Consider the following 81,361-nt stretch of genomic DNA (forward strand, 5'->3'; position numbering starts at 1 on the left):
CTCGGTTCGGTCGGCCTTAGCTTATCCGACTGTCCGAAAAACCGGAACCGCCGCAGAGAAGGGGATCGCCCGGTTGATTGCCGTGCTCGATCAGCGCCTCGAGTTCGTCGGTCAGCCAGTTTTCCGGGCGGGCTGCGCGGTCTCTGCCGTGATTCGCCTCCGGAGGAATCCCGAGTTCCCGCAGGCGGTCGAAAACCGGCCGCATCGCCAGTTCCGCATCGCGGTAGAAGGCGCTGCCGCGGATGCGCACGAACCGCCAGCCAAGCCGTTCGAGGACCGCCTGCCGATCCATGTCCTGGGCGAGATTCTCGATGGGATGGTAGCGATCGCCATCGCATTCGATGGCCAGACGTTGGCCTGCGCCCTCGACCACCAGGTCGATGCGGTAGTAGCCCACTCGCCACTGCGACCTGACCCGAAAACCCGCGTCGCTCAGGCGCTGCAACACGGCCCTCTCGAACGGCGACTCGGCCCTGCCGACCTCAGGCTCGTTGGCCCGCAGGTAGGCCAGCGGATCCCGCACATGTTTCAACAGCTGCAACCGGATGTCGTTCGGATTGAGGTGGCGATCTGGGTCAAATGAGTGCACCACCCACAATTGATCGCGCGCCCGACTGGCGGCCACGTTGTAGCGCTTCTTGATCAGTTCGAAGGCGCCCTCCCCGGTCGTGCGGAGCATTCCTTCATGGGGTGGACTATCGACCATAGACAAGAAGACGATGTCCCGCTCGTCGCCCTGGAACTCGCCCGGGATACCTGCCTGGATGCGGCGGTTGGCAATCTCGACGCCGTCTATCTCCTGGTGCAGCAGCGACTGGATGAGCAGGGCCTGCTCGTTGCCGAGCATCGAAATCACGCCGATCGTCTTGCGCGCGTAGGCCGGATGCCGAAGCATGGCCCGGATGGTCTCGATGATCCGGCGCGCCTCGGCTCTGTTGGTATCGCCTTCACGCACACCCGGCACGTGGCACGCGACGCACGCCGGCTTGATGTCGGTCGAGTTCGATTCCCGCAATGGACGGATGGCGCCGTAGTACGAAAGCTGGTTGCTGAAGGAAATGATCTCCGGCACGCAGCGAAAATGCTCGACCAGGCGGATCGCGTCGCCGAACGACTGCCGGCCGATGTCGTAGATCGAGCACATGTGGTCGAACAGACGGTAATTGGGGATACCCTGCAGCATGGCCTTCTGCAGGTTCTCCAGCGGCTCCTGCGCGCGGCCGACACCCAAAGGCGTGACCTGCTCGTGGTCGCCGACGACGATCACCTGCTTGCCCAGGTAGAGCGGAATCAGCGCATTGAGATCGGCCTGGCTCGCCTCGTCCACGATCACGACGTCGAAGCGCGTGAAACGGGGATCGAAGCTCTCGGCCATGATCGAAACGGGCATGATCCAGACCGGCACCGCGTCGGCACACTGCTTCATCAAGCCGCGCGCTGCCGAGAGCAGTTCCTGCCGCCTGTCCAACCGGCGGGTGTGAGCGAGTCGCCGAGTCGTATCCAGCCAGCCAACCAGCGCCTGACGGATCGCGTGATTCTGCTGCAGCCGCTCGAGTTGTTTGCCCCATGCCCTGGCATCGATGAGCGCTCCGGTGACTTGGCGAAGTCGCTCGCGCTGCCGGTCGATCCGCCGCTGCAGCTCATGCGCATCCAGTCGATCGCGCTCGAGCAGCGTGTCGTGAAGTTGTCGCCATGTCCACGCCATCGCGCAATCGCCGGGACTCGCCGCTGCGTCGTGTGGCGGCACGCGGCCCTGGATCTGCTCCGCCCAGCCGGGGGCCACCCGTCGCAACGTGTCGGCCAGCGCGTCGCGTTCAACGACCAGCGGCCGCACCGTGTGCAGGCGTCGAGCGTAGTCGAGTGCCGCTGCATAAGCCTGCGGACTGCGCAGGCGAACGGCGTCAATGATGCGGCCAAGGCAGCCCCGGTTCGCCGCCGTCGGATCGACCTGGGTCGCCAGATTGGCGAGGCGCTCGAAGCCGAGTTCGCACTCGCGCAGCTTGCGTCGGCCCACTTCCGCCACCAGCGTCGCCGGCAGGAGCGACGAAACCAGGTGCTCGATGGCGAGATACTCCGAAATCGGACTGGCCTCGCGCGGAATCCGCGCCAGAAGTTCGTCCAGCTTCAGCCCTGCGGACTTCAACCGGGAGCCGAGTGGCAACCAGAACGTGTCATGCCAGTCGAGGCAGCGCCGGATCTCGGCAACCAGGGCGCGACAGGCAAGCTCCGGTGCCGGCCCGAGGTTGCCGAATGGCTGCTGCAGATGCTGGCCGATCAACGCATTCCACGGCATTTCCAGGCTCTGGCGGCAGACCCCGAGTTCGGCGAGGCGAGCCAGTGCAGCGAAATGCTCCCGGTGAGCGGGTTGCCCGGCGGCGACCCGCGCCGTCCTGATGAACAGTCGCCACTGCGGACGGGTAGCGAGCTGAACAAACCCCAGCTTGCCGCCAGCGGCGACGTGGTCGCCGATCCGGCTGGCAATCTCGAACTGTTGCGCAACCGGCATGGCCGGCGAAAGCTGCGCGCGTTGGTCGAGCATCAGTGCACACCGCGAATTCGCCTCCACCGCCCGCTCGATGTGGGCGACCAGCCGCTCCCAGACCTCCCGCTCGCCGCCACCGTGGATGCCGGCGGTGATCGCGTACGGGCGCCACGCCTGGCGTCGCAGGCCGCCCGAGAACTCGGCGAGCAGCTCGTCAGCCAGCCGCTCGAGGACTTCACTGCCGCCATCCGACGGCAGCCAGCGATCGACACCGAGGCTCAGATCCTGTGTCAGCAGGTCCTGATACTCCGACGCCATCATCTCGAACTGCCGCCCGGAAGGGAGCAGCTCGAGGTCGGGCAACGGCAGTCGAGCATCCTGCTCTTCTTCCGCGGTGCACGCGGTGGCGAGGGCACACAGCCGCGTCAGATCAGCCACCGAGAGGCCGAGATCGACACCGAGCCCGACCGGCTGCGGAATCCAGCCAGCCGCCTGGCGGTGCTCGGCAACGAAGCGGGCCGCGTCCGAGGGTGTGAAGCGCCGATCACCGACGACGATCTCGCGATACTCGTTGTCGAGCGCAGCACGCAGTTGCCCACTGGACTGCCCGATCTGGCCGAGCAACTCGTGCCGCTCCGCCTCGAACCGGCGCGCCCGCTCCAGCAGGCCCTCGGCGTCATCTCGACCCAGCCTCTCGTTGATCGAAGCGATCGCCCCCTCGAGGTGTCGGCGCGCATCCTGCTCACTGCCGAGAACCGAGACGGCCAGCGGCCGCAGGATCCCGGGCACCTGGTCGCGCACGACGCGCAGCGCCTTGGCGGTATGCGCAGTCACCAGAATCGACTTGCCCTGTGCCAGCAGATGCCCGATCAGGTTGCCGATGGTGTGTGTCTTGCCAGTTCCGGGCGGCCCCTGGACGAGAACCGACCCACTGCGCTCCAGGCGACGGATGATCTGCAGTTGCTCGTCGTTGGCCTCCTTCGCAAGCAGGATGTCGTCGTCGCTGAAAGGGGCCCGGGGCCCGTTCGCGCCGGCGCCATTGCCGAGGCCCGCGGCTTCCCATTCGTCCATCGTGCCGGTGATCTGCGCCAGCGCCGGCGGGAAGACTTCCCGGGCTTCGATGTCGTCGATGATCGCATCGACGACATTGGCAATGCCGGCAACCCGCTTCCGCAGAACCAGCACCGGATCGCGATGGAGACATGGGGTGGCGCCCGCTCCGCCCTCGGACGGCGCGTCGAGAAACACGCCGTCGACTGGCGAGACCGTCTGGATGAAGGCCTGCAGGAAGGCATCGGTGTCCTGCCAGCCGAAAGGATGACAACCACAGGCCGCGAGTTCGCGCTTCCTGTCGGCGATCGCGGCCGCAGCGACGTCCTGCAGATCGACGAACAGGCCGCCGTGGATCTCGGGTTCGCGATCGGTCTCGTGGATCGTGAACTCGGGAACGGTTGGATCGAAGCGCAACTCGACGCGCTTCAACAGAACCGGGTGGTTGATGGTGACCGCGCCGTCGACGGCGGAATTGGTCTGCCAGAGCAAGTGACCGTCGGCGGCGAGCAGTTCGAGTTCCTCGCCGTCCTTCTCGACCAGCGAGTGGATGTCGTAGAAGGCCTGAAAGAAGGACATCGCCTTGCGTGCAGCGACTTCCGGTTCGACCCATGCCCTGCGGCCTACGCACCAGGCCTCGAAGTCGGCCCGTCGCCGGTGGTCGTCATCGAAGCGAACCGTAACCGTCTGGCCATCGTCGTCGGTGAGGTTCAGACTCGCCGCGACGACGGCCGGTTGCGCCGGGTCATCCCAATTCGGTAACAGCCAGTCACCGATCGACGCAGGCGGCGTCGGACAGCGCGTGAGCAGCGGACGCCCGACGCGCAGCAGGGTGTCGGGAACCTCCGGGGCGCCTTCCATCTGCAGCGGGCGGAAGATCTGCATGGCCGGATGAGCCGGCAGGTCGGCCAGCCGCACCACTCGTGGCTGTTCGGCAAGAACGCGGACAGGCCGGAAGCGGAGTTCGTTGGCAGCCTTCAGGAAGTGGTAGAGCTGGCGGATCTTGTTCCTGATGGTCAACGCGCACTCCTTCGTGACTTGGTCTGCGGGCGACCACTGGCAAACAGGCAAAGAATCTCGCTCACGCCAGCACCCGCGTGCCGGATACGATGATCTCGTCGACCCTGTCGAAAGCCGGTTGGTCGCCACAGTATTGATCCCATCGAGTCTTGTAGAGTTCAGGTTGCAGCAAGCTTAGGTCATCCGTCTGCGCTTCTCTTCCCTCGTCAAGTCCCCAGGCCAGGCGAACTCCACCACGTTCCGTCAGGATGTAGCGATTGTGCAGGCCATCCCCGCCATTTCGTGCTCGCCAGCGAACCACCTTCAGAGACATACCTCGAGGAATCCTTTCCGGTAATCGTTGCTGACACTCGACCGCAAAACCCGCATTTTCCGCATTGAAAGCGGTGTGGAACTCCAGTTCCGGACTAGAGCGTTCAAGACGGCCATCAAGACAAGCGCTGAGGAACGCGCGGAGCGTGTTTAGCGCTCTCTGTCTGTAGGGGTCAAAATGGGGATCAACAAAAATCACCTTCTTGGCAATTCGGAGGATTGGTGATACTGCGGCGGCCAGCGAACTCGCGTCCCGAGATACGGCCCTCTCACGCGACACTGCCCACAGCGGACCGTCCTCACTCAGGTCGTCATAGGCCAGGATCCGACCGTGGTCACGCGGGTTTGCGCCCGCGACAATCGCATGGAACGGTTGCCTCTCATGTTCGAGCTCTGCGTTCGAAAGCCAGCCCTGCGCGCCATCCCACGCGGCAGCCGGCGCTCGCGCCAGCATCTTCTCGTCGATACGCTGCAGGCAGATCTCGATCCTTTTTCGTTCGATTTCACCGACGCTGCTCAGCCCATCATAGACCATAGCTTTCCAGCGCTTTGGAAACCTCGAGATCAAACGTCCGCGACAGACGCCGAACTTCTCCGTGAGATAGCGAAACCGCTCCCAGTTGTTGAGTAGTGCGGGATCAACGGCATACTCGTGAATCATCCGAAGAGTTCCTCCGCACGCTCATCGAAGAAACCCCTGGGCCATTTCGTGGCGAACTCTCCAGTTTCGTCTATCAAAAGCGGGACCATTTCTACACCGTTGGCACCGGACTGCACGTAGACCACGCTTACATCCTCAGGGCTGATTTTAACCCCACCTGGGGGTAGTTCTCCTTCCGTCGTTTCACGGATCCGCCGCAAGAGACGAAGCATCAGGTGTTCGCTGTGGGTTTCGATGAGGAAACTCATCTCTCGCATCTTGGCCCCTTCGATGAACAGATCGCCCAGTGCCACCTGCATTGCCGGGTGAATATGAAGCTCGGGTTGCTCGATCGCCACCACGCTCTTGCCTGGCGCCACCGCGGCAACAACGATCGGCAGTACCTGCGAGATCCCGACACCGACATCCGACGGGTCGAGTTCAAGGCAGGATTGTTTGTCGACGAGCTTGATCTCCACGCTCTTGGGAGCCTCCTTGAGCAGTTCGAGAAGTCGAGCCCCGTCGCGATCGCCCTCGGCGATCTGGCGAAATGCGCCGACATCCACCTGCGCCCGATGCTTCCTCTCCAGTTCATAGCCGGAATTAAGCCGATCCTCGCCGGCAAGCCACTGACTCACCTGCTGGATGAAATCCGAAGAGCTTTCTTCGCTCTCAAGAACCTTCCACGCGGCCAGTCCTTCGGACCAGTCGCTCAGTTCGGCCCCTGGGATACCCTTGCGAGGAAATCGGGCACGGAGCGGGCCGATATAGCGCAAGTCCTGCAGCCACTCCCGCAGAAGTTTCCCCGGACCGAAAGCCAATCTGGCCAGAAATTCTGTACCCTCCCAAGCCTGCCATGTCATAAGGTCCTCGTAGAACCGGCAATCATTACCCTTAAATTCGAAGTCTCGCCAATCAATAGCTTCTGGCAAGTTCAGATCTTCCCTGTAGGAAAAATCTGATATTGGGTCTTGGCTCCTCGGAAGCCAGTTCGAGAGTCCGGACAGGGTGGACTCTTTCCCCGCGAAACATGGCCTGACGGTCTGAAGGGCCGATACACGAGCGTAAGGTTTAAGGTCCTCTTTTTCCTGTGGTGTGAGCTCTCTGTCTTCGTCCAAATCCAAATGGAAGAGCCGCAGCTCATCCTCGGTCAATGGGCGACTGACTGCAGGATTCAACCAGTTCATCTTTGTAACCTTGCGCCTCCCGCCGTCCCACTCGATGCGGATGAAGTCCAAGCCATTCAGGCCGACCGTATAAGCCGACGCGACTGGCCTACAAAAATCCTTATCCCACCGCACCTCGATCTGTACTTTCGCCGACTTGATCCAACACAGAATGTCCCACCATGCTTGATCGTGTCTATCAAGGAATTCATTCGTTGTTTTATGCCCGGAAAAAGTTCCAAGGTCATAAGGGCGCGCCATCCGCGGCAACTCTTGGCCGGTCAGATCCAGACTCAGCGCGATCCGGACGGTCCGACTCAGATCGTGTCCATGCACAAACCTGCGGAACCCACCAAGATCCAGAGCCCGCCCGGAAACCGGTGTCGTGATGGCATCGAGATTCCGCCGATCCAGTACATCCTTCATGTACAGGAGCGCTTGCAGAATCGTGCTCTTGCCCGCGCTGTTGGCGCCAAACAGCAGGGTGATCGGTTTCAGTTCCACCCGCACCCGTTCGGAGATACCCTTGAAGTTCTCGATTTCTATCGCCGTGATGCGCATTTCGAATCCCTGTTGGCCAAATGTTGAAGTCGTGGTGTGAGTGAGCTCAGATCGTCGCTTGCGGAAAACCCTTCGCTTCCTGATAAGCAACAGGCGTGCCAGGCGTCGACACAGTTCCCGATTCACTTCTCCGGGTGCACGACGCCATGGCGGTTCATCCAGTTGGTGAAGGTCTGGTAGTTGCCGAAACCGAGCAGTCTGGCGGCCTGGGTCTTGTTGTTGCGGGTATGCGCCAGCGCCCGTTCGATGTAATGGCGTGCGACCTGCCCCATCAGCGCCTCCAGATCGACGCCGGATTCGAGGGGCCGATTCAGGATCTCGTGCTCACCGTCCAGGGTCCGTGGCGAGAGCAGAAACGCGTCGCTGATCGCATCCGGGCTGATGGTCTCGTCGTCGGACCAGACTGCGGCGCGCTGCAGGGTATTGAAGAGTTCGCGAACATTGCCCGGCCAGTGATGCTGCAGCAGAAGATTTCTTGCGGCAGCAGACAGTTTCTTGTGCGGAACGCCCAGATCGGTGGCGGCAGCATTGACCTGTTGCAGCAGCGCGTCGATCAGCAGCGAGAGGTCGCCGGCCCGCTCACGCAGCGGCGGCAGCCGGATGATCGCCACCGCCAGCCGGTAGAACAGGTCCTCGCGGAAGTTGCCCGCGGCAACCTCGCCGATCAACGTCCGGTTGGTCGCGGCGACGACCCGGACATCGACCTTCCTCGCCTCGCTCGAACCAACCGGAGTGACTTCGCCTTCCTGCAGGGTGCGCAGCAGCTTGACCTGGATCGCTTTCGGCAACTCGCCGATCTCGTCGAGGAACAGCGTACCGCCGTCGGCACGCTCGAAATGGCCCTGTCGCTCACTGACCGCACCGGTAAACGCGCCGCGCCGGTGCCCGAAGAATTCGGACTCGACCAATTCGGGTGGCACGGCGCCACAATTGACCGCGATGAAGGGCCGGGCCGCGCGTGGACTGGCGCGGTGAATGGCGCGCGCCAGCAGTTCCTTGCCGGTACCGCTTTCGCCTTCGACCAGTACCGGGATCGAGCGAACGGCGACGCGCCGGGCCAGCGCAATCACCCGGGCCATCGCCGGCCCGCGATGGATGATCGCTGCGAACTCGGCCGTCTCGTCCGGTGCGCCCTGCGCGAGTTCGGTCAGTTGCTGGTCGGATTGCCGCAGCAATCGCGGAATGAATTCGGCCGCTATGGCGAACGGCACGTCAGCATCCTCGACTCCTGCCTCCGGCGATGACTGGATCAGCCGTGCCGGATGGGTCGTCTTCGCCAGCAGGATCCAGACGGAGGCCATGGCCGGCGTCCCTGGACTCAGGTGGAAAGTCAGGCTGATCTGGCGGCGGTCGAGGTCCTCAAGAGCCTCGACGGCACGCTGATAGATTTCGCCAAAATTGATCGGCGAGCTCAGCTTGACGCAGCGCAGGCGAATCTTCGCCGCAGTCCGCGCGCTCAACCAGCCGACGAAGGGCTCGGCCTGCCCGGATGGGAAATCACTGAGCAGGAGAATCTGATCGTAGTCCTGTGCCAGCACGGCCTGCGCGAGCGGTCCGATGCCGACTGCCGTCTCGCCAGCCGCCGCTCGGAAGTCGGTGCGGCCAATCCAGGAAACGAGGACAGCTTCTGGCATGGAAGTTTTCTTCTACGTGACAAGCAATCTTATACTCCGGCAGCCGCAGCGACAAACGAAGGCTGATCCACGCCCGCCCCGCATGGGGAAGCCGCCCGCCCGAACAGCCCGTCGCCCGCGCAAGCGCACTGCAGACCGCCTATACTTCGGTTCTCGTCCGGCCAGATCGGAAACCCGCATGATCGCTTCGCTGTCATCGGCGGCATCGACCGCGCCGTCGTTCCCGACCCGCCCGGTGCAGCAGCGCACCGGTGCCGGCGTGGCCACGGCCGATGGCGCGAGCGATGTCGCGCCGGCAAGCGAATCGGCTGCCGACCGGCCGGCGGTTGCTGCCGCCAGCGCGCAGGAGAAGGGCCAGCTCTCCGAGGCCGACCGCCAGCGCCTGCAGAGCCTGCAGCGAAGCGACCGCCAGGTGCGCGCGCACGAGATGGCGCACGTCGCCGCTGGCGGCAGCCTGGTGCGCAGCGGCGCCAGCTTCAGCTACGCCATCGGTCCCGACGGCCAGCGCTATGCGGTCGGCGGCGAGGTCGCTATCGACACCTCGCCCGGACGCAATCCCGAGGAGACGCTCGACAAGGCAGCGCGGATCCGGGCTGCGGCACTGGCGCCGGCCGACCCGTCACCGCAGGATCGGCAGGTCGCGGCACTGGCGACGCGCCTGGCGATGCAGGCGAGCATGGAACTTGCGCTGCGGCGAGACGACACGGCCGGCGCCAGGGTGACGGCCGACAGTCGGGAAGGCAGCGCCGCAGCGGTCGCTGCCTACACCGGCGTCGCTGCTGCGGCGGCGGGCGAAGCGCCGGCCGCCGCCATAGACCTCTTCGCCTGACCACCGGGAGCCAGCCATGGCCGAATACTCCGCAGAAGTCCTCTGGTTGCGCGGCGAGCAGCCCTTCGTCGACAGCCGCTACAGCCGCCGCCACCTGCTGCGCTTCGACGGTGGCGTCGAGGTGCCGGCGTCGTCATCGCCGCACGTCGTGCCGCTGCCATTCTCGGATGCCGCTGCGGTAGACCCCGAAGAGGCCTTCGTCGCCTCGCTCGCGAGTTGCCACCTGCTCTGGTTCCTGGCGATCGCCGCCGGCCGCGGCTATCGGGTCGACCGCTACCGCGACCGGCCAACCGGAGTCATGGGCCGCAACGGCGAGGGGAAGCTGGCGATGACGCTGGTCATCCTGCGGCCCGAGGTGTGCTTCTCGGGTGATCGCCTGCCGACCGACGACGAAATCCGGCGGATGCATCACGCGGCGCACGAGGAGTGCTTCATCGCCAGTTCTGTACGCTCGGAAGTCCGCTGCGAGCCGGTCCTCGAGGCGCCGCCCGGCTGACGGGCGGCCCCTGCGTCGACCTGCCCGCGCCGCATATCGGCCCGGCCGCCGCCTACCCATGGTCGGCGACCGGCGTCAGCCAGCCGGCGCGCGCGGCGTCGTGTCCGCGGACGCAGTCGAAGTAGCGTCGCTGCAGCTCGCGCGTCAGCGGCCCTGGGCGTCCGTCACTGACGCGCCGCCGGTCGACCTCGACCACCGGCACGATCTCGGCGGCGGTACCGGTGAGCAGGACTTCGTCGGCGCAGTACAGTTCGTCGCGCGTGACGCGCCGTGCCACCACCGGCAGCCCCATGTCGCCGGCGATGTCGATGACGCTGCGGCGGGTGATGCCGTCGAGTGCCGAGCCGACTTCCGGTTCGAGCAACGTTCCCCGCCGGACGAGGAACAGGTTCTCGCTGGCGCCCTCGGCGACGAAGCCGGCGGTGTCGAGCAGAATCGCCTCGTCGTAACCGTCGGCGCGCGCCTCGCGAGTGGCGAGGATCGAGTTCGTGTAGGTCGACACCGACTTCGCCCGGCACATCTGGACATTGACGTGATGCCGCGCGAACGACGAGACCCTGACGCGGATGCCGTCGTCCAGCGCCCGCTCGCCGAGGTAGGCGCGCCACGGCCAGGCGGCGATCATCGCATGCACGCGCGCGCCGACCGGGTCGAGGCCGACCTTCTCGGCGCCGAGGAAGAGCAGCGGGCGGATGTAGCCGGCGTCGAGGCGATTGCGGGCGATGATCCGGCGACAGGCGTCGGCGAGCGTCAGGTGATCGAAGCCGTGCGCCAGACCGAGGATGTGCGCCGATTCGAGCAGCCGCTGCAGGTGCTCGTCAAGCCGGAAGATCGCCGGCCCGCTGGCCGTCGCGTAGGCGCGAATCCCCTCGAAGACGCCGAGACCGTAGTGCAGCGTGTGTGTCAGCACGTGCACCCGGGCCTCGCGCCAGGGAACGACCTCACCGTCCAGCCAGATGCAGCCATCCTGATCTTCGCCGCTCATTGCCTTCTCCCGCGTTGTCTGTGGAGAGCAGAGCATCGCAGCGACCACCGACCGTGACAAACGAAAAGACTGCAGGTGAGGATGAGCCGGATTCATGCGCGCGGCCTTGGCTGCGGCCGCGTATCGCCGCCCTCAGCCGCCGCTCATCGCCCCTTCGCTGCGCGATCGGTCCGTCCGCGCCACTACCCCGCGCCACCGCCGCCCGCCGGCGACGCCGGTTGCGCCGCCGCCAGCAGCCAGTGGACGAAGGCCATTGCCGACGGCCGCGAGGGCGCGTCGGGCGCGAGCAGCACGTGGTATCCACGGTCGAGCGCGGCGACCGCGAAGGGCTGCATCAGGCTGCCGGCCTCCAGGTGCGGCTCGACCAGGCGGCGCGGGCACAGGGCGACGCCGTGACCGGCGGCGGCGGCTTCGATCATCATCACCGCGTCGTCGAAACGGACACCGCCCGCCGGTTCGGGCCAGTCGAGGCCGGCGGCCTCCAGCCACGGGCGCCAGGGCAGGATCGGGTGGTGCAACAGGCAGGCGCGGGCGAGATCCACGGGCTCGTCCAGCCCGCCGACGCGGGCCGGGTAAGCCGGACTGCAGACCGTCACCAGGACTTCGTCCGACATCTTGAAACTCGCCAGCCCGGGCCATTGGCCGTCGCCGTAGCGCACACCGACGTCGACCTCGCCCGAACGGATGGTGCCGAGCTGGGTCGACGTCGAGAGGATCAGGTCGACAGCCGGGTGCTGGCGCTGGAAGTCGGCGAGGCGGCTGACCAGCCACTTGCTGCCGATCGCCGGTGCGACGCTGACGCGCAGTTCGTGCCGCGCGCCGTGGGCGATGGCGCGCGTCGCGCTTTCGATGTCGGCGAGTGCGCTGCGGATGCTGGCGAGGTAGGCCTCGCCCGGCGGTGTCAGGACGATGTTGCGGTTCAGGCGCAGGAAGAGGCGGACGCCGAGATCGTCCTCGAGCTGCCTGATGCGATGGCTGACTGCCGACTGCGTGACACAGAGTTCTGCGGCCGCCTTGACGAAGGACTGCTGCCGGGCCGCTGCCTCGAAGGCCTCGAGGGCATGCATCGGCGGCAGGCGGAAGGCCATCGGGCTCAGTGGTGGCGAGGCAGCCGACCGCGCGCCCGGTCGGCGGCGCCGCTTGCCCGCTCACTGCGGGCATCCCGGGCTGCTGGCGACGCCTTCCTCGCCACCGCTCAGATGCGACCGAGCACGACTTCGACGACGAAGCGGCTGCCGATGTAGGCCAGCAGCAGGACCATGAAGCCGGCCAGGGTCCAGCGCATCGCGATGCGCCCGCGCCAGCCATAAACGCGACGCCCGACCAGCAGCGCGGCGAAGATCGCCCACGAGGCGAAGGCAAAGAGGGTCTTGTGATCGAGCGCCGCCGCCTTGCCGAAGATCTCCTCCGAGAACCACACACCGCTGACGAGGGCGACGGTCAGCAGGCCGAACGCCACCGTGATCATGCGAAACAGCAGCGCCTCCATGCTCAGGATCGGCGGCAGGCTGCTCAGGCTGCGGGTCATCGAGCGCTGGTGCAGCTTGCGTTCGGCAAAGCCCATGAAGACCGCGTGCAACGCCGACAGGGTGAACAGGCTGTAGGCGAGCATCGCCGCCAGGAAGTGAACGAGGAAACCCCAGCCGCCGGCATGGCCGATGACGCGCAACTGCGGGAAGATTGCCGGCGCCGCCGCACCGGCTGCGGCGAGCGGCAGGACCATCGGCTGCAGGCCGTCCATGCGCGAACGAAAACTCTCCAGCCAGTAGATCAGCACCGCCAGCCAGAGCATCAACGACAGCGCGTAGCTGAACGAGAAGCGCATGCCGCCGCCAGCGAAAACCCCCTGATAGAGACCGAAACCCTGGATCAGCAGCGCGACGACGATCGCTGCCCGCTCCCACGGCTGCATCGGCAGCGTCACCAGCGAGTGCTCGCTCTCGCGCCAGCGCGTGTGCCAGAAATGCATCCCGAGGGCAGCGTAGAGCAGCGACGAAACGACGTGCGGCAGCAGGTGCAGTAGAATGTCGGGCATTTTTCGAGTTTACACCAAGCCGGAATCCAGATGCTCGACAACCTGACCCAACGCCTTTCGCGCGTCATGAAGACGCTGCGCGGTGAAGCGCGCCTGACCGAGTCAAACATCGCCGATGCCTTGCGCGAGGTCCGCCTCGCCCTGCTCGAAGCCGATGTCGCCCTGCCCGCAGTCAAGCACCTGATCGCCGCGGTGAAGGAGAAGGCCGTCGGCGAGGAAGTCATCGGCTCGCTGAGCCCCGGGCAGGCGCTGGTGGGCGTCGTGCACCGCGAGTTGACGCAACTGATGGGCGAGGCGCACACGGGCCTCAACCTCGCGACGCAACCACCGGCGATCGTCCTCATGGCCGGCCTGCAGGGATCGGGCAAGACGACCACCGTCGCCAAGCTGGCGAAACTCTTGCGCGAAACGCTGAGGAAGAAGGTCCTGGTCGTCTCCTGCGACGTCTATCGGCCAGCCGCCATCGAGCAGTTGAAGACCGTTGCCGGCCAGGCCGGGGCAGATTTCTTCCCATCGACCGCCAGCGAGAAGCCGGTCGACATCGCGCGCAACGCGGTCGACTGGGCACGGCGCCACTACCATGACGTGCTGCTGGTGGATACGGCCGGCCGCCTGTCGATCGACGAGGCGATGATGAAGGAGATCGCCGAGCTGCACGCGGCGATCCGGCCGATCGAGACGCTCTTCGTCGTCGATGCGATGCAGGGCCAGGACGCGATCAACACCGCGCGCGCCTTCAACGAAGCCCTGCCGCTGACCGGCGTCATCCTCACCAAGCTCGACGGTGATGCGCGTGGCGGTGCCGCCCTGTCGGTCCGCCACGTCACCGGGCGGCCGATCAAGTACGCCGGCGTCGGCGAAAAGCTGACCGGCATCGAGGCCTTCCACCCCGAACGGATGGCCTCGCGCATTCTCGGCATGGGCGACGTGCTGTCGCTGATCGAGGAGGCGAAGAAGGGCATCGACGAAGAGAAGGCGATCGAGTTCGCGCGCAAGCTGAAATCGGGCAAGACCTTCGACCTCAACGATTTCAAGGACCAGATGGGCCAGATGCGCAGGATGGGCGGGCTGTCGTCGATGCTCGAGAAGCTGCCGGCGCAGTTCTCGCAGGCAGCCGGTCAGTTGCCCGCCGGTGGTGAGGAGAAGGCAGTGGCACGCATCGAGGGGATCATCAACTCGATGACGCCGGCCGAGCGCAGCCACCCCGAACTGCTCAAGGCCGCGCGCAAGCGGCGCGTCGCACTGGGTGCCGGCGTGCAGGTGCAGGAAGTCAACCGCCTGTTGAAGCAGTTCGAGCAGACGCAGAAGATGATGAAGCAGTTCTCGCGTGGCGGCATGGCGCAGCTGATGCGCGGTCTCAAGGGCATGCTGCCGGGGATGCGCTGACGGCGAACGTGCCGGCGGGATGGCGGGTCAGCGCATCGCCAGGTTGCGTTTGTTGTATGACCAGTGCGTCTGCCAGGCGGCGCGCACCATGTTCGGGTACTGCGGCTGGCCGAGGCTGCCGTTGTAGCGGCCAAGCGCCCGGTAGAGATCGCCGCGTTCGATGTCGAGGTAGTGACGCAGGATCGTGCAACCGTAACGCAGGTTGGTGCGCAGGTGGAAAAGATTGTCCTCGCTGCCGCCGACGAGCCTGACCCAGAACGGCATCACCTGCATGAAGCCGCGAGCACCGGCGGTGGACACGGCATACTTCTTGAACCCGCTCTCGACCTGGATCAGCCCGAGCACCAGTTGCGGGTCGAGCCCGGCGCGCGTCGCCTCGTAATGCACGGCGCGCAGGAAGTCCAGACGTGCGTCGCGATCGGGCATCCGTTTCTCGAGCCGCTGCGACATCTCGCTCAGCCAGCCGATGGCCTCCGTCGAATCGGTGAATGAACTGCGTGGCGGCGCGCGATCGGAAACCGTGCGAGAAAGGGCGGCGCGCACGCTTGCCGACAGCGGCTCATACTTCTGCGCCCCGGCGTGCACCGCAAGCGGCAGCAGCAGGGCGGCGAGAGCGATCAGGCAGCGCACAGGCGGTCCTGCAGGAAGCGGCCGATCCCGGCCATGGCGACCATCTGCGGCTCGGCGTCGAGGCGTCCCTTGTACTCGAAACGGCCTTCGGCGAGGCCGCGCTCGCCGACGACGACGCGATGCGGTACGCCGATCAGTTCCATTTCGGCGAACATCACCCCCGGTCTTTCGTTGCGGTCATCGAGCAGGACGTCGACACCGGCAGCGACCAGTTCGGCGTAGAGCGCATCGGCAGCCGCCTTGACGGCGGCACTCTTGCCGTAGCCCATCGGGACGATGCACACGGCGAAGGGAGCGATCGCCGCCGGGAAGACGATGCCACGCTCGTCGTGCCCCTGCTCGATGGCGGCTCCGACGATGCGCGTGACGCCAATGCCGTAGCAACCCATCTCCATGATGCGGCTCTGCCCCCCTTCGTCGAGGAAGCTGCACTTCAGCGCCTCGGCATACTTTCTCCGCAACTGGAAAATGTGGCCAACCTCGATGCCGCGGCAGAGTTCCAGCCGCCCCTTGCCATCGGGCGATGGATCACCGGCGACGACGTTGCGCAGGTCGCCGACCCGCGTCGGCTCCGGCAGGTCGCGACCGAAGTTGACGCCGGTCAGGTGAAACCCGGCCTCGTTGGCGCCACAGACGAAATCGCCCATCGCCGCCACGCTGCGGTCGGCATGGATCGCGATGCCGCTGATGCCGACCGGGCCGATGTACCCCGGCTGGCAGCCGAGCGCCGCTTGGATCTCGTCGTCGCGCGCGAAGCGGAATTCGCCGAGCAGCTTTTGCGCCTTCAGCTCGTTCAGGCTGTGATCGCCGCGCAGCAGGATCATTGTGAACCCGCCGGCGACACCCTCGCTCCCGGCCAGGACGACTGCGATCGCCTTCACCGTCGTCTGCAGCGCGACCCCCAGCAGATCGGCCACGTCCTCGCAGCGGGTGCGACCGGGCGTCGCCACCTTCTGCAGCGCGCTGCCGGCAGGCGGGCGGTCGCCCGCCGGTGCCAGCGCCTCCGCCAGCTCGACGTTGGCCGCGTAATCGGATTGCGGACAGTAGGCCAGCGCGTCCTCGCCCGAATCGGCGAGCACGTGGAACTCGTGCGACCCGGTACCGCCGATCGAGCCGGTGTCGGCGGCGACGGCGCGGAACTTCAGGCCCAGGCGATCGAAGATGCGCGTGTAGGTCGCGAACATGTTGCGATACTCGCGCTGCAGGTCGTCGAAGCTGGCGTGAAACGAGTAACCGTCCTTCATCAGGAACTCGCGCCCGCGCATGACGCCGAAGCGGGGCCGGATCTCGTCGCGGAACTTGACCTGGATCTGGTAGAAGTGGAGGGGCAATTGACGGTAGCTCTTCACCTCACGACGCACGACGTCGGTGATCACCTCCTCGTGCGTCGGACCGATGACGAAATCCCGCTGGTGCCGATCCTTGCAGCGCAGAAGCTCGGGACCGTATTTCTCCCAGCGCCCGGATTCCTGCCACAGCTCACCCGGTTGAACGGCCGGCATCGACAGCTCGATGGCACCGGCGCGGTCCATCTCTTCACGGACGATCGCCTCGACCTTGCGCACGACACGCAAGCCGACCGGCATCCAGGTGTAGATGCCCCCCGCCAGCCGCTTGATCATGCCGGCGCGCAGCATGAGCTTGTGGCTGACCACCTCGGCGTCAGCGGGCGCCTCCTTGAGCGTTGACAGAAAGAACCGTGAAGTGCGCATCGGGATCGGCGGCAGACGAAAGAAAACCGCGATTCTACTGGACGGATGACGAAAAAGGTTGCGCTGGCTGCCCGCCGCCTGCCGCCACCCGCCGGCGCCGGGCAGATTCTCGGCCAGCCGGGCGGAAGCGCCCGGCGGCCATTCGCCGTGCTATATTCCGCGCCGGCGGCACGGGCCACTGCCCGCGACGGCGCCGGCAGCCGGTGCCGGCCGTGCCGGCGACAGGATGCGGGGCACCTGCCGCGCCGCTCCCGGATCTCCGCGACGCGCGCCGACCGGCGACCGGGACCGCGGCGCTCGCCGGCATCGACGACAACGGCAGGACATGAAAAAACAGTACATCGTCGGCATCGACCTCGGCACCAGCAATACCGTCGTCGCCTACGCCGCGCCGGGCAGGCAGCAGGTCGAACTGTTCGCGATCGAACAGCTCGTCGGCCCCGGCCAGGTCGCTGCGCGGCCGCTGCTGCCTTCGGTGCGCTACCATCCGGCCGCCGGCGAGATCGACCCGGGCGAGCTGCAACTGCCGTGGCCGGTCGAGGAGAGCGCCGCGCCGGTGGTCGCCGGTCGCCTGGCGCTCGATCTCGGCGCCCAGGTTCCCGGTCGGCTGGTGACGAGCGCCAAGAGCTGGCTGTCGCACGCGGCGGTCGATCGCCTGGCGCCGATCCTGCCCTGGGGCGCCGACGAGACGGTGAGCAGGGTGTCGCCGGTCGCTGCCAGCGCGAGTTACCTGGCGCATGTGCGGGCCGCCTGGCGGCACCGTTTTCCGCAGGCACCGCTGGAGCAGCAGCAGCTCGTCCTGACCGTTCCCGCCTCCTTCGACGAAGGCGCGCGTGCGCTGACGCTGGCGGCAGCACGGCAGGCCGGGCTGGCCAACCTGCGCCTGCTCGAGGAACCGCAGGCGGCCTTCTACGACTGGCTCTTCCGGCACCAGCAGCGGCTTGCCGACGAACTCGCGGCGACGCGCCTGTTGCTCGTCTGCGACGTCGGTGGCGGCACCACCGACCTGACGCTGATCCAGGTCGCGCTGCGCGACGGCGAGCCGCTGCTGACGCGCATCGGCGTCGGCGACCACCTGATGCTCGGCGGCGACAACATGGACCTCGCCCTCGCCCACCTCGTCGAGTCACGCCTGCCGGCCGGCGAGGTGCGCCTGTCGGCGGCGCGCTTCGCGCAGCTGGCCGCGCGCTGCCGTGTGGCGAAGGAGCAGCTGCTCGCCGCCGAGGCGCCGGATTCGGTTCTCCTGACGCTGCTCGGCAGCGGCTCACGCCTGCTCGGCGGCGCGCGCAGCGTCGAACTGCGGCGCGACGAAGCACGCCAGCTGCTGGTCGACGGCTTCCTGCCCGCGGTGGCGATCGACGAGGCGCTGCAGCAGCGGCGCGCGGCGATCGTCGAGTTCGGCCTGCCCTACCCGGCCGACGCGGCGATCAGCCGCCATCTCGCCGCCTTCCTCCGGCGGCATGCCGCGGCGGCGCGGCAGGCACTCGGCGACGGCGAGGAGGTGCCGGCGGTGCCGGTTCCCGACACGCTGCTGCTGAACGGGGGCGTCTTCCGCGCCGCCGCGCTCGCCGAACGCCTGCAGTCGATCCTCGGCGCCTGGCGCGGCGCACCGCTGCGCGTCCTGCACAACGCCGATCCCGACGTCGCCGTCGCGCGCGGCGCGGTCGCCTGCGCGCTCGTCGGTCGCGGGCACGGGCGGCGGATCGGTGGCGGCTCGGCGCGCAGCTACTTCCTCGTCCTCGACGACCGCGACCAGCCGGCGCGTGGCATCTGCCTGCTGCCGCGCGGCAGCGAGGAGGGGCACGAGATCCCGCTGCCCGGGCGCAGCTTCAGCCTGCGTCTCGGCCAGCCGGTGCGCTTCCATCTCGCGTCGTCGGTCGCCGACACCGCTTACCAGCCCGGCGAGATCAGCGCCCTCGGCGACGAGGAGTTCATCCGCCTGCCGCCGATCGCCACCGTCGTCGACGCGCCCGCCGGCAGCCGGCAGCGCGAGGTGCGCGTGCAACTGACGACGGCGATGAGTGCGGTCGGGACGCTGGAGATCCACTGCGTCAGCAGCGAAGACCCCGCGCGGCGCTGGCTGCTCGAGTTCGAGATGCGCGCTGCCGGCGGCGTCGAGGCAACGGCGGCGAGCGGCCTGCCGGCACGCTTCACCGACGCCGTGCAGGCGATCGAGCCCGTCTTCGGCGCCAGCTCGCAGCCGCTCGACAGCAAGGAGGTGCGGCGACTGCGCGGCCAGCTCGAGCATCTGCTCGGCCGGCGCGAGGACTGGGAAATGCCGTTGCTGCGCGCGCTCTTCGACGCCCTGCTGCAACGCGCCCGGCGGCGGCGGCGTTCGCCCGAGCACGAGCGGCTGTGGTGCAACCTGGCCGGCTTCTGCCTCCGCCCGGGGCTCGGCGACGCGCTCGACGACTGGCGCAGCGAGCAGCTTTGCGAACTGCTGCCGCAGGGCATCCAGTATGTCAACGAGAGCCAGAACTGGTCGGAATGGTGGACGCTCTGGCGACGGGCTGCCGGCGGCCTGCCGGCCACCGCCCAGGAACGCCTGTTCGGCGAGCTGGCGCCCGCCCTGCGCAGCGGACCGGCGAAGGGCAGCGTGCGCGCAGCGGCGGTCGCCGGCAGCCACGACGACATGTTGCGCCTCGTCGCATCGCTCGAACGACTGCCGGTCGAGCGCAAGGTCGAGACCGGCGACTGGTTGCTCGGGCGGCTGCGCCGCGGCGTCGAGAAGCCGCTCGGCTGGTGGGCCCTGGGACGTCTCGGCGCGCGCCAGGCGCTGTACGGCAGCGCGCATCAGGTGGTGCCGCCGGAGGTTGCCGGCCGCTGGCTGGAAGCGCTGCTGGCAAGCGACTGGAAGAAGCTCGATCCAGCCGCCTTCGCCGCGACGCAGATCGCCCGCCTGACCGGCGATCGCGCCCGCGACCTGCCGCCGGAACTGCGCCAGAGGGTGCTCGCACGCCTCGTCGCGAGCAATGCCAGCGCCACCTGGAGCGAGCAGCTGACCAGCGTCGCCGAACTCGACCGGGCCGACGAACGGCGTGCCTTCGGCGAGTCGCTGCCGGCCGGCCTGCGACTGATCCGCGAGGAGCGGAGCGCGGACTGAGGGCGGCGCCGGCCGCTCGCCGGCCGGCGCCGCCAGGACCGGCGACAGATCGCCTGCGGCGCGGTATCATCGCCGCTCGCGGACCAGAACCTGGTCCTGGCGGCCGTCCGCCCCGAAGTGTGTGGCGATTTTCGAGGAGGAGCAATGCACGCGCAACGAGGAAAAGACCGGCGTCAGCAGCATTCCGGGCCGCCGCCCGGCATGGCGGAGCGCCGCTGCGGCGTCGAACGGCGAACCCTGCATGTGACCCCCGAGTCGATCGCCGAGATCGAGGCGCGGGTCGCCATGTACGCACGCAAACGCGAGGGCCCGGATGCCGGTGAGGGATCGGGCTGGGACAAGCTGATCGTCCCGCTCGACTAGTCGGCGTCGACCGGCCGGCTGCGGTTCGCCGCCGGCCCGGTCGCCACTGCCGCACTCGCCGGCAGCAGGCCACTGGCGCGCAGCACGCGCCGCCGCACCGCTTCCTGCAGCAGCTCGAGACCCGCCGGCGTCGCCAGCGTCAGCCGCGAGCGCGCCCGCGTGATCGCTGTATACAGCAGTTCGCGCGTCAGGACCGGACTCGCCGTGTCCGGCAGGAGCAGCGCCGCATGCGCGAACTCGGAACCCTGTGCCTTGTGCACGGTGAGCGCATACGCCGTCTCGACGGCCCGCAGGCGGGTCGGCAACACCCAGCGGATGCCCTGCCCCTCGCCGGCGAGCGGAAAGGCGACGCGCAGGATCGACTCGCCGGCGGCGCCGCCCGGCAGCTCGAGGACGATGCCGATGTCGCCGTTCATCAGTCCGAGGCTGTATTCGTTGCGCGTCACCAGCAGCGGCCGCCCGGCGTACCAGCCCTGTGCCGCCCGGATCAGCCCGGCCGCATGCAGGGCATCGGCGATGCGCTGGTTGAGGCCGGCGACACCCCAGGCGCCGAGCCGCAGGGCGCACAGCACCTGGAACTCGCCGTGCGCCGCGAGGACTGCCCGCGCCCAGGCGGCGAAGGCTTCGGCAGCGGCCGTGCGTGGCGGCTGTTGCTCGCGCATCAGCTGCAGGTAGTGCCGGTAACCGCTGCCGGCCGCCGGCGCCTGCCCACCGTCGATGACCAGTTCGCCGAAGGCGTGGGCGTCGTCGCCGGCCAGCTCACGGAACGCCAAGTCCGGCGGCGGCTGCCGCCACAGCTCGCCCAACCGCTGCCGGTCACCCGCGTTCACCGCCGCCGCCAGCCGGCCGATGCCGCTCGCCGCCGCGAAGCGATGGCTGTGGCGCAGCATGACGACCGCCTGATCGAGTGCGCCGCCCTGCGGATCGACCAGTTCCGGCGTGATGCGCTCGCCGCTGACGGCGCCCAGCCAGTCGCAGGTGGCTGGCAGGTAATGGCCGCCACCGGCACGGCGGCACAGTTCGCCGAACACCGCGCCCGCCTCGACCGAGGCGAGCTGGTCGCGGTCGCCGAGGAGGACGAGGCGGGCGCCGTCCGGCAGCGCGGCGAACACCGCCGCCATCATCTCGAGGTCGACCATCGATGCCTCGTCGATCACCAGCAGGTCGACCGGCAACGGGTTGCCCGCATGGTGAGCAAAGCGCCGCGTGTCGGGACGAGCGCCGAGCAGGCGATGCAGCGTCGCCACCCGCTCGGGAATCGCCGCCCGCACGGACTCGGCATCGGCCACCCCGCTGAGCGGCAGCGACGCGCGCGCGCGGGCGATCGCCGCGCTCAGCCGCGCCGCCGCCTTGCCGGTCGGCGCCGCCAGCCGGATGCGCAGGGGCCGCTGCGCTTGCCCAGCGGCAGCGTCGGCGGCGAACGCGAGCGCCTGCAGCAGGGCGACCAGCCGCAGCACGGTCGTCGTCTTGCCGCTGCCCGGCCCGCCGGTGATGATGCTGAAGGCGCTGCCGGCGGCCAGCGCGCAGGCCCGCTTATGCCAGTCGGCGCGCTCGCCCGCGACGGGCGGAAACAGCGCGGCGAGCGTGGCGCGCATCGCCGCCACCGGCAGCGCGGCGCGCAGTTGCGGCGAGCCGGCCAGCCGCCGCTCGATCGCCGCCCGCACATCCTGCTCGTACTGCCAGTAGCGACGCAGATACAGCCGCCCGTCGGCGAGCACCAGCGGCGTCGTGCCGCTGCCGCCGGCAACCAGCGCAGGATGCGCCAGGGCGTCGAGCCACTCGGCCAGGTGCAGATCGGCGAGCACCTCCTCCGGCCGCAGCGACGGACCCGCTGCGGGCAGCCGCTCGTCGCCGGCCGGCGGCAGCGACAGCGCCTGACCCGGAGCGGCGAGCGTCGTCGCGAGGTCGAGACAGGCGTGGCCGCGACCGAGCTGGTGGCTTGCCAGTGCGGCGGCGAGGATCAGCCACGGCGACGCGTCGGGCACCTCGCGCCAGAGGAAGTCAGCGAAAGCGACGTCGAGCGGGCGCAGCCACTGGCGCTCGCGCCACTGCCGCAGGAGCAGATGCATCTCTGGTCGCGCGGCCATCACCACCGCCGTCAGCTCTGCCGCGCCACTTGCCGGCCGGCAAAGAGCGCATCGAGTTCGTCGATCAGTCGCCGCGGCGGCCGTTCGACGTGCAGGCCGCGGCTGGCCGAGTCGCCGCCACGCAGGAAGACGTACACCGCCGCACCGACGTGACGATCATAGTCGTAGTCGGGCAGCCGCGCGCGCAACAGGCGGTGCAGCGCAACGAGGTAGAGCACGTACTGCAGGTCGTAGCGGGCGTGCAGGATCGCTTCGCGCAGCGCTGCGGGGGTGTATGCGGCAGCCGCCGCTCCCAGCCAGTTCGATTTGTAATCCACCACGTAATGGCGCCCCTGATGCTCGAAGACGAGATCGATGAAGCCCTTCAGCATGCCGTTGAGCTGGCCGGCCTGCAGCGCCGGCCGTGGCGCGCCGGCAAGGGTGTGGGAGCAGACCAGCTGGTCGACGCGCAGCAGGTCGACCGCGTGCACCGGCAGCCAGAACTCCATCTCGGCGCGCGCCACAGCCAGCTCGCACAGCCGCAGCGTCGTCGCCGCTGCCACCTGACCGGCCGGCAACTGCCACGGCCGCGTCAGGAAGCCCTGCAACCACGCCGAGAGCAGGCCGATCCATTGCTCGCGGCCGCTCGTCCGGCAGCAGCGCGCGACCAGTTCGTGGCGCAGCGGCGCGTCGCCGGCGACCTGCGCGAAGCCCTCGGCGGCAGTCGCCTCGAGCAGCTCATGCAGGAAGGTTCCGGCTTCGGCACCGCGCGGGAAATCGTGCAGCGAAGCGCTGCCGAGCGGTGCCGCCGCGGGCGCTGTGCCGACGGGCCGTTCGACCGTCGCCCGCGTCTCGCGCAGGATCTCCTCGGCAGCCGTTTCGGCCGCCGCCGGCGACGCCGCGGCATCGTCGGCGGCGGCGATGCGCAGCGCGGAGTAGCTGGCGATCCACCAGTGCTCGCGCAACACCCGTGCCGACTCGCGCGCGCTGCCGAGCTGCCGGCGACTCTCCGGCGTGCGGAAGCGCTCTCCGCTCGCCGCCGCCGCCGGCAGCAGCGCGATGTGCGGACAACCGGCGGCGAGCGCCTGCAGCCGCAGCGGCAGCTCGTCCGGCGCCAGTTCCTCGCCGCCGCCGAGCAGGTGGCCGAAGGCGCTCTGCTGCAGGCCGGCGAGCGGCGCCACGCCCAACCAGGTGAGATGCTGCGCCCGCGTCAGCGCGACGTAGAGCTTGCGCAGGTCCTCGGTAAGGCGCTCGCGGTCGGCGCGCTCGACGATCGACGGGTCGCTGCCCAGCGACACCTGCGGACGACCCTCGCCGTCGTGCCACTTCAGCGGCAAGGGACTTTTCGCCGTGATCGCCCGGTAATTGCAGGCGAAGGGCAGGAAGACGAGTGGATACTCGAGGCCCTTGGCCTTGTGTACCGTCACCACCTGCAGCAGTTCGGCATCGCTTTCGAGGCGCAACTGCCGCGCGTCGCCGCTGCTGGCTGCCGCCGGCTGCCGCCGTTGCCCGGCGAGATGGCGCAGCAGCGCCTGCGGGCCATCGAGCAGGGCGCTCGCCTGCTGCAGCAGTTCGGCCAGGTGCAGGAGGTTGGTCAGGGTGCGCTCACCGCCCGGCGGCGGCTGCGCGCCCGGCGCCGCGCCGGTCACGCGACCGAGCAGGCGGGCGGGCACCGAGAAATCGTGCAGCAGCCGGCGCAGCATCGGCAAGACACCCTGCCGCAGCCAGCACTCGCGATAATCGCGAAACTGCACGACGCGCGCCTCCCACGCCGTTTCGTCGTGCTGCAGGGCGTCGAGTTCGTGCCAGCCGAGCGCCAGCGTCGCCGTCGCCAGGGCGCTGCGCAGCAGACGGGGATCATCCGGCTCGGCGACGGCGGCCAGCCAGTGCTGCAGCTCGAGCGCCTCGTCGCTGTCGAAGACGGAATCGCGATCCGACAGGTAGACGCTGCGCACGCCGCGCTGCAGCAGCGCGCCGCGGATGGCGTCGGCCTCGCGGCGGTTGTTCACCAGCACCGCCAAGTCCGCCGGACGCAGCGACCGCAGCCCACCGGCGGCGGCGAAGCCGGCGCGACCGGCCTGGCCGAGGTTGAGCAGGCGGACGATCTCCTCGGCGCAGGCGACGGCCATCAGCGCGAGGTAGTCGGTCTTGCTCAGCCCCTTGTCACCCGCTGCCGGCAGGAAGCAGGCGACGAGCGCAGGGAGGCTGGCGCCGTCAACCTGCAAGGCGTCTGCGCGCCCCTGCGCCTGTGCCGCCTCGAAAGGCAGGGGGTTGCCGGCCGCGCTGCGAAAGCCGAAGGCGCCGCTCCCTTCGCGGCGCTGCTCGGCGAAGGCGAAGCAGTGGTTGGTCGCCGCCACCATCTCCCGGCTGGCGCGAAAGTTCGTCAGCAGCGTCTGGATGCCGCCGCTGCAGGCGCTCCTGGCGGCGAGGTAGGTGTGGATGTCGGCGCCACGGAAGGCATAGATCGCCTGCTTCGGATCGCCGATCAGGATCAGCGCCGCTGGCTCGGAGGCGGGCGCCGGCCGATAGACGGCGTCGAAGATCCGGTACTGCACCGGGTCGGTGTCCTGGAACTCGTCGATCAGCGCCACCGGGAACTGCTGCCGGATGGCTGCCGCCAGCCGCTCGCCGCCGTCGCCGTGCAGCGCCGCCGCGAGCCGCGTCAGCAGTTCGTTGAAGCCCATCTGCGCGCACGCTTCCTGTTCGCCGGCGAAGCGTTCGGCCACCCAGTGCGCGGCGTGGCAAAGCACCTCATCCCGCGCCTGCGGCAGCGCCGCCAGTTCGCTCGCCAGCCCGGCGATCGCCAGCAACGCCGGGTGCTCCGGCGGCGAACCGGATTTCCAGGCTTCGCGCAGCCCGGCCGGCGTCAGTCGCTGCCAGCCTGTCTTCGTCAGGTCCGGGCTGCCCATCCCGGCATCCTCATGCCAGGCGCGCAGCGCTTCCAGCCACGGCCGGTAGTAGCGACCCTGCAGCTTGTGGCCGTCGACCAGCCGCTGCGCGACCGCCGCGTCGAGCAGATCGTGCAGTTCGCCCACCCAGCTCCGCCACGGCGCCTTGAGTTCGGCCAGGCGTTGCTGCCGCAGCGCGCGCGCGCGCCCGATGGCGTCCTGCGGCGGCACTGCCGCCGGCAGCAGGGCAACCTCATCGACCAGCCCGGCGACCACCTGCTGCAGCGCCTCGGGACCCGGCCACCACTGCCGCAGCTCGCCCGCCGCGGCGGCATCGAGCGGCACGACGAAGCTGCGCCAGTAGTCGCGCACGACTTCCGCCAGCAGCTCCTGCTGGTCGCTCTCCAGTGTCTGCGCGAACAGGCTGTTGCTGGCAAACGCGTGCTCGCGCAGCATGCGGTGGCACCAGCCGTGGATCGTCGACACCGCCGCATCGTCCATCGCCTCGGCCGCGAGCTGCAGCGTGCGGGCACAACCCGGCCACTGCTGCGGCGGGTACTCGGCGCGCAGCGCCTGCAACGCGGCGTCGGCAGCATCCCCCGGATCGCCGCGGAAACACGCCGCGGCGGTCGCAAGGCGGCGGCGGATGCGGTCGCGCAGTTCCTCGGTCGCCGCTTCGGTAAAGCTGACGACGAGGATCTCGGCCGGCAGCAGCGGCCGCATGCGATCGCTGCCGTCGCCGTGGCCGAGAACCAGCCGCAGGTAGAGGGCCGCGATGGTGAAGGTCTTGCCGGTGCCGGCGCTCGCCTCGATCAGCCGCAGGCCGGAAAACGGCAGGCGCAGCGGGTCGAGCACCTGGCGTGGCACGACGGCGTCGTCGCTCGCCACGCTGCCGCTCACACCGCTTCTCCGGTGGCGACGGGCCGGCGGCCGCGGCGCGGCGCGGCCGCCGGCAGCGCCGCGTGCAGCGGCCGCAACAGGCGCTCGGCGAGGACGAAGAACTCGCCGCCAGCGCTCAGGACCTGGAAGTCCGGATAGACGCGGCGCAGGCAGGGGTCCCGGTCGACCTCGCCCGGCTGCTGCTCGCCGCCGTCGTACACCTTGCGTGCATCGTCCTCGCGGCCCGAGTGCAGCCAGGCAAAGGCCGCCCGCACCGCCAGCGGCAACGGCCGGCGCATGCCGTCGTGCCAGGCCAGCAGGAATTGCCGCAACAGGGCCGCCGCCGCGTCCGGCGGCAACGGGGCGAGTTCGACGTCGCCCTGCTTGCCGAGCAGCAGCGTCGTCAGCGGACCGACCGCGACCTGCATTGCCAGGTGCCGCAGCCAGTGCCGGACGACGCTGTCGCCACGAACCCGCTGGCCATCCACCAGCTCGCGGCTATCGACGACGACCTGGCCGAGGTTGTCAGCGCCGTCGTTGCGCACGCCGCCGAGCCAGTCGGCGATCTGCAGCGGCTGGCCGGCGATCGCCACCTCCAGGCAGAGTTCGTGTTCACCGGCCACCGCCAGCGGCCAGCGCGCGAGGGCCTGCCGATGGCGCGCGAAGAGGTCGTCGAGTGGTGCCAGCAGTTCCTCGCCCAGCACCTCGCCGAAGGCGCCGGCCGGCAGCGCACCGCGGCGTTCGATGGCGGCGAGCCGGGCACGGCCGGCCGCGCCGATGTCCTCGCCACGCTGCAGCGCGGCAAGCTCGACGGCAATCAGTTCGTCCTGCAGCTGCCAGCGCGCCAGACCATCGACGACGAAGGGCTCCTGGTCTTCGCCGGCCGGGTCGTCGGCGGCGAAGACGACGCCGAGACGCTGGCGGAAGAAGGATCGCACCGGATGCGCGAGGAAATCCTCCAGTTCGCGCAGCGACAGCGGCTCGTCACGCGCCGGCGGCGGCAACGGCGCCGCATTGCCGGGCCGCTGACCGTCCGCCGGCGGCAGCGCGTCGGCCTGCCATTCGCGGGCATAGGTGAACAGGCCGGCAGCGGTCGCCGGCGTCGGGAAATAATCGGCGCTGAATGGCTGCAGCCGGTGTTCGACGGTCAGCGCCGCGAGCAGCGCCGTGCCCGCATCGACGCCGCCGGCAGGCGCGCCGTCGCCGGCAGCGGCCAGCCGCCAGCCGGCGGCGAGATGATCGCGCAACTGGCCGACGAGTACCGACGGCGGTCGCGGACGGTTGTCGTTGATGCTGCGGCCGACCCACGAGATGTGCAGGTGTTCGCGCGCCGAGAGCACCGCTTCGAGAAAGAGGTAGCGATCGTCCTCGCGCCGCGAGCGGTCGCCGGGGCGGTGATCGCCGGCCATGAGGTCGAAATCGGTCGCCGTCCGGCTGCGCGGATAGTCGCCGTCGTTCATGCCGAGCAGGCAGACGCGACGAAACGGGATGGCGCGCATCGGCATCAGCGTCGCGAAGGTGATCGCGCCGGCGAAGAAGCGCTGCGTCAGGCCGCCGCCATCGAGGCTGGCGAGCCAGTGCGCGCCGACCACCGACAGCGGCAGATCCGCGCTCAGCGCGGCGGCGTCGCACGCTTCCTGCCAGCGCTGCAGTGCGCCCTCGAGCTGCAGCAGGGTGAAGGCGTCGGCAGCGTCGTCGGCGGCGAAGAAATCGGCCAGCAACTGCCGCAGGCGAACACACCAGGTGGCGGCCGGCGCCACGCTGCGCAGCGTCTGCCAGCACGCCTGCAGACGCTCGATCAGTTGCAGCAGCGGTCCGAGCAACGCGGCGTCGATGCCGCCGATCTCGTCGTGCGGCTCGATCCCCCGCCAAGCGCCAGCGCTGGTGCCGACGGCGTAGCCGAGCAGCATGCGGCGGCAGCCGAACAGCCAGGTATTCGCCGCCGCCTCCTCCGCCGCCCGCGGCAGGCCGAAGCTCGCGCGGTGCTCGGCGTGCAGGCCCCAGCGGATGCCGGCGCCGCGGATCCAGCGATGCAGCAGCGGCAGGTCTTCCTCGCTGATCGCGAAGCGCCGTCGCAGCGCCGGCACCTCGAGCAGGTCGAGCACATCGCTCGCCGCCAGCCGCGACCGTGGCAGCGCCAGCAGTTTTTCGAGCGCCTGCAGCAGCGGGTCGCATTGCCGCCGCGACTGGTCGACGATGGTGAACGGCAGATGACGCGGATCATCGGCGGGCAGCAGGCCGAAGACCGCCTGCACGTGCGCGGCGTAGGCGCCGATGTCGGGCACCATGACGATGATGTCGTGCGGCCGCAGGCTCGGGTCGGCGTTGCAGGCGGCGAGGAGCTGGTCGTGCAGGATCTCGACCTCGCGCTGCGCGCTGTGCGCGACGTGGAAGCGCAGCGACGAGTCCTGCCGCGGATCGACCGCCGGCCAGCAGGCGCGGGTCTCGGGCAGCGGCCGCAGGTCGAGGATGTCGTCCTGCAGCTGTTGCAGCAGGCTGGCCGTGCCACAGGTCGCGAACAGCTCGATGCGCTGTGGGCTCGCCGCCGTCCAGCCGCCGCGCGGCCGCTCTGCCGGCTGCCCGTCGCACTCGTCGAGCAGGTCGATGAAGTCGCGTCCCTGTTTGCCCCAGGCGGCCAGCAGCGGCTGTGCATGCGCGTGCAGCAGCTCCGGCGGCAGTTCACCGGGCATTCCCGGCCGCCTCGACTGGCGGCCGCTGCTGCGGCGCAGGAGGTCGCGATCGGCGACGATGTCGGCCCAGTGATGGCGGCACGGGTTGTGCACGCAGATCAGGACCTGCGTCCACCGCGCCAGCACGGCCAGCACTTCGAGCGCCTGCTGCGGCAGGCTGGAAATACCGAAGACCAGCACCCGGCCTGGCAATCCGTCCGGCCGTCCGGGCGCGGTCCACTGCCGCGCACGCTCGAGGAAGGCGGCATGGACCGCGGCGCGACTGGTCATCGCCGTCGCCGCGGACGCTCCACCGACCACCACGTCAGCTAGGAGCGCGCGCCACAGCGCCGCCTGCCAGCGCTGCCCGGCCGGCAGCGGCCGGCTGTTGCCGCGCCGGTCGGACAACACGTCGCTGCCCGCTGCCCAGGCGGCGAGCCAGTCGGCCCGATAGACCTGATACTGGTCAAAGAGGTCGGCCAGGCGCTCAGCCAGCTGGAAACACTTGCGCTGCTCGTCATCGTGCGCGAGAAAGGCGCGCAGCGGTCCGTACTCCGGCCGGCTGCCGACCTGCGGCAACAGGCGCAACAGCCGCCAGAGCAGGCGGTCCTTGTCGAAGGGTGAGGATGCGGGCACCGCCTCGCGCCCGAGCAGCGAGCGATAGGCCTGCCAGAAGAAGCGGGCCGGCAGCGACACCGCGAGCCCGGCCGCGATGCCCAGACCGCCGGCTTCGCCGCCGGCGCCGGCGGCATCGGCGGCAAGCGCCATCTTCAGCCACTGCGCGATGCCGTTGCTGTGCACCAGGATGAGTTCGTCGTCGAGCGGCGGCAGCGGGTGTCGCTTCATCCAGGCAACCACCAGATCGCGCAGGATCTCGGGCTGGTTGCTGTGCACGACGATCAGGCCGGGTTCAGGAAGCGAGGAGGACAGGGTCTTCTCCGGGCAATGGGCAAGTGGCGCGTCGTGCGGCCGATTCAACGACGGCGGCGGAACAGCAGGACGCCGGGCGCGGCGCCGGGTCCGGCAAAGGCGTAGCCGTCGCTGTCGAAATCCTCGAGCGCGGCGACCTCCGACAGCCGGTTGACGATCACGTAACGCGCCATCAGGCCGCGCGCGCGCTTGGCAAAGAAGCTGACGACGCGGAAGCGGCCGCCGCTCCAGTCCTCGAACACCGGCTGCACGACGGGAACCGACAGCTGCTGCGGCAACAGCGCCCGGAAGTACTCCTCCGACGCCAGGTTGAGCAGGACGCCCGCCGCCGCCGCACGCACCGCTTCATCGACGGCGGCGGTGATGCGCTCGCCCCAGAACGCGTACAGATCGCGGCCACGCTCGTTGGACAGGCGGCTGCCCATCTCCAGCCGGTAGGGCTGCATCAGGTCGAGGGGTCGCAGGACGCCGTACAGGCCCGACAGGATGCGCAGCCTCGCCTGCGCGAATTGCAGGTCGTCGGCGGACAGCGAAGCGGCGTCGAGCCCGTCGTAGACGTCGCCGTTGAATGCCAGGACGGCCTGCCTGGCATTCGCCGGTGTGAACGGCCGTGCCCATTCGGCATAGCGGGTGGCGTTGAGCACCGCCAGCTGGTCGCTGATCTTCATCAGGCTGGCGATCTCCGCCGGCGACAGGCGGCGCAGGCGGTCGACGAGGATCTGCGACTGCTCGAGCAGGGCCGGCTGCGAGTATTCGGCAACCGTCGGCGGCGTCCGATAGTCGAGTGTCTTGGCGGGCGAGAGAACGAGGATCATCGGCTGTCTCCGGAAGGTGGCGGGATGACGGTCTGTGCATTCTGCTAATATCGGCGATTGTAATCGACGCCGTGCCGCAGCCGCCGGCGCTGCCCGCCGGCTGCCGCCGGGATCGGCAGGCGTCGCCGGAATGAGAAGAACGCAGCCGTCCATGGAAGAAATCCTCGACCGTCTTGCCCTGCCGGACAGCGACCTGCCCGCGCTGCTCGCCGAACTCGTAGCCCGGCTGCGCCCGGATGACGCCCGCGATTCCGAATCGGCGCGGCGCAACCTGCAGGCGCTCTGCCACATCCTGCACACCCGCCAGGATCTGCGCCACGCCCTGCGCAACGGCCTGACGACACTGGCGCAGACATACCGCCACGGCGAGCTGTACACCTCGACCGGCATCCTGCCGAACACCGGCTTCGTCGCCGAAAGCCTGCACCGCATCGGCCACAAGCTCCTGCCCGAGGTGCTCGATCCCGACCTGCTGCGCAGCGTCCTGCGGCGTGCCTTCGACCACCCCGGAGATCGCCGCTGGGTGGTCGGCGTCGGTGAGCAGGCGTGGGTGGAACTGCTGGCGGCGATCCGCTTCGACGAGGGTGAGCCGGCCGCCAGCGTGCCGCCATCGGTCGTCCAGGTTCTCCGCTCGCTGCGCGTGCTGTCGCACTGGATCGCCGCCTGTGGCATGGAGCCCGATCTGTTGCGGCTCGAGCGCTCGCTCGAGACACACGAATCGCCGTTCACCGAGCAGGGCCGCGAGATGAGCGCGTACATCGCGGCCTGTGCCGAGAACTGGGGCCGGCCGCCCGCCGCCGACAGCGATGATCGCCAGCTGCGGGTGCTCTTCAGCCAGTGCCTGGAGGTGATCGAGAAGGTCCGCCGCACGGCCGCCCGCAACGGCACCAGCATCCGCCTCACCTACCACCTGCAGCGGCTGCGGCAACTGCTGCGGCGCTGCGAACAACTGCTCGACATCCTCGCCGCACTGCAGGCCGACCCGCGCGGCGGCGGCGCCTACCCGGCGATCGTCACGCTGTTCGTGCAGCTGGTGCGCGAGGAATGCCTGCGCAACAACCTGCCGCGGCACTGGCGCCAGAACACCGAGATCCTCGCCCTGCGGGTGACCGAAAACGCCAGCCATCATGGCGAACACTACATCACCGAGACCCGCTCGGAGTACTGGCAGATGTGCCGCTCGGCGATGATCGGCGGCTTCGTCATTGCCTTCATGGCCTGCCTGAAGATCCTGCTCAGCAAGGCAGAGATGCCGCCCCTGACCGGCGCCATCACCTACTGCCTCGACTACGGCCTCGGCTTCTGCCTGATCCACATCCTGCGCGGAACGGTCGCCACCAAGCAGCCGGCGATGACGGCCAACGCCATCGCCGCCAGCATCAGCGAGGCGGGCGGCCGGCTGCGCGACGTCGAGGAGCTGACCACCCTGATCGCCCGCACCTGTCGCAGCCAGATCGTCGCCATCCTGGGCAACGTCGGCGTCGCGATCCCGCTGGCCGCACTGCTTACGCTGGCGATCTTCGCCGTCAGCGGCGAGCACTTCACGAGCGAGACCAAGGCGGTGCACCTGCTTGCCGAGCAGAGCCCGATCCACAGCGGCGCGGTCTTCTATGCCGCCATCGCCGGCCTCTGGCTGTTCGTCTCCGGGCTGCTCAGCGGGTATTACGACAACTATGCCGCCTACAACAGGATTCCCGAACGCATCCTGCAGCTCCGCTGGCCGCGCCGCCTGTTCGGCGAGGCACGCATGCAGCGCGTTGCCGCCTACATCGGCGACAACCTCGGCGCACTCGCCGGCAACCTGCTCTTCGGCTTCCTGCTCGGCGGCACGACGCTGCTCGGGGTGCTGCTCGGCCTGCCGCTCGACATCCGCCACGTCGCCTTCTCTTCGGCCTTCGTCGGCATCGCCTTCGTCGACCTGGGATACTCACCGGATGCCTCGCTCTTCCTCTGGGCCGTTCTCGGCGTCGCCATGATCGGCGTCATCAACCTGACGGTGAGCTTCGCGCTGGCGCTGAACGTCGCGCTGCGCGCGCGCCAAGTCGCCGAGTCGGCGTGGCGGAGCCTGGCACGGGCGGTGCTGGCACATCTCGTTCGTCGGCCCGGCGACTTCTTCCTGCCGCCGCGAGGACCCGATCTAACGTCCGCTGCGACAGGAAGGAACGCCCTTCGCCGGCAGGACGCGGGCCATTGACCGGCGAAGCATGCATTCGCCTTGACCCGGACACGGGATTTTCCTATCCTGCGGCCATGGCCGGGATCCGGCGGATCGTCCGGCCGACCGCACCACCCACTCCTCCCCATCGCACGACATGCAAAGGAATCATGATGACTGAAGCCAAGCCCCCCGCCAAGAAGGCATCCGCGACCCGCAAGACCCCCACCCCGGCTGCAGCCGAAGCGCCAGTCAAGGCCGCGGCAGCACCCGCGGCCGCCGCAGGCGCCACCGAAGCGGTCGCTGCCGAGGCAGTGGCGAAAGCGCCCGCGAGCAGGAAGACGGCCGCGCCGCCGGCCGAGAAGAAGAGTCCGGCGAAGCCAGCCGCGGCAGCCCCCGCCGCTGCCGCGACAGAGCAGGCGGTCGCCGCCGCGCCCGTCGAGGAGGCCGCCGCGCCAACACCCGCTGCGCCGGCAGTGACCCCGCCGAGTGCCGAGGAACGCTATCGCATGGTCGAGTCGGCCGCCTATTTCATCGCCGAGAAGGATGGCTTCCAGGGCTGCGCCACGCATTACTGGACCCTGGCCGAGCGCGAGATCGCCGTCAGCCTCGGCGAAGTCGAGGCTTGATATGGCACCGTCCAGCCGACCGCCAGTGACCCTGGACAGGAGCCCTGCATGCGCAAGCGTCTGATCGCCGACCGGCAACCCGAGGCCGCGCAAGCACCGGCCGACTGGCTGCGGCTGGACGAACTCACCGAGGTCGAGATCAGCTCCGAGGATGTGGCCCATCCGATCGAGTCGGCGCTGCTCGCCGCCGCCGGCAAGGGCTGGCGCGCCTCGCTTCCCGGCCGCCAGACCATCCGCCTGATCTTCGCCCAACCACAGCGGCTGCGCCTGATCTCGCTGCGTTTCGTCGAAACTTCCCGCCAGCGCACGCAGGAGTACCTTCTGCGCTGGTCTGGCGACGGCGGCGCGTCGTTCCACGACATCGTCCGCCAGCAATGGAACTTCGACCCCCGAGAGGCCAGCACACAGACCGAGAATCACCAGGTCGACCTTGCTGCGGTCGGCGTCCTCGAACTGATCATCACACCCGACATCGCCGACCCGCAGGCGATCGCCTCGCTCGCCGAGATGCGCCTGGCCTGAGAACCTGCCGGGCGGCTGTTGCCGCTGCCCAAGGCCGTGTCATTGCCTCTCCGGCGCCATCGCGATCTGGACCCGCAAACGCGGCGCAGCGGGCCCTGCAGGCCCCGCCGCGCGATCATCCCTCCTCGAGCAGGCTGCGCAGCATCCACGCCGTCTTCTCATGCACCTCGAGTCGCTGCGTCAGGAGATCGGTGGTCGGCTGATCGTTGGCCGCGGTCACCACCGGCAGCAGTTCGCGCGCCGTCCGTGCCGTCGCCTCCTGCGCGGCGACGAGATGGCGGATCATCTCCGTTGCCCGTGGAACCCCCTCCACCTCGGCGATCGAGGCAATGCGGCTGAACTCGCGATAGGTGCCTGGCGCCGGGTGACCCAGTGCGCGAATCCGCTCGGCGATGACGTCGAGCGCGGCCCATTGTTCCGTGTACTGCGCCATGAACATCAGGTGCAGTGTGTTGAACATCGGCCCGGTGACGTTCCAGTGGAAGTTGTGCGTCATCAGGTAGAGGGTATAGCTGTCGGCGAGCAGTGCCGACAGGCCGTGCGCGATCTTCTCGCGATCGTCGGCGCTGATGCCGATGTTGATCGCGGGTGCAGTGGCAGTCATCTTTTCCATGGTACGACCTCCTTCAGTGAACAATCCGGCCAGCAGGATACTGGTCACGAATGCGTCCCGCTGCGGGCCCCCCGACGCGCGAAGCGCTCCCTCCCTGCCCCGACACCATCATCCTGGGCAGCGACGTATCCGACGCATGACCTGATTCTAGAAACAGACCGACGATGGATCCAATGAATTGTCGAGATGATCTCAATTGCCAGGAGCTATGGTGAGCGAGGCGCGACTGCCGACCCCCGTGCGCCCTCACCAGGTTTCTGGCGTCGTGTTGCGGGCGCTTCGCCACGCACCGCGAAGACCGGCGCCACCGCCGGCCACAGACCGCGTTCGCTGGCTTGCGCCCCATCGAAGACCAGCCAGCTCTGGCCGCCGTAATGCGGCAACGGCCTCGCCAGCGAGCGCAGCGCTGCCGCATCGCGGGCAGCGACCGCCAGCAGCGGACCGCTGTCGACGGTCCACACCCGCGCCGAGCCGCGCGTGGCGTTGCCGCCCAGGCTCTGCGCCTGCTGCGGCAGACCATTGGCGAGCAGCGCGGCATCGACCTCCGCCGGCGTACCGACGATCATCACCGCTTCGCCCGCCGTCAGCGCCGGCCGCAGGTCGCCGACGGCGAGCAGCGCCGCAGGCCGCTCGAAGAAACGCCCGACGACCGTCGCGGCAGCCTCGCGGAACGCCGCATCGCCGCCGACGACCAGCCAGCGCGGCTGCAGTGCCCCGATCCAGCGACGCAGGATGAGCGGCAGTTCGGCTTCGTGCAGCCGCCGCCAGGTGCGCGCCTGCGGATCGATGCGGATGCTTGCGGGAGGAAAGTCGAGGTCGAAATCGACCAGACGGCGCTCGCCGGTGAGGTCGACCCAGCGCGTGACGCTGTGCGCGCCGCCGCTGATCTCGACCGGCAGTCTGCTCGCCAGCGGCGGGCTCGTCTGGCGCAAGGTCAGGCGCAGGCGATGGCCCGACGCCGAGCGACTGGCGACGGCGTCTTCGACCGAGAAAGCCGGCAGCTGCCGCGAATCGAGCCACTGCGCGAAGACGCCGCGCAGGTCGCCGCCGGCGGCCCGCTCGAAGGCTCGCCGCAGATCGTCCCAGCTCGCGTGGCGAAAGCGGTGTGCCTGCCAGAATTCACGCAACCCCTGCGCGAATGCCACTGCTCCGATGCGATCACGCAAGGCCAGGAAGAACATCGCTGCCTTGCCATAACCGACCGTCGCCTCGGCGCCATGGCGGCGGCTGCGGAAGTCGCGCAGTGCCGGCTGCTCGCTGGCCGGCAATGCGGCCGCGTCGCGCAGCCAGGCGAGCCGCATCGCGTGCGCTGCTGCCGCTGAACGCTCCTCGGCGTAGGCGTAGTCGGCAAGGAAGGTGGTCAGCCCCTCGCTCCAGTTGCCCATGCGGGCATCGACGTAGACGCCGTTGCCCCACCAGTTGTGCAGCACCTCGTGGCCGAGCGAGGTGGCGCGGATGAACGGCAGGCGCAGGACATCGACGCCGAGGTAGGTCAGCGTCGGCATGCCGAGACCGGTCGGCAGCGGACTGGCAACGATCGAGAAGGCGTCGTAGGGGTAGGCGCCGATGAGTCCGCCGTAGCGCTCGAGGTAGCGCGCGCTGTCGGCGAGGTAGCCTTCGGCGAGCCCCGGCTCGGCGTCGAGTGCAGGCGGGAAATAGGTCCGCAGGCGCAGCGGCGAGACGCCGGCACGCGCCAGGAGACGTTCGCGCACACGCCACGGAGCGGCCATCAGGTCGACGCCATCGGTCGGCTGCGCGAACTCGAATTCGGCTTCGTAGCGATCGCCGGCTGCGCGTGGCAAGCGCTCCACCCGCAGGCTGCCGGGGACGACGGCGCGTTGCTCGCCGGGCACCGACACGCGCACCCGGTAGCTGAACAGCGCCAGCGGCGGCTGCGGGTACCAGCCGCTGCCCGCGGCGAGGAACGATCCGGCGGCGGCCGCCATCGGCGGCAGGCGCTGCAGGACCTGACGATGGTCGCGCCCCGTCTCGGTCGCCGGCAGCGTCCCGCCGTAAGCGATGCGCACGCGGTCGACGCCTGCCAGCGCGGCGATTCGCCAGATGCGCGTGCCGTCGCCACGACTGCCGGCGATGCTCGCCGCGACGGGCTGGCCAGCCGGCGCCCGCACCGCGCGCACGCTCAACGAATCGTGCAGGGCGAACTGGAAGGTCCGCCCGCCGGGCGGCAGTTCGGCGACCGCCTCGAGCCGCCGCGTCGCCGGTTCGAGCGTCACCTCCAGATCGAGGTCGGCGGCCGCGCGCGCACCCGGCGCGAGCAGCAGGAGTGCGCCGACAAGCCACGCCCGCGGCATCATTCCGGCGGCAAGCGGACGACGATGTCGTGCATCCTATCGCCGCGTCCGACGCGCAGCGGCAGCCAGGTTCCGGGCGCTACCGCCCGCACCGGCGCGATCACGGCCACTGCCTGGCCCGCCGGGCAACCGGCGACCTCGAGCAGCCGGTCGCCCGCCATCAGCCCGCTCTTCCCGGCCAGGCTGCCGGCGGTGACCGCCTGCACGCGCACACCGGACCTGGCACCGCCGATGTCTCCCACTGCACGCCGAGATCCGGCGGCGGCACTGGCATTGCCGGCTTCGACGGCAGCACGAAAAAGGCGTCGGCAAGGCCCATCCGTGTCTCGCGACACGCGTCGGCGAACGCCAGCGGCAGCAGCGTGACGACCGGGCCGACGCCGAGCGCACGCAACCGATGCGCGACGCCATGACCGTGACGCCCGTACAGTCGTGGCCTCAATGCCTGCTGGTGCGGAACACGCGCCCTGGTAATGGGCGCACCCCTTCTCCCCGACCTTCAGAAGGATAAAGGACAAGAAATCCACTGAATCCGGTCGCCAAGCCCGATGGAGGTAAACCAGACTTTCCCACGCGATTCCCAAGTCTGGTGCATGGCATTCCATGAGCATCAAGGAATCGATTCGCAAGCGGCTGGTGCTCCGACGGACTTTCAGGGGTCGGAACACCGTCCTGGAAGACCATGCCGGCGAGCAGATCGCTGGCCCGCCGAGGGGTGCCGGGCACCAGGCGGCGTCGAAACGCCGCCGTGGCGATCCCTTCTCAGCGGCCGGTGCTGCGTCCAAGCATCGTGCGGACTTCCTGGTTCGCCGGCAGAACGTAGTCGTGGGCGGAGAGGACGGCGTTACTGACCGGCTGGACGATCTTGAGGTTGACGTACACGAAGGAGGCGCCGACGGCGTAGCTGCCGAGGACGATGGCCTGCGCCTTGTTGCTGCGGGCGATGTCGCTGATTTCACGGGTGAGGATGAGTTCGCCTTCGCCGCGGCGCATGTAGATGGAGCCGCGCAGCTTGAGTTCGACCATCTGCCAGCCACGCTGCGAGAAGCGGGCGGAGATCTGCTCGGAGATCATGCGGCCGAGGGTCGATGACTGTTCGAGGGCGTCGATGTTGACGACGGTGGCGACAATCAGCGGGCCGCCGGCGGCGGTGCCGCCGAATTGTGCCAGGAGGGCGTCGGCGGCGCGGTAGTTGGTGGCGACGAGTTCGCTGTTCGCGGCCTGGGCGTAGGTGATCTCGGGAACTGCCTGCCGGGCGCCCTCGGTGGCGCAGCCAACGGCGGCAAGGCTGGCGAGGAGTGCGGCAAGGAGGACGGGCGATCTCATTGCTCACCTCGAACCGGGACGTTGAAGACCGGCCGCTGCGTGCCTTCTCCCCCGACGGCGACGTTGAAGAGCGGCGGTGCTTCGGTGTAGAGGCCGGCGTCGCTGTCGGCGGCGTAGTAGACGGCTGCGACGCGGCCGAGGTAGCGCGTGGCGTCGGCGGCCGAGACGGTGACAACTACCTCGGTCTGCGGCGTCGGGCCGGAGGCGTCTTCGGACTTGGCCCAGCGCCAGGCATCATAGCCACCGAACACGGCGGCGCCGGCGAGGCCGGCCGCGGCCGGGGTAGCGCTGGCGGCCAGACCATAGACGGCCCAGGCGCCGGCATAGATGGCGGTGGCAGGCACGAACTGGTTTTGCCGGTAGGGCGAGAAACGCACGGTCTGCACGTCGATGTCGATGGCGATGGCGGCAGCGCCCGGGCTGTGAGCCACGGCGACTTTGTGACTGACGAGCGCAGTGATGAAGGCGGCGCGGAAGTTCTGCGCGAAGACGGTCTGCTTGGCCGCCGGACGGACATAGACACGCGGGCAGATGGCGCCCGGATCGGCGCAGGCGACGCCCGGCGCGAGCGACCGCAGGAGTGCCTCGGCGCTTTTCTCGGCGACGATCGCCCAGTGTGCCGCGGCCTGCAGCTTGGGCTGATAGGATTCGGGGAAGTTGGTTGCCACCGGTGCGGCGCCGTAGGGCGCGGCGCAAGCGAGCAGCGTGCTGCCGGCGATCATGATCGACGCGACCCGTGCGGTCCGCCGTAAGGTGGTTCTGCGCTGTCCCTCCATTGTTCCCTCCGTGTTGGTTGAGATCGACTGGCGGAGTGTAGGACTAATTGCGCTTGGGTGCATCGGGTCACGGGCCATCTGGCGCGGAAATCCTGGAAATCGAGAAAATTGCGTCCGACAAGCGCAGGCAGGTCCCGTGACGAACCGCGCGGCGGGCGCACACCCGGGGCGAGCGCAGTACCGCAGCAGTCGTTCCAGGACTGGGCGGCCAGGGCCTTCGATGCGCAGGCTGGCGTTCAGCGAGAAGCCGTCACCATGCGCCCGTCTTGCCATCGTCGGGGCTTGCTCCGGCTCAAGCACACCGCGTCGGGTCAACGCGCGCAGTTAGACGGCGGCGGACCCAGGACAGGCGTCACCCGCTCCCTGCGGCAGCGAAGTACCTTTCGAGCTCGCGCTGTCCGGCCTGGCCCCGCGCCTCGAAGCCGAGCAGGTCCGCCATCGGCACGCTGCTGACCCGAATCCCGTTTGCGGACGAAGGGTCCGCCTTGATGACGTACCCGACAGGGGCGCCAGCTTCCCAGACCAGGACGTAGAGCGGGTCGCCGTGCCTTGCGTAGTCGATTCGCACCTTGCGTGCGAAAAGCCCGGCTGCGCCGTCCCTGCCGTGGATTGCGTTGTGGACCGATGCGTGGCTGCCAACCTTGCGCCACATCGTCTTGGTGTGAATCGCCCGGTACAGGATCGGGCCGCCGGTCTGCGGCATGAAGCCCTGGACGTTCCCGGCCACGGGGGCATCTGGCGTCACCCTCGCCGCAACGGCACGTCCGCGCCCCGCTGCCGGCGAATGCTGCTCCTGTGCCGCGACTGGTCGCGATGCGGCGCCGGGTGCGGCTCCCGGGACCGGGGCAGTGCCCGTGGGCGCTGGCCCGGCAGCGACAGCCTGGGTCGTGCGGGCAGCCTTGACGAGCGTCGGAAACCCCGCGTACTCGCTCGCGTGCGACCCCTGGTGATTCGCCATGCCTGGTCGCGTCAGGCAGCCTTTGGGCGTCGCGTAGCTGTCGATCCGACGCATCGGCGCTTCGTGCCAGCCGATGTTGAACGCCGCGAGCCTCGTGAAGAAGTAAAGGCTGCTGTACGGCAGGTGATCGTGAATCCACCATGCCATCGCAGTCCACGACCCACCCTTGTCTACGTGATCCACGAGCCACGGAATGACGATGCAGGCCGTCGCCCCGCGCTTTCCTTGCGCATCGGCATAGTCCCAGATGTGGCCGGCGTAGTTCGACTCGTTGCTGGCGCAGTTGAGCTTGTTCTCGTTGCCGAACTTGTTGACCAGGGGCGAGCGGTAGGCGGAGCGGATGTGAATGCGTCCGAACGTCGCCTGCAGCGGCTCCAGCAGGTGTTCGCAGAGGAGCTTTCCGACAGCGATCGCCTGCTCCGGGTGATCCGGCATGTTGCGCAGCCCGTGCCATGCCGCGATCTCGCTGTAGAGGAAGTCACGCATGAAGAAGTTCTGTGACAGGCGGACCCGGCCGAGATCCTCGAGTCTGTCGTAGCTGGTGATCGTGCTCATTTGCCTTTCCTCAAACGAAAGCGATTCGTCTGGTCATGCCGCTCGTCCCCGGCGCCTGGCCGGCCACCTCTGCCAGGCCATCGGGGTCCGTGTGCAGCTCGATCCCGATACGGTCGGGGAAATGCTGGCCCGGCGCGTCGTACAGCGCGTGCTGGCGGGTCACCAGGAACAGCCACTCGCCGCGCGCAAGGAAAAAGCCGCTGGCGTTGGTCCGCCCCCCCGCTTCCCGAAAGTGCAGATGCGCGCCGCGGTGAGAAGTATGGTGTCGATCACCGGATGAGGGAGGGTGGGGTCGTTTGACTCGGTTGTGGTCCTGCCAGCCGCCATTCTGCGTCAAAGTGTGCTCGATCGGTGCCGATTTCAGCTGATCAGCGTTCCTGGCCGGCCGGACGACTGGTTGACGGTTGACCGACACGCCGGAGAAGGGCCGGTTGGACCGTGTGGAAGCGACTGCCCAGAGGCTCCAAGAGCTTGCAGACAGAACAGCGCAGCGCGGGGTTGGGTAGCGTTCCGGTTCGGACAAAAGCGAGCAAGACCCGGCAGTGAAAAACGTCTCTGGAGTGTCGGGAAATTTTACACTTGCCCGAACCCGCGATCCACGCCGCATGCCGAAACCCATACTAGATAAATGGTTACACAAAGTGGTACGCATCTTGCGTGCGAATTGGGTGCGCGTATCAAAACATTCCAGCGCGCCAATCACTTTTTCGGGGGAAAAATCATGTTGCGCAAGCCATTCAACCTCGCCGGGGCCATTGCCCTTTTCGGAGCAGTTGGAATTGCTCACGCCGGTGTCGTCGATCCTACCAAGTCGGTGGCGGGGAGCACCCAACTGGAGTTGGCGGAGCAATGGGTACAGTGGGCGTTCAGCACGGATGCGGCTTCCAACCCGTTGCTGGACACCACCGGGGCGTCCGCGCACGTCAACAATAACGGGCCAGTTTTCTTCGTCGCGGGTAACACCGGCGGAAGTAGCGCACGCACCTTCACGGTGCCAGCAGGCAAGCCGATCTTCTTTCCCGTCGTTAACGCCTTCGATCTTGAAGTACCAACGGATGGATGCGATGTGCAGTGCGCGTTCAACTTCATTCCCGGCGTTGGCGGCGCGACCGGTCTTTATGCAAGGCTTGACGGTCAGGATCTGCTCACCTTCCCCAGCTACCGGCAGACGAGCACCGCATTCTTCACGGTGGACTTTCCAGCCAGTCTCCGCGACGCTTTCGGCTTTCCTCCCCAGTATGTTGGCCTCCTTGACGCCATTACCGACGGTTACTGGGTTGCCGTTGAAGGTCTGACTCCCGGCCCGCACACCCTGGAGTTTGGCGGCACCATTCCCGAGTTGGCCCCTGGCTACCAGCCATTCACGCTGGCAGTGACCGACACCGTCAATGTTCCAGAGCCGGGGACGCTGGGTCTGCTGCTACTTGGTGCTGTCGCCGCCTGTGGTCGGCGCCGCTCGGCTGCGACGGATCCCGTCTCCGCCAGAGAATGAAAAAACCCGTTCCCGCCTAGGACCTGCTGAGGTACGAGAGGACGCCGGCCAGCGCTATTCCACCATTCCGCGAAACCGCTCGCCGCGCAGTGCGACGGGCTGGCCACTTTCCGATTCTTCAAGCAGCCCCATGCTCCAGAGGGTCGGCCGCATGTAGCCGCGGTCGGCCCCCGGAACGAGAATGGGTACGGCAGGTATGGGACCTTGGCCCGTGGTGAAATTCCTGTGATCAGGCTTTCTCCAGGCCAAAGGCAAAGCCCGTTGGGCGAACGCCGTCCTCACGGCAAGCAGCCAGACGCTGGCCGCACCGCTCGGCGAGCCGCTCTGAAACAGTTCGGTCGCCGTTTGCCCGCTGACAGGGACCATCGCCGACGATCCACAGCGTGTTGCGCTCGATCGCGAAGACGCAGCAGCCGCCGCGCCGATCGGCCAGTTCGGTGCAGCGCAGGGGTCTCTGCATTTTGCTGCGCGCGCCATCATCGGGACGGGCGTCCCGAACACCGCGCCCCGTCATCCAGCGATACCGATCGCCTGCCACGGCGCCTTCGGGCATCAGCCGGAGGCGGGTGTCCGGTGCCTCGCCGGACGGCGAGTCGATGGGCGTCTGCCGTGGAACTCATGGCTGCCGTGCAGGCTGCCAGCGGTGTCGGCGGCGCCAACCGGTGCCGAGAGCAGAAGGTTTGCCGCGACGCATCCGGGCAGAATCGAGGGCAAGCCATAAGCCATGCTCACCCCACAACCGGCGTGCATCTACCAGCAGCAATATTCCGGCAAGCCGCGCCCGCGGCATCATTCCGGCGGCAAGCGGACGACGATCTCGAGCGTCGTATCGCCGCGTCCGACGCGCAGCGGCAGCCAGGTGCCGGGCGCGGCCGCCCGCACCCGCGCGATCACGGCCGCTGCCTGGTCTGCCGGGCGACCGGCGACCTCCAGTAGCCGGTCGCCCGCCATCAGCCCGCTCTTCTCGGCGAGGCTGCCGGCGGTGACGGCCTGCACGCGCACACCGGAACCGGCGCCGCCGATGTCTTCCAGCTGCACGCCGAGACGAGGCGGCGGCACGGGCAGTGCCGGCTTCGACGGCAGCACGAAGAGGGCATCGGCGAGGCCCGGCTGCATCTCGCGACACGCGTCGGCGAACGTCAGCGGCAGCAGCGTGGCGACCCGGCCGACACCGAGGGCACGCAACTGATGCGGGACGCCATGACCGTGACGCAGGTGTCCGCTGCCGATGACGCCGACGACCAGCGGCGGCCTCCCATCGCCCTGCCCCGACGCCAGGCGTGCGGCCAGCGCTTCGGCCATGGCGCGGTCCCAGTTCAGCTGCGCCTCGACGAAATGGCGGAAATCACGGCTGTCGCGACCGCCCTGGCCATGCGCGTGTTCGCCGTAGATGCTGAAAAGGAAGTCGCGATAGGCCTCGCTGGCCGGCGCCGCGTGGCCGACACCTTCGCGTTCGTTCTCCGGAACGGCATCCCAGCCCTTGTCGCCGATCGCCCGCGTCAGCCGCGAATCGACGTTGAGCGCCAGCATCGGCAGACGGTTGATGCGCGCGAACTCGAACAGCGGCTGGTAGAACGCAGCGGGAAAGCCCCAGATCTCCCCCCAGCCGGTCTGCGCCAGCAATGCCGGCGCGCTCAGTTCGCCGGCCACCCAGCGATCGAGCACCGGCTGCACACGGCGCGGGAACATCTCGAAGCCGACGACCATCTGCGGCCGCAGCGCGTGCAGCCCGGCAAGCACCTGCGCCTGCCAGCGGTGATGATCCTCGTCATCATGCTGCTCGCCGAGGAGGACGACATCGGCCGCCGCGGCGCGCGCCAGCACCTCGTTGGCGGGGGCACTCTCGGCCGTGCCATCGACGATCCGCAGCCAGCCCGTGGGCACCGTGCAGGCGGCGGGCACTGCTGCCGAGCCGGGCAGCAGCGACACGACCGCGACGGCAACGGCCAGCGCGAGCAATGCAAGCACCGGCCAGCGGCCTCGCTGACAACGCATCGCCGGCGCCTCAGCCAAAACGCGGCTGCTCACCGCTGCCGCCGTCAGGCATCGCCGCACCGAGATCGTACTGCACACCCAGGTAGTAGATCACCCGGCCCTCGCGATCGCACAGCGGGCGGATCGACAGCCGGTTGAGGAACATGCTGCCGTCGCGGCGATAATTGCGCAGGGTCACGACGCAGGCTTCCTGCCTTGCCAGCGCGGCGCGGATCGTCGCCAGCGCCGGCTGCTCGCGATCCTCTCCCTGCAGGAAGCGACAGTTGCGACCAACGATCTCCGCCTGCGAGTAGCCCGACATCTCCTCGAACACCTTGTTCGCATAGACGATCGGATTGTCGGGCAGATCGGGGTCGGACAGGGTGATGCCATTGACGCAGGAATCGAGAATCTGCGTCAGCACCCAAGGGATCAAACCGTCGTCTTTTGCCGTCGTGAACATGGGTATCTCCCGCAAGGCAGCATGGCAGGGCAATGCACTGGCGCGCAGGGCTAGTCCCTGCTGAGCATTTCCTTTTCGAGGAGCAGTTTCAGCGTCTTCACCGTCCGCCGGGCACCGTCCTGCAGCGCGATCCGTACCAGCTTCTCGAACGGCCGCAGGCGTGGTTCGAGGGCGGCGATTTCGAAGCTGAAGCGGATCGTCGTCGATGAACTGCAGTCGTCGAACTCGTAGAGCGATGAATAGGGGGCCGAAATCCCCTGAAAGCGGACTCGCTTCGGTGCTTCGAGTTCGCTCACCTCGAACACCGATTCGGACTTGTGACCCTGATCGACCCGCACCTGACGCGCCTGGAAACCCGGCCGCACAGGGCCTGGCGAAAGCGGCTCGAGACGCAGGACTTCCGGCGACCAGCGCGGATAGTTGACGAGGAAATCGAGCGCGACGAACTGGAAGACGCGGTCGATCTCCTCGAACACCAAGACGTCAGCCGTGGCGCCGATCATTGCTCAGCCCTTGCCCTCCATGGAGACTGCCCCGCTCCGTCATGCCGTGTACCGCTCCGGCAGCGGACGGGGCGCCGCCGCTGGCGGCATTTCAGTCCGAACCGGCGGTAGTCTGCTACCCTTCAGATGCAAAGTAAAGTCATCCGGTCTCGCGCGGTCTCGCCGCCGACAGCGTCGGGGGCTAGTCAGGGGCGATGCCTGTCTGCTACCCTTCGGCCTCAAAGCACACTTGGAGCACTGGCCTGATGTTTGCTCACCGAGGCACTTCGCTGACTCAGCCGGACCTCCCACCGCGGGGCGGCGGCCTGGGCCAGTCTCCGCCGCTGACGTCAGCCGGCCGGCGTCGCCGGCGCGACGATGCGCGGTCGGCCGCCAGGGCGGATGCCGCGCGCCGGAGAAGCTGGTGAACGGGTGCTGGTTTCTCGAGTCGGTCAGCGCCTACGGCTCGCGCATCGTCTACAACGTCTCGCACCTGCCATTCGGCATCGGTCGCGATACGGACAACGACCTGGTGGTCGCCGCCGCCGGCCTCAGCCGGCATCACGCGGTACTCACCGAGGACCTCAGTGGCCGTCTCAGGCTGACCGATCTCGACAGCTTGAACGGCACTTCGGTCAATCGACAGCGAGTCGAGGGCTCGTGCCTGCTCCAGGAGAACTACATCGTGCACTTCGGCGGCGTCGAGTTCCGCCTGGGCCTGCGCACGGTGGAGCTACCCCGGTTCGACCAGTCGCTGACGATGCTGGCTCCTGCGGACTCGACCCTGTCCGAACTCTTCGTGACCAATGAGGACGAGTTCCACCAATTGCTCGCCGGCCAGGGCATCAGCGGTGCGGCGCAAGCGATCGCCGATAGCGGCGATGGAGCGATCGTCGCCTACGAGTTTCTCGGCCGTGCGTACCACCCGCAGTTGCCGGTCGCGCCGCTGCCGCTGTTCAAGATCGCGCGCAACCTGAATCTCGAGGCCGAACTCAGCCAGGCGTTCCGCAACTTCGCGCTGACGGTGATGGCGCCGCGCCTGGACGGTTTCACGCTCTTCGCCAACGTCCATCCCAAGGAGACCTTCAGCGCCGATTTCCTCGCCGCACTGCGGCGGACGCGGCAGCGCCTGCCCCGGCTTGACCTGGTGATCGAGGTACATGAAAGCGCCGTGACGGACGCGAAGGAACTGGTCGAACTGGCCGCCTGCCTGCGCGACCTCGGTGTGCGCTTCGCCTATGATGACTTCGGCGCCGGGCAGGCGCGCCTCAACGAACTGGGCGAGGCGCCGGCGCACTTCGTCAAGTTCGACATCGGTCTCGTGCGCAACATCCACCGCGCCAGCGAACGCAAGCGGCGCGTCGTGGGCGACCTCGTCAAGCTCGTTCTCGACCTCGGCTCGGTGCCGCTCGCCGAGGGGGTCGAGTGCGCCGAATCCGCCGCGACCTGCCATGAGATGGGGTTCAGGCTCATCCAGGGCTTCCACGTCGGCAGACCGATCGCGGCGGACGACCTGCCGCCGGCGAGCGTGCCCCCTGACTGCTGAGATCGTGGCGGGAGGCTGCCGCTCCCCGATCGGGAGGAAATCGTCGCGCACGGGCGGGCATCCCGGGCGCGGGCCCGACGACACCGACCAGATGAACCGGCGAGCGCGCAGCGCCGACCCCGTCGGCTTGGTACAATGCCGGATTGACCGTCCTGCAGGCGCCCACACATGAAACGCTCCCGCTTCTCTTCCCGCAAGCGCATCTCGACCGATGCCACCGAATTGAGCCGCCTGGCGATCGGCCTTGCCGAGTCCGGCAGCAAGATGGAAGACCAGTTCTGGCAGGGTCGCCTGGTCGAGCTGGTCAACAGGCTGTTCCACGATGGCACGGAGGACGATTTCACGAGTGCGCTCGACCGTCTGTTCGACGCACATCCGATGGCGCACGACGACCTCGCCGACATCATCGAAGCGAATGCCGAATCCTGCGTCGTCAGGCACGGCGGGCAGGATTTCGACGTCCTCCTGCTGGCCGCGCCGGTGCTTGCCTGGTCACGCTTCTCGATCCCGACCGCGGCGATCCCGCGCAGCACGCTGCAGACGCTGAAGGTCCATCTGGGCGCACACGTGCTGGCAGCCGACGCGCGACTGGCTCTGGTCGACTACTTCTACAGCCCCGACCAGCTGCCGCACACTTTTGTCGACACCTGGCAGATGATGCGCCAGCTCGGCGAGGCGGCGCTGGAAGGCAGCGATCTCAGTGTCGATGCGGCAGCGATGCCCGAAACCAATCGCTTCCTGTCCGACACGCGGTACCTGCTCGGCGCCGTGGTGGTGCCGCACCCGTTGCCAATCTTCCACTGGAACGAGAGTACGAAGAGCAGCCGCGAGACGGTGCAGAAGGAGTGGCTGCGACAGGGCGGGCCGTGTTTCGAGCCCCTGCTCACCGGCTGCGCCTACCAGCCGCTGCTGGCCGACGCCTACCATGCGGCCTGCCGGGCTGCCGACACTGCATCCCGCCCCTACTCGCTCGATGCTTCGGTCGCTTTCCTGCAGGGCGCCCTGGGCCTGTCGCCGGAGAACCTGCGGGCGGTGGTCGGCGCCTTCCACGACCAGCGGCTCGAGGAGTTCCGCGTCGGCTTTGGCCCGCGCGACAGCGACCTGATCTTCCACGGAGTCGTCTGGCCACTGCTGGGAATCGAGGACGAGAACAGCGACATTGCCGGCGAGATCGAAACCACCCTGCGCAAGGCGGGGGTCAAGGAGGTTCTGGTACTCGACCAGCAGTTCCCCTACGAGTTCTGCGACGACTGCGGCGCCCCGCTCTACCCGAACGCGGACGGCGAAACGGTGCACGCGGAGATGCCGGAACAGGACAACACCCCCTCACAGACCCTGCATTGAACAAATGCCGACGGACCCACGACGCCGATGACCAGCAACCGCGAACTGCTCGAGCGCAGCCTGCGGGCCGTCTGGCACCCGTGCACGCAGATGAAGCACCACGCCGGCACGGCAGCGCTGCCTCTGGTGCCGATCGCCAGAGGCCAGGGCGTCTGGCTGCATGACTTCGACGGCCATCGCTATCTCGACGGCATCAGCTCGTGGTGGGTCAACCTGTTCGGGCACTGTCATCCACGGATCAACGCCGCCCTGCGCGCGCAGCTCGATGAACTGGAGCACGTCATCCTCGCCGGCTTCACGCAGCGACCGGTGGTCGAACTGTCGGAGCGACTGGCGGCGCTGACCGGCGGCAGCCTCGGTCATTGCTTCTTCGCTTCCGACGGCGCCTCGGCAACCGAGATCGCCCTCAAGATGTCCTTTCATTCGTGGCAGAACCGCGGTCATGGCGAGAAGCGGGAGTTTCTCTGCGTGGCTGGCGGTTACCACGGCGAGACCGTCGGCGCGCTCGCAGTGACCGATGTCGCGCTGTTCAGGGATGCCTACGCCGCACTGATTCGCCCGGCGGGAGTCGTCGATTCGCCTGACGCGCGCCTCGCGGCGAGCGGCGAGAGCGCCGTCGATGTCGCCAGGCGCGCCGCCAGCGCCCTGGAACTTCGTCTCGAGCGGGAACATCAGCGCATCGCCGCGCTCATCGTCGAGCCACTGATCCAGTGCGCCAGCGGCATGGCGATGCACGATCCGGAGTACCTGCGCCTCGCCCGCGGCCTCTGCGACCGCTACGGGGTGCACCTGATCTGCGACGAGATCGCTGTCGGCTGTGGTCGCAGCGGCAGCTTCTTCGCGCACGAACAGGCAGCGATCCGGCCGGACTTCCTTTGCCTGTCGAAGGGCATCTCGGGCGGCTACCTGCCGCTGTCGATCGTCATGACCAGCGATGCGGTCTACGCCGACTTCTACGATGACGCGACCAGCCGCGGCTTCCTGCACTCGCACTCCTACACCGGCAACGCGCTCGCCTGCCGTGCGGCACTGGCAACGCTCGACATCTTCGCCGACGAGCAGGTGATCGAGCGCAACCCGGTTCTTGCCCGGCACCTCGGCGCCTGCCTGCAGCCGCTCGCCGCTCATCCGCACGTGCGCCACCTGCGGCAACGCGGCATGATCGCCGCCTTCGACGTCGTCTGCGACGATCCGCTCTTCTCGCGCCGGTTCTACGTCGAGGCATTGGCGCAAGGGATTCTCCTACGGCCGATCGGCAACACGATCTACTTCATGCCACCGTACGTCATCAGCCCGGATGAGATCGAGTTCTTGGTCGAGCGCGCGACGGTGGCGCTGGAGGCAGCCCTGCGGCGATGATCTGGGACGAACTGCAGGGCGAACTCGACGCACTGCAACGCGCTGGCCTGCAACGAGCCCGACGAATCCTCGACGCGCCCTGCGGTCCGCTGGCGCGGGTCGACGGACGTGCGCTGATCAGCTTCTGCAGCAATGACTACCTCGGCCTCGCCAACGATCCGGCGCTGGTCGCCGCGGCATGCGCCGGCGCACGCTCCTGGGGAGTCGGCAGCGGCGCCTCGCACCTCGTCAGCGGCCACCTCGAACCGCACGCGGTGCTCGAGGAGAGGCTCGCAGCCTTCACCGGCTTCGACCGCGCCCTGCTCTTCTCCACCGGCTACATGGCCAACCTGGGCATCGTCCCGGCGCTGGTCGGGCGCGGCGATGCGGTGTTCGCCGACCGTCTCAACCATGCGTCGCTGATCGACGCGGTACAGCTCTCGCGCGCCGACAGCCAGCGCTATCCGCACGCGGATCTGGCGGCGCTCGAACGTCTGCTCGCCGCCAGCACCGCCCGGCGACGCCTGATCCTCAGCGATGCCGTCTTCAGCATGGACGGCGACCTGGCGCCGCTACCGGGCCTGCTGGCGCTGGCCGAGCGCTACGATGCCTGGCTGGTGCTCGATGACGCACATGGCTTTGGTGTCCTCGGCGCACAGGGGCGTGGCAGCATCAGCCACTTCGGGCTGCCGGCAAGCCGCCGGCTGATCTGCATGGGAACCCTCGGCAAGGCGGCTGGCGCCGCCGGCGCTTTCGTCGCGGCGAACGCGACGGTCATCGAATGGCTCGCCCAGCGTGCCCGCAGTTACATCTTCACCACTGCCGGCAGCCCGCTGATCGCCTGCGCGCTGGCCACCAGCCTCGATCTGATCGCCGCCGGTGACGCCCGCCGCGCCCATCTCTGGCGACTCGTCGCCCAGTTGCGCGACGGTCTGGCCGACACCCGCTGGCGCCTGCTGCCGTCGCCGACGGCGATCCAGCCGGTGATCGTCGGCGACAACCACGCAGCCGTCCGGCTCGCTGCCGCGCTCTACGAGCGTGGCCTCTGGGTGCCGGCGATCAGGCCACCGACGGTGCCGAGCGGAACGGCACGCCTGCGCGTCTCGCTGAGCGCTGCGCACAGTGAGGCGCAGGTCGCCGGGTTGGTCGACGCACTGCGGGAGCTGGCATGCGCCTGATCGCCGGTGACGGGCCCGACCTCGCACTGATCCACGGCTGGGGACTGGGCAGTGTGGTCTGGCAGCCCGTGGTCGAACCGCTGGCAGGTTCGTGGCGGCTGCACCTGGTCGACCTGCCCGGCTACGGGCGCACGGCCGACGAGCCGACGAGCCTGGCGGCGTGCGCCGAGTCGCTGCTCGCCAGCCTGCCGGCACCGGTGACGCTGTGCGGCTGGTCACTCGGTGGCCTGCTGGCGCTGCGCGCGGCGCTGCTGGCGCCGCAACAGGTCGGCGGACTGATCCTGATTGGCAGCACGCCATGCTTCGTGCAGCGCCCGGACTGGCCGGCAGCGCAGCCGGCCAGTCTGCTGGCCGGCTTTGCCGACAGCGTCGGCCAGCGGCCAGCCGAAACCCTGCAACGCTTCGTCGCGCTGCTCTGCCAGGGAGACCGGCAGGCGCGGATGCTGACGCGCATGCTGCTCGGCCAGCTCCGCCAGGAGCCTCTACCGTCGCCAGCCGCACTGCAGCGTGGTCTCGACTGGCTGCGCGACACCGACCTGCGGCCGCTGCTGCCCGGCATCCGCTGTCGCAGCCTGCTCGTGCACGGCGAAGACGATTCCCTCAATCCGCTCGCCGCCGCGAGCTGGCTGGCACAGGCACTGCCCGGAGGCCGGATCGAGATCTTCCCCGGCACCGGGCATGCGCCCTTTCTCGCCGACCCCGCACGCTGCGTCGAGCTGATCAACCAGTATGGCCATGCCACCCGTGCTCACTAGACAGCGCGTCCGCGAATCCTTCGACCGTGCCGTGGCCTCCTATGACGAGGCGGCGATCGTGCAGCGACAGGTCTGTCAGTTGCTGCTCGACCAGTTCCGACCCTCGACGAGGCCGGACTCGATCCTCGATGCCGGCTGCGGCACCGGCTACGGAATCGGCCTCCTGCAGCAGCGGTGGCCGGCGGCAGAGATCATCGCCATCGACTTCGCGCCGGCGATGCTCGCCGCCGCCCGCCAGCGCACCGATCTGTGCATCGCCGCCGACATCGAGGCCCTGCCCTGCCGGGACGCCAGTTGCAGCATCTGGTGGTCGAACCTGACCGTACAGTGGTGTGATCCCGTGGCAGTCTGCCAGGAGGCGCACCGGGTCCTGCGTCCACACGGCGACCTGGCGCTGAGCACGCTCGGGCCGGCGACCTTTGCCGAACTGCGCGAAGCCTTCGCCAGCATCGACCATCACCGCCACACGATCAGCTTCAGCGAACCGGAGGCGATCGCCGGTGCTCTGCGCCGCGCCGGCTTCGCCGGCGTCCGCCTGCACCGGCAGACCGTCAGCCAGCACTACCCGGATCTCGCGTCACTGTTGCGCGCGGTCAAGGACATCGGCGCCAACTCGGTCGGTGACGGTGCGCGCAGCGGCATGCTCGGACGGCGCGCCTGGCAACGCGTGCAGGCAGCCTACGAACGACACCGCTCGAGCGACGGCCTGCCGGCTCGTTACGACGTCATTCTCGCCTACGCCAATAAATGAAGAACATCCCCCCGGCCTGGTTCATCACCGGCACCGACACCGAGATCGGCAAGACCTTCGTTGCCTGCGCGCTGCTGCACGCCCTGCGCCGATCTGGCGCGTGTGCGGTGGCGATGAAGCCGATCGCTGCCGGCTGCGACGAACACGGGATCAACGACGATGTCGAGCGACTGCTCGCGGCGTCCTCGTTCGCGCCGCCGCGGCAACTGGTGAACCCGTACTGCTTCCGCGCCGCGATCGCGCCGCATATCGCTGCCGCCGAGGAAGGCCGACGCATCGAGCTGCCGCTCATTGCGGCAGCCTTCGCCGAGTTGCGCTCGCTGGCCGACATGGTCCTGGTCGAGGGCGTTGGCGGCTTCTGCGTTCCGCTCGACGACGCGAGCGACACCGCGGACCTCGCCGCACTGCTCGATCTGCCGCTGATCCTGGTCGTCGGCATGCGCCTCGGATGCATCAACCATGCCCTGCTGACGGCGCAGGCGATTGCCGCGCGCGGCCTGTCCCTGGCGGGCTGGGTCGCCAACCGGATCGATCCGGAGATGTCGCGTTTCACCGAGAATCTGGCAGCGCTGCAGAGCCGGCTGCCAGCACCGCTGCTCGGCGTCGTCGAGCACGGCGCGACCCCGGCCGAGGCGGGACTCGCGCTACGGATCCCGCAAGCAGCGGGCCCCTGAGAAAAAAAACCGGCCGCGCAGCGGCCGGTTCCGGTTTCGCGCAAACGACGATCAGGCGCGTTCGAAGATCACCGCAATGCCCTGCCCGCCACCGATGCACATGGTGACCAGCGCATAGCGGCCGCCGGTGCGCTGCAGCTCGTGGATCGCCTTGGTGGCGATGAAGGCGCCCGAACAACCGACCGGATGGCCCAGCGCGATCGCGCCGCCGTTCGGATTGGTCTTCACCGGGTCGAGGCCCAGCCCCTTGTTGACCGCGATCGCCTGCGCCGCGAAGGCCTCGTTGGCTTCGATGACGTCCATCTGGTCCAGCGACAGGCCCGCCTTCTTGAGGGCCAGCCTGGTCGCCGGAATCGGCCCCTCACCCATGATGTCGTTCGGCACACCGGCGACCGCATACGAGACCAGCCGCGCGAGCGGCTTTTGGCCGGCACTGGCGGCAACATCCGCCGCCGCCAGGACGAGGAAGGCGGCCCCATCATTGATTCCGGAGGCATTGCCAGCAGTGACCGTGCCATCCTTGGCGAAGGCCGGCTTCATCTTGGCCAGCGTCTCGACGGTCGTGCCGGCCTTGACATGCTCGTCGGTGTCGAACACGACATCGCCCTTGCGTGTCTTGAGGACGATTGGCACGATCTGCGACTTGAAGCGCCCCTCGGCAATGGCGGCGGCGGCGCGGCGCTGCGACTCGACGGCGAAGGCGTCCTGCTCCTCGCGGCTGATGTTCCACTTCTTCGCCAGGTTCTCGGCGGTGACACCCATGTGGCCGACACCAAAGGGATCGGTCAGCGTCGCCACCATCATGTCGATCGCCTTGCTGTCGCCCATGCGGGCGCCGGTGCGCATCGCCGGCAGCATGTAGGAGCCACGCGACATCACTTCGACGCCACCACCGATACCGTAGTCGGCGTCGCCCAGCATGATGTTCTGGGCCGTCGTCACCACGCCCTGCAAGCCCGAGGCGCAGAGGCGGTTGACCGCCATCGCCACCGAGTCCATCGCCAGACCGGCCTGGATCGAGGCGACGCGGGCGACGTAAGCGAAGCGCGAGTCGGTCGGAATGCAGTTGCCGACCGTGACATAGCTGATCTGCTGCGCATCGACACCTGAACGGGCGATCGACTCCTTCATCACGGTACCCGCCAGCTCATGCGGCTCCATGTTGGCGAGTGAACCACCGAAGGTGCCAATGGCTGAACGGACCGCGCTCAATACGACGACTTCTCTAGTCATGAAGAAACTCCTGTTAATGTTCGATCAACCCCTACCGTAGCGGCAAGGCCCACCAGCAACAACGGCAGCAAGCATAGCAGCAAATCGCGCCAAACCTGAGCCCTGGCGCATTTCATGAAATCCGCATGGGCCTCGTCGGCGCTGCCGGTCGCCGGCCCTTCGTGGCCGACCGACGCTCGCGCAGCGGTCGCCATGGCGCGCGGAGCGACGCGGCAAGCGGGGGACGCAGGCTGATCGGGAATTCCCATTCGGCGCCACAGCCGGCGGCGGCGTCTGCCGGCGCCACGCGGACGCGGACGCGGAACATGAACCCGTTGCACGGGACTGTTGCACGGGACTTGCGGAACGCCGTCACTTCACGCAACATCTCGCTGCCGTGTCAGGAAGATCGCTCCACAATGAAACTGTCGTCAGTCTTTTACAAAGCGCCGAAGGGCCTCGATGAGATCTCCACGCGGGCTCACCACTTGCCGTCGCGCATGCGGGCCATGTTGATCCTGGTCGATGGCCACCGCACCGGCAGTGAGCTGGTTGCCCTCAGCAGTTCGGTCAGCGAAGGCAGGAAGCAACTGTCGGCCCTGCTCGCCGGCGGCTTCGTCCAGACGCATCCGCCGGCTCGCCGCAGCGTCGCGGCAGGAAGTGCCCACGGCACCGCGAGCGCAGCGGCTGACGACGACATCAGCCTGGCGCGCAGCTACGCCGCCCGCAGCCTGCGCGAGCTGCTGGGCGATCAGGCAGCAAGTCTGGTTGCCGAGATCGAACAGGTCCGGACGCGTGAAGAGCTGCAGCAGAATCTCGGCCGCCTGCGGGCCGCGCTGCGGGCGGCGCCGGATCAGACGCGCGCCAGGCAGTTGCTCGACCAGATCGAGATGGTCCTCGATTGACCGTTGCCTGCGCCGACCGGCGGCGACAGGCGCGATGGCGGCCGATTGCTCCGGCGCAACGAATTGCTAAGGCTCGCCGTCAGCCAGCGCGCGGTACAGCGACATGATGATGCCCGCCGTCGCGCCCCAGATGAAGCGACCGCGATAGGGCATCGCGTAGTAATGCCGCAGCCGGCCACGGTAATGCAGTGAATGCCGCTGGTGGTTGACGGGGTCGAGCAGGAAGGAGAGCGGCACCTCGAACACTTCTGCCACCTCGTAGGCGTCGAGCTGCAGCTCGAACGGGGGGGTCACCATGGCGACGACCGGGGTGACGCGAAAGCCGGTACTGGTCAGGTACTCGGGCAGATAGCCGGCGACATCGACATGTGCCGCTCCCAGGCCGATCTCCTCGGCTGCCTCGCGCAGGGCGGTATGTACCGGCGACGGGTCGGACGACTCGCAACGGCCGCCCGGGAAGCTGATCTGTCCCGGGTGATCCTTCAGGTGGGCAGTCCGCTGCGTCAAGAGCACTGTCGGCTCTTCATTGCGCTGGACGATCGGAAACAGCACAGCGGCGGGCATCAACTCCTCGTCGCCGACGCCGTCCTCGAGGACGATTCGCGTCGCGCACGGCAGCGCATGCAGGACCTGCCGCACGCGATCAAGGTCGACCATCCGGCGCTCGGGCGGTGGCGAAGCCAGCGCCTGGTCAGCCGGTGACTGCGCATTCACCGTCGATCCTCGCATGCGCCACGGCCAGCGCGTCGCGCAGGCTCTCGTCGGACAGTGCGTTGATCGCACTGGCAGCCAGATCGGCCGCGCGGACCGAAGCCGACGGCAGATCCCGGCTGTCGAGAGAGGCGATCAGCGCCGCCGTCGCACCGACGACCTGCAGCAGTGCCTGGCGCTCGCGCATCAGGATCTCGATCTCCTGCCCAAGCAGGCTGGCCGTACCATCGCGACGACGCATGTCAAGCCTTTCCTAGAAGCGCTTCCTGAGGGTCATCGACTGACCGTCGCGCTGCATCTCCATACGGTTGAGGAAACTCATGCCGAGCAGAGCCAGCGGCATGTCGTGTTGGTGAACCAGTGCGTCGACATTGTTGACGGTGATGTCGCCGACCCGCACGCTGTCGAGCTTGACGCGCACGACCCGCGCGACGCCGTTCGCCGTCATGACAAACTCCGGCACGCCCTTGCTGGTATCGATGCCGATCCGCCGCGCGTCCCCGGCCCCCAGCCCGACCATCGTCGCGCCGGTGTCGACCATGAAGCGGACGGTCGTCCCGTTGATGCTGCCGGTGCTGAGGAAGTGGCCCTGCGCATCGGCCGTCAGCGTCGCCCGGGCGCCAGCCGCGGGTGCTGCCGGCGCGGCTACGTTCTCGCCGACGCGCAGCCTGCGCCTGCGGCCATCGGACTCGATCGTCGCCGTCTCGCCATCGACCGCCAGTACCGCCACACCCTCGGCCGTCGTGCTGCCGACAGCAACGATCCTTGGCGCGCCGCCGTTGATCGTCAGCAGCGCCTTGCCGGGGAAGACGCCTGCCAGACCGACATCGGCGGCCTGCGCCGCGGCGGCGAACAGGCAGAAAGCCGACAGCAGCACACGCCGCCCGATACCCCGAGCGATCCTCGCGAAAAATCCCTGAACGTCGTGCACGCATCCTCCTTCGTCCGCCTGGCCCCTGCATTTGGCCATCGCCAGGCGGCCGCGCCAAGGCATTTTGCCACATTCGGCAACCGCCGCCGGTCGGCCCGACCTCGTCGTCGCGCCAGCGTGCGGCGATCAGCGATAGACGAGAACCGGGATCTTCGAATGCGTCAGAACCTTGTTTGTCTCGCTGCCGAGGAGCAGCGCAGTGAAGCCACGGCGTCCATGCGATGCCATGAAGATCAGGTCGCAGCCGGACCCGGTTGCCGCGTCGATGATCGCCTGATAGGGAATGTCACTGGTCATCGACAACCTGTCGACCGGAACGCCGGCGCTCTCGCAGAGTCCGGCAACGAAATCCAGCGTCTCGGTTGCCTGCCGCTCGGCGAGCTCGGCAAACTTCTCGGGCGTCGTCGGATCGATCAGGGCGCCTTCGCCGTAGTAGCTGACCGGATACTCCGGCTTGGCGTAGAAGGCGGTGATGCGAGCACCGGCTTCCCTGGCGAAGGAGACCGCGCGTCGGGCAGTCTCCCTGGAGAGTTCGGAGCCGTCCGTCGGAACGAGGATGTGTTTGAACATGGCGCCACCTCCACTGTTGAGTGATCAGAATATAGGGGGGAACAGCAGCACCGATCTTGATCGAGATCAAGCTGCAGGGCAAGCCGCGGCGTCCCGCACCGGCTCCAGCGCGACAGGAATGGCTGCGACATTTTGTCCTCTCGACGGCGGCTGCGGGCGCCGGCATCATCGTTCGCAGGTTGCCGACGGCAGTTGGCCCTTCGCCGCCGCCGATACGCTCCTGCGATTTCCTTGACCCTGATCAACAGCGCCGCCGTCCGCTGGCAGGACAATCCGGCCAGCGCTTCCACCGAGGTTACCCATGCAGACGATCACCGCTTACCTGTCCGCCGATCATCGAGCCTGCGACGAACTGCTCGCCGTCGTCGAGCACGCACTGGCCGACGGCCGATGGGAGCCCGCGCAAGCCGCCTTCGAGCGCTTCCGCGATGGCATGCTGCACCACTTCAGTGCCGAGGAGTCGGTGCTCTTCCCGCTCTTCGAACAGAGCACCGGCATCCACCGCGGGCCGACGCAGGTGATGCGCGCCGAGCACCTGCAGATGCGGCAACTGCTGGCCGCGGCGGCAGCGGCGCTGGCGGCTCGGGATGCGGATGACTACTCCGGCAACGCCGAGACCCTGCTGATCATGATGCAGCAGCACAACGTCAAGGAAGAGAACGTCCTCTATCCGATGTGCGACCAGCATCTGGCAGCGCAGTTGCCGCCGCTGCTGGCAGCGCTGCAGCAGGAAATCACCGCCGACCGCGAGCTTGCGCCATGACCCGTCGTCGCGCCGACATCGTCATCGACGCCCGCGGCCTCGAGCCTCCGGAGCCGATGCTGCGCACGATGGAGGCGCTCGATCATCTCGAGCCGAATCGCAAGCTGCTGGTGGTGTTGCCGCGTGAGCCCTTCCCGCTCTACCGGGCGCTCGAGATCAACGGTTTCTCCTGGCAGACCGAGCACCAGGCCGACGGCACGGTGACGGTCCTGATCGAGCACCGCCGGCAGTAATGCAGGCGCTTCTCAGCTTCGACCAGGCACCACCGATCGCGGCGCCTTTCCGCTTCTTCCTGACGGCACCGGTCTTCGCCCTGCTCGCCGGCCTGCTCATGCTGGCCAGCGGTCCGCAACTCTTCGCCTCGCGCTGGACGCCGGCAGCGCTGGCGCTGACGCACCTGATCACCGTCGGTTTCATGTTGCAGGTGATGCTCGGTGCGCTGCTACAGATTCTGCCGGTGGTCGCCGGCGCTAACATCGCCCACCCGCTGCGCGTCGCGACCTGGGTACACGCCCTGCTGGTTCCCGGGACGCTGTTGCTGGCGGCCGGCCTGCTGGCCTCCGATCCGCTGACTCTGCGCCTGGCGGCAATGGTGCTCGCCCTCGGCGTCACGCTCTTCCTCGTCGCGGCCGGCCACGCGCTTTGCGGCGTGCCATCCGGCAACCCGACGATCCTGGGCCTCAAGCTGGCGTTGCTCGGCCTCGGCGTCAGCAGCGGGCTCGGCGTCATCCTGGCGCTGGCGCTCGACGGATCATCCGAACTGCCGGTCCTGCAACTGACGGGCGTCCACCTCGCCTGGGGCCTGGTCGGCTGGAGCACCATTCTGCTGGCAGCCGTCGCCCTGGTCGTGGTGCCGATGTTCCAGCTGACGCCGGCCTACCCGCAGTGGTTTGCGCGCCGCTTCTTCTGGTCGTTGCTCGTCGTTCTCGCCGGCTGGAGCATCGCCAGCCTCGGCGGCTGGCATTGGCCGGCAACGCTTCTGGCGAACGGCATGCTGGCGCTGCTGGCCGCATTCGCCGCCCTGACCCTGCACCTGCAGCGACAAAGCAAACGTGCCCGTTTCGACGCCACGCAGCACTACTGGCGCCTGGCGATGGTTTCGGCGCTGACCGCCTGCGCGCTCTCGCTCGTTTCCGTCCTCCTGCCGGAAACTGCCGCCGGTCGATCGTTGCCGCTGCTCTGGGGTGTTCTCGTGCTCCATGGCAGCCTGATTTCGGTCATCAGCGGCATGCTCTACAAGATCGTTCCCTTTCTCGTCTGGCTGCATCTGCAGAACGCCGGCGGCGGTCGCATCCTGGCGCCGAACATGCAGCAGGTGATCGACAGGCGGCAGATCGATCGCCAGTTCCATGCCCACCTCGCTGCCTTCGCGCTGCTGTTGGCAGCAGCGGTGCAGCCCGAATGGTTCACCTATCCGGCGGCAACCGGGGTGCTCCTCACCAGCGGCTGGCTGCTGCGCAACCTGCTGGCGGCGACGGCCTTCTACCGCCAGCATCGGCAGCGCATCGCCAGCCTGGCTCGCGCGACGCCTGTGCAGCGCCCCGGGTGATGGACTACCTGATCCTCAAGCACCTGCATGTCGGTTGCGTCGTCCTCAGCGGCGCCGGTTTCCTGCTGCGCGGCCTGTGGATGCTGGCCGACTCGGCGTGGCTGCGGCGGCGCAGCGTGCGCATCCTGCCGCACGTCGTCGATACCGTCCTGCTCGGCAGCGCGATCGCGATGACGGTGATCAGCCAGCAGTATCCCTTCGTCAGCGGCTGGCTGACCGCCAAGCTGGTCGGCTTGCTGCTCTACATCGGCTGCGGCACGATGGCGCTGAAACGGGCGCGCAGCAAGCCGCAACGCGCGACGTTCCTGCTCGCCGCAGTGCTCAGCTTCGCCTGGATCGTCTCGGTGGCGCTGACGCGCAACCCGCTGGGCTTCTTCGCCGCCCTCGGCTGAACGCCGCGCGTGCTGGCCAGTGCTGTCGCTCAGCCGCGCTGGTGGGTCATCAGCTTGCGCAGGCCCGTGGTATTGAGGATGCGCACCTTGCGTTGGTGCACGGCGAGCAGTCCATCTTCCTGGAAGCGCGAAAAGGCGCGGCTGACGGTTTCCAGCTTGAGGCCGAGGTAGCTGCCGATCTCGTCGCGCGACATGCGCAGGTTGAACTCGGCCGGCGAATAGCCGCGTGCCTTGAAGCGTTGCGAGAGGTTGAGGAGAAAGGCAGCCAGACGTTCCTCGGCGCGCATCGTCCCGAGCAGCATCATGACCCCATGGTCACGCACGATCTCGCGGCTCATCACCTTGTGGAAATGGTGCTGCAAGGTGTGGATCTGTCGCGAAAGCGCCTCCAGATGCGAGAACGGGATCGCGCAGACCTCGCTGTCCTCGAGGGCAATCGCATTGCAGGTGTGGATCTCGCTGCTGATGCCGTCGAGGCCGAGTAGTTCGCCGGTCATCTGGAAGCCGGTGACCTGGTCACGCCCATCCTCGATCAACACGTCGGTCTTGAAGAAACCGCTGCGCACGGCGTAGATCGACTCGAAAGCCTGCCCGGCACGATAGAGATGATCACCCCGTTTCAGGCGCCGGCGTGTCGAGACGAGTTCGTCGAGGCGACGCAGGTCTTCCGCCGGCAGGCCGATCGGCAGGCACAACTCGCGCAGGTTGCAGTTGGAGCAGGCAGTCTTCACGACCTCGAACGTCAGTCTCGCCGTTGCAGCATCGGTGGACATGTCAGCCCTTCGCTTCACTGATTGCCGTGTTTGATCCACGTCAACCCCGGGTCCGGCGTGCCGGCCGATAATCCCGCCAACCAACCTTGCACCGGGACGATGAGATCCGTCACTGGCAACCTCGTTTTCGATCCACAGATCATCCGCCGCTTCGACGTCAACGGGCCGCGCTACACGTCGTACCCGACCGCGGATCGCTTCGTCGAGGCCTTCGGCGCGGACGCGTCCAGACTCTGGCTCGGCAAGCGCAACATCGGCGCCATCAGCCGGCAGTTGTCATTGTACTTCCACATCCCGTTCTGCAACACCATCTGCTACTACTGCGCCTGCAACAAGATCATCACCAAGGACCATGGCCGCTCAGCCAAATACCTGAAGTACCTCGCCCGCGAACTGGCACTGCAGAGCAGCTGCCTCGAGGGCGGCGACCAGGAGGTGGCGCAGCTGCACTGGGGCGGTGGCACGCCGACCTTCCTGTCGCACGACGAGATGCGCCAGTTGATGGCCGCGACCCGCAGGCACTTCAGACTGGTCGAGGGTGGCGAGTACTCGATCGAGGTCGATCCGCGCAAGGTGGACCAGGCGACCGTCGCGCTCCTCGGCGAACTCGGCTTCAATCGCATGAGCGTCGGCGTGCAGGACTTCGATGCCGGCGTGCAGCAGGCGGTGAATCGGCTGCAGAGCGAGGCGGAAACCCGTGCGGTGATCGACGCGGCGCGCGCCAGCGGCTTCAAGTCGGTCAGCGTCGATCTGATCTACGGCCTGCCCCGGCAGACCGTCGCCGGCTTTGGCCGCACGCTCGAGCGTGTCATCGATGCCAGCCCGGACCGCGTCTCGATCTACAACTATGCCCATCTGCCGAGCCTGTTCAAGCCGCAGCGGCGCATCGTCGAGGCCGACATGCCGTCCGCCGACGCCCGTCTGCAGATTCTCGCTCTCGCCATCCAGCAGATGACCGGGGCGGGTTACGTCTTCATCGGCATGGACCACTTCGCCAAACCGGACGACGAACTCGCGATCGCCCAGCGCCAGGGGCGGCTGCACCGCAACTTCCAGGGCTATTCGACGCACTCCGACTGCGACCTGCTGGCCTTCGGCATCTCCTCGATCAGCAAGGTGGGCCCGACCTACTGCCAGAACGTCAAGACGCTCGACGAGTACTATGACCTGCTCGACAGCGGCACCCTGCCGGTGTACCGCGGCATCGAACTGAATGCCGACGATCTTCTGCGCCGTTCGATCATCCAGTCGCTGATGTGCCACTTCGAGCTGTCGATCGAATCGATCGAGATCGCGCACCTGATCGACTTCCGCAAGTACTTCGCCACCGAACTCGATGAACTGCGCGAGATGGTCGATGCCGGCCTCCTGCGCGTCGATGACCGCTGGATCACGGTCCTGCCACGCGGTCGCATGCTGGTGCGTGCCATCTCCATGGTCTTCGACCGCTACCTGCGCGCGGACCGGCAACGGACGCGCTACTCGAAGGTCATCTGAGCCGGACGGCGACGACCGCTCGGGAGTGAAGGAGTAGAATCGCTGCTCCACTCCCCCAGACTGCCGTCCGCCCACCATGCCCGAATCGAGTTTCCTCGCCCTGCTGCTCGTCGGACTGCTTGGCGGAACACACTGCATCGGCATGTGCGGCGGCATCGTCGGCGCCCTGGCAATGGGCGCGCCAGCCCGCTGCAGCCTGCTGCTCGCCTACAACGCGGGGCGCATCCTCAGCTACGCGGCAGCCGGTGCGATCGCCGGTGCACTCGGCGAGGCAAGCATCGCGCTGGCCGGACAGCTGCCGCTGCGCAGTATCCTCTATCTGCTCGCCAACCTGATGCTGATTGCCCTCGGTCTCTACCTGCTCGGCGTCAGCAGCGCCCTCGCGTTCACCGAGCGCATCGGCGACAGACTCTGGCGACATCTGCAGCCGCTGACGCGGCGCTACCTGCCCGCGCGCAGCCCGCTGCAGGCCTTTCCGCTCGGGCTGCTGTGGGGCTGGCTGCCCTGCGGTCTGGTCTACAGTGCTCTGGCAACCGCCCTCAGCAGCGGCTCGGCCGCGCAGGGAGCCGGACTGATGCTCGCCTTTGGTGCGGGCACGCTGCCCAACCTGCTCCTCGCCGGCCTGCTCGCCGCACGCCTGCGTGCCTACACCAGCCGGCCGGCCGTGCGCACGGTCGCCGGACTCGTCGTCCTCGGCTTCGGTGTCTGGGGACTGCATGGCCTGCAGCATCTGTGGCACCAGCTCGCTGCCGCCTAGCCATGCCGGCACGGCGACGACATCCGGGCACGTCGGCGGCGCGATGAGCACCCCGAGCGACAGGCGGCTGCATCTCGACCTGCCGATCAGCGGCATGAGCTGCGCCGCCTGCTCCAGCCGCATCGAGCGCGTGCTGAACCGGATCCCCGGCGTCCGGGCCAGCGTCAACCTGGCGACCGAGCGCGCCCAGGTGGAGATCGCCGGCGACGAAGCGACGGCCGCGCAGGTCGTTGCCGCCATCGACAGGGCCGGCTTCGCGGTGCCGTTGCAGACGCTCGAGCTGGCGATCGGCGGCATGAGCTGCGCCGCCTGCTCGACGCGGCTGGAGAAGGTGCTCAACCGCCTGCCGGGTGTCGAGGCGGCAGTCAATCTGGCGACAGAGAGGGCGACGATCCGCTACCGTCCGGGCCTCGCCTCCGCCGTCGGGCTGATCGCGACGATCGAGGCCGCGGGCTTCGTCGGGCGCCTGGCCGATGCGCAGTCACGCGCCGACGAGCGCGCGCGAAGGATCGCCGGGCAGCGCAGCGAGCTGCTTCGTTTCGTCATCGCCGCTGCCCTCACGCTGCCGCTGGCAGCGCAGATGCTGACCATGTTCGCCGGCGGCCAGCACGCGCACGCTGATCTGCTGCCGCGCTGGCTGCAGCTGGTTCTCGCGACACCGGTTCAGTTCTGGATCGGCTGGCGCTTCTACGAAGGTGCCTGGAAGTCCCTCCGCGGCGGTGGCGGCAACATGGACGTGCTGGTCGCGCTCGGTACCTCGATGGCCTACTTCTTCAGCCTCTTCGTCACGCTGTCGGGTGCGCCGGACCTGCACGTCTATTTCGAGGCGTCGGCCGCGGTCATCACCCTCGTCCTGCTGGGCAAGCTGCTCGAGGCACGCGCCAAGGCAAAGACCGGCGAAGCGATCGAGGCGCTCGTCCGCCTGCAACCGCGAACGGCGCGCGTCGAACGCGACGGCCGGCTGATCGAGCTCGATGCCTCCCTGCTGATACCGGGCGATGTGTTCATCGTCCGCCCCGGCGAGAGCATCCCGGTCGATGGCGAGGTGATCGACGGATCGTCGAACGTGAACGAGGCGATGCTCACGGGCGAGAGCATGCCGGTAGCCAAGCATCGCGGCGAACGGGTCTACGCCGCCACAGCCAACGCTGAAGGCATGCTGCGCTGCCGTGCCAGCGGCGTTGGCGAACACACGCTGCTGGCCGGAATCATCCGCCTGGTTGCCGCGGCGCAGGGCTCGAAGGCCCCCGTGCAGCGACTGGCCGATCGCATATCGGCGGTCTTCGTGCCCGTCGTCTGCCTGGTCGCGCTGGGCACCCTGCTCGGCTGGTGGCTCTACGACGGCATCTTCAGCACGGCGCTGATCAATGCCGTCGCCGTGCTCGTCATCGCCTGCCCCTGCGCCCTCGGACTGGCCACGCCGACCGCCATCATGGTCGGCAGCGGACGCGGCGCCGCGGCCGGCATCCTGATCAGGAACGCCGAGGCGCTCGAGCGGGCCGGTGAGGTCGATGTCCTCGCTCTGGACAAGACCGGCACGCTGACCCGCGGCGAACCCGAGGTGACCGAGGTCGTTCCCCTGGCCGCTGCTGCGGACGAGGCGCTACAACTCGCTGCCGGCCTCGAGCAGGCCTCCGAACACCCACTGGCGCGCGCGATCCTGCGGCGCGCCCAGAGCGCCGGCCTGAACCTGCCGGCTGTCGAGGACTTCCGCGCCATTCCCGGGCGCGGCGTCGAGGGCCGCGTTGCCGGCCGCTGGCTGCAGCTCGGGGCGCCCGACGCCTTCGTCGACGCGGCCTCTCCGCGAGCGGTGATCGAGCGGCTGCAGAGTGCCGGCAAGACCGTCGTCGTCCTCGGCGAACGGCCGGCAGACAGTCGCGCCGCTGCCGGCGGACAGCCGGCGCCGGCAGCCGTGGCTCTGGCCGTGCTGGCGATTGCCGACCCGTTGCGCGCGAGCTCGCCACAAGCCGTCGGGCGCCTTGCCGCCCTGGGCATGCGGCTGGTGATGCTGACCGGCGACCACGCCGTGACCGCGGCGGCGATCGCCCGGGAGAGTGGCATCGACGATTTCCGCGCCGGCATCCTGCCCGGCGACAAGGCGGCTGTGATCCGGTCGCTGAAGGAGAATGGCAGCGTCGTGGCGATGGCCGGCGATGGCATCAACGACGCGCCGGCACTGGCGGCGGCCGACGTCAGCTTCGCCATCGGCGCCGGTTCGGATGCGGCCATTGCGGCGGCGGATGTGACGCTGGTGCACTCCGATCTGAATGGCATTGCCGACGCCATCCTGCTGTCGCGGGCGACGCTGCGCAAAATCAGGCAGAATCTCTTCTGCGCCTTCGTTTACAATGTGCTCGGGATTCCCTTGGCGGCTCTGGGCATGCTCAACCCGGTGATGGCGGGCGCGGCGATGGCCCTGAGTTCGGTGTCGGTGGTCTCCAACTCGCTCCTCCTGCGGCGCTGGCACCCGCGCTGCCACACGCCCGGCGGACGGTCCGTGGAGCGCTTGAGCTGACGACTGGAAAGACGGATGGAAAGAATGCTGATTGATGTCTCCGGGATGAGTTGCCAGGGGTGCGTGAAGAGCGTCACCGCTGCCCTGACAGCAGTGGCCGGCGTCGACAAGGTCGAGGTTTCGCTGCAGTCAGGACAGGCTGCGGTCAGTTGCGACCCGTCGCTCGTCAGCCTTGGCCGGCTGACTGAGGCAATCGAGGCAGCAGGTTTCGAGGCCCGGCCGGCGCCCTGAGTGGCGGTGAAGCGATCGTCGCCGGCATGCCGGGACGCGAAGACGGGGTCCGCGTTCCTGCAGGACCGGGCCGGCCCGGTGAATCGAGGTGCGCGCGTGCACGGCGGCGCGCCGCCAGCGGCGCCCCGCCGCAGACTGGCAAAGCGACAGTCCGCTCGCTGAACGCCCCCGTTTGCCCAGGTTCTCCGTGATTTGGGCAGATCCACACTTCGCCCGAGGAAGAAGATGTCGAGAAAGAAGGAAAGAACCGTCGAACCCCAGGTTGTTCCCACAGCGGCTGCGGCCGAGCCACTGCGACTGACGCAGTTGTCGCATGGCGGTGGCTGTGGCTGCAAGATCGCCCCCGGAGTACTCGAACGGATCCTCTCCCGGGGCGTCCCGGCGGTGGTGCCGCGGCAGCTCCTCGTCGGCATCGAGACCAGCGACGACGCTGCCGTGTACCAGCTCAACGACGAGCAGGCGGTGATCGCCACGACCGATTTCTTCATGCCGATCGTCGACGACCCGTTCGACTTCGGCCGCATCGCGGCGACGAATGCGCTGTCCGACGTCTACGCCATGGGTGGAACCCCGCTCCTGGCGCTGGCAGTGGTCGGCATGCCGGTGAACCGCCTGCCGCTGGAAACCATCCAGCGCATCCTCGAAGGCGGTGAGGCGATCTGCGCGAAAGCCGGCATCCCGATCGCCGGTGGACACACGATCGACTCGGTGGAACCGATCTATGGCCTCGTCGCCATCGGGCTCATCCACCCGCAACACGTGCAGCGCAACTCCGGCGCGCGCCCCGGTGACAAGCTGATTCTCGGCAAGGGTCTGGGCGTCGGATTCTTCAGCGCTGCGCTGAAGAAGGGCCTCCTGTCACCGGCCTGCCATGCGGCGATGATCGCGTCGACGACGCAGCTCAACACGCCCGGCCGCACCCTCGCCTGCCTCGCTGGCGTGCATGCGATGACCGATGTCACGGGCTTCGGTCTGCTCGGACACCTGGTCGAGGTGTGCAAGGCATCCAGGCTTTCTGCCGTCATCGACTACGCGGCGATCCCGATCCTGCCGGACGCGGTCGATTACGCTGCCAAGGGCTGCATCACCGGCGCCTCCGGCCGCAACTGGTCGAGCTATGGCGAGCATGTCGAGCTCGACAGGAAGCTCGGCGAACTCGAACGTGCCCTGCTGACCGACCCGCAGACCAGCGGCGGGTTGCTCGTTGCCTGCGCACCCGAGGTCGTCACCGAGGTCCTGTCGGTCTTCCTGCAGGAGGGCTTCGACCAGGCGACGGTGATTGGTGAGCTCGGCGAAGGCAAGCCGCAGGTCTCGGTCATCAGGAGTCACTGACGCCAGCGCGCAGCAGGCCGCACGCCGCCCTCCTGCCCACCTACCCTGGCTCACCGTCGAGCATCAGTGAGACCAGCCCGTCGGCCAGCTTCGGCTCGAACCAGGTCGACTTCGGCGGCATGACCTGCCCGATGTCGGCGACCGCCATCAGGTCCGCCATCTGCGTTGGATACATGGCGAAGGCGACGGCCATCTCGCCGCTGTCGACCCGCCGCTCGAGCTCGCCCAGGCCGCGCATGCCGCCGACGAAGTCGATGCGCGTATCGCGACGCAGGTCGCTGATGCCGAGAACCGGCGCGAGAAGCTGCTCGGCGAGAACCGATACGTCCAGCCGGCGCACCGGGTCGGCCAGCGGTACCAGTTCCGCTCGTACCTGCAGCCGATACCAGCGGCCAGCGAGATACATGCCGCAGACCCCGCCGCACTCAGGTCGCAGCGGGGCTGCGGCCGGACTGACGCGGTAGCGCTCGCCGACCGCCAGCAGGAAAGCGTCCACGCCGAGGCCGTTCAGATCCCGGACGACCCGGTTGTAGTCGAGGATCTGCATCTGCCTGGCCGGGAAGATCACCGCCAGGAACGAGTCGGCACCACCCTGGCCAGCCTGACGCCGGCTGGCCGCCACGCGCGATGCCGCCGCCGAACGATGATGACCATCAGCGATGTAGAGCGCCGGCATGGCGTCAAAGACCGCGCTGATGCGTGCCATGGCGGCAGCGTCATCGATCAGCCACAGCGTGTGCCGGATGCCGTCCGCCGCCGTCAGGTCGGCGAGCGGCGTCTGCCCGGTCGCCCCCGCGAGCAGCTCTTCGGCCTGCGCGTCGTCGGCATGGGCCAGCAGGACCGGCCCGGTCTGCGCATTCAGCGCCTCGATCTGACGTACCCGGTCATCCTCCTTGTCGGGCCGGGTGAACTCGTGTCTGCGGATGCGGTTGCCGTCGTAGGCAGCGATCGAAGCGGCGGCCACCAGGCCCGTCTGCACGTGCTCACCCATCACCAGGCGGTAAGCGTAATAGCAGGGTCGCGGGTCGCGGCACAGAACACCGGCGTCGATGAGTCGGCGGAAGTTCAGTGCCGACCGGATGTACACCTCTGGGGCGTAGTGATCGACATCCGGTGGCAGGTCGATCTCGGCCTTCGACACATGCAGGAAGGACAGCGGCTTGCCAGCCGCGGCCAGCCGTGCCTCGTCGCTCGACAGGACGTCGTAGGGTGGTGCGGCGACCGCCGCGGCATCGGCGCTGCGCGGCCGCAAACCGGCAAACGGCCGGATCAGGGATGAATCGGATGTCAAGTGCGTCTCCCGCTCGAGCGAGTTTCTGGAAAGTGTGCGCCGGCGCAGCGGCGGCGCGTGGCACCTGCCGGCGCTGCGCGGCAGGCCTCTGACGTCGCAGGCGCTCGCCTGCGGCAGCCAGTCCTGCGGACGGAGCCCAGCCGAGCGGCCCGCCGGGTCACCTCAGATGCTTCGGTACAGTGCCTCATAACGCAACGCGGAGTCGGCCCACGAGAAGTCCTGCGCCATCCCGCGCCTCTGCAGCTGCTGCCACGCCGCGGCATTTCGCATCAGCGTCAGCGCGTCGCCGATCCGCCCGGCAAGGACACGGCTGCTGGCGTCGTCGAAGACGAAGCCGTTCGCTGTCCCGGCCCGGAGATGCTCGGGTGTTGCGTCGATCACCGTGTCCGCCAGACCGCCAACCCGCCGCACCAGCGGAATGGTACCGTAACGCAGGGCATAGAGCTGCGTCAGACCACAAGGTTCAAAGCGTGAGGGAACGAGCAGGATGTCTGCTCCGGCCATGATGCGGTGCGACAGGGCGTCGTCGAAACCGAGATAAACCGAAACCGAGGCCGGGTGCGCCCTCGCCGCCGCCCGGAAGGCACTCTCGATCTCGGCTTCTCCGCTACCGATGACCACCAGCTGGCCGCCCGCTGCGAGGAGATCCGGCAGCGCACCGAGAACCAGATCCATCCCCTTCTGCGAGGTCAGGCGACTGACCACGGCGAGCAGAGGTGCCTTGCTCCTGGGTGTGAAGCCGAGCTCCGCCTGCAGCCTGAGCTTGCAGATTCTCTTTCCGCGCAGCCTGTCGGCCGTGTAGTTGTGTGCCAACGCGCGGTCACTGCCCGGATCCCATACCGCATAGTCCACACCATTGAGGATTCCCGACAGATTGGCGCCACGGGCGCGCAGCAGCCCGTCGAGGCCCCAGCCGAACTCCGGCGTACAGATCTCGCGCGCATAGGTCGGGCTGACCGCATTGACGCGCGCGGAATGAAACAGCGCGGCCTTCATGAACGACAGGTGGCCGTGAAACTCGAGCGCGCTCTGATCCGCACCGGAGATCATCAACCCCAGGTCGTTGTGATGATCGAGCGGAAACAGGCCACGGAAGGCCAGATTGTGGATCGTGAACACGGTCGCCGTGTTCAGAGCCGGGCACTGCGCGATGTACGCCGGCGCCAGCCCGGCGTGCCAGTCATGCGCATGCACCACCTCCGGTCGCCACGAAGGGTCGAGCTCGCCCGTGGCGAGGTGGGCCGCGATCCAGCCGAGCAATGCGAAGCGGCGGTGGTTGTCACGCCAGTCCCGACCGTCCGGACCGAGATACGGGCTGCCGTCGCGCCGATACAGGAAGGGTGCATCGATGACATACGCCAGTAGCCCGCTGTCCGGCAGCCGGCCGAGGCGCAGCGTCACGACCGCGGCGCCGAAGACCGGACCGAGGCGAATGATCCGCTTCGCTTCGACGACCCCGCCGAGGATCGCCGGCATTCCCGGCAGCAGGATGCGAACGTCGAGCCCGCGGGCGGCGAGCGCCGCCGGCAGTGCCGCGACGACGTCCGCCAGACCGCCGGTCTTGACCAGCGGGTAGATCTCCGCCGCCAGGTGCAGGACGCGCAAGCCCCCTCCTCCAGCCGCGTCAGGCCAGTCGCTCGAGCATCTTGCGCGTCACCAGGGTGACACCGCCGGGGGTGCGCCGGAAGCGGCGGGCATCGTCCTCCGGGTCCTCGCCGATCACCATCCCCCCCGGGATGTTGCAACCAGCGTCTACGACGCAGTGGCTGAGACGCGCCCGGGTGCCAACCGTCGTGTCCGGCAGCAGCACCGACAGATTGACGCGAGCGTAGGAATGGACGCGACAGCTCGAAAAGAGCAGCGAACGATTGACCTCGCCGGAGACGATCGAGCCGCTGGAAACGGTGGACTCGACTGCGGAACCGCGACGGTCCATATGGTTATGGACGAACTTCGCCGGTGGCAACTGCTGCTGGTAGGTCCACACCGGCCAGTTGCGGTCGTAAAGGTTGAGCGACGGCACGGTGGCGGTCAGATCGACGTTGGCGTCCCAGTAGGCGTCGATGGTACCGACGTCGCGCCAGTAGTTCTCGCGTCGCACGTCGTCCGGCGCAATGACGCAACTGCGAGAGAACGGGTGCGCGGCGGCAACGCGGTTGGCAACGGCACGCGGAATGATGTCCTTGCCGAAGTCGTGGTTGGAGCCGGGATCGGCGATGTCACGCTCGAGTTCATCATAGAGGTACTTGGCGTTGAAGACATAGACGCCCATGCTACACAGGGACAGGTCGGGATTGCCCGGCATCGCCGGTGGATCGGCCGGCTTCTCGACGAACTCGGTGATCATCCCGCGGTCGTCGACGGCCATGACGCCGAATTCTTTGGCGTCGCGGCGCGGCACCTCGATGCAGGCGATCGTGCACTCGGCACCGCTCTCGACATGGTCGACGAGCATCAGCGCGTAGTTCATCTTGTACACGTGGTCACCGGCCAGAACGATCACGTACTCCGGCGCCGGCCGGTAGGTTTCGAGGATGTCGATGTTCTGGTAAACGGCATCGGCCGTTCCCCGGTACCACGACTCCTCGTCCACACGCTGTTGCGCCGGCAGCAGGTCGACGAACTCGTTGACTTCGCCATGCAGGAAGTTCCAGCCCCGCTGCAGGTGGCGCAGCAGGCTGTGCGACTTGTACTGGGTCACCACGCCGATGCGCCGGAACTGCGAGTTGACGCAGTTCGACAACGCGAAATCGATGATCCGGAACTTGCCTCCGAAATGGACTGCCGGCTTTGCCCGACGATCCGTCAGTTCATGCAGCCGGCTGCCGCGTCCACCGGCCAGTACCAGGGCGATCGCCCTGCGCGGCAATTGGAATGTCTTCTTGTCAACCATCGTCGTATCCCCAGTTTGACTCGCTTCATCGCATCCGGCCTGAGCGCCGGATGCCACCCTGCCCTAACTGATCACGTCCGCCATCTCGCGCCCGGTAATCGCCTGGATCCGTGCCACCGCATCGGCCAGCCGGATCAGCGGCGCCAGCGCTTCCTGCGTCGGCACCTCGTGCTGGCCGGGGTCGGCGACGAAACGCTCGAGATAGACGCGCAGCGTCGCACCCTCGGTACCGGTTCCCGACAGGCGGAAGACGACCCGCGAACCGTCGTCGAGCATGACCCGCACACCCTGACGCTCGGAACGCGAACCATCGACCGGATCGGTATAGGAAAAATCGTCGGCGGCAGCGATGCGCAGGCCGCAGGACTCCGACCCCGCCAGTTGCGGCAGGCGCGCGCGCAGCTCATCCATCAGACGATCGGCACGATCGGTCTCGATCGCCTCGTAGTCATGGCGCGAATAGACGTTGCGCCCGAAACGCCGCCAGTGTTCGCGCACGATCACGTCGGCCGACGTCGCGCGCACCGCAAGAATGTTGAGCCAGTAGAGAACCGCCCACAGGCCGTCCTTCTCGCGCACGTGGTTGGAGCCGGTACCGGCGCTCTCCTCGCCACAGAGCGTCGCCTTGCCGGCATCGAGCAGCGATCCGAAATACTTCCAGCCGGTTGGCGTCTCGTAGCATGGGATGCCGAGCGCCTGGGCGACGCGGTCGACCGCGCAGCTGGTCGGCATCGAACGGGCGACGCCAGAGAGGCCACCGGCGTAGGCGGGCACCAGCGCGTGGTTGGCGGCGAGTACGGCGAGGCTGTCGCTCGGACTGACGACGAAGTTCGGTCCGACGATCATGTTGCGGTCGCCATCGCCATCCGATGCGGCACCGAAAGATAGGCCGGAAGCCGGGTCCGCGAGTGCCGCAACGAGGTCTGCAGCCCACACCGGGTTCGGATCGGGGTGGCCGCCTGCGAAGTCCGGCAATGGGATGCCGTTGACGACGGTGCCCGGCGGAGCGCCGAGCCGGTCCTCCAGAATCGCCCGCGCGTATGGACCGGTCACCGCGTGCATGGCGTCGAAACGCATGCGGAAATCGGGACGCGCGAGCAGCGCCGCAATGCGATCGAAATCGAACAGTGACTCGAGGAGTTCGGCATAATCGGCCACCGGATCGATGACGCTGACCCGCATCTCACCAATGAACGACTCGCCGATCCGGCTCAGATCGACGGCCGGCGACTCGAGCGTGCGATAGGCACTGATCTCCTGCGTCCGCCGATGGACGGCATCGGTGAATGCTTCGTTCGCCGGTCCGCCATTGCCGAGGTTGTACTTGATGCCGAAATCGCCTTCGGGGCCGCCCTCGTTGTGGCTGGCCGAGAGGATGATGCCGCCGAAGGCCTGCCACTTGCGGATTACGGCGCTGGCCGCCGGCGTGGACAGGATTCCGTCACGACCCACCAGCACGCGGCCGAAGCCCGCCGCCGCAGCCATGCGCAGGATCGTCTGGATCGCCACGTCATTGTAGTAGCGGCCGTCGCCACCGAGCACCAGGGTCTGTCCCTGCTGTCCCGACAGCGTGTCGAAGATGGCCTGGACGAAGTTCTCCAGATAACGCGCCTGACTGAAGACCTTCACCTTCTTCCGCAGCCCCGACGTGCCCGGCTTCTGGCCGGCAAACGGCGTGCTCGGAACACTGATCACCTGCATAGTCATTTCATGCCTCGTCGCAAATTGAACGTCTGAATCATCACCGGGAATGCCGCGAGCGCCACCCTCTCAGCCGATGTGCTGCCGGGTGAACGCGAGCAATGCCTGTGTCGAGGCGTCGAGCGGGGCCGCCAGCTCGGCATTGCCGATCGCCGGCAGGATGCTGTTGGCCACCGCCTTGCCGAGCTCGACACCCCACTGATCGAATGAGTTGAGCCCCCAGATGACACCCTGGACAAAGACCTTGTGTTCGTACAGGGCGATCAGCGCGCCGAGCGTCTGCGGATCGAGCCGCGTCAGCAGCAGCGTCGACGAAGGCTGGTTGCCCGGAAACACCTTGTGCGGCAGCAGCGCCTCGAGCGCTGCCGGGGACATCGTTCCCTCGAGTTCGCTGCGCGCCTCGGCAGCCGTCTTGCCGAAGGCGAGCGCTGCGCTCTGCGCGAAGCAGTTGGCGAGCAGCGCTTCCTGATGTCCGGGCAGCGGATAGTCGGCGCGCACGGCAGCGATGAAATCGCAGGGGACGAGCCGTCCGCCCTGATGCAGCAACTGGAAGAAGGCGTGCTGGCCATTGTTGCCCAACTCGCCCCAGACGATCGGGTTCGAGGCGCAGGCCAGCGGCTGCCCATCGCTGCCGACCGCCTTGCCGTTGCTCTCCATTTCGAGCTGCTGCAGGAAGGACGGGAAATACTTCAGCGATTCGTTGTACGGCAGCACGGCATTGCTCGTCGCGCCGAGGAAGTTGGTGTTCCAGATGCCGATCAACGCCATCACCACCGGCAGATTGCGCTCGTAGGGCGCGCTGCGGAAATGCTCGTCCATCCGTTCGGCGCCCGCCAGCAGCCCGGCAAAAGCCTGCGGTCCAATGGCGATCATCAGTGCCAGGCCGACCGCCGACCACAGAGAAAAACGCCCGCCGACCCAATCCCAGAGCGGGAACACGGCATCCTCCCTGATCCCGAACTGCACCGCCCGTTCCGGCTTGGCGGTCAAAGCGGCAAAGTGGCAGGACACCGCGGCGGCGTCGCCGAGACCGGCGAGCAGCCAGTCACGCGCCGTCTGCGCATTGAGCATCGTTTCCTGGGTGGTGAAGGTCTTGCTCGCCACCAGGAACAGCGTCGTGCGCGGATCGAGCGTCTGCAGCAGGGGCGCCAGCTGGGCGCTGTCGAGGTTCGAAACGTAATGCACATCGAGGCCCGGCTGTGAAACCGAACGCAGGGCGTAGGCGAGCATCTTCGGCCCGAGGTCGGAGCCGCCAATGCCGATATTGACCACACTGCGGATCGGCAGGCCGGTGAATCCGAGCGCCTTCCCGGAACGGATGTCTTCGGCGAAGCCAGCCATCCGCTGCCGCGTCGCCAGCACGTCGGGCATCACGTCGAGAGCGGCCGTCGGGAACGGGCTCCGCGAGCGGCGCAAGGCCACGTGCAGTACCGAGCGCCCTTCGCTGGCGTTGATCTGCTCGCCGCCGAACATGCGCCCGGTCCAATGCTCGAGCTGCGCCTCGCGGGCCAGCCCGGCCAGCAGCGGCAGGCTGGTCGAATCGATGCGCTGCTTCGAGAAATCGTAGAGGATTCCGTCGAAGCTCAGCGAGAGGGATGCCACGCGGCCCGGATCGCGCGCAAAGAGTTCCCTGAGATGCAGCGGCGAAAGCGATTGCCGATGCGCTTCAATAGCCTTCCAGGCGACTGAGTTGGTGATGTTCATGATTGATGGAGGTCATTGATGAATGATCAGGCCGTCTGCAGACGACCCATGGAAAGAGGTTCCGGATACAATCCAAAGGGATATTCCGTATCGGTTGTCAGCTTGCCAGAATGCGTCGCAGAACGCAAAAAAGAATGGCAACCGGCCCGCGCGCAGACCATTTCCGAGTATTTTTCTTGGTTATCTTGCCCCGCTGCCGATCATGTCTGGCAACTCCTCTCGTTGCGTCGATGGCCAGAAAGACCTGCCCAGTCGAAGCCGACTGACAGGCAGGTTCAACTGCTGTCGACCGGTCGCGGACCGTCGCCGGCGTGCGCCCGGAAATTCTTCACGCTGGCTGCGAAAGGACGGTCCTCGACGGCGATATGGCGCTCGAACCAGTACTCGGCATAGCGCAGGAAGGAATGGACGTCGCGCGCGCCGTTGCGCACTTCGGCGAAGGCCTTCTGCAGGGCATGCAGGTTGTCACGATGGACGGTTGCGTGCCCGGCGAAGTCAACGCCGACCGCCTTCGCGATACCTTCTTCGCTGGCAAAGTGGTATTCGAGATAATCGATCAGGCTTGCGAAATCGGCAAAGGAAACGGGTCCGCTGCCGAAACAGCTTAACTTCAACGATTCGATACGGCGAAAGATTTCCTCGTGTTGTGCATCAATTTCGGGCAGATCGATCAGCAATGCTTCCGGCAGCAGTCCGGAAAGGTTGAGATCCACAGCGAGTCTCTCCTGGAAAACGGTCTGTTTCGCAAGTTCACACAGTATAAAAAGGGCGCTTGCAGAATTCCAGTAAAATCATCCCGAATTCAGGCGAAGACGCCGTGCAGGAACCAGCCCGACCGGCAGCGGAAAATCCACAGCCATTCGTCGCACCGGGAGATGGCGACAAAGTAGTCGCGACAGACATCGCCGAGCGCATCCGGCTCCGCCGCATCCCACCAGCCACTCTCGATTCGCTCGGGACCGGCAAGCAGGCGCAGGGGACCACCGCACTGCGGCCGGCCAGCCTGCTCGCGCAAAGCCTGTGGCTGTGCCAGCAGGCACAGCGGACGCGGGCCAGCAGCCGAATGGCGCAGGGCCGCGGCAAGAAGCAGGCTGGACGGCGATCTCCCTCCGGTCAGCGACGCCGCCGCAACCCGCCGCCAGGCATTTTCCGGCCGGTGCTCGGCCACAGCCGACAGCGCGTGCACGCCATCGTCGCCAAGGCGTGCCTGCAGCCGTTCGAGCAGCCCCGCCATCGATTCGCCACCGGCGCCCTCACCACGCTCGGCGAACAGGCTGCGCGAGTGACCGACAAGTGCTGTCGGCGCCTCGGCCCGCAAGCCGATACCCTCGACCGCGGCCGGCAACTGCAGCCGCTGCAGCCGCTCGCCGAGGACGCGACTGATCCGCTCGGGGTCACGCGTGGCGCCGGCAAGACCCAGGACAAGCACGGTCGGCGGCGGCCGCCTCGCGCCGCTTTCGTGCCCGAACTCGAAAACGCATTCACTGATCCCACCACCACGCGCAGCCAGCCAGCCGCACAGGGCATCGATCAGACGACGCGCAGCCCAGCCGAGCGCCGGCGCGTGCTCGACCCGCATCGGCAATTCCAGTCGGTCGGCAAAAAGCTCGGGAAAAATGAAACGTTGACGGGGATCCGGCAGTTCGCCCAGCGCACGCGCCAGATCGGCCACCAGCCCGGGGCCCAGCCGCCGCGCCAGGCCGGCGCGCGGCCAGCGCAACAGGTCGGCAAGCGAGCGGGCCCCGAAGCTGGCGAGGCGAGCCTCATCCGCTGCTGCCAGAGCGAGTACCGACAGCGGCAGACTGCCGAGGCGGTGCGGCAGCTCGTCGAGCGTGCGACAGCACTGGTCGCCATCGCCGATGGCCAGCCACTGTGCGGCCAATGGTGTCGGCGCCAGGGCTGCCCGTGGCAGGTGACCCTGCGCGGTGCAGCCGGCGACGACGCCTGCGCACAGATTCGCGGCGCCACCGAACAGGCGCAGCGAGGCCGCCACCTCGAGCAGCAGCATCGACGGCGGCAGGCAGCAGACTTCGGAGGTGAAACCACCGGCCCAGCAGGCGAGCCGCCTCAGGGCGGCCTGCTCGCGCTCGATGGCGCGCTCGCGAACCGCCAGATCAGGCAGCAATGCGCGTGCCTCGGCCAGTCGCCTGCCGGCCACGACGCCCGCCGATGCCGCCGCGCGGTCAGCAACGATGACCCGCTCGCGATCGACGATGGCGCTAGGCGATGGCAGTTCGGGGAAGACTTCGAGCGGCAGGCAGGGCAGATGCAGGGCGAGCCAGAGCATGGCGCAGGCGCAGCGGGCGTTGCACGGCGATCGGCAGTGGCAGCGGCTGCGCGCTGCCGCGGCGCTTGAGCAGGTGTACGATGAGGTGCTCGCCCTCCCCTTCGAGAGCCAGTCGCAGCGGTGCCGGCGAAGGCTGGCTGGCGCAGGTCGCCGGACGAAAAACGAAGAGCAGCGACTGACTCACCTCGGCAGCCAGTTGCAGGCGACGCAACGCGGCGGCCTGGACCTCCGGCAGCCAGACGACGATGGCACCGACGCCATCGGCTGCCAGCGAGCGTTCGCAGGCCCAGGCGGCATCGCGACCGGGAGCGCTGGCAACCAGCAGGCGTGAGAGATCGACTCCCCCGGCCTGCAATGCCGGGGCATACAGCAGATATGGCGGTGCGATGCAGACCAGCCAGGCCAGTTCGTCACGCGAGAGCCGCGCCAGTGCCGGCAGCAGCAGGCTCAGTTCGCCGACGCCACGATGCCGCGGCAGGAGTTCGGTCAGACCTCCACGCGGCCAGCCGCCACCGGGCAGTTCGCGGTCGAGATCGGTGAAACCGGTCGGCACACCGGGCAACGCGGCCCTGGCCAGCGCATCGCCCCGCCAGACATCGGGACGCTCGAGGATCTGCGCCAGAGTGGTCGACGACGACATGGTCAAGTCCGGTCGGCAACCGGTGCGCTCATCAGATCGTCTCGCCGCTGCGGATCAACCCGACGGCGATGCCTTCGATGACCAGGGACCGACGCTCGGGATCGACGATGATCGGCGCGAAATCGGCATTCTCGGCAAGCAGCTCGACGATGCCGTCGCGCCGCCGGAAGCGCTTGACCGTCACCTCTTCATCGAGCCGGGCGACGACGATCTGGCCGTTGCGTGCCTCGCTGCTGCGGTGTACGGCAAGCAGGTCGCCATCGAGAATGCCGGCATCGATCATCGACAGGCCGCGCACCCGCAGGAGGAAATCGGCACGCGGCGAGAACAGGCCGGCACCGAGCGTGTAACGGCGCTGCACGTTCTCGACGGCGAGTATCGGGCTACCGGCAGCGACGCTGCCGATCAATGGCAGGCCGAGTTGTTCGACCAGGCGGATGCCGCGCGCCGAGCCCGGCTCGAGGGTGATCAGCCCCTTTCTGGCAAGCGCCCGCAGATGCTCTTCGGCCGCGTTGTGCGAGGCGAAGCCAAAGGCCGTGGCAATCTCCGCCCGCGTCGGCGGCGCACCGAAGTTCTCCAGCGCGTTGCGAATGAATTCGAGTATTTCCTGTTGCCGCGTCGTGATCCTGAGCATGGTCGGCACCCTCTGTTGGCATGACTGTATTTTTGTACAGTCTGGAGAAAAAAGCAAGCGTGCCGGCAGGAGAGCCAGGAGAGCGCGGGTGCTTGACCCGCCCTCCCCTTTCTCACCACAATCGCTTCCTTGACTTCCGTTCTCCGAGACCAGCCATGATCGAGCAGCCCGTCGAAGACTTCAGCCTGCCCGCCAGCGGCGGCAGGACCTTCAGCCTTTCCGCCTGCCGCGGCAGCACCGTGGTCCTCTATTTCTACCCCAAGGACAGCACTCCCGGCTGTACCAGCGAGGCGCAGGACTTTCGTGACCTGCATCCGCAGTTCGTCGCCGCCGGCGCGATCATCGCCGGCGTGTCGCGCGACAGCCTCAGATCACACGACAATTTCACGGCGAAACAGGAACTGCCTTTCGTCCTCATCAGCGACAGCGACGAGATGCTCTGCAACCGCTTCGCGGTGATCCGGATGAAGTCGATGTACGGCAAGCAGGTGCGCGGCATCGAGCGCAGCACCTTCGTCATCGATGGCAACGGCGTCCTGCGGCGTGAGTGGCGCGGTGTCCGGGTGGCCGGGCACGCGCAGGAAGTCCTCGACTTCGTCAGACAGATCTGAAGCGCCCGGCCACCGCTGCGATCACTCTGGAAGGTCCCCGACATGTCCCGCAGGAACCCCGACGACAGCAACGCCGTGCCGGCCGCCGCGAGGAAGCTCTTCGTCCTCGACACCAACGTGCTGATGCATGACCCGACCTGCCTGTACCGCTTCCAGGAGCATGACGTGTTTCTACCGATCATGACCCTCGAGGAACTCGACAACCACAAGAAGGGCCTGTCGGAAATCGCCCGCAATGCACGCCAGGTGACGCGCACCCTGGACGAAGTCGTCAACAGCACGGCCGCAGCGATCGATCTGGGCATCGCTCTCGACGGCCCTTCGCGCCAGCTGGCGAGTGGCCGGCTCTTCCTGCAGACGGAAGCGATCACCGGCGAGTTGCCGGCGGGACTGCCGACGGCGAAGGCCGACAACCAGATCCTGGGCGTCGTCATCCACCTCCAGAACCGCCATCCCGAACGAGCGGTGATCCTCGTCTCCAAGGACATCAACATGCGCATCAAGGCGCGTGCACTGGGATTGCAGGCGCAGGACTACTTCAACGACAAGGTGCTCGAAGACACCGACCTGCTGTACACCGGCATGCGCGAACTGCCCGCCGACTTCTGGGACGAGCACGGCCAGGACATGGTGTCGCGCAGCCGGGACGGGCGAGCGCGGTATCGCATCAGCGGTCCGCTGTGCCCGCAGTTCCTGGTCAACCAGTTCCTCTACCAGGACGGCGATCGTCCGCTGCAGGCGATCGTCCGCTCGCTCGCCGGGACGAGCGCCGAACTCGAGACGCTGATCGACTACAGCCATTCCAAGAACAGCGTCTGGGGAATCACGGCGCGCAATCGCGAGCAGAACTTCGCGCTCAATGCACTGATGAACCCGGAAGTGGATTTCGTCACCCTGCTCGGCCAGGCCGGTACCGGCAAGACCCTGCTGACGCTGGCCGCCGGCCTGGCGCAGGTGCTCGACGAAAAGCGCTACGGCGAGATCATCGTCACCCGCGTGACGGTGCCGGTCGGCGAGGACATCGGTTTCCTTCCGGGCACCGAGGAAGAGAAGATGGGTCCGTGGATGGGCGCCCTCGAGGACAATCTCGAGGTGCTCAACCGGAGCGACGAGCAGGCCGGCGACTGGGGCCGCGCAGCCACCCGCGACCTGATCCGCCACCGCATCCGGATCAAGTCGCTCAACTTCATGCGCGGCCGCACCTTCCTCAATCGCTACCTGATCATCGACGAGGCACAGAACCTGACGCCGAAGCAGATGAAGACACTGATCACCCGCGCCGGCCCCGGGACCAAGGTGATCTGCCTCGGCAACATCGCGCAGATCGATACGCCCTATCTCAGCGAAGGCAGTTCCGGCCTGAGCTACGTCGTCGACCGCTTCAAGGGCTGGGAACATGCCGGCCACGTCACCCTGCAGCGCGGCGAGCGCTCTCGTCTCGCCGATTACGCGGGTGAGGTGCTATAATCTTCGGCGAATCGGGCCGTGTCTCATGACACGGCCCAACCGTTTGTGGCCACCGATCGCTGCCTCCGAGCGTTGCCGGCAGTGCTCCAGAGCCTACCGGAGAACCGATTGAAACGACGCCGTTTCCTTGCCCTTTCTGCACTGATTTCACTGCTGGCCCCGGCGCCGGTACTCGCTGCCAGAAAGAAGGAAAAGAGCAGCAAACCAAGCAGCAAACCAGCGAGCGAATCGGCCAGCCGCAGCCAGCGCGAGACGAGAGCGGACAACCGCGGGCGTTCGCGCGGCAGACAGAACTACCGCCCGGTCGCAGAGCAACCGGCGCCCCCCCCGGCGGTCGCGCCCAACTCGCCGGCGACGACCAACGAACAGACCTACAACGCCATTGCGCTGCCGGATGAGCCACAGCCGCAGTGGCGGACCTACGACATCACCTCGCTGATCACCCTCAACCACGTCAAGGGCAGGGTGCGCCTCTGGCTGCCGCTGGCACAATACCGTGACAACCCCTGGCAACGGGCGCTCGGACATGACTGGCGGGGCAACTTCGACAGCGCTGGCGTCTACCGCGACCCGGTTGCCGACCTGGAAGTCTTCTACGCCGACTGGAACGACGGTGCGGCGGCGCCGAAGCTGCAACTGGTCAGCCAGGTGGCCAAACGGGACCGCAACTTCGACATCACCCGCCGCGGCGGCGTCGCCGAGCGCGGCGAGGTATTGCGCCGCTGCCTGCAGTCGAGCAACCTGATGCCGACCGACGGACTCGTACGGCGCACGGCCGAGACGGCGGTGGGTCGAATCAAGGATCCGGTTGCCCAGGGCAAGGCAATCTACGACTGGGTGGTCGAGAACACCACTTACGAACCGGTGCCGACCGGCATCGGCCGCGGCGACGTCGAGGCGATGCTCGACAGCGGACGGCTGAGCGGCGGCAGCGCCGACATCGCCCTGCTCTTCGTTGCCCTGTGCCGTTCGATCGGCATCCCGGCACGACCGGTCTTCGGACTGCGCATCGACGGTTCGCGACTTTTTTCCGGGCTTGGTGCGACCGGCAACCTGCGCACCGGGCAACATTGCCGCGCCGAGTTCTACACCCCGGGCTACGGTTGGATCCCGGTCGACCCTGGCGATGTGCGCAAGGCCATCCGCGACGAGAACCTGGGCTACGCCGACCCGAAGCTGGTCGTCCTGCGCAAGCTTCTGTTCGGCTTCTGGGAGAGGAACTGGCTGGCGCTCAATACCGCCCAGGATGTCCAGCTGCACGGCGCCACCGGCGCCCCCCTGCCCTTCCTGGTGCTACCGCAGATCGAGGCGGGCGGCCAGCGCTTCGACAGCAGCGACAGCCAGCGCTGCAGCTACACGGTCACCTCCAGCCGCGTCGAGAGCTGAGGCAACGGCGCCCGCGTCCGGCGCTCAATACGAGCCCGGAACCAGCAAGTGGAACAAGATTGAGCATCGCATGTTCTGCCACATCACCGCGAACTGGCGCGGACGACCGCTAGTC

General features: G+C 67.9%; 67 protein-coding genes and 2 pseudogenes. 30 read left to right on the forward strand and 39 right to left on the reverse strand.

The genetic code is table 11. The features are described from left to right. Positions 1 to 16 precede the first annotated feature (16 nt). From NFW30_RS12790 to NFW30_RS12805, 4 genes are all read right to left on the reverse strand, one after another. Complete coding sequence (locus tag NFW30_RS12790) at positions 17 to 4,552, reverse strand: AAA domain-containing protein (RefSeq protein ID WP_295350434.1); 4,536 nt, start codon at positions 4,550 to 4,552, stop codon at positions 17 to 19. Between the two features lie 61 nt (positions 4,553 to 4,613). Then, positions 4,614 to 5,525 carry a hypothetical protein gene (locus tag NFW30_RS12795; RefSeq protein ID WP_295350436.1) on the reverse strand — a complete coding sequence of 304 codons (912 nt, stop codon included), beginning with the start codon at positions 5,523 to 5,525 and terminating at the stop codon, positions 4,614 to 4,616. Beyond that, positions 5,522 to 7,231: a DUF3696 domain-containing protein gene (locus NFW30_RS12800; RefSeq protein WP_295350439.1), complete on the reverse strand. Its 1,710-nt coding sequence runs from the start codon at positions 7,229 to 7,231 to the stop codon at positions 5,522 to 5,524. Before NFW30_RS12800 ends, NFW30_RS12795 begins: the two co-directional genes overlap by 4 nt. Positions 7,232 to 7,353: 122 nt before the next feature. Next, on the reverse strand, positions 7,354 to 8,865 hold the full coding sequence (locus NFW30_RS12805) for a sigma 54-interacting transcriptional regulator (RefSeq protein ID WP_295350442.1): 1,512 nt from the start codon (positions 8,863 to 8,865) through the stop codon (positions 7,354 to 7,356). Between the two features lie 178 nt (positions 8,866 to 9,043). Here NFW30_RS12805 and NFW30_RS12810 point away from each other — a divergent pair, with 178 nt between their 5' ends. Together NFW30_RS12810 and NFW30_RS12815 are read left to right on the forward strand one after the other, a co-directional pair. Continuing rightward, positions 9,044 to 9,694 (forward strand): putative metalloprotease CJM1_0395 family protein, encoded by a 651-nt coding sequence (locus NFW30_RS12810; protein WP_295350445.1) that lies wholly within the window; start codon positions 9,044 to 9,046, stop codon positions 9,692 to 9,694. A 16-nt stretch (positions 9,695 to 9,710) separates the two neighbouring features. After that, complete coding sequence (locus NFW30_RS12815) at positions 9,711 to 10,190, forward strand: OsmC family protein (protein WP_295350448.1); 480 nt, start codon at positions 9,711 to 9,713, stop codon at positions 10,188 to 10,190. 52 nt (positions 10,191 to 10,242) lie between these two features. On the opposite strand, the gene NFW30_RS12820 is transcribed toward NFW30_RS12815, so the two are convergent. From NFW30_RS12820 to ccsA, 3 genes are all read right to left on the reverse strand, one after another. Continuing rightward, complete coding sequence (locus tag NFW30_RS12820; protein WP_295350452.1) at positions 10,243 to 11,175, reverse strand: branched-chain amino acid transaminase; 933 nt, start codon at positions 11,173 to 11,175, stop codon at positions 10,243 to 10,245. Between the two features lie 182 nt (positions 11,176 to 11,357). After that, positions 11,358 to 12,263, reverse strand: a complete 906-nt coding sequence (gcvA, locus tag NFW30_RS12825) for a transcriptional regulator GcvA (protein ID WP_295350455.1) — start codon at positions 12,261 to 12,263, stop codon at positions 11,358 to 11,360. A gap of 107 nt (positions 12,264 to 12,370) precedes the next feature. Next, positions 12,371 to 13,210, reverse strand: coding sequence for a cytochrome c biogenesis protein CcsA (gene ccsA / locus NFW30_RS12830; protein ID WP_295350458.1), 840 nt, complete (start codon positions 13,208 to 13,210; stop codon positions 12,371 to 12,373). Between the two features lie 30 nt (positions 13,211 to 13,240). On the opposite strand from ccsA, the gene ffh reads away from it, so the two are divergent. Next, on the forward strand, positions 13,241 to 14,596 hold the full coding sequence (gene ffh, locus NFW30_RS12835; RefSeq protein ID WP_295350461.1) for a signal recognition particle protein: 1,356 nt from the start codon (positions 13,241 to 13,243) through the stop codon (positions 14,594 to 14,596). A gap of 27 nt (positions 14,597 to 14,623) precedes the next feature. Here ffh and NFW30_RS12840 read toward each other — a convergent pair whose 3' ends face one another. Next, positions 14,624 to 15,226, reverse strand: coding sequence for a lytic transglycosylase domain-containing protein (locus NFW30_RS12840; protein WP_295350464.1), 603 nt, complete (start codon positions 15,224 to 15,226; stop codon positions 14,624 to 14,626). Then, positions 15,214 to 16,938, reverse strand: coding sequence for a proline--tRNA ligase (locus NFW30_RS12845; RefSeq protein WP_295350467.1), 1,725 nt, complete (start codon positions 16,936 to 16,938; stop codon positions 15,214 to 15,216). The genes NFW30_RS12840 and NFW30_RS12845 overlap by 13 nt, the downstream gene beginning before the upstream one ends. A gap of 325 nt (positions 16,939 to 17,263) precedes the next feature. Between NFW30_RS12845 and NFW30_RS12850 the strand changes: the two genes are divergently transcribed. Together NFW30_RS12850 and NFW30_RS12855 are read left to right on the forward strand one after the other, a co-directional pair. Then, a complete protein-coding gene (locus NFW30_RS12850; RefSeq protein ID WP_295350470.1) occupies positions 17,264 to 20,041 on the forward strand; it encodes an Hsp70 family protein in 2,778 nt (925 codons plus the stop codon). A 144-nt stretch (positions 20,042 to 20,185) separates the two neighbouring features. After that, positions 20,186 to 20,404 carry a hypothetical protein gene (locus tag NFW30_RS12855; protein WP_295350473.1) on the forward strand — a complete coding sequence of 73 codons (219 nt, stop codon included), beginning with the start codon at positions 20,186 to 20,188 and terminating at the stop codon, positions 20,402 to 20,404. Here the strand turns inward: NFW30_RS12855 and recD are convergent. The 4 genes from recD to yaaA are packed head-to-tail and all read right to left on the reverse strand — an operon-like array spanning position 20,401 to position 30,651. After that, on the reverse strand, positions 20,401 to 22,491 hold the full coding sequence (recD, locus tag NFW30_RS12860) for an exodeoxyribonuclease V subunit alpha (protein WP_295350476.1): 2,091 nt from the start codon (positions 22,489 to 22,491) through the stop codon (positions 20,401 to 20,403). The two genes, NFW30_RS12855 and recD, sit on opposite strands and share 4 nt — an antisense overlap. Positions 22,492 to 22,502: 11 nt before the next feature. After that, positions 22,503 to 26,258 carry an exodeoxyribonuclease V subunit beta gene (gene recB, locus NFW30_RS12865; protein ID WP_295350478.1) on the reverse strand — a complete coding sequence of 1,252 codons (3,756 nt, stop codon included), beginning with the start codon at positions 26,256 to 26,258 and terminating at the stop codon, positions 22,503 to 22,505. Further along, positions 26,255 to 29,884, reverse strand: coding sequence for an exodeoxyribonuclease V subunit gamma (gene recC, locus NFW30_RS12870; RefSeq protein WP_295350482.1), 3,630 nt, complete (start codon positions 29,882 to 29,884; stop codon positions 26,255 to 26,257). Before recC ends, recB begins: the two co-directional genes overlap by 4 nt. Beyond that, a complete protein-coding gene (gene yaaA, locus NFW30_RS12875; RefSeq protein ID WP_295350484.1) occupies positions 29,881 to 30,651 on the reverse strand; it encodes a peroxide stress protein YaaA in 771 nt (256 codons plus the stop codon). Before yaaA ends, recC begins: the two co-directional genes overlap by 4 nt. A 130-nt stretch (positions 30,652 to 30,781) precedes the next feature. On the opposite strand from yaaA, the gene NFW30_RS12880 reads away from it, so the two are divergent. The 3 genes from NFW30_RS12880 to NFW30_RS12890 all read left to right on the forward strand — a co-directional run bounded on the left by NFW30_RS12880 (position 30,782) and on the right by NFW30_RS12890 (position 33,957). Continuing rightward, positions 30,782 to 32,845, forward strand: coding sequence for a site-specific recombinase (locus tag NFW30_RS12880; RefSeq protein WP_295350486.1), 2,064 nt, complete (start codon positions 30,782 to 30,784; stop codon positions 32,843 to 32,845). A 131-nt stretch (positions 32,846 to 32,976) separates the two neighbouring features. Then, positions 32,977 to 33,435, forward strand: a complete 459-nt coding sequence (locus tag NFW30_RS12885) for a DUF2934 domain-containing protein (protein ID WP_295350489.1) — start codon at positions 32,977 to 32,979, stop codon at positions 33,433 to 33,435. Positions 33,436 to 33,483: 48 nt separating this feature from the next. Beyond that, positions 33,484 to 33,957, forward strand: coding sequence for a carbohydrate-binding protein (locus NFW30_RS12890; RefSeq protein ID WP_295350493.1), 474 nt, complete (start codon positions 33,484 to 33,486; stop codon positions 33,955 to 33,957). A 115-nt stretch (positions 33,958 to 34,072) separates the two neighbouring features. Here the strand turns inward: NFW30_RS12890 and NFW30_RS12895 are convergent, their stop codons facing one another. The 7 genes and pseudogenes from NFW30_RS12895 to NFW30_RS12925 all read right to left on the reverse strand — a co-directional run bounded on the left by NFW30_RS12895 (position 34,073) and on the right by NFW30_RS12925 (position 40,912). Next, entirely contained in the window at positions 34,073 to 34,570 is a 498-nt protein-coding gene (locus NFW30_RS12895; protein ID WP_295350496.1) for a Dps family protein, read from the reverse strand. 206 nt (positions 34,571 to 34,776) lie between these two features. Further along, positions 34,777 to 36,885, reverse strand: a complete 2,109-nt coding sequence (locus tag NFW30_RS12900) for a M1 family aminopeptidase (protein ID WP_295350499.1) — start codon at positions 36,883 to 36,885, stop codon at positions 34,777 to 34,779. Next, positions 36,882 to 37,124: a hypothetical protein gene (locus NFW30_RS12905; RefSeq protein ID WP_295350502.1), complete on the reverse strand. Its 243-nt coding sequence runs from the start codon at positions 37,122 to 37,124 to the stop codon at positions 36,882 to 36,884. The genes NFW30_RS12900 and NFW30_RS12905 overlap by 4 nt, the downstream gene beginning before the upstream one ends. 520 nt (positions 37,125 to 37,644) lie before the next feature. Next, positions 37,645 to 38,208, reverse strand: a complete 564-nt coding sequence (locus tag NFW30_RS12910) for a FlgO family outer membrane protein (protein WP_295350504.1) — start codon at positions 38,206 to 38,208, stop codon at positions 37,645 to 37,647. Further along, positions 38,205 to 39,062: a hypothetical protein gene (locus tag NFW30_RS12915; protein WP_295350506.1), complete on the reverse strand. Its 858-nt coding sequence runs from the start codon at positions 39,060 to 39,062 to the stop codon at positions 38,205 to 38,207. The genes NFW30_RS12910 and NFW30_RS12915 overlap by 4 nt, the downstream gene beginning before the upstream one ends. Positions 39,063 to 39,888: 826 nt before the next feature. Then, positions 39,889 to 40,497, reverse strand: a pseudogene (locus tag NFW30_RS12920) (hypothetical protein); the annotation flags it as partial. A gap of 10 nt (positions 40,498 to 40,507) precedes the next feature. Then, positions 40,508 to 40,912 (reverse strand): hypothetical protein, encoded by a 405-nt coding sequence (locus NFW30_RS12925; protein WP_295372249.1) that lies wholly within the window; start codon positions 40,910 to 40,912, stop codon positions 40,508 to 40,510. A gap of 213 nt (positions 40,913 to 41,125) precedes the next feature. Here NFW30_RS12925 and NFW30_RS12930 point away from each other — a divergent pair, with 213 nt between their 5' ends. After that, positions 41,126 to 41,989, forward strand: coding sequence for a PEP-CTERM sorting domain-containing protein (locus NFW30_RS12930; protein WP_295350512.1), 864 nt, complete (start codon positions 41,126 to 41,128; stop codon positions 41,987 to 41,989). A gap of 229 nt (positions 41,990 to 42,218) precedes the next feature. Here the strand turns inward: NFW30_RS12930 and NFW30_RS12935 are convergent, their stop codons facing one another. The 4 genes from NFW30_RS12935 to NFW30_RS12950 form a co-directional block, all read right to left on the reverse strand. Continuing rightward, positions 42,219 to 42,542 (reverse strand): hypothetical protein, encoded by a 324-nt coding sequence (locus NFW30_RS12935; protein ID WP_295350515.1) that lies wholly within the window; start codon positions 42,540 to 42,542, stop codon positions 42,219 to 42,221. Positions 42,543 to 42,778: 236 nt separating this feature from the next. After that, the gene (locus tag NFW30_RS12940) at positions 42,779 to 43,984 is read right to left on the reverse strand and encodes a ChaN family lipoprotein (protein ID WP_295350517.1); all 1,206 of its coding nucleotides are present in this window, start codon (positions 43,982 to 43,984) and stop codon (positions 42,779 to 42,781) included. Between the two features lie 10 nt (positions 43,985 to 43,994). Next, complete coding sequence (locus NFW30_RS12945) at positions 43,995 to 44,426, reverse strand: PAS domain-containing protein (RefSeq protein ID WP_295350520.1); 432 nt, start codon at positions 44,424 to 44,426, stop codon at positions 43,995 to 43,997. Between the two features lie 50 nt (positions 44,427 to 44,476). Next, positions 44,477 to 44,929: an SRPBCC family protein gene (locus NFW30_RS12950; RefSeq protein ID WP_295350522.1), complete on the reverse strand. Its 453-nt coding sequence runs from the start codon at positions 44,927 to 44,929 to the stop codon at positions 44,477 to 44,479. 403 nt (positions 44,930 to 45,332) lie between these two features. Here NFW30_RS12950 and NFW30_RS12955 point away from each other — a divergent pair, with 403 nt between their 5' ends. The 7 genes from NFW30_RS12955 (at position 45,333) to bioD (ending at position 52,494) form a co-directional block, all read left to right on the forward strand. After that, positions 45,333 to 46,454 (forward strand): EAL domain-containing protein, encoded by a 1,122-nt coding sequence (locus tag NFW30_RS12955; protein ID WP_295350525.1) that lies wholly within the window; start codon positions 45,333 to 45,335, stop codon positions 46,452 to 46,454. A gap of 168 nt (positions 46,455 to 46,622) precedes the next feature. After that, positions 46,623 to 47,798, forward strand: coding sequence for a DUF2863 family protein (locus NFW30_RS12960; protein ID WP_295350527.1), 1,176 nt, complete (start codon positions 46,623 to 46,625; stop codon positions 47,796 to 47,798). Between the two features lie 27 nt (positions 47,799 to 47,825). Beyond that, positions 47,826 to 49,157, forward strand: coding sequence for an adenosylmethionine--8-amino-7-oxononanoate transaminase (bioA, locus tag NFW30_RS12965; protein WP_295350530.1), 1,332 nt, complete (start codon positions 47,826 to 47,828; stop codon positions 49,155 to 49,157). Next, a complete protein-coding gene (bioF, locus tag NFW30_RS12970) occupies positions 49,154 to 50,314 on the forward strand; it encodes an 8-amino-7-oxononanoate synthase (protein ID WP_295350533.1) in 1,161 nt (386 codons plus the stop codon). The genes bioA and bioF overlap by 4 nt, the downstream gene beginning before the upstream one ends. Then, positions 50,305 to 51,069: an alpha/beta fold hydrolase gene (locus tag NFW30_RS12975; RefSeq protein WP_295350536.1), complete on the forward strand. Its 765-nt coding sequence runs from the start codon at positions 50,305 to 50,307 to the stop codon at positions 51,067 to 51,069. The genes bioF and NFW30_RS12975 overlap by 10 nt, the downstream gene beginning before the upstream one ends. After that, the gene (bioC, locus tag NFW30_RS12980; RefSeq protein ID WP_295350538.1) at positions 51,050 to 51,820 is read left to right on the forward strand and encodes a malonyl-ACP O-methyltransferase BioC; all 771 of its coding nucleotides are present in this window, start codon (positions 51,050 to 51,052) and stop codon (positions 51,818 to 51,820) included. The genes NFW30_RS12975 and bioC overlap by 20 nt, the downstream gene beginning before the upstream one ends. Then, a complete protein-coding gene (gene bioD, locus NFW30_RS12985; RefSeq protein ID WP_295350541.1) occupies positions 51,817 to 52,494 on the forward strand; it encodes a dethiobiotin synthase in 678 nt (225 codons plus the stop codon). Before bioC ends, bioD begins: the two co-directional genes overlap by 4 nt. Positions 52,495 to 52,545: 51 nt before the next feature. Here the strand turns inward: bioD and NFW30_RS12990 are convergent, their stop codons facing one another. Further along, the gene (locus NFW30_RS12990; protein WP_295350544.1) at positions 52,546 to 53,727 is read right to left on the reverse strand and encodes an acetyl-CoA C-acyltransferase family protein; all 1,182 of its coding nucleotides are present in this window, start codon (positions 53,725 to 53,727) and stop codon (positions 52,546 to 52,548) included. Positions 53,728 to 54,215: 488 nt separating this feature from the next. Here NFW30_RS12990 and NFW30_RS12995 point away from each other — a divergent pair, with 488 nt between their 5' ends. Beyond that, positions 54,216 to 54,611 (forward strand): hypothetical protein, encoded by a 396-nt coding sequence (locus NFW30_RS12995; protein ID WP_295350546.1) that lies wholly within the window; start codon positions 54,216 to 54,218, stop codon positions 54,609 to 54,611. A gap of 66 nt (positions 54,612 to 54,677) precedes the next feature. Here the strand turns inward: NFW30_RS12995 and NFW30_RS13000 are convergent, their stop codons facing one another. The 4 genes from NFW30_RS13000 to NFW30_RS13015 all read right to left on the reverse strand — a co-directional run bounded on the left by NFW30_RS13000 (position 54,678) and on the right by NFW30_RS13015 (position 56,823). Continuing rightward, entirely contained in the window at positions 54,678 to 55,268 is a 591-nt protein-coding gene (locus NFW30_RS13000) for a CoA pyrophosphatase (protein ID WP_363322105.1), read from the reverse strand. Between the two features lie 34 nt (positions 55,269 to 55,302). Further along, positions 55,303 to 55,563 (reverse strand): hypothetical protein, encoded by a 261-nt coding sequence (locus NFW30_RS13005; RefSeq protein WP_295350549.1) that lies wholly within the window; start codon positions 55,561 to 55,563, stop codon positions 55,303 to 55,305. Positions 55,564 to 55,575: 12 nt separating this feature from the next. After that, positions 55,576 to 56,253, reverse strand: a complete 678-nt coding sequence (locus NFW30_RS13010) for a TIGR02281 family clan AA aspartic protease (RefSeq protein WP_295350552.1) — start codon at positions 56,251 to 56,253, stop codon at positions 55,576 to 55,578. Positions 56,254 to 56,379: 126 nt separating this feature from the next. Then, positions 56,380 to 56,823: a universal stress protein gene (locus NFW30_RS13015; RefSeq protein ID WP_295350554.1), complete on the reverse strand. Its 444-nt coding sequence runs from the start codon at positions 56,821 to 56,823 to the stop codon at positions 56,380 to 56,382. A gap of 301 nt (positions 56,824 to 57,124) precedes the next feature. Here NFW30_RS13015 and NFW30_RS13020 point away from each other — a divergent pair, with 301 nt between their 5' ends. Genes NFW30_RS13020 through NFW30_RS13035 form a run of 4 tightly spaced genes read left to right on the forward strand, consistent with a single transcriptional unit; the run spans position 57,125 to position 59,527 of the window. Beyond that, complete coding sequence (locus NFW30_RS13020; RefSeq protein WP_295350556.1) at positions 57,125 to 57,586, forward strand: hemerythrin domain-containing protein; 462 nt, start codon at positions 57,125 to 57,127, stop codon at positions 57,584 to 57,586. Next, positions 57,583 to 57,819 carry a DUF2249 domain-containing protein gene (locus NFW30_RS13025; protein ID WP_295350558.1) on the forward strand — a complete coding sequence of 79 codons (237 nt, stop codon included), beginning with the start codon at positions 57,583 to 57,585 and terminating at the stop codon, positions 57,817 to 57,819. The genes NFW30_RS13020 and NFW30_RS13025 overlap by 4 nt, the downstream gene beginning before the upstream one ends. Further along, positions 57,819 to 59,135: a hypothetical protein gene (locus NFW30_RS13030; RefSeq protein WP_295372251.1), complete on the forward strand. Its 1,317-nt coding sequence runs from the start codon at positions 57,819 to 57,821 to the stop codon at positions 59,133 to 59,135. The genes NFW30_RS13025 and NFW30_RS13030 overlap by 1 nt, the downstream gene beginning before the upstream one ends. Continuing rightward, on the forward strand, positions 59,135 to 59,527 hold the full coding sequence (locus NFW30_RS13035) for a SirB2 family protein (protein WP_295350561.1): 393 nt from the start codon (positions 59,135 to 59,137) through the stop codon (positions 59,525 to 59,527). The genes NFW30_RS13030 and NFW30_RS13035 overlap by 1 nt, the downstream gene beginning before the upstream one ends. Before the next feature lie 29 nt (positions 59,528 to 59,556). On the opposite strand, the gene fnr is transcribed toward NFW30_RS13035, so the two are convergent. Further along, entirely contained in the window at positions 59,557 to 60,300 is a 744-nt protein-coding gene (fnr, locus tag NFW30_RS13040) for a fumarate/nitrate reduction transcriptional regulator Fnr (RefSeq protein WP_295350563.1), read from the reverse strand. Positions 60,301 to 60,399: 99 nt separating this feature from the next. Here fnr and hemN point away from each other — a divergent pair, with 99 nt between their 5' ends. The 5 genes from hemN to selD all read left to right on the forward strand — a co-directional run bounded on the left by hemN (position 60,400) and on the right by selD (position 66,632). Beyond that, positions 60,400 to 61,797 carry an oxygen-independent coproporphyrinogen III oxidase gene (hemN, locus tag NFW30_RS13045; protein ID WP_295350565.1) on the forward strand — a complete coding sequence of 466 codons (1,398 nt, stop codon included), beginning with the start codon at positions 60,400 to 60,402 and terminating at the stop codon, positions 61,795 to 61,797. Between the two features lie 76 nt (positions 61,798 to 61,873). Then, a complete protein-coding gene (locus NFW30_RS13050) occupies positions 61,874 to 62,554 on the forward strand; it encodes a sulfite exporter TauE/SafE family protein (protein WP_295350566.1) in 681 nt (226 codons plus the stop codon). 43 nt (positions 62,555 to 62,597) lie between these two features. Next, the gene (locus NFW30_RS13055) at positions 62,598 to 65,069 is read left to right on the forward strand and encodes a heavy metal translocating P-type ATPase (protein ID WP_295350568.1); all 2,472 of its coding nucleotides are present in this window, start codon (positions 62,598 to 62,600) and stop codon (positions 65,067 to 65,069) included. A 15-nt stretch (positions 65,070 to 65,084) separates the two neighbouring features. Beyond that, the gene (locus NFW30_RS13060; RefSeq protein ID WP_295350570.1) at positions 65,085 to 65,300 is read left to right on the forward strand and encodes a cation transporter; all 216 of its coding nucleotides are present in this window, start codon (positions 65,085 to 65,087) and stop codon (positions 65,298 to 65,300) included. A 225-nt stretch (positions 65,301 to 65,525) separates the two neighbouring features. Further along, positions 65,526 to 66,632, forward strand: a complete 1,107-nt coding sequence (gene selD / locus NFW30_RS13065; RefSeq protein ID WP_295350572.1) for a selenide, water dikinase SelD — start codon at positions 65,526 to 65,528, stop codon at positions 66,630 to 66,632. A 40-nt stretch (positions 66,633 to 66,672) separates the two neighbouring features. On the opposite strand, the gene NFW30_RS13070 is transcribed toward selD, so the two are convergent. From NFW30_RS13070 to lexA, 9 genes are all read right to left on the reverse strand, one after another. Next, positions 66,673 to 67,923, reverse strand: coding sequence for a DUF1015 family protein (locus NFW30_RS13070; protein ID WP_295350575.1), 1,251 nt, complete (start codon positions 67,921 to 67,923; stop codon positions 66,673 to 66,675). Positions 67,924 to 68,085: 162 nt separating this feature from the next. Then, a complete protein-coding gene (gene glgA / locus NFW30_RS13075) occupies positions 68,086 to 69,528 on the reverse strand; it encodes a glycogen synthase GlgA (protein ID WP_295350578.1) in 1,443 nt (480 codons plus the stop codon). A gap of 19 nt (positions 69,529 to 69,547) precedes the next feature. Further along, a complete protein-coding gene (gene glgC, locus NFW30_RS13080; protein WP_295350581.1) occupies positions 69,548 to 70,816 on the reverse strand; it encodes a glucose-1-phosphate adenylyltransferase in 1,269 nt (422 codons plus the stop codon). A gap of 63 nt (positions 70,817 to 70,879) precedes the next feature. Then, a complete protein-coding gene (locus tag NFW30_RS13085) occupies positions 70,880 to 72,517 on the reverse strand; it encodes an alpha-D-glucose phosphate-specific phosphoglucomutase (protein WP_295350835.1) in 1,638 nt (545 codons plus the stop codon). 69 nt (positions 72,518 to 72,586) lie between these two features. Further along, a complete protein-coding gene (gene pgi, locus NFW30_RS13090; protein ID WP_295350583.1) occupies positions 72,587 to 74,221 on the reverse strand; it encodes a glucose-6-phosphate isomerase in 1,635 nt (544 codons plus the stop codon). 275 nt (positions 74,222 to 74,496) lie between these two features. Continuing rightward, on the reverse strand, positions 74,497 to 74,934 hold the full coding sequence (locus NFW30_RS13095; RefSeq protein WP_295350586.1) for a hemerythrin family protein: 438 nt from the start codon (positions 74,932 to 74,934) through the stop codon (positions 74,497 to 74,499). Positions 74,935 to 75,023: 89 nt separating this feature from the next. Then, positions 75,024 to 76,508, reverse strand: coding sequence for a DNA polymerase Y family protein (locus NFW30_RS13100; protein WP_295350588.1), 1,485 nt, complete (start codon positions 76,506 to 76,508; stop codon positions 75,024 to 75,026). Then, on the reverse strand, positions 76,441 to 77,148 hold the full coding sequence (gene imuA, locus NFW30_RS13105) for a translesion DNA synthesis-associated protein ImuA (RefSeq protein ID WP_295350590.1): 708 nt from the start codon (positions 77,146 to 77,148) through the stop codon (positions 76,441 to 76,443). The genes NFW30_RS13100 and imuA overlap by 68 nt, the downstream gene beginning before the upstream one ends. 31 nt (positions 77,149 to 77,179) lie before the next feature. Further along, a complete protein-coding gene (gene lexA, locus NFW30_RS13110) occupies positions 77,180 to 77,782 on the reverse strand; it encodes a transcriptional repressor LexA (RefSeq protein WP_295350593.1) in 603 nt (200 codons plus the stop codon). A gap of 155 nt (positions 77,783 to 77,937) precedes the next feature. Between lexA and NFW30_RS13115 the strand changes: the two genes are divergently transcribed. The 4 genes and pseudogenes from NFW30_RS13115 to NFW30_RS13130 form a co-directional block, all read left to right on the forward strand. Beyond that, a complete protein-coding gene (locus NFW30_RS13115) occupies positions 77,938 to 78,393 on the forward strand; it encodes a peroxiredoxin (protein WP_295350596.1) in 456 nt (151 codons plus the stop codon). A gap of 42 nt (positions 78,394 to 78,435) precedes the next feature. Next, positions 78,436 to 79,860 (forward strand): PhoH family protein, encoded by a 1,425-nt coding sequence (locus NFW30_RS13120; RefSeq protein WP_295350599.1) that lies wholly within the window; start codon positions 78,436 to 78,438, stop codon positions 79,858 to 79,860. A 108-nt stretch (positions 79,861 to 79,968) separates the two neighbouring features. Further along, positions 79,969 to 81,246, forward strand: coding sequence for a transglutaminase-like domain-containing protein (locus NFW30_RS13125; protein ID WP_295350602.1), 1,278 nt, complete (start codon positions 79,969 to 79,971; stop codon positions 81,244 to 81,246). A gap of 28 nt (positions 81,247 to 81,274) precedes the next feature. Continuing rightward, positions 81,275 to 81,361: pseudogene (locus NFW30_RS13130) on the forward strand (hypothetical protein); the annotation flags it as partial.

Origin of the sequence: Accumulibacter sp., from assembly GCF_023806635.1 — a bacterium.
Classification (GTDB): domain Bacteria; phylum Pseudomonadota; class Gammaproteobacteria; order Burkholderiales; family Rhodocyclaceae; genus Accumulibacter.

Excerpts from the sequence above, each read along its gene's own strand:
- NFW30_RS12795 (WP_295350436.1), bottom strand. The coding sequence starts at position 5,525 with ATGATTCACGAGTATGCCGTTGATCCCGCACTACTCAACAACTGGGAG.
- NFW30_RS12800 (WP_295350439.1), bottom strand. The coding sequence starts at position 7,231 with ATGCGCATCACGGCGATAGAAATCGAGAACTTCAAGGGTATCTCCGAA.
- NFW30_RS12805 (WP_295350442.1), bottom strand. The coding sequence starts at position 8,865 with ATGCCAGAAGCTGTCCTCGTTTCCTGGATTGGCCGCACCGACTTCCGA.
- NFW30_RS12810 (WP_295350445.1), top strand. The coding sequence starts at position 9,044 with ATGATCGCTTCGCTGTCATCGGCGGCATCGACCGCGCCGTCGTTCCCG.
- NFW30_RS12815 (WP_295350448.1), top strand. The coding sequence starts at position 9,711 with ATGGCCGAATACTCCGCAGAAGTCCTCTGGTTGCGCGGCGAGCAGCCC.
- NFW30_RS12820 (WP_295350452.1), bottom strand. The coding sequence starts at position 11,175 with ATGAGCGGCGAAGATCAGGATGGCTGCATCTGGCTGGACGGTGAGGTC.
- gcvA (WP_295350455.1), bottom strand. The coding sequence starts at position 12,263 with ATGGCCTTCCGCCTGCCGCCGATGCATGCCCTCGAGGCCTTCGAGGCA.
- ccsA (WP_295350458.1), bottom strand. The coding sequence starts at position 13,210 with ATGCCCGACATTCTACTGCACCTGCTGCCGCACGTCGTTTCGTCGCTG.
- ffh (WP_295350461.1), top strand. The coding sequence starts at position 13,241 with ATGCTCGACAACCTGACCCAACGCCTTTCGCGCGTCATGAAGACGCTG.
- NFW30_RS12845 (WP_295350467.1), bottom strand. The coding sequence starts at position 16,938 with ATGCGCACTTCACGGTTCTTTCTGTCAACGCTCAAGGAGGCGCCCGCT.
- NFW30_RS12850 (WP_295350470.1), top strand. The coding sequence starts at position 17,264 with ATGAAAAAACAGTACATCGTCGGCATCGACCTCGGCACCAGCAATACC.
- NFW30_RS12855 (WP_295350473.1), top strand. The coding sequence starts at position 20,186 with ATGCACGCGCAACGAGGAAAAGACCGGCGTCAGCAGCATTCCGGGCCG.
- recD (WP_295350476.1), bottom strand. The coding sequence starts at position 22,491 with ATGGCCGCGCGACCAGAGATGCATCTGCTCCTGCGGCAGTGGCGCGAG.
- yaaA (WP_295350484.1), bottom strand. The coding sequence starts at position 30,651 with ATGATCCTCGTTCTCTCGCCCGCCAAGACACTCGACTATCGGACGCCG.
- NFW30_RS12880 (WP_295350486.1), top strand. The coding sequence starts at position 30,782 with ATGAGAAGAACGCAGCCGTCCATGGAAGAAATCCTCGACCGTCTTGCC.
- NFW30_RS12885 (WP_295350489.1), top strand. The coding sequence starts at position 32,977 with ATGATGACTGAAGCCAAGCCCCCCGCCAAGAAGGCATCCGCGACCCGC.
- NFW30_RS12890 (WP_295350493.1), top strand. The coding sequence starts at position 33,484 with ATGCGCAAGCGTCTGATCGCCGACCGGCAACCCGAGGCCGCGCAAGCA.
- NFW30_RS12895 (WP_295350496.1), bottom strand. The coding sequence starts at position 34,570 with ATGGAAAAGATGACTGCCACTGCACCCGCGATCAACATCGGCATCAGC.
- NFW30_RS12900 (WP_295350499.1), bottom strand. The coding sequence starts at position 36,885 with ATGATGCCGCGGGCGTGGCTTGTCGGCGCACTCCTGCTGCTCGCGCCG.
- NFW30_RS12910 (WP_295350504.1), bottom strand. The coding sequence starts at position 38,208 with ATGAGATCGCCCGTCCTCCTTGCCGCACTCCTCGCCAGCCTTGCCGCC.
- NFW30_RS12915 (WP_295350506.1), bottom strand. The coding sequence starts at position 39,062 with ATGGCCCGTGACCCGATGCACCCAAGCGCAATTAGTCCTACACTCCGC.
- NFW30_RS12930 (WP_295350512.1), top strand. The coding sequence starts at position 41,126 with ATGGTTACACAAAGTGGTACGCATCTTGCGTGCGAATTGGGTGCGCGT.
- NFW30_RS12935 (WP_295350515.1), bottom strand. The coding sequence starts at position 42,542 with ATGCCCGAAGGCGCCGTGGCAGGCGATCGGTATCGCTGGATGACGGGG.
- NFW30_RS12940 (WP_295350517.1), bottom strand. The coding sequence starts at position 43,984 with ATGCGTTGTCAGCGAGGCCGCTGGCCGGTGCTTGCATTGCTCGCGCTG.
- NFW30_RS12945 (WP_295350520.1), bottom strand. The coding sequence starts at position 44,426 with ATGTTCACGACGGCAAAAGACGACGGTTTGATCCCTTGGGTGCTGACG.
- NFW30_RS12950 (WP_295350522.1), bottom strand. The coding sequence starts at position 44,929 with ATGATCGGCGCCACGGCTGACGTCTTGGTGTTCGAGGAGATCGACCGC.
- NFW30_RS12960 (WP_295350527.1), top strand. The coding sequence starts at position 46,623 with ATGAAACGCTCCCGCTTCTCTTCCCGCAAGCGCATCTCGACCGATGCC.
- bioA (WP_295350530.1), top strand. The coding sequence starts at position 47,826 with ATGACCAGCAACCGCGAACTGCTCGAGCGCAGCCTGCGGGCCGTCTGG.
- bioF (WP_295350533.1), top strand. The coding sequence starts at position 49,154 with ATGATCTGGGACGAACTGCAGGGCGAACTCGACGCACTGCAACGCGCT.
- NFW30_RS12975 (WP_295350536.1), top strand. The coding sequence starts at position 50,305 with ATGCGCCTGATCGCCGGTGACGGGCCCGACCTCGCACTGATCCACGGC.
- bioC (WP_295350538.1), top strand. The coding sequence starts at position 51,050 with ATGCCACCCGTGCTCACTAGACAGCGCGTCCGCGAATCCTTCGACCGT.
- bioD (WP_295350541.1), top strand. The coding sequence starts at position 51,817 with ATGAAGAACATCCCCCCGGCCTGGTTCATCACCGGCACCGACACCGAG.
- NFW30_RS12990 (WP_295350544.1), bottom strand. The coding sequence starts at position 53,727 with ATGACTAGAGAAGTCGTCGTATTGAGCGCGGTCCGTTCAGCCATTGGC.
- NFW30_RS12995 (WP_295350546.1), top strand. The coding sequence starts at position 54,216 with ATGTTGATCCTGGTCGATGGCCACCGCACCGGCAGTGAGCTGGTTGCC.
- NFW30_RS13000 (WP_363322105.1), bottom strand. The coding sequence starts at position 55,268 with ATGGTCGACCTTGATCGCGTGCGGCAGGTCCTGCATGCGCTGCCGTGC.
- NFW30_RS13005 (WP_295350549.1), bottom strand. The coding sequence starts at position 55,563 with ATGCGTCGTCGCGATGGTACGGCCAGCCTGCTTGGGCAGGAGATCGAG.
- NFW30_RS13015 (WP_295350554.1), bottom strand. The coding sequence starts at position 56,823 with ATGTTCAAACACATCCTCGTTCCGACGGACGGCTCCGAACTCTCCAGG.
- NFW30_RS13020 (WP_295350556.1), top strand. The coding sequence starts at position 57,125 with ATGCAGACGATCACCGCTTACCTGTCCGCCGATCATCGAGCCTGCGAC.
- NFW30_RS13025 (WP_295350558.1), top strand. The coding sequence starts at position 57,583 with ATGACCCGTCGTCGCGCCGACATCGTCATCGACGCCCGCGGCCTCGAG.
- NFW30_RS13030 (WP_295372251.1), top strand. The coding sequence starts at position 57,819 with ATGCAGGCGCTTCTCAGCTTCGACCAGGCACCACCGATCGCGGCGCCT.
- NFW30_RS13035 (WP_295350561.1), top strand. The coding sequence starts at position 59,135 with ATGGACTACCTGATCCTCAAGCACCTGCATGTCGGTTGCGTCGTCCTC.
- fnr (WP_295350563.1), bottom strand. The coding sequence starts at position 60,300 with ATGTCCACCGATGCTGCAACGGCGAGACTGACGTTCGAGGTCGTGAAG.
- hemN (WP_295350565.1), top strand. The coding sequence starts at position 60,400 with ATGAGATCCGTCACTGGCAACCTCGTTTTCGATCCACAGATCATCCGC.
- NFW30_RS13050 (WP_295350566.1), top strand. The coding sequence starts at position 61,874 with ATGCCCGAATCGAGTTTCCTCGCCCTGCTGCTCGTCGGACTGCTTGGC.
- NFW30_RS13055 (WP_295350568.1), top strand. The coding sequence starts at position 62,598 with ATGAGCACCCCGAGCGACAGGCGGCTGCATCTCGACCTGCCGATCAGC.
- NFW30_RS13060 (WP_295350570.1), top strand. The coding sequence starts at position 65,085 with ATGGAAAGAATGCTGATTGATGTCTCCGGGATGAGTTGCCAGGGGTGC.
- selD (WP_295350572.1), top strand. The coding sequence starts at position 65,526 with ATGTCGAGAAAGAAGGAAAGAACCGTCGAACCCCAGGTTGTTCCCACA.
- glgC (WP_295350581.1), bottom strand. The coding sequence starts at position 70,816 with ATGGTTGACAAGAAGACATTCCAATTGCCGCGCAGGGCGATCGCCCTG.
- NFW30_RS13085 (WP_295350835.1), bottom strand. The coding sequence starts at position 72,517 with ATGCAGGTGATCAGTGTTCCGAGCACGCCGTTTGCCGGCCAGAAGCCG.
- pgi (WP_295350583.1), bottom strand. The coding sequence starts at position 74,221 with ATGAACATCACCAACTCAGTCGCCTGGAAGGCTATTGAAGCGCATCGG.
- NFW30_RS13100 (WP_295350588.1), bottom strand. The coding sequence starts at position 76,508 with ATGCTCTGGCTCGCCCTGCATCTGCCCTGCCTGCCGCTCGAAGTCTTC.
- imuA (WP_295350590.1), bottom strand. The coding sequence starts at position 77,148 with ATGTCGTCGTCGACCACTCTGGCGCAGATCCTCGAGCGTCCCGATGTC.
- lexA (WP_295350593.1), bottom strand. The coding sequence starts at position 77,782 with ATGCTCAGGATCACGACGCGGCAACAGGAAATACTCGAATTCATTCGC.
- NFW30_RS13115 (WP_295350596.1), top strand. The coding sequence starts at position 77,938 with ATGATCGAGCAGCCCGTCGAAGACTTCAGCCTGCCCGCCAGCGGCGGC.
- NFW30_RS13120 (WP_295350599.1), top strand. The coding sequence starts at position 78,436 with ATGTCCCGCAGGAACCCCGACGACAGCAACGCCGTGCCGGCCGCCGCG.